A 115,343-nucleotide genomic window follows, 5' to 3' on the forward strand; every position below is an offset into this window, starting at 1 on the left:
TAGGCACATGGTTTCAGGATCTCTTTCACTCCCCTCCCGGGGTGCTTTTCACCTTTCCCTCACGGTACTGGTTCACTATCGGTCACTAGAGAGTATTTAGCCTTGGGAGATGGTCCTCCCAGATTCCGACGGAATTTCACGTGTTCCGCCGTACTCAGGATCCACTCTGGAGGGAATGAACTTTCAACTACGGGACTGTTACCCTCTATGGTAGGCCTTTCCAAGCCGCTTCATTTAACTCATTCCTTTGTAACTCCGTGTAGAGTGTCCTACAACCCCAAGAAGCAAGCTTCTTGGTTTGGGCTCTTCCCGTTTCGCTCGCCGCTACTAAGGGAATCGAATTTTCTTTCTCTTCCTTCAGGTACTTAGATGTTTCAGTTCCCTGAGTCTGCCATCAAAACGCTATGAATTCACGTTAGGATACTGTTCGATTAAAAACAGTGGGTTCCCCCATTCGGAAATCTCCGGATCAAAGCTTACTTACAGCTCCCCGAAGCATATCGGTGTTAGTGCCGTCCTTCATCGGCTTCTAGTGCCAAGGCATCCGCCATGCGCCCTTAATAACTTAACCTAATTGATTCCAATCTGCTGCGTAATACTTTGTCAGCTACACTTGTTCGAATGCTCATGTACGTATGTACACTCCGCTTCTCACTGCATTTGCTTTCGCGTCTTACTTGCATCTTGAAATAATTTTCACATAAGTTATTAAGCCTAAAAAATTAAAACTTAATAATTCAAAATCTATAAAAGAAATTTGTGTTTGTGTTACTTTCAATGTCGTTTTATCCAGTTTTCAAAGAACAAGTTTGAAGATCATTTGCATGAGCCTTCAAAACTAAACAGCAAGTAAGATAATCTGTAGAAGACCAAAGGTCTTTTCCGTTATATTCCTTAGAAAGGAGGTGATCCAGCCGCACCTTCCGATACGGCTACCTTGTTACGACTTCACCCCAATCATCTATCCCACCTTAGGCGGCTGGCTCCTTACGGTTACCCCACCGACTTCGGGTGTTACAAACTCTCGTGGTGTGACGGGCGGTGTGTACAAGGCCCGGGAACGTATTCACCGCGGCATGCTGATCCGCGATTACTAGCGATTCCGGCTTCATGCAGGCGAGTTGCAGCCTACAATCCGAACTGAGAACGATTTTATGAGATTAGCTTACCCTCGCGAGTTTGCGACTCTTTGTATCGTCCATTGTAGCACGTGTGTAGCCCAGGTCATAAGGGGCATGATGATTTGACGTCATCCCCACCTTCCTCCGGTTTGTCACCGGCAGTCTCCTTAGAGTGCCCAACTAAATGATGGCAACTAAGAATAAGGGTTGCGCTCGTTGCGGGACTTAACCCAACATCTCACGACACGAGCTGACGACAACCATGCACCACCTGTCACCAATGTCCCCGAAGGGAAAATCCTATCTCTAGGACGGTCATTGGGATGTCAAGACCTGGTAAGGTTCTTCGCGTTGCTTCGAATTAAACCACATGCTCCACCGCTTGTGCGGGCCCCCGTCAATTCCTTTGAGTTTCAACCTTGCGGTCGTACTCCCCAGGCGGAGTGCTTAATGCGTTAGCTGCAGCACTAAGGGGCGGAAACCCCTAACACTTAGCACTCATCGTTTACGGCGTGGACTACCAGGGTATCTAATCCTGTTTGCTCCCCACGCTTTCGCGCCTCAGTGTCAGTTACAGACCAGACAGTCGCCTTCGCCACTGGTGTTCCTCCAAATCTCTACGCATTTCACCGCTACACTTGGAATTCCACTATCCTCTTCTGCACTCAAGTTCCCCAGTTTCCAATGACCCTCCACGGTTGAGCCGTGGGCTTTCACATCAGACTTAAGAAACCACCTGCGCGCGCTTTACGCCCAATAAATCCGGACAACGCTTGCCACCTACGTATTACCGCGGCTGCTGGCACGTAGTTAGCCGTGGCTTTCTAATAAGGTACCGTCAAGGTACGTTCATTTCCTAACGTACTTGTTCTTCCCTTACAACAGAGTTTTACGATCCGAAAACCTTCATCACTCACGCGGCGTTGCTCCATCAGACTTTCGTCCATTGTGGAAGATTCCCTACTGCTGCCTCCCGTAGGAGTTTGGGCCGTGTCTCAGTCCCAATGTGGCCGATCACCCTCTCAGGTCGGCTATGCATCGTTGCCTTGGTAGGCCGTTACCCCACCAACTAGCTAATGCACCGCGGGCCCATCCTACAGTGACGCCGAAGCGCCTTTCAACTTCAAAACATGTGATTCGAAGGATTATCCGGTATTAGCCCAGGTTTCCCTGAGTTATCCCGATCTGTAGGGCAGGTTGCCCACGTGTTACTCACCCGTCCGCCGCTAAATCAGAGAAGCAAGCTTCTCGTCATTCGCTCGACTTGCATGTATTAGGCACGCCGCCAGCGTTCGTCCTGAGCCAGGATCAAACTCTCCATAAAAGTAGTTTGAAAGCTCATTTGCTTTGCTAGCGTTATCTTTTGATAACAATTGCTTATTCACTTAACGTGATAAGACTTGTTTGTGATTATCTTCTTGCTTGTTTAGTTTTCAAGGTTCATGTTATTGCGTCGTTTCTTAGCGACTTCAATATCTTATCATCTTATCGATTTGTTTGTCAACAACTTTTTTAAAAAAGTTTTTTCGACTTATCAATCAATGTTGATGTGTTGTTTTGTTGTCATGTCTTACTGACATTTAATATAATACAATAACTTCTTGTTCGAAGTCAACACTTTTTATAAACTTTTTTAAAAACTTTATTCAACCTTATATAAACGATGTTTTACATCATTCGACTTCGTCGGTAAAAGTTCTATCTTAATATAACCTTTATCAATTAAGTATTCAACAAATACCTCTAAGTTAATCGAGTAATTTTTCAATTCTTCATGCTCATGTAATTCTTGAATCGTCCATACATCTTTTTGTTTCATTACTTCAACAATATGACGACCGCTCTCAACAACCTTCTGATCTATAAAACTTTCTATATAAACGATTACTTCTAAAATCTTTTGTTCAATAGGTCGTGGTTTTTCAATAAAACCTTCATATAAATCATAAATTTCATTATTATATGTTTTTACTTGTTCCCACACTTTTAACTCTGGGTAAACACCTACTTCAATAATAGAAAGTCTTGCTACATGATGTAGACATTCCATCATTTGAAAGAAAGCATCTACATAATCACGTTGTTCAAAACTCACACGACCTTCTTGAAATCTTCTAAGTAGCTTTGAAAATTCAATACCAAGTTTTACATGTCGACCGTATCGTGGATTATTTCGCATCTCTTGTCGCAGTGAATAAATTGTTTCATTACGATCAAATACAACACGACCGTCCATAATCCAATTGATAATTTTTTTATTCGTACCTAACAGTAACCATTTACGCAATTGTTTGTTTGTCACGATATGCATAGCTGCATGATGTTCTTCATATGTATAGTGTTTTGTAAAAACAGATAGCTCTGCTTCTGCTACTAATATAAGAAGAATCGCATCTATATTATCTGTTTCAGGACTTAGATCATCAATCTTTTCGACTAAGATAGCACCTAATGTATTTGGATCACTTGCTCGCTCTTGATAAATTGGACGTAAAATATGTTCCACTTGAATTCCCCCTGCTTCTACTCATTAGAAAGTCATGTTCGAAAACGCACAAAATGAAATCCAGACACATGCATAGATTCATCTCTATCTTTAATCATATTAAAACGAACGTCACTCGGCAAGAGTTAACAATAAAAAAAGGAATTGCGTTATGCAACTCCCTCTTACTATTATTGCGACTGCTCTTCTTGACATTCAGGACATACACCATAAATCTCTAAACGGTGTGAATTAATTTTAAAACCTGTTACGTGTGAAGCGAAATGTTCAATTTCGTCAAGCCCAGGGTAATGGAAGTCTACAATCTTACCACATGACTGACAAATCGTATGATAGTGTTTGCTTGTAACAAAATCAAAACGGCTTGCATTATCGCCATATGTTAATTCTTGTACTAATCCAGATTCTTTAAATACACGTAAATTATTATAAACAGTGGCTACACTCATATTCGGAAATTTTGACTCTAATGATTTATAAATCTCATCAGCTGTTGGATGTGACATCGCTTCAATCAAATATTCTAAAATCGCATGACGCTGCGGTGTTATCCTAACGCCTGTTTTCTTGAGCGTGTCTAGCGCAGTTTCTAATTGCATTTCAGACATCGCCATGCACCCTCTTTCATAAGTATTCTTTAATTATAATCGTTATAATTAGTTTATCTAATATTAGTAGTTACTGTCAACTTCTTATACTCAAAATTAAAATACCACGCAGCTATTCTCAAATAGAAGCGTGGTATTGAAAATTAGTAACCATTTTTTAAATTTACTTGGTTTGTGATTTGATCATAATCATCCTTACGATAGTGACGATAGTTTTCTTTAAAAATATCGAAACTTCTTTCAAGATAACGAGAAGACTGACTTGAGACATGTGGCGACACAGTTAGATTCTCTAAGTCGTATAGTGGTGAGTCTGATGGTAAAGGTTCTTGTTCAAATACATCACACACTGCATAGGCAATCTCTTTTTGTTGTAACGCTTCTATTAACACATTCGTCGCAACTAAATCGCCTCGTCCAAAATTCAAAAATAATGTGTCGGGGTTCATCGCTTTAAAATGATCTGCTGTTAATAAATATTTTGTTTCTTTTGTACTTGGCAAAACAGACAAAACAATCTCAGCTCGAGGTAATGTGTCTAATAATTGATTGAAAGCAATCATTTCATCCATATAATCTGCCTGTTTACCTGAACGATTACAACCAATTGTGTTTACACCGAAAGCTTGAAGTAAACGCCCCATCTCACTCCCAATTGCACCTGGTCCTAAAATAAGAGCTGTTGCACCATTTAACTCTTTTGAAGGCATTTTTCTTTTCCAATTATGTGCGCGTTGTTCTGCATAGATTGCCGGTAACGAACGATAATATGAAAGAATGTGTGCTAAAACGGATTCTGCCATCGGCTTTTTATGAATGCCTCTTACATTTGACACAATAATTTCGGTTTCGTCTAACTCTGCAAGCGGCATTTTCTCAATTCCAGCAGAAGCAACAAAAATCCATTTTAGATTTTTCATGGACTTCATATGCTCAGGCGTTAAGTCTTCTCCATATGTCACAAGAATCTCTGCTTCATTCAAATGATTGTTATCTACTTTTGTCTCGTAGATGATTTGTTCTTCTGGCATGAACTGTTCTAAATCCTTTTTTAAATCTGGTCGTGGATCAAATGTGAAATAAATCATTCATTCTCACCTCTTAAAACTGCTGCTACTTTCGCAACATGATCTTTGACACGAACATTACGCCATTCTTCTTGAACAATACCTTCTTTATTAATTAAAAACGTCGAGCGTACAATTCCCATGTATTCTTTACCAAAATTCTTTTTCAGTTGCCATACACCATAGGCTTCTGCTACTTTGACATCTGTATCAACTAATAAAGAGAATGGTAAGTTATGTTTTGCGATGAATTTTTCATGTCGTTCAGCTGGATCTGGACTTACACCAAGAATGACAGCATCTAAATCTGAAAAATCTTCGTAAGCTGCAGCAAAATCACAAGCTTCTGTTGTACAACCAGGTGTCATGTCTTTTGGATAGAAGTATAAAATTACATTCTTTTTACCTAAGAAATTTTCTAACGCTACTTGTTCCCCTTTTTCATTTGGTAATGTAAATAAAGGTGCTTTTTTATTTTTCAATGATTCCATCTAAATCCCTCCATGAATTGAATTATTTCTATTGTAACAATATATTTGGTAAATATCGTGAATTTTATATACAATGAAAAAATAGTTGACCGTTTCTACAATATGATATAAAGTTACGACGATAAATAATGAAAGAGAGGTTACCCACTTTCACATGAAATTAGGTGCCCGGATATTAAAAACAGGTGTAGCAATTGTTTTCGCACTTTACCTAGCGAACTGGTTTGAACTACCTGCTCCTATCTTCGCAGGAGTCGCGGCAATCTTTGCTTTACAACCTTCCATCTATCGGTCTTACAAAACCATTATTGAACAAGTTCAAGGGAATCTAATCGGCGCTGTTATCGCCGTTATTTTCGGTCTTACATTTGGTCATTCCTATGTAGTCGTTGGATTTGCTGTTGTGGTGACACTCATCATTATGATGAAGTTCAAATTAGAAGGGAGCATCTCACTTGCTCTCGTAACGATTATTGTGATTATGGAATTTCAAGAAGGCTCTTTCATCGAGTTCGCGATGTGGCGATTTGTCACAGTCATGACCGGTGTACTTGCAGCATTCATCATCAACTTAATTTTCTTACCGCCTAAATACGAAGAAAGATTATTCACATCGATTAAATATTTACAAACAGATATTATTAAGTGGATTCGTCTCGCTGTTCGTCAAGCATCTGAACATACATCAACAAAACAATCTTTACGTCGACTTCGCAAACAGTTCGAACGTGTAAATAATTTGTACAAATTATTTAAAGAAGAACGTGGTTATACAAAAAAAGCACGAAATATGAAACACCGTAAACTTGTCGTCTATCGTCAAATGTTAATTACGATGACGAAAAGTATCGAGGTATTAAATCGTCTTCACCTTCATGAAAATGAATTATCGCATCTTCCTGAAAAGTTCCATATTATGATTCAAGAACGTCTTGATTTCTTACTAACATATCACGAGCAACTATTGCTAAAATATACGGGTAAGTTAAAAGCTGAACATACGACTTGGATTGGCGAAGAAGAATTCTTACAACGTAATGAAGTCATGGATATTTTCGCGCAACATATCGTACATGAACATGCGAGTGAAAGTGAAGAAGAATTCTCAAGTTACCACTTGTTACACATTCTTTCACGCATTTTAGATTATGAAGAGAACTTAGAACATCTAAATACACTGATTACATCGTTCATTCAACACCATGCATCTGAATCGTTCAAAGAAGAAAATGAAGAAGTTATTTAAAAAAACCGAAATCGCGCCTTATGATGCGATTTCGGTTTTTCTGTTTTAATCTAATACTTGTACTTGGAATAAATCGTGATATGCTCCGCCTGCTTGCATAAGCTGTTGGTGCGTTCCATGTTCTTTTACTTCACCATGATCGATGAGCATAATTTGATCGGCATGCGTAATTGTCGATAAACGATGCGCAACAATTAATGTTGTACGATTATGCGCTAAGCGATCTAATGATTCTTGAATAAGTGCTTCGCTCTCCAAATCAAGCGCTGAAGTCGCTTCATCTAAAATTAAAATCGGTGGATTTTTTAAAAATACACGTGCAATAGCAACACGCTGTTTTTGACCGCCAGATAATTTCACGCCACGTTCCCCAACTAATGTGTCATAACCATCTGGGAATGACATAATAAAATCATGTGCGTTCGCTGCTTTCGCTGCTGCATAGACTTCTTCATCTGTCGCCTGTGGATTCCCCATCAAAATATTTTCTTTAATTGAGTCACTAAATAATACATTATCTTGTTGAACAATCCCGATATTTCGGCGTAAAGATTCAATCGTTAAATCACGTATATCTTGACCATCTATTTTAATCGACCCGCCTGTCACATCATAAAAACGTGGAATCAAACTAATGATTGTTGATTTCCCACCACCACTCATACCAACAAATGCAGCTGTTTGTCCTGGTTCAATCGTAAAGTTCAATTGATTTAAGACATTTCGACCGTCATCATTATACCGGAATGCGACATCATCAAACGTTACTTTACCTGCTACTTGTTGTAATTCTTTCGCATTTTCACGATCTGTAATGTCATACTTTTCATCCATTAATTCAAACATACGGTCCATTGAAGCAACAGATTGCGTTAAAGTAGTTGAAGAATTAACAAGGCGTCGAAGTGGATTATATAAACTATCAATATAGCCGATGAATGCTGCTAGTACACCAAGTGTTAAACTACCATGAATCACTTGATAACCTGCATAACCAATTACGGCTACTGGCGCCATACCTGTAACTGTATTAACAACCATGAATGTTTTCGCATTCCAACGTGTTTGGTCTAAAGCTTTTTCTAAAAAATTGCCATTTGCTTTTTTAAAAACACCTTGTTCATGTTGTTCCAGTGTAAAACTCGTAATGACACTCATTCCTTGAACACGTTCATGTAGATAACTCTGAACACCTGCTAAAGCTTTTGAACGTTCACGCGTTAACGTACGCAATTTTGTAAAGAAGAACTTTACGCTAATAACATAGAATGGCAACGCGATTAACGTTACAAGTGTTAATTTGAAATCCATGTATAACATGATACCAATCGCAATAACAACTGTCACAAGGTCAATCCAGACATTCATTAACCCCGTCACAATAAATTCCTTTGTCTGTTCTACATCATTAATGGTACGAGAGATAACATCTCCTACACGATTATTCGCATAGAATTTCTGACCTAATTTCTGCAAATGTCCATACATATTGGTTCGAATATCATAAAGCACACGGTTACTAATACGCTGTGCAAAATATTGACGGTAATATTCGATTGGTGGACGAACAATAAAGAATAAAAATGCCATGAAAATTATCCACATGAATAATTTTTTTGTCTTTTCATCCGGTGGTAAACCATCATTACTAATAACATCATCAATGATGACTTTAATTAATAACGGTATCGCTAAGGGAATCATGAATTTGATTACACCGAGGATAAAAGCAAATACGATATCCCATTTATACGGTTTTACAAATTTCATGTACCGTTTCATACTATCCATTTGGATCACTTCCTTTAAATTTCACACGACCTATTTTGTCGCAAAATTCATTATAAGTTTTATTTCGTAAATAGAAAAGGTTTAAAATTTTCCAGTCGAAATAAAAAAACGTTCTCAGAAACCGAATGGATTTCTAAGACCGTTCTCTCTTCTACGAGACTATGCGTTTTGTTCTTGTCCTTACTACTCTTCTTGCTGTTTAATCTGCTTATAAAATTCATAGCGATTCGTCCAAGCTTCAATAAAGTCCGGTGCAAAAGGTCCCCTTCTTTGTTGAATCCAGTTAATTAATTTGTTCACATTTGCTTTTAAAATACTATCGATAACTGGTGGATAATTCATCTCTTGTTTATGCTGTTCATACTCATCTTCATCTAATAATGTGTATGACATATCGGGAAAAATTTTCACATCCAAATCATAATCAATGTATTTAATCGCATTATGATCAAATACGAATGGCGAACTCATATTGCAGTAATAATAGACACCATCTTCACGCAACATACAAATAATATTAAACCACAGCTCTGTATGGAAATAAGTGATGGAAGGTTCACGCGTCAACCATGTTCTTCCATCTGACTCTGTCACCAATGTGCGCTCGTTTGCACCGATTAAAATCTTCGGTGTACTTTTGAGGACCATTGTTTCCTGCCATACACGATGAATTTGACCGTTATGCTTGTAGCTATGAATTTGTACAATGTCCCCTTCTGCTGGAATTGTCATTTTTAGCCCACCTTTGTGAAACGTAGTCATTTAAAGAACTTCTTTGTAACATTATATCAATGTAGACATTAAACGTGTAGCAAAAAAGTCATGTTCCACTAAAAACTTCAAATTCCTTCTTTTTCTAACATTTTAATTAAAGCTTTTTGGTATGCACGCGATACGATTGTAAAATCTTTTGCATCGGTACAGGTAATGGTAGATGTTCGATTTCATCTAATGTGAACCACTTACCCGACTTCGATTCGCCCTTAACATAGAAAGCTTTTAGATGCCAAACGATGTGTGAGAAGATATGTTTTAGTTCAACTAATTCTTCCTGACCATGTAATTCAATTTCATGTTCTTTTGTATACTGTGCAATGCCTGAATAATCTGCCGTTTGTTCGACCATTGGGAATTGCCACATATTCGCAAGAAGTCCTGTAGCAGGTCTTTGTTCCATACAAATCTGTCCTGCTTCATTTTCAATGACATAAACATCATAATGCAATTTTTTCACTTTTGTTTTTTTCACTTTTACAGGTAACTCTGCTGTTCTTCCTTCTGCAAATGCGCCACAATAATCACGAACAGGGCAAAGTAGACATTTCGGAGAAGTAGGCGTACAAACTAATGCTCCTAATTCCATTAATCCCTGATTAAAATCAGATGGATGATCTGGATCAATTAAATCCATTACAGCTTTTTCAAATACTTTTCTTGTTTTCGGTAACGCAATATCATCTTCAATTAATAGCACACGACTTAATACACGCATGACATTCCCATCAACAGCATGTTCAGGAACACCGTACGCGATACTTAAAACAGCACCTGCCGTATAAGGCCCGACACCTTTTAATTTCGAGATTTCATCACGTGTATTTGGTACAATTGATCCGTAAGATTCAACGACTTCACGTACACCTGCTTGTAAATTACGCGCACGTGAATAATATCCTAATCCTTCCCACTGCTTTAATAAGAAGGATTCTTCCGCTTCAGCTAGTACTTCTGGAGTTGGGAACTTTTCTAAAAAATTTTCGTAATAAGGAATGACGGTGTCTACACGCGTTTGTTGTAACATCACCTCTGAAACCCAGATTTTATAAGGGTCCTTCGTTTTTCGCCAAGGTAAATCTCGCTTTTCACGTTGGAACCATTCGACTAAAAATTGTTGAAACTCTTTTTTGTATTGATATGACACTGGGGGCCTCCTTGAATTAAAATAAAGATAAATCGGGTATAGCAACTTTAAAAGGCGATTCGTATTGTAAGGAGTTGAAAAAATGGATACTGGGACTCACTTAGTTATGGGCATTACGATTAGTGGCCTGACATTTGCAGATCCAACCGTTGCAGCAAGTACTGCAACAGCGACAGCGGTTATCGCTGGCGTCATGTTAGGATCACAAGCGCCTGATATTGATACGGTATTAAAGCTTCGCAATAATGCCGTCTACATTCGTCATCATCGAGGGATTACACACTCGATTCCGGCAGTCTTTATTTGGCCTACATTAATCACACTTGTCCTATTACTGTTACTACCAGATGCCAATGTACTTCATCTCTGGTTATGGACTTTTTTTGCAGTCGCCTTACACGTATTTGTAGATATTTTCAATGCTTATGGTACTCAAGCTTTGCGGCCATTCACAAAAAAATGGATTGCGCTTGGGATTATTAATACGTTTGATCCGATTATTTTTGGATTGAATGTAATTGCCATTATGATTTGGGCATTCGGTGCTGATCCTGTCATCACGATGTCGATTTTATATGGCACACTCGTCATTTACTATATCATAAGAACTTGGCTACATCATGCTGTAAAGCAAGCTGTTCAAAATACCATTCCAGATGTAAAAGACATCTATTTATCGCCTACACGTTACTTCTTCCAATATCGTGTAGCAGCGAATTCCGATACACATCATTATGTTGCAAGAGCTTATGGACGTTCAATTACTTTGCTCGACAAATTTAAGATCGAGCCACTACCCGAAGAAGAACTTTTCGAAGTTGCTATTCAAGATGAAAATTTAAGAAGTTTTCTATCCTTTTCACCCATCTATCGTTTTGAAATTCGTAAAATCAAAAATAATTTAACCGAAGTGCGGCTAATCGATTTACGCTACCGCAGTAATAATCGCTATCCATTCGTTGCGGTAGCGCAAGTAGACGAACATTTAAAAGTCGTTAATTCTTATACGGGCTGGATTTTCTCAGAAGAAAAATTACGTTCGAAATTAGATTAAAACTAAAAAAGCACAATGTGGATTAAATCTCATTGTGCTTTTTAACTATATAGAAAGAGGTGTTTTCAATCGATTTACTATTTTTAGCAAAAGAACGTTTCCCTTTATTTGCTTTATTCCTTTTTTTATTTTTATTATTGTTAATTACACTCGTTATTATTTTAAAAAATCAAAAGAAACTGTCCAAAGTGTTTGTCATTTGGACGGTCATCGTACTTAGCCTCTGTATCATTTTACTTTCCGTTCTTACACTTCTACTACTTTCTTTCGGTTATAACATGTAAAAAGTGAGATAGCGTATTCGACACGCTACCTCACTTTTTTAATTTAATAAATCTTTATATTTTGGATTACGCGCTACAAATTCATGTAGTGTCGAACCGTAACTTTCAATCCACTGACGTACCATTTTCTCTGTCATTTCTTCACCCTTATATGAATAACCTGCTTGCGCATAAGTTGATTCAAAATCAGACCATAATAACTCAATCCATGTACGTGCCTTTTCTTCACTTAAATTCTCATTCGATTGTTGCAGTAACTCTGCCAACTCTTGAATTTTTGTTTTCAAGTTAAAAAGCCTCCTTCACATCTACTAACATCGAAATAGGAATCGCTTCGATTTGCTGTTCTCCGCCTAAACGATATCCCCATGCATATACTCCTTTTAAATAATCAATTTTAAAGAATACACCTGGGTCTCCTTGAATACGGTAGATTTCTCCGACTTTAAAATCTTCAGGGTTTAATAAAAAAGCTTGTGCTAAAATCGCTTTACGCTCGTATACTGCATACTCATTTAGAATACCTAATTGTTCTGCACGACGCGCTTTTTCACGTAATGTCGCAATCAACTCGCGTAATTCAGTTGGTGTCATCTCACTATACTTTTTTTCCATTATTCCTGTTCCCTCTTCTCTATATACTGTTCAATCACTTCAGCTGGAAAACCTTTTTGATACAAAGCTTGCTTAACACGCATACGAAGTTCATAGCCTTCATACTTCTGACTATATTTTCTCCAAACTTTCTCTCCTTGTAAATCAATCAGGCTCGTCCATTCATCTTCTTCTGGTTGAATGACAATCGTTTCAAGTACTTGTTGTACGATCGAAAAACTATATCCTTTTCGCACTAAAAATTCCTGCACTTTTTGTTTAATTTGACTTGGTGTTTTGCGTTGCTCTTGTCGTACTTTTTTCTCCGCAAGCTCCATCGCCATACTCAATTGCTCTTCTTCAGAAAAAGCTTCCACAACTTCTTGTTGTAACTTCGGATCGATTCCTTTTTGTTTTAAATCTTGTAAAATCGCTTTTGGTCCTTTTTTAGATGTGCGTTTTTTCGTTTCTGCGAGGGCTGTCGCATACGTTTCATCATTTAAAAAACCAAGTCGTGTTAATTTTTGAATGGCTTCTTGAATAACTGCCTCACCAAACTCTGCTTTCAGCAACTTCTGATGTACTTCATGCTCACTACGCATTTGATACGCTAAAAAAGATAAGGCCCGATTATAAGCTCGTGATACTTCATCATCAAAGGCAATCTCTCCAACCGCCATCTCATCAAGAGACTTCCCCTTCGTTAGACCGTACTGAATGATAATGGCTTCATCCACACTGAACGCATATTTCTCATCTAAATAAATATTATAGCGTTCTTCATTTCTTTTTTGTCGTGTAATTTTCGTAATCACGCGTGCCACATCATCACCTCCACCTTGCCTCTCATTATACATCTTTTCAACGTGACAACCCAGACCTTTTGATTGCATGTCTAAGTCATATAAAGGGTACAATAAGGGAAACTAGAAAAAGGAATGATGTATTTTATGAAAATCGTTATTGCAGGTGGTAGTGGATTCGTAGGACAAGGGTTAACTGACTTTTACACGCAACAAGGACATGAGGTCATTATTCTAACTCGTAAACAAAGTCATCGTGTTGGGAATGTACAATACTGTCAGTGGTTACAACCAGATGCAAAACCAAATGAATTACTTGAAAATGCAGATGCCTTTATAAATTTAGCAGGTGTTTCATTAAATGAAGGCCGCTGGACAGATGAACGCAAAGAAGCCATCTTTAAAAGTCGTATGCAAGCGACTACTGAAATCATCCGAATCATTGAAGACCTTGAAAATAAACCAAACGTATTAGTCAACGCAAGTGCAGTCGGTATCTATCCAACATCAAAAGCGGCTGTTTATACCGAGTCTTCTACACAAAAATCAACCGACTTTTTAGGACGTACGGTAAAGAAATGGGAAGAAATCGCAAAACGTGCGGAAGCCTATGGTGTACGAACTGTTTTCACACGTTTCGGTGTCATTCTAGGTTCAGGTGGTGGCGCATTAAAATTAATGGCCATGCCATATGATTTCTATATTGGCGGAAAACTCGGCTCAGGTATGCAGTGGGTATCATGGGTACACATTGATGATGTTGTCGGTGCAATTGATTTCGTTATTTCAGACGATACAATTTCAGGCCCAGTTAATGTAACCGCACCACATCCTGTTCGCATGGAACAATTCGGCAAAACAATCGCTGAAATTAAGCGCAAACCGCATTGGTTCCCGACACCAGCCCCTTTACTAAAAGCAGCGCTCGGTGAAAAAAGTAAGATGGTATTGGAAGGTCAACATGTAAAACCAACTGTTTTATTAGAACATGGTTATACATTCCATTATCCAAAACTGTATGACGCCCTTTCAAATCTGCTATAATGGAGAAATGATTTTTGATTATGGCAAAAGGACGTGGCACGTATGGCACAAGAAACAATAATGGAAGTCGGCAAACGCATTCCATTGAATATAAAAAAATTAGGGATTAATGGCGAAGGAATTGGTTACTATAAGCGAAATATCGTCTTCATCCCTGGCGCGCTTGTTGGCGAAGAAGTTTACGCTGAAATTACGAAAGTGAGCCGAAACTTCTCAGAAGCAAAAGTATTAAAAGTACAAAAAAAATCCAAGCATCGTGTGACACCACCCTGCCCTGTTTATGAAGCATGTGGTGGTTGTCAGTTGCAACACATGACGTACGACAGTCAACTTGTCGCAAAACGTCATGTAGTATTACAAGCACTTCAAAAATATGTACCGAATCAAGCGAAGAAAATTAACGTGAAGTCAACAATTGGCATGGATGATCCATGGCACTACCGTAATAAAAGTCAATTCCAAGTGAGAAAACCAGGGAAACATGTAATGGCTGGACTATTTGCTGAAAATAGTCATAAATTACTCGACTTAAATGATTGCCCTGTTCAACATGAAATGACGACATTTGTAACGAACAAAACGAAAAAAATCATCGAGGAGTTGGATATTCCAGTTTACGATGGTCGCTCAACAAAAGGTATTATTCGTACAATTGTGGTACGTGTCGGCGTTCGCACAGGTGAAGTTCAACTTGTCATTGTTACAACACGTAAAAACTTCCCGCAAAAAGAAGAACTGATTGAAAAGTTACAACACATTGATGAGCGTGTTGTATCCATTGTTCAAAATATTAATTCTGAAGATACATCGCTTATTTTCGGTGACGTTACACGTGTATTAGCAGGAAAAGAAACGATTCATGAGGAACTAGGTGAATTTGCATTTGATCTATCTGCACGTGCTTTCTTCCAATTGAACCCAACGCAGACGGTTCATCTATACAATCAAATAAAAAAAGCTGCTGCACTCACTGGTTCAGAAAAAGTGGTCGACGCTTACTGTGGTGTTGGAACAATTGGACTTTGGTTAGCGAAAGATGCGAGCGAAATTCGTGGAATGGATGTTATTCCTGAAAGTATCGATAACGCAAAACAAAATGCTGAAAATCATGGCATTCAACACGCCATCTATAAAACAGGCACTGCTGAAGATTGGTTAGCTCGTTGGCAAAAAGAAGGTTTTGTACCAGATGTCTTAACAGTAGACCCACCACGTACAGGACTTGCACCAAGCTTCATTGATGCCGTTCTAAAAATTAAACCAAAACGCTTTGTCTATACATCATGCAACCCATCAACACTCGCAAAAGACTTAGCACAATTAACGAAAATCTATCACATTGAATACATTCAACCTGTAGATATGTTCCCGCAAACAGCTCATGTGGAGTGTGTTGTGTTGATAACGAGAAAGTGAAGTCGTGAAAGTCTTGAGAATACTGGATTTCATAAAATGAAAGTAAATCTGTCCACTCGACTCGAACCCTCTATATGCGTATAAGGGAACATATCGAGGGTAATTTTTTAGCAAAAAAGGACATAAATTTAGGTAGGGTTGAGTTGACAGATTAGATAAATTCGTAGGGTTGAGGAGATAGGATGGATGTAATATGGATGTGGTGTATAAATATGAATAGCTTAGAAACATATTAAAAATGAAAGGGAGTGTATATCTTATGGCAGGACCAGATAAGAAAAAACTATATCCAAATGAAAACATAAAAACAGTTTGTTATATAAAAAATCTCCCAAAACGCTTCAATGTAGAAATTGGCGAATATACCTATTATAGCGATAATAAAAAGTCTCCAGAGAAATTTTATGATAATATAGAGCATCACTACGAATTTCTAGGGGATAAACTGATAATAGGCAAGTTCTGTGCAATTGCAGAGGGTGTTAAGTTTATTATGAATGGTGCAAATCATAGAATTGATGGAATTACAACCTATCCCTTTAATATCTTTGGCTGTGGTTGGGAGAAGGTAACTCCAACAATAGAGCAGTTACCATTCAAGGGTGATACAGTGATTGGAAATGATGTATGGATTGGACAGAATGTTACCATTATGCCTGGTATTAAAATTGGTGATGGTGCGATTATTGCTGCTAACTCAACAGTAGTAAAAAGTGTTGAACCATACACAATATATGGTGGGAATCCAGCTAAATTTATCAAAAAACGATTTAGTGATGAAAAGGTTGAATTCTTGCTAAAGCTCCAATGGTGGAACTGGGGCGAAGAGGAAATATTTAATAATCTTGAAATGTTAACATCCGAAGAAGGACTAGAGCAATTAATGAAAAATCATTAGACACGGGGCATTTCTACCACGGCACAAAAGGGGACTTAAATCGGGGGGGTTGCTGGAGCCTCGATTTAGTTCTAATTATGGCGAGCAAAAAAAGGCAAACTTCATCTTTAGCATAATAGCTTCGAGATTTATCGCTTATAAATTTTAATTTGAACGGAGGGGTTGCATGGTAAATAAAACAGATGCCATTGAGATAATAACATATGCTGAGGAAAATAAAATTAACATTTGGATAGATGGCGGTTGGGGAGTAGATGCATTATTAGAAGAAGAAACAAGAGTACACAACGATATTGATTTATTTGTGGAAGAAAGTAATGGAAGAAAGTTTATTGAAATATTAAAAGAAAAAGGTTTTGCTGAGGTTACCGAAGCATATACCACCACATCCCACACGGTTTGGAAGGATAGTAAAGGCAGGATAATTGATCTTCATATATTTAAATTCAACGAACAAGGATACATTGTTTTTGAAGGGGAAGCATATCCTCCAGAAGTGTTTAGCGGCATTGGGAAAATAGGCGATAAAACGGTAAGATGTATTGATGCTGAAAATCAAATATTATTTCACTTGGGCTATGAGTATGATGAAAATGATGTGCATGATGTAAAACTATTGTGTGAGAGATTTAATATTCCTGTTCCGAGTGAATACAAGTAACCAAGAGATTCTAATTTAAATAAGCAAAAATTTAAGTAACAAAGGAAAGCATGTGGTCTTCCCAACTAATGGAAAACATGCAATTGAAAAGTTAAGCATGAATTAGATTTCGTTTCTTAAGTCTCATAAGAGAATATTTTAAATAATAGCCGACTATACTGTGCACAGATTGTCGGATTGGTAAGCACATCCTTTGATAATATTGACGATGAAAGGAGGTTGTTTGATGGATTCGTTAAGTAGTATGAATAATGCAATGGTATACATTGAAGAGCACTTAACTGAGGATATTGATTATAGTGAAGTCTCTAAAATTGCTTACTGTTCAGAGTATCATTTTAAGCGGATGTTTTCTTTTTTATCAGGTATAAGCTTATCAGAATATATTCGGAGAAGAAGATTAACGCTGGCAGCACTTGATTTGAAAGATAAGGATTTGAGAATAATTGATGTAGCCGTAAAATATGGCTATAATTCGGCTGATTCATTTTCTCGTGCTTTTCATTCCCTGCATGGTATTCTCCCTTCTGAGGCAAGGAGTGAGAATACACAATTAAAAGCTTATCCTCGAATGACCTTTCAATTATCAATACAAGGAGGATGCGAAATGAACTATCGTATTGTTGAAAAAGAGGCATTTAAGTTAGTAGGATTTAAGAAGAGAGTTCCAGTTATTTTTAAAGGTGTTAATCCAGAGATTGCAAAAATGACTGAACTTTTAACCCCGGAGGTTATTAAACAATTAAAAGCAATTTCAAATGTAGAACCAACTGGTATTATTAGTGCTTCCACTAATTTCTCGGAAGGAAGAATGGAAGAAAGAGGAGAACTAGATCATTACATCGGTGTAGCAACTTCAAGTGATGAAACAGCAGAACTTGATGTATTAAAAATAGAAGCCAGTACCTGGGCAGTTTTCGAATCCATTGGACCCTTCCCGGAAACACTTCAAAATGTATGGGGAAGGATATACTCAGAGTGGTTTCCGTCTTCAGGGTATGAGGCAGTTGAAGGTCCTGAAATTTTGTGGAACGAGAGTCCAGACACTGGAAATCCAAAGTATCGAAGCGAAATCTGGATTCCAGTAAAGAAAAAAGACTATTAATTACATTAATGTTTATTATTGAGGGCTCTCCTAGCAAGAGTGCCCTTTTCATAAACGGTACGATTGGTGGATATGTTCCCGTCTACCGATAGTGCCAAAAACGCAGTGGATATGTTTCCGAGAACGGACACACTTATATGACATTCATTCTGTCCTCTCGAGCCACGTTGAAAGCGTGACATTATTGACATTGAGAAAATAAAACTAAAAAGAAGATGGGACATACGTATAAAACACCATCTAATATGTGCATAAGAAAAAACGGAATCACGCTGCCATGTGGTTCCGTTTTTTCGTTGCGAACTCTAAATAAGGAAAATGAAATGTTCATCTTCTTTTTATTTATACATATGAAAATGAGATATTATATTGATGACCTATATCCTTTTTGATTTCTTCTGTTAATTCTAATCCAACTTGATTATAGTCTCGCTTGTTAAGTTCATATTCAAATGACGATTGATGGGAATTCCTTCCTAATACGTCTTCATATTTTTCTACCCATAACATTAACTTCTCTTTTATTAGTTCTGTTAGTGGAAACTCATCAATATCTAAATTATAACCACAAATACTGCACCATAGTGGATCTGTATAAAAATCTGCTTCTACTTTTATATGTGTTAATCTTTCGCAACTACAAAATTCATTCATATAATCTGCCTTCTTCCTCTATTATATTAAAATGATATTGTCGGTGTTCCTTGATGAAAATATAAGCGCCATTTTTCATGTTCATACTTCCAGATTGAACTGCGATTAGATCGACTTCCATTGTCAATCACCTCGGTTTGATATGTAATGTGAACAATCGTCGGTGCGAGTTGCTGAACAGAAAAATTTTTAATAATAAATGGACATGCCGCCGATCCTTTTGTATCTACTAAATTTAATTGCATCTCTTTATTATAAATACGTCCAGATGTTCCAAATTCAACAAAGTCATTTGATAATAACTCTTTAAAATCATCTGATCGCCCATACATTAATGTTTTTTCAAGGTGTAAAAAATAAGCTACTCTATCTCCCATCACTTTCATCTCCCTGCCTATACTTTCATCTTATTTTATATTAAAAACGTCAATTTTTTTACAAAAAAAGTCTAATAAATCATCACTTTCTCTCTTTCTAAAAGAAAATGCTATTTAAAAACAAAATTTCTTATACCTTCTTTTTCCAAATATGTTGATTTATTTTTTAAGTGAATACATAATAGATATATTGACACATTTTATTAGGAGGTAACTGTGAAGAAAATACTAAATTCAATTTATTGGAAAATTATGCTGAATTCTTTACTCCTTATGCTGATTCCTTGTTTAATCATCGGAATCGTAAGTTTCATCAACGCAAAAAATAGTATGAATGAATTAGGCGAAACGATTGTAAAAAACAGTGTGACCTCGACATTGCAATTGATTGATGGCTACAATCAAAAAGTCGAATCAGGTGAGTTATCACTTGAAGAAGCACAGGAAAAAGTGAAAGAAGTAACGATTGGACAAAAGAATGATAAAGGCCTTCGTACGATTACGAATAAAACAGATTTAGGTGAGAGTGGTTACATCTTCTTCTTAGAAAAAGACGGTATGATGATTGGTCACCCTAATATTGAAGATAAACAGTCATGGGATTTACAAGATAGTAGCGGACAATATTTCATTCGTAATATTATTAAAACGGCTGAAAAAGGTGGCGGCTTTACATCGTATCCATTCCACCTGCCAGATAATATGGATAAAACGGCTGATAAAATTACATACTCAAAAGTCGATCCGAATTGGGGATGGATTGTGGCAGCCAGTTCATACAAAAAAGACTTTAATGCACCTGCGAATCAGTTATTATTAATGATGTCTATTGCTCTTGTCATTTCATTAATTATTGGTTTCTTCTTAACATTACGTTTAGCTCGTACATTCGCTCGTCCTATTCAGAAACTAACAGCTAAATTAAAAGAAATCGCGAGTGGCAATTTATCAATTCCTTTAGATGAAGTAAAACGTGAAGATGAAATCGGTCAATTGAATAATCACTTTAATAGTATGGTAGTTAGTTTAAAACAGCTGATCCAAGATGTTGATACATCCATCGTAGAAATTCGTGATACATCAACGAGTTTAACAGCTATTTCTGAAGAAGCAGCTGCTTCAACAGATGAAATCTCAAATAGTGTTCAAACAATGTCTGAAGGTTCGCATAAACAATTAGCTGACAGCCAATCAACAAAACAAGCGACAGATCATTTAACAGAAGAGATTACAGAACTTCATGAAAAGAACCAACATATGTTACAAACATCAAATACGATGGAAAAAGCAAATGCGAATGGTTTAACACAACTTTCAATTCTTCAAGAGAAGTCGAATGAATCAGCAAAACTAGTACAACATGTGCAAGACGTATTCCACAATCTATCGTCTAAAATGAAAGAAATCGAAAATATTATCACATCGATTAATATGATTTCTGAACAGACGAATTTATTAGCGCTGAATGCTTCAATCGAAGCAGCACGTGCTGGTGAACATGGTAAGGGATTTGCAGTTGTAGCAGAAGAAGTGCGTAAACTAGCTGAGCAAACTGCTTCTTCGACAAAGAGTGTACAAAATACGTTAAAAGGCATTGAAACAGAAACGATGAATGCAAATACTGAAATTAATCGCACAGCTGCAATTGTTCAACAACAAAACGATGCGGTAACACATACAGGTACATCTTTCGAAGAAATTCAAAAAACAGTCGCTTCAATTCAAACAGCCATTACAGAAGTGAACCAAAGTGTGCAACAACTCATGACACAAAAAGACGTCATTGTAACTTCTGTTGACCATAGCGCGCAAATTAGCCAGCATAATGCTGCTGCTACTTCAGAAGTATTTGAGTCGATTGAAGAACAACAAAAAGTTGTTCAAATTGTCGCTGAGTCTGCAACTGATTTATCGGATCAGATTGGCTTATTAAAACAAGCGATTAATCAATTTAAAATTGATTAGCATACAAAAAGGAGGTGGGGAATTTTCCCTACCTCTTTCTTTATACTGCCTTTTTATTTTCCTTACCGAAAATTAATGCGATGAAGAATACGGATAATACAAGTCCTGCAATTAATAAGAGGAAGCTTGCATTCACATATTGTACATACGCACCACCTAAGAATGGTCCTGCTAAACTACCAACACTGAAGAAAATACTACATAGTAAGTTTCCTGTTGGTAATAGCTCTTTCGGTGTTAAATCAGTCATATACGAGATACCGAGAGAGAATACAGAACCACAGAACATACCAGCTAATAAGAAACTAATTAAAATAATCCACTCAGATGATTCGAAAAAGCTACCAAATAAAAACATTAAACCGCCACCACCAAGTGCAATGAGCGATACTTTTCGTCTACCAATGCGATCACCAAGTGTTCCAAGTGGTACTTGTGTTAGAATACCCCCTACTGAAAAAGCAGATAGTGTAAAGGCAAGCATCGATAAATCAAAGTGATTTCTTACTGCATAGACTGGGAAGATGGCATTTAATGAAGATTCTAAAAAGCCATATACAAGCGGTGGTAAAAATGCGACCCACGCGTATTTCATCGCACGTTTATAGCGCACGAATGTGTTCCCATGTTGATTCACTTGAATCGGTTCTGGTTTTTCATTTTTCAAGAAGAAAATTAGTGACCAAGCTGCTAAACATAGTAATGAAGAAACAATGAATGGCAATGCTTCATTAATTTCGACTAATGGAACGAATTGAGGACCAACAGCGAAACCAAGACCGAATGATAAACCGTAAATTGCGACATTCTTCCCTAACTTTTCAACTGGTGCTGTCGTTGTAATCCATGTTTGCGTTGCATAATGAAGTGCATGATCTCCAATCCCGATAACTAATCGTAGAATGAACCAAAATAATACACTCTTCCATAATGGAAATAAAAATAATGAAGCAAATACGAGTGCCCCACCTGTAACGATGACAGGCTTGTAGCCAAAACGACGTAAAGGTTGTTCAACGAATGGTGCAATGAGCAATGTTCCTATATATAAACCTGTGGCATTTAAACCATTGAGTGAGGAAGCAACACCGTCTTTTTCAAAAATGATTGAAATAAGCGGCAATAACATTCCTTGAGAAAAACCCGAAATCGACACGATGATGACTAATATCCAAAAACGTTTTTTTGCAATATCGTTATTTTTCACCAAGTTTCTTCCTTTCTACAGATAAATTTGCTTATAAATTGAAAGCCGAAACATATCGTATCATATTTTAGTCCTAGTAAATATACATTCATGTATAAACGGAAAATTCGGATAATAATGAGCTCTGTTTGGATTTGCTAAAATGTTATAAATCCGTTATTCTAGCAATGAAACGAGGTGTACTGATGGGTAAATCAATTACAAATAAAGATCAGCAAGTAAGCTATTTAAAAGAACGTCTGCAAATTTTCATGGAAGTACTAGACGCAATCGACCCTGAAACGACTGAGTTAGAAGATATCGATCGTTTAATTGCCATGGTAGATGATATCGAAGTAAAAATGGATACATTTAAAAACCGCACGGATTCAGAAGAAAAAGAATAGATAAACGAAACGAGGACAATCGATTACAGTCGAATTGTTCTTTTTTTGTGCACACTTTTCCTGTCTATGTTGCATACAATTTTCTGAAAAAATCACTGCATTTCTATATATTCTCTTTTTCTCCCATCTCAGACACGTTATAATATAAAATGATTCACATAAAACCTTTTGAGGGGGACTTTTTATTATGAATTTACAAAACCTTGAGAATAGCATTTATAAGTTAGTAACAGAAACATCTACTAACTTACCAAAAGACGTTCGTCGTGCTATTAAAAAAGCGAAAGAAGCTGAAAATGCTGGAACTCGTGCTGCAATGAGTTTAGACACAATCGCAAACAATATTTTCATGGCAGATGATAATGTATCACCAATTTGCCAAGATACAGGTCTACCAACATTTAAAATTAAAACACCTGTTGGCGTAAACCAAATCGAAATTAAAGAAATGATTAAAAAAGCAATTGCACAAACAACTGCTGACGCAAAACTACGTCCAAACGCTGTTGATTCATTAACAGGCGCAAATAGCGGTGACAACCTTGGCGAAGGTGTTCCAGTTATCAAGTTTGAACAGTGGGAAAAAGATTACATCGAAATGAAGTTAATCTTAAAAGGCGGCGGCTGTGAGAATAAAAATATTCAATATAGCTTACCAACTGAATTAGAAGGTTTAGGTCGTGCTGGTCGTGACTTAGACGGTATCCGTAAATGTATCTTACATTCAGTTTACCAAGCACAAGGTCAAGGCTGTTCAGCAGGCTTCATCGGTGTTGGAATCGGTGGCGATCGTTCATCTGGATACGATTTAGCAAAAGAACAATTATTCCGTCACGTAGATGATGTGAATCCAAATGAAGACCTTGCGAAATTAGAAGAATATGTTGTTAAAACAGCGAACACATTCGGTATCGGTACAATGGGCTTCGGCGGTGAAGCAACATTACTTGGTTGTAAAATCGGCGTTATGCACCGTATCCCTGCTTCATTCTTCGTATCAGTAGCGTACAACTGTTGGGCATACCGTCGTATGGCTGTTAACATCAACGCTGAAACTGGCGAAATTATGGAATGGCACTACCAAGACGGCGAAAAAATCAGCTTTGAAGAAGAAGCAAAAGCTGAAACAAAACAACAAGGTGAAGTTGTAAAATTAACTGCACCAATTACAGAAGAAAAAATCCGTTCATTAAAAGTTGGAGATGTTGTTCAAATTTCTGGTCGTATGTACACAGGGCGCGACGCAATCCACCACCACTTAATGAGCCACGATGCACCAGTTGATTTAGATGGTCAAATCATCTATCACTGTGGTCCTGTAATGGCTAAAGATGAAGATGGTAACTGGACTGTAAAAGCAGCTGGACCAACAACTTCTATTCGTGAAGAACCATACCAAGGCGACATCATGAAAAAATTCGGTATTCGCGCAGTAATGGGTAAAGGCGGCATGGGTCCAAAAACACTTGCAGCATTAAAAGAACATGGCGGCGTATACTTAAATGCAATCGGCGGTGCTGCTCAGTACTATGCTGACTGTATTAAATCAGTAGATGGTGTTGATTTACTTGAATTCGGTATTCCTGAAGCAATGTGGCACTTAGGTGTTGAAGACTTCACAGCGGTAGTTACAATGGATTCTCACGGTAACTCATTACATGCAGATGTTCAAAAATCATCACTTGAAAAATTAGCAGATCACGCTGAACGCGTATTCTAATAAACAAATCGAAGTCGTAACGATTCATTTCGTTACGGCTTTTTTTATATTATTATCTAATCATTAATGATAATCATTCTAATTTAAACCCTCTATCTAATTGATAATCAATGTCATTTTCTCATTTAGTTGACTTTTAACCTCTCTTTATTTATAATAATTATAAATTAATAAAAAGAAATAAGTCGAACTAAAATCATTGATATTTAAGCTTTTAAGTGATTTTATATCCATTTCGATAATGATATCCATTCTCAAGGAGGTAAGAAGAATGACAAAAACAAATGAATCGTTAATTGAGAAAATGAAAATACACCATGAAATGATTGCAGCCCTATTATCAGGTGTACTTATTTTAGTGGCATGGATTCTAAGCAAAAATATTGGCGAGACTACATTAGTAGTTGTTTTATACTTAGCTGCATTCATTATTGGTGGCTTTGCAAAAGCAAAAGAAGGTATTGAGGAGACAATTAAAGAAAAAACCTTAAACGTCGAATTATTGATGATTTTAGCTGCAATTGGCTCAGCAATTATCGGTTATTGGACAGAGGGTGCCATCTTAATCTTCATCTTCGCAGTAAGTGGTGCAATGGAAACTTATGCGATGAACAAAAGCCATAAAGAGATTTCAGCACTAATGGACTTACAACCTGAAGTCGCAAACTTACTATTAGAAGATGGTACAACAAAGCGTGTACAAGTTTCTGAATTACAAGTTGGGGATCGTCTATTCATTAAACCAGGCGAACGTGTGCCAACAGATGGTGTAGTCGTTGAAGGGATTTCAACAATTGATGAATCAGCGATTACAGGTGAATCAATTCCTGTAACAAAACAAATTCAAAACGAAGTATTCTCTGGTACAGTCAACTTAACAAGTACATTAATTGTCGAAATGACAAAACCAAATACAGATTCACTTTTCTCAAAGATTATTGAATTAGTACAATCAGCTCAAAGTGAAAAATCACCTTCTGAACAATTCATCGAACGTTTTGAAGGAACGTATGTCAAAATTGTTTTAGCCGTTGTAGGTCTTATGCTCTTCCTTCCCCACTATTTATTAGATTGGGACTGGAACACAACATTTTATCGCGCGATGGTATTACTAGTTGTTGCTTCTCCATGTGCGCTTGTTGCAGCGATTACACCTGCAACACTATCAGCAATTTCAAGTGGCGCTCGTAGTGGTGTTTTATTCAAAGGTGGTCTACACATCGAACATTTAAGTGCATTGCGTGCTATTGCTTTTGATAAAACAGGAACATTAACACAAGGTAAACCAGTAGTAACAGATTTCGTCACTGCAGATGGATTAGATGAAAAAGAATTGCTTGCGATGTTAGCAGGGATTGAATCACAATCTAATCACCCACTTGCAATCGCAATTACAACGTATGCAGAAGAACAAAATGTATCTACTTTCCGCAAAGCGCAAATTGAAGACATGCCTGGTTGGGGATTAAAAGGAACAATTGATGGCACAGTGTATCAAGTTGGTAAACCTGAATTCGTCGGTTTTGAACGTGTTCATGCATTTAAAAACAATCTAGCAGATCAATTAACAAACGAAGGTAAAACAGTCATCTTCATGGCAAATGATGAAGGGATTGTAGCATTAGTTGCACTGAAAGATACGGTACGTGAACAGTCAAAACTTGCGATTCAACAGTTGAATGAAATGGGTATTCACACCGTTATGTTAACAGGTGATAACCATAATACAGCTAGCGTCATTGCAAAAGAAGCTGGCGTTGAACAAGCGATTGCGGAATGTCTACCGGATACAAAAGTAAAACATGTAAAAGAATTAATGGAAGAATATAAATTCGTTGGTATGGTTGGTGATGGTATTAACGATGCGCCTGCTCTTGCAACAGCAACAACAGGGATTGCGATGGGTGAAGGAACTGATGTAGCACTTGAAACAGCAGATGTCGTACTGATGAAAAATGATCTATCAAAAATTCCTCATGCCATTAAACTAGCACGTAAAATGCAACGAATCGTGAAACAAAATATTATCTTTTCTATTTCTATTATTATGTTATTAGTCATCTCTAACTTCTTGCAAATTGTTAACTTACCACTCGGTGTTATCGGACATGAAGGTAGTACGATTCTAGTTATTCTAAATGGTTTGCGTATGTTACGCACAAAAATTTAATAAAAAAAAAACAACCTCTTTATTTTAGAGGTTGTTTTTTTTACGTTAAATTGAAGATACTTTTGTTGAAATTTTACCTTTTTCTTCTTGCTTAGATACTTGATCCATTCTTCGCATCTTCTGTTCAGTTCTTCTTTGTGTCGCTACATTTAACTGTCCACCAATCACTAATACAATACCAATAATATAAAGCCATAACATTAAAATAATAATTCCTCCAATACTGCCGTATGTTTTAGAATAATTGGCAAAATTACTGATATAGAATGAAAAACCATATGACACAGCAATCCAAGCAGCAGTGGCAAAAATAGCTCCTGGAATGACACTTTTTAAATATAACGGCATATTCGGTGCCACCCAATAAACAATTATTAATACACTTGCTATTAAAATAGGTGGTAAAATAATTCGGACGTATTGCCAAATTATTAAAAAGTTATCTCCTAATCCAATTTCATTAAACAAAGTTTTTCCAATAGTTTGCCCAAATACAGGTAAGACTAAAGCTACAATAATTAACACAATAAACATCAAGGTTAAAATAAGTGACATTCCTCTAGCAATTAAAAAAGGTCTTGTTTCTTCAATTCCATAAGAGCGATTTAAACTCTTGATAAGCGCATTTACTCCATTGGATGCAGACCATAAAGTCGCAATAATACCAATTGATAATAAACTCCCACTACGCGTATCCAAAACTTCTCTCAGTGTAGAGCTAATCAGATTATATGTTTCAGATGGTAACGCTGTTTCTAAAAATATAAAAACTTGTTCTGGACGCAAATTTAAAAATGGAACGAGCGTTAAAATAAAAATAAGTAATGGAAATAATGATAGAAGGAAGAAATAGGCCAGTTGTGCTCCTGAACTCGATACATCTGCTTTTTTTATACCTTCTATTACGCCTTTTATATATCCTTTACGCGTTGTGTAATCGAGTTCATCTACTTCTGTGTCACGTTGTCTCTTTTTCACTTGCATCATTTTTAAACGCTCGAACATTTCAGATGAATGTTTAACTTTTGCTTTCCTCGCCATATAAACCTCCCCCTTCTTAAAGTTTATAGGTGAATGACATCTTCAGCTTTTTTCACATCGTCTACACCTTGATTCGTTACCTCTTTCGCAATTTTTACTTCCTCAGTTAATTTAGGTGTTTCTCTAAATTCGGCAATTTTTTCCAAATAATAATCTTTATTCTCCATAACCATTTCTGCAATGCCTTGTACTTTGCTAAATTTCTCTGTTGCTTTTTGTTTTAGCTCATCACGATTGTAATAGTAATATTGTGCATCTGTTTTTAAATTCGTTACTTTTTGTACTGCTTTTTCTCGTGTTTCGCGATTCATTAAGCTTACTGCTGCTCCAATTGCTGCTCCCGCTAAAATACCATACACTAATTTTTTTCCCATATTTATCTCCTCCGGTTTTTTATGTATTTCCTAATCCCAATTATAGTACCCTTCTCCTTTGTGAGTAAACCGTTATGCTAGCATACATTCTATTATAACAAATAGTTATAATGTAAATTCATTTTAGGTATTGACAATTTAACAGAATTTTATGAAAATAGTTATATGCTTTAATTTTTCCATTTTAAAGAAAAATTACATTTTTAGGAGGTAATTCAATGGGGGCTTTGGGAGATAAGTTAAATGCATTTTTAGGCGAGGTTTCAGGCGTGTTATGGGGGATACCGCTAATCGTCTTAATTTTAGGGACAGGGATTTACTTAACAATTCGTATTGGTTTTTTACAAATTCGTTTGTTACCAACTGCTTTAAAATTAGTATTTTCAAAAAACCATGACAAATCGGCTGAAGGGGATATTTCACAATTCCAAGCACTGACGACAGCTTTAGCTGCGACAGTTGGAACAGGTAATATTGTCGGGGTAGCCACTGCTGTTATTCTAGGGGGGCCAGGAGCAATTTTCTGGATGTGGGTAGCTGCAATATTAGGTATGGCAACAAAATACGGTGAAGCACTATTAGCCGTAAAATATCGCGTGAAAGATGAAAAAGGACAAATGGCTGGTGGACCGATGTACTACTTAGAGCGTGGTCTAAAGCAAAAATGGTTAGCAGTTCTATTCGCTTTCTTCGGTGTTATCGCATCATTTGGTATCGGTAATGGTACACAATCGAACTCAGTTGCTGGTGTTGTAAGTAACACGTTCAATGTTGCGCCTTGGATTACAGGTATTGTATTAACCGTTGTTGTAGGGTTAGTTATTTTAGGTGGTATTTCATCAATCGGTAGCGTAACAGCTGTATTTGTACCGGTTATGGCAATTTTCTATTTACTTGCTGGTTTAATCGTCATCTTTACAAACATTACAGATGTACCTGCTGCTTTTGGTATTATTTTTAAAGATGCATTTTCATTCTCTGCTGCTGGTGGTGGTGCTGTCGGTGCTGCGATTCGTTACGGGGTTGCACGTGGGATTTTCTCAAACGAAGCTGGTCTTGGTTCTGCACCAATCGCTGCTGCTGCTGCAAAAACAGACTTACCAGGTCGTCAAGCTTTAATCTCGATGACACAAGTATTCTTAGATACCATCTTAATCTGTTCAATTACAGGTTTAACAATCGTTATGTCAGGTGTTTATACAAATAAAGATATGGCAGCGAACGAATTAACAACTGCTGCATTTGATACATTCCTAGGCGCATGGGGTCCATATGTTGTAGCAATCGGTCTTGTATTCTTTGCTTCTTCAACAATTATGGGTTGGGCTTACTATGGTGAGAAGTGTCTACAATATCTTGTAAAGACACCAATCGCTGGGACAATCTATCGTATCATCTTCGTATTATTTGTTTATGTAGGTGCAACATCATCTCTTGATCTTGTATGGACATTCTCGGATGTAGCGAACGGCTTAATGGCAATTCCTAACTTAATCGGTCTTGTCGGTTTATCAGGTGTTATTGTAGCTGAAACACGTATTATTCAAAAAACATTAAAAGAAGAAAAATTAGCATTACGTGCTAGTAAATCTTAAATCAAATTGTCATTGACAATTGTCTGTATGAATGGAATTATAAAAGGTAACCAACTTTGAAAGGTAGGGGTTCCTTTTGGATTTAACAACACCATCTACAGAAAATATTCACTTCATGATTGAAGCGATTAAAGAAAAATTACGCATGGTCAATGCAGATGCCATGAAGCCTGAAAACTTCGACACAGAGAGTTACGAAGATCTTGTGTACTTATATGAATTAGTACATAAACGTGATGCTTTTAGTCCAAGTGAAATGCAAGCAATCGTAGCAGAACTTGGTTCACTGCGTAAATAAGCAAAAGAAGTGCTTTGGGATTTTCCCATTGTACTTCTTTTTTTATGTACTATATCTAACCAATAAAAAGAGGCTGGATTTTACTCCACCCTCTTTTTCTATTTACTATTTGTTTGTTCATATGATGAACCATCTTCTTTTACTAAAGGCTGCACAAGAACCTCTACACGACGGTTTTTAGCTTTTCCCTCTGCTGTATCATTCGATGCGACAGGATTGTTCTCACCATATCCTTTGGCGCTGAAATAAGCAGGATCTAGTTCTTTATTCGAATTTACAAGTAAGGTTAAAAAGTTTACTGCACGAATTGCACTCAACTCCCAGTTTGAAGAAAACTGACTACCCGTAGTTGGTACTGTATCTGTATAACCTGACACGACAACCGAACGTTTTGGTTTTAAATTAAGTACTTTCGCCAAATCTTTTGCAATATATTCATACTTAGATGAGATGACCGCCTGACCTGGATCAAATAGAACACTTGCTTTAATCGTAATGAGTAGACCATCTTCTGTCATCTTTGTATCGAATTTTCCTTCTAATTCTTTACTTGCGATATATTGTTCTACATCTGTTTCAATTTCTTTTAACTGACGTTGATCTTCTTGATACGCACTTAATGTTTCGCTACTCGGTATATCTGTTTCGACTGGTGATGGATTATCCATAACGCCTGAACCACCATCAAATACTGTACTAAATACAGAGGATAATTGTGATAACTTCTTCACATCAACAGATGAAGATGCAAACAATACAATAAAGAGTGCTAGTAATAGCGTTAAAATATCTGCATATGGAATTAGCCAAGACTCTGGAATATGTTCCTCATGTTTTTTATGTTTTTTAGCTTTCTTTGCCAAGGCCATCCGCCCCGCTTTCGCCAATTATTTTAGCACGTTCACTTTTCGGTAAGTATGATGCCAATTTTTGTTCGATTACGCGAGGAGCCTCCCCTTCTAATACTGAAAGGATACCTTCTATAATCATCATCTTCTGTTTTACTTCAACAGCTGACTTTCGCTTTAATTTATTTGCGAATGGATGCCATAATACATAACCTGTAAAAATACCGAGTAATGTTGCAACGAAGGCAGCTGAAATCGCTAAACCCAATTTTTCAACATCATCTAATTCTTTTAATGCTGCAATCAGACCAATTACAGCCCCTAATACACCTAGTGTCGGCGCATAAGTACCTGCCTGTGTGAAGATTTGCGCTCCTGCACTATGACGTTCTTCCATTGATTCTACTTCTTCTGTTAACACATCGCGTATGTAATCTGCATTTTGACCATCAATTGCTAATGTTAAACCATTTTTGAGGAATGAATCGTCTACTTCATCCACTTTACTCTCTAAGGCAAGCAAACCTTCTCGACGAGCTAAATCTGCCCAACTTGAGAATAATTGAATAATTTCTAAATCACTTACTAATTTTTTATCCTTAAATAAAACACCAAATAATTTTGGTATGCGCTTTAGCTCACTCATTGGGAAGGCAATTACAACAGTAGCAATCGTTCCTAAAATGATAATAAAGAGCGCCGCTGGATTAAGTAAGGCATCCGGTGTTACACCCTTAAAGAACATCCCTACAATAAGAGAGACAAGTCCAAGTATAATCCCTATAACTGATGATATATCCATTTCAGAACCTCCAAAGTCGTCATTCTTCTTTATATTTCGGTGTAAATTCTTAAATCTTAATAAACATCTACTACATTCATTGGATATTTCATGAAAATTTCTATGTACAAACGTTCACTGCCAAATTACATATAATAGAGTGTTTAGTACCAGTTGTTATTATTCTTTTGATTTTATATGTTTAACTTGATTCGTTACCCGAAATAGTTGAAAATAGAATAGAAGTTTCTATTAATTCTATATTAACAAAGGATGGGTTTAAATGTTACGTTTTCAAGAAAAATTAGAAAATTATGCAGAACTTTTAATTCGTGTTGGATCAAATCTTCAACCAGATCAATATCTATTTATTGATGTGACAGTTGAGAATACAGAGCTTGCTCAAGCATTAGCTAAAAAAGCATATGAAGCAGGCGCAAAACAAGTATTTGTACATTATGATGATGATGTTATTAGTCGTTTACATTTTGAACATGCACCACTTGAAGAATTCAATCACTTCCCTATTTGGCAAACAGTTGAAAAAGAATGGCTAGCTGAACATGGGGCTGCTTTTATTAAAGTAAAATCATCTAGTCCTGACTTATTAAAAGGTATTATGCCAGAAAAAATTGCGGCATTCCAAAAAGCTGCAGGTCAAGGATTAGAAAAATATCGTCAAGCTTCACAAGCAAACAAAATTAGTTGGACTGTCGCTGCAGCACCTTCAAAAGACTGGGCTGCTATGATGTTTGCCGACTTACCAACTGAAGAACAAGTTCCTGCTCTATGGGAAGCTATTTTTAAAGCGACACGCGCTGACTTAGAACAACCTGTTGAAGCTTGGCAAGCACATGATGAACAGCTTAGTACGAAGGTAAATGAATTGAATCGTTATCACTTCCACAAGCTTCACTACACAGCACCTGGTACTGATTTAACAATCGAATTACCTGAACACCATATTTGGAGCGGTGGCGGTAGTAAGAATGAAGCTGGTTTTGATTTTATGGCGAATATCCCAACTGAAGAAGTTTTCACAGCGCCTTTTAAAGACGGTGTAGATGGCTATGTAAGCAGTACGAAACCATTAAGCTACGGTGGAACAATTATTGACAACTTTAAAATTACTTTTGAAAATGGTCGTATTGTAGATATATCAGCTGAACAAGGTGAGCAAGTATTAGAGGATTTAGTTGCAACAGATGAAGGATCTCACTTCTTAGGTGAAGTAGCACTTGTACCACATGATTCACCTATTTCAAACTCTGGTCTCCTTTACTACAACACACTATTCGATGAGAATGCTTCAAACCATTTAGCGATTGGTAGTGCCTATGCTTTTTGTGTAGAAAACGGAACAGAAATGTCACAAGAAGAACTCGCAAAAGCAGGATTAAATCGCAGTATGACACATGTCGACTTTATGATTGGTTCTGGTGATATGCAGATTGATGGTATTACAAAAGATGGTGAACGTATTCCTGTATTCCGTAACGGAAATTGGGCATTTTAATCTCTAGTGGAAACATTTAAAAGAACGTTTCGTCTTTAAGACGAGGCGTTTTTTTATATGACATCATAAAAAAGCAATTTTTTATTAAAATGTAGGATAAATATTTTTTCTTCTTCTAACACATTTAGCGCATTTTAAAAAATTAAATAGTAGACTTTTATCCTAATAAAAGCCTTTACATATTGATATATCAACAACTCTATTTTTATTTCCTTTTTTATCCTTCATATTTAAACTATCATTCCCTTTTTTCTTCATTTATACTATTAAAACGACTGATTTGTTATTTTTTTATCATATTAGATATTTATATAAAGCTAGAGGAGGCGTTGTTTGATGTTTACATCTTCAGCTCTTGGAATTGATTTAGGTACAGCGAACACATTAGTGTACGTAAAAAATAAAGGTATTATTTTGAATGAGCCATCTGTCGTGGCTGTCAATACAACAACAAAGCAAGTAATTGCGATTGGTCATGAAGCCAAAGCAATGATTGGAAAAACACCACCGAATATTACAATATGTCATCCACTTAAAGATGGTGTCATTGCAGATTTTGATATGGCAACTGCTCTTTTAAAAACGATTTTAGATCGCGTCTTTAAAGACAAAGGACGATTTAAAAAACCGAACATCGTTATTTGTGCACCTTCTGGGGCAACATCGATTGAGCGTTTAGCTATTCAGGATGCTGCACGCCAATGTGGAGCTAAAGAGGCATTTTTAATTGATGAACCTGTTGCTGCAGCTATTGGGGCAGAGTTACCTGTAAACGAGCCTACAGCGAGCGCAATTGTTGATTTAGGCGGTGGTACAACTGAAGTTGGAATCATCTCATTAGGTGGTATTGTAACAACGGCAACTGCCAAAATTGGTGGCGACTCAATTAACGATGATATCATTCACTATCTACGCAAAGAATTCAATTTATTAATTGGTGCTAAAACTGCTGAAGAAATCAAAATTGAGATTGGGCATGCACCAATTGAACATGCAGTAGCACAAATGACCGTAACAGGACGTGACTTAGTCACAGGATTACCACGTAGTATTACAATTGATTCGATGCAGCTACAAGATTGCTTATCTGAAACATTCCAAGCGATTTTAGAACTGATTCGTCGTACTCTAGAATCTTGTCCACCAGAACTTGCTGGTGATATTGTAGAACGTGGTATCGTTCTTGCTGGCGGGACATCTTTACTACAAGGATTAGATGAATGGTTAGCAAATGAACTATTTATTCCAGTTTACAGAGCACAATCTCCTCTTGAAGCGGTTGCGATTGGTACAGGTCTCTCAACAGAAACACTACATTACCTTAAATAATCGTTCTTTTTATGCATTTTTACCATAAACGTTTAATTTTTTACTTTTTTTAGATAAAATTAAATGTGGGAGGGGAGTTTGTAATGAGAAAATTAGATGAGATTTTAGAGTTTAACAAAAAGTTTGTAGAAAACCAAGATTATGTATCATATGTATCGGATGTAGTACCGAATAAAAAGTTAGCAATTGTAACTTGTATGGATGCACGCTTAATTGAATTATTACAAAAAGCAATCAACATTAAAAATGGTGATGCGAAAATGATCAAAACAGCGGGGGCACAAATTAATAATCCATTCGGCAGTATCATGCGAAGTGTACTAGTTGCAGTCTATGCTTTAAAAGCAGAGGAAGTACTTGTAGTTGGACACAAAAACTGTGGTATGAATTCAATGGATCCATCAAAAGTTATCAACGAAATTAAATCACGTGGGGTAGATGACAAAACGTTTGAAATCATCTCACATACAGGAATTGATGTTGAGGATTGGTTAAAAGGCTTCACTGATTTAGAAGAAGAAGTGAAACGCAGCGTAAATGTTGTACGTAATCATCCTTTAGTCACAAAAGATGTACCTGTACATGGTTTAATCATTGATCCAAAAACAGGCGAACTTGAACTTGTAACAAACGGTTACGACCTATAATAATAAAAAGAACCGCTGCCTTGATAAGACAGCGGTTCTTTTTTAAAATTTCTTTTTAAATTGTCTTTTCCACTTATACCAAAGTGTCTTACCTTTTCAATGTTCCTCTGCGAGCTTCGCATATAGATAATGATCTACCCATACACCATTAATATAAAGTAATTGTTTTAACAATCCTTCACGTTGATAACCGACTTTTTCTAGCACACGATAAGACCCTTCATTTGCTGGCGATACATAGGCTTCAATTCTATGTAAATCCAAATTTTCAAAGCCGAATTTTGTAATACATTCCACCGCTTCTGTTGTAATTCCTTTACGAGTAAAGCGCTCATCTAAGGAATAACCGATGAACGCACTCGAAAAAGGCAAGCGCTTAATGGAATAAATCGATATATGACCGATTAACTCTTTCGTATTTTTAAGGAAGATTCCAAAACTATACTCTCGACGCATATTCATTTGATGCATCGAATCGTTAATTCGCTTCAATTGAAAATTCTTCGTGTAATATTCAGGACTATGAAGTGGCTCATGGATGGACCAAAATCGCTTATTTTGTACAACTAGGTTTGTTAATGCTTCCGCATCTTCTTCAATTAATACGCGATATATACAGCGTTCGCTCTCTAAGTAAAGCATGCCACATCATCTCTCTCTACACAATTTCATCAGCTTTTAACTAAAAAACTATTTCTCATCTGGGTAATCAATCTCAATTCCCATACTTTTAATTTTCGATTCACAATGCTTAATTGTTTCTTTTAATACTTTGATTCTTGCATATTCTTTATCATTACCTGCAACTAAAATCCATGGTGCATTCGGATGATCTGTTTTAGCAAACATATCATTTGCTGCTTGAACATACTGAGGCCATTTTTTACGATTGCGCCAATCTTCATCTGTTAGCTTCCAAGATTTATATGGATCCTTCTCACGTGCATTAAAACGATTCAATTGTTCTTCCTCTGTGATTTGTAGCCAGAACTTCAAAATAATATAGTGATCATCTGTCAGTACACGCTCGAACTCATTAATCTCACGGTAAGCACGTGTCCATTCAGCTTCCGTTGCAAAACCTTCAATTCGCTCTACTAATACACGACCATACCAACTACGGTCAAAAATACCGATACTTCCTCTAAACGGTAGCTTACGCCAGAAACGTTGTAAGTAGTTGTGACGTAATTCGTGTGGCTTTGGAGCAGAAATTGGATGTACAACATAACCACGCGGATCTAATCGTTCAATCAAGCGCTTAATCGCGCCACCCTTTCCAGCTGCGTCCATTCCTTCAAAGGCAATAATTAAACCGATATTATTACGATGCAACGTCTGTTGTAACGTTAACATTTTTAGCTGTAATTTTTTTAATTCTTTTTTATACGACTTCTTACTATTAAACTTCTTATCCATATTTAATTCTTCTAAAGATTGAGTCATGTAAACACTCCTTTTCCTGAATCTGATTATATATACCCTTTTTTATGAAACGTTCACCAAATTGAAAATGATTGCACTATGAAAGACGTGTATAATGATAGTTAGTATTTTTAAATACGAAAAATCTTGATGAGGAGGAGATTTTTTGGGCAGACTATTGTTAATGACAATCAGTTTTTTAGCAATGATGATTGTCAGCGTATCTGCTGCCATTCTTCCATTCAATGGTCAAACGACAGTGGATGTTGCAAATAGCTATACCATTCTAGCTTATCCATCCGACTATGTCTTTTATGTAGTGGCACTCATCTATCTCTCTATATTATATTGGATTTACAAACAATGGCAAATGTTTGCAAAGAAACAATTTGCGATTACACATGTACAAAGTTTTTTATTTACAATTAGTATGGTCCTTTCAATCGTTTGGATTTATTACTGGCAAAATAGTCAGTTCATCATCGCATGTATGATACTCGTATTCAGTACACTTGCACTTGCAGGTATGTATTTATTACTACCTGAAAAGAATACGATGACCACACGCCTACCTATATCACTTTATTTAGCATGGCTCGTATTACTTATTATGTTCAATTTAGCAATCTTACTTGTTGCAGCACGTTGGGATGGTTTTGGATTAAGTCAACCGCTATGGGCCGTCATCTTATTGACTGTCTTTGTAGCCATTGCACTTCACATCCGCTTTCATCATTACGATCCTTACTTCCCGATTCTATTCATCTGGTTCTATTTAGGAATTGCTGTACAAAATAACTTTGAGGAATTATTAGTAACAACAGCTGCATTATTTTTAAGTGGTGTATTACTTGCTGGTATTCTATTTATGCGTAAAAAGCCAAGAACAATCTATTAACATGTTTTACACTATAGAAAAGAGGAGAACGAAAAAATCGTTCTCCTCTTTTTATTAATCAATTTTTGTTGTTAAAATCGGGCCATTTTTTGTCACGATTACTGTATGTTCTAGTTGTGCTACAAATGATTTATCTGGTGTTAAAAACGCCCAACCATCTGTACCTTCAATAATATTTTCAGCTGCTTGTGAGATGAATGGTTCTACTGCGAAAACCATACCTTCTTTCATTAAAGTAGCGTCCCATGCATCATAATAGTTCAATACATATTGTGGTTCTTCATGTAATGAGTGTCCTACACCATGACCTGTTAGGTTCATAATTACTTTTAAACCATTATCATGCGCTTCACGTTCTACAGCTTTACCAATTTGATTCAATTTAGAACCTGGTTTAACCTTTGTCATAGCACGATCAAAAGCTGACTGTGCTACATCACATAATTTTTGTAATTCTGGCTTTTCAGCATCACCTACGATAAATGAAATACCTGTATCTGCATAAAAACCATCCACATGACCCGATACATCAATATTAATCATATCGCCTTCTTTTAGAGGTGTATCGTTTGGAATACCATGTGCTACGACCTCGTTTACACTAATACATGTGAAACCTGGGAAGTCATATTCTGCTTTTGGTCCAGATACTGCACCTTTTTCTTCAAATAGTTTACCAGCTAATTCATCTAGCTCTTTTGTTGTAACGCCTGGTTTTGTCGCAGCTTTCATTGCCTCGCGAATTTCTGCCATGGCACGACCCGCTTTTAATAACGCATCGATTTCTTGTTGAGTTGTTGCAATCATGTATAACGGTCCCTTCTATATAAAATTCTACTCTTAACTATATCATAATTTTTGTAGATACATATAAAAAGTCTATGCATTCTTTCATACATTCAGTAAAAGTTTTTATTTAGGTGGATATATATATAATAAAAAAACGTAACGATTTCTTAATCGCTACGTTTTTATTCTTAATACGTCTTTTGAACGAATAACTTAGGTGCTGCTCTAAACAATAGATAAATCACGACAGCTGTTAAAATAATAGCTGGAATCATATACGAGCTATTATAAACAACAGAATAAATCCATGGGTTTTGGTCGCCTGCATAACTTGCGAAGAATACTGCGCCTGCTACTGTATGTGAAATCAGTCGTAGGATTCCACCAATTGCTGTACCCACTAAAATCCAGCCAAGCATTGCGCCATCTTTTTTCTGTTTTGAAGCACGAATAACCATCGGACGGAAAACTCCAGCAATCCCGACAATTGTGAACGCAAAGAAGTAATCTAAAAATCCTTGTAATGGGGTTAAAATACTTGCACCTGTTAAAACTTGTAGTACCCCTACAATAAGACCTGTCGCAAGCCCTGGTAATGTTCCCCAACGCATCGCCATCAATACGATTGGTACCATAACTAAACTAATGGAACCACCCTGTGCCCAAATCGAAAACGATAGTTTGTCTAAAATAAAACCAATCGCCGCAAAAATGGCCACCTCAATCATCATTAATAATCTTTGTTTGTTCATCTTTATGAACCTCCATTGATTTGATGTCTTACACAATTCCTGTGGTAATCTAGATAAAAAAAACGACATCAGGACAGAGCCTGACATCGTTATATGTCGGTTTCTATCCACATTCCTACGCAAGTGTTAACTTACAGGTTCGAAGGGTTGGAGTCGAAACTCTCTCTCAGCACGTATGCACCCCTTGTGGTTTACATCATTATTTTTGAACACTCTCATTCTACTGAATTTAACGAAATATAGCAATAGCATGAAACGATTTCCATTTTTATACGTATATAAGTTATTATGAACAAAAGGGAGGGTTATCATGGAACAGAATAATCGTATTTTATCATCACTTTGTTACTTCAGTATTTTCTTTGCAGGCTTTATTTTACCGCTGATTGTTATGCTCGTTGTAAAAGATCGTGATGTAAAAAAACACGCAACACATGCACTTATTTCTCACTTGTTACTTTATGTTCCTGCAGTTATTTTCTTTATTATTTTAGCAACAATGGGTATCTTTGCATCAGCTGAAATGAGTGATTCAACAGGTGCTGCACTTGGTATAGGTGTCATTATTTTCATCATTTTCATGGCTTTATTCTCATTGGCGATTGTCATTTGGAATATCGTTCGCGGCATTCAAGTATTAAACCAAAAAAGTACAACTATGTAAGAAAAAGAAGCAGCTGAGATCATTCTCATACTGCTTCTTTTGTTATTTACTGAGTGTATTTGTAATGTCGTAGTCTGCCATTTTCTCTGTTAACCAACTTGAATATTGTGCGCTAATTTGCGATTCAATATACGCTTCTTTTACTTTGTCTTTGACCTCTTCATACTTCGCTGTTTTTGCATCGACTGTACCTGTTACTTTGATAATATGGTAACCATAATCTGTTTTGATTGGGTCACTAATATCACCTTTTTTCATGTTGAAAGCTTGTGTCGCAAATTCTTCCACCATTTCTGATTTCGTAAAGTAGCCTAAGTCGCCACCTTTACTTTTCGTGGCAGTATCAGTTGAATATTTCTTCGCCAATTTTGCAAAGTCACCACCTGCATCTAACTCTTTTTTGATTTTTGTCGCAGTTGCTTTTTTCTCTACAAGAATGTGACTTGCCTTCACTTGCGCTGCTGTATCGAATGTAGATTGATTTTCTTTTAGATAAGCTTTTAATGTTTCGTCAGATGTATCTAAATCCTTCTCAATCATTTTAGATGCGAGTACATACGTTTTTAAATTCGCTTTAAAATCAGATTTAGACATGTTATTTGATTCAAGTGCTGATTCAAGTGCATCTGCTCCGCCATATTGTGTTTCGACTTTTTTATATTGTGCATCTACTTCTGCATCACTTGCTGTTACTTTTTGTTTTTCTGCTTCAAGTGTAATTACTTGATCTTGAATTAATGTTTCAAGCGCTGCACTACCATATTGTTTATTTAAAACATTATTCAGTTGCTGTTGTGTAATTTTTGTATCGCCTACTTTTGCGACATATCCTGTTTTGGCTGTTGCATAATATACACCACTTCCAACAACTAAAACAAAGATGATAGCGATTGCCCAGATCATTCTCTTTTTCATCTATTTGACACTCCTTATTTTTGAACTATCTTCACTATAAAGAAGGAATGTGTCAACGAGATGTCATGCTTCATTTCTTTTCAGTTCAATCACAAAACACGTACCTTGTTCATCGCTATGCACTAAACGTAAGTCACCTTGCATCGACTGAGCCATCATTTTACTAAGTGGTAATCCCAACCCTAATCCACGAATTGCATATTTTTTATTTTCCCCTCGATAAAAGCGGTCAAAAATAAATGGTTGTTCTTCTTTTGGAATACCACTTCCCTCGTCTTGAACAAAAATACGCACTTTTTCTTTATCTGCTTGTAGACGAATATGAATCTGACCTTGTTCATGCATTGCTTGTGCTGCATTCGTCCATAAATTCGTACAAATCTGTTGGAAACGTATAGGATCAATTGAGAGGTGAATTGGTTCTACATGTTCATCTAATGTAATCTGAACTTCTTCAAACTCTTGTGTAGTTTGCCATTGTTTCATTGTATTTTCTACATACGAATTGATTTCTTTTGTTTCAAATTTAAGTGGGATGGCATTGACTGCAAACGAGTTAAAAGCAAGTAAGTCACCTACCATCGTTTTCATTTTCTTCGTTTCGACCATTGCCATCTGTACAAATTCACGTGCTTCCTCTCCAGTCACAACACCGTCTTTTAATGCTTGAAGTAAGCCGTCAATTGCTGTTACAGGCGTTTTTAATTCATGCGTTACACCTGCTAAAAGCTCTGTACGCATCGCTTCAAGTTGTTCAAGACGATTCGCCATCTCAGTAAATGATGTGACAAGTTCATATACTTCTCGTTCCTTTGGATGATCTGGCAGAGAGATAGCATAATTCCCTTCTTGAATTTGCTTGGCTGCTACAGCTACCTCCCGAATTGGACGAACTAATCGAGAAGTTAAATAATAGATAGCTCCAAGTCCAATGAGTGCAAGTGCTCCAATCATTAGTGCTAGTTGACCATATGCTTGATTCGAGCGCGTCATCATTTTTTCATCTTCCATAACAACAACCCAGCCTACATGCTTCTCATCCATTTCTACTTTTTTCTTCACCATATAGTAGGTTTGCGATATACCATCTAAGTCTTTTAGTGTCTGTTTTTCATCTGAAGAAGTTAGTACCTCTTTTGGAATTTTGGTAATTTTTGGTCCCATAGCACGTTCATTTAGTACATCCCCGTCTGTATTTGTTATATAGACTTTTGGTTTTATATCTTGTCTTGGGAACTTCTCAGGATCGCCAATAAAACGATTCGGCACATCATTTGTTGGATTCTCTACATCTGTTAATTGGTTTGTTATTTGTTCTGCTAGTACTTCCATTGTATCCATGCGATACGATACATTCGTATGACGAATCCACATGGCTGAAATAAATGCCACAATCGCTAAGCCAATGAGTAATACGAGTAAATAACGCGTCATCCAATACGTTTGTAGTGAGATGCGTTTACGATTTTTGAACACGTAGTTGATACCCCAATCCTCGCAGTGTACGGATTTCACCCTCATCAGCTGCCCACGCTTGTAACGCTTTACGCAGTCTTTTAATAGATAAGTCAACTGCTCTGTCACTTCCATCGTAGTTCCAGCCCCACACATGCTCTAATAATTGATCACGTGTGAATGTTTGATTTGGATGTTCTGCTAAAAATAATAGTACGGATAAGTCACGTGGCGTGAGTGTCACTTCTTCTCCATGCAGGTGAACTTGATGCGCTGTTGAATCAATTTGTAAAGCTCCAAACTGCTTCACTGCATGTTGTGGTTGATTCACGCGTCTTAACACGGCTTTAATCCGCGCTACCACTTCCTCTGCTTCAAAAGGCTTGGCAATGTAGTCATCTGCGCCACCATTTAAACCATCTAATTTAAAATGTGTGTCACCAAGTGCAGTCAACATAATCACAGGTGTTTGTGACTGCTCACGAATTTCTTTTAAAATTGTCCAACCATCTTTTCCTGGTAACATCACATCAAGTAATACAAGGTCTGGTTGAAAACGTTCAAATATAAAAAAAGCTTCACTACCTGTAAAGACTTGTTCTGTTTCAAAACCTGCTTTACGTAAATAAACCTTTAACACTTGGCTAATGGCTTGGTCATCTTCAACAATTAATACTTTCATGTTCATTCGCTCCTCATTTATTCACGTATGCTTATTTTACCCTGTTTATACGTCAACTAGATGTCTACGAATAGATAAAACATTTCGCTTTTCTTTTTAGAGTGCGCAACGAAAAACTGGAACCGCGCCACAACACGGTTCCAGTTTTTCTTATACTCATATCAAATGGTGTTTTTACACCTATAACCTAAACTATTGTTTCTATTTATTTAAAATGCCCAATTTCCTTTACGGAAGATTGGTTCAACTGTACCATCTGCCAAAATACCATCAATATCCATCTCACCGCTACCAATCATGAAATCTTCGTGTGTAATCGATGAGTTAATACCATGTGCGTCTAGTTCAGCCTCAGATAATTCGCTTCCACCTTCATAGCATGTTGGATATGCTGCACCAACAGCTAAATGATTTGAAGCATTCTCATCGAATAATGTATTGTAATATAAAATATTCGATGCAGAAATAGGTGATTCATGCGGTACAAGTGCTACTTCACCAAGATATTTTGAACCTTCATCTGAAGAAATCATCTCTTGTAATAAGTCTTGTCCAATCTCTGCTTCTGCTTTGACAATGACACCATCTTCAAATGCCAGTGTAAATTTATCAATAATATTTCCTTGATATACAAGTGGTTTTGTATTCGATACATAGCCATTCACACCATACTTAGAAGGTAGTGTATAGACTTCTTCTGTTGGCATATTCGCTACAAATTCTGTTTTTTCTGGTGTACGACTTGAACCAGTTTGCCAAATATGTTTTTCAGGTAATTCAATCCATAAATCTGTTCCTGGTGCTGTATAGTGTAATTTTGTATAGCGTTTGGCATTTAATAAATCTGCACGTGCATGTAATTTAATCAGATGTTCTTCCCAATTTAGTACTGCATCACCTTCACCAATTCGAACTGTTTTGAAGATGGCCTCCCAAAGTGCTGGGACTTGCTCTTCTTCTGGTAAGTGAGGGAATACTTTTTTCGCCCAAGCTTTTGAAGGAATGGCGATAATTGACCATGCAATTTTGTCGTTCATTACAGCATCACGATAGTTTTCAAGTGCCTTACCTGCTGCTTTTTGATGTGTTGATAATTTATTCACAGGAACACCTGTTAATAAGTCTGGATCAGCTGCATCAATCCACAGTAATGCACCTTTACGCTCGATTAATTCATCGCGTTGTTCTGCAATCCAGCGTGGATATTTTTCAAATTCTTCTTCAGGCGCATAATCAAATAATGCGCGATCAATTACTTCATCTGAAAAATTAACAGTTACACGTGCTGCCCCTGCTTCATACGCTTTTTTCACAACCATACGTGTAAACTCAACTGTATCTGTTGAAGTATTAATTAAAAGTGTTTGCCCCTTTTGAACGTTTGCGCCTACTTTTACAGCTAATTCTGCAAATTGCGCTAATTTTTCTTCAAAACTCATCTCATCATACCCCTTTATTTACTTATTTTTTCTTGCTTGAAAATTTTCTTCCACCTTGATTATACGGTTTTTTTGAACCATTTGCTTGTTTGGAATCACGATTGCCACCATTACCACCACGACGGTTCTGTTGTTTACGACGTAATTCTTCTGGTTTACGTGAAGCATGTGGATATTCACCCTTACCATCCATCAGCTGTCCACCTTTTAAAATACGTTCAGTCGGACGGTCTTCTAGTTCACGTGTATATTGTTTATATTCTTTTTCTTCGAATGAAGTAAGAAGTGTTAAAACTTCACCACTCTTACCTGCACGACCTGTACGGCCTGAACGGTGTAAATATTGTTCACGGTTATGTGGCACATCCACATGAATCACATGTGATAAGCCCATAATATCTAAACCACGTGCTGCAACATCTGTTGCAATTAGAATACGGATTTTTCCTTTACGGAATGCTTCAAGCGCCTGTTTACGCTCTTCTTTTTTCATCTCTGCATGCAGTACAGCAATCGGTGCATTTAAATATTGTAACTTTGTTTCTTTCATTAGTAATTGGTCTAAGTTATTCACAAATGCAAGACCACGTAACCCTTCAATATGAGATAGTTTACGTAGTAATTCTGTTTTTTCACGTACGCTTACTTTCATATATGAATGAATGACTTTCCCTTGGTCTGGAATGTCTTCTGGACGTACTTTAAAACGCTTCGGTTCAGACATTAGACGTTCGCCTACTAATTCAATCTCATCTGTAATTGTAGCTGATACAAGAGCCACTTGACGGTCATGATTTGCGCCATCAATGAATGATTTCACAATCACACGTGATTCACGTCCAAGTAATTGGTCACCTTCATCTAATACGATGTAACGCAGTTCATGTAATTTTAATTTTTTCGCACGTACTAATTCGTTTAGTCGCCCTGGGGTTCCCACTGCAATTGTTGGTTTTTTCTTCAACTTTTCGATTTGGCGCGCTGTATTTGCACCACCAATTAACGGTACAACTGTAATCGGTGTTCCAGCCGTCCAGTCACGAATAACATCTGTAATTTGCATACAAAGTTCTTGTGACGGTGCAACGATTAACGCCTGTGTATTTTTCTTTGTACCATCTACTTGTTGAAGGATTGGCAAGACATACGCTAATGTTTTCCCTGTTCCTGTTGGCGATTCAGCAATTACGTCATGTCCAGCTAACATCGCTGGAATCATCTCATCTTGAATCGGCATTGTTTTTTCAAATTTCCATTTTGCTTGTAAATCTTCATTTAATTGTGTTAAAAAAGTCATTTTAACGCCACCTTCTTTCATCTTCTTTAATTAAAACATAAATTGTCGCTATGTGAGCATCTGTTTTATACAAAATTCCTACGTTTCCATGAATTCAAGTTGCAAGAAGAAGGAGAAACCACATACATGCTGTGATTCCTCCCTCTCTCTGATGCTTATTTATACATGTTCATATCCACATACTTCAATCGCACGATCTGCTAATGTTACCATCGCATCCACGTAACGTGAATCTTGGTCCAATGCAAAATCACGATTGACAATGGATAATTCAGTGCATCCTAATACAATATAGTCACAGCCCTCTGCAAACATTGCATCTTCAATACGCTGCCACATCTCTCTCGAAATGCTGCGCCCAGCCTTTATATACTCATAAATAATTTCCATTAATACATCTTGTAACGCATCATCTGGAACGATTGGCTCAATCCCTTGTTCGCGTAAAGCATTTTGATATAAATTCGTTGAAAGTGTTCCTTTTGTTCCAAGAACACCTACTTTTTTTGCACCGAGATTTTTCACTTTTTGTGCAGTTTCACGAATCATATGCAAAATCGGTACGGCTGTGTCTTTTGCTAAATCGTCATAAAAATAATGTGCTGTATTACAAGGAATGCAGATTACATCTACACCCATTCCGACTAATTTCCCCGCATCTTGTACCATGACAGGAAGAGGGTTGGGTTTTGTATGATCTAAAATATAAGCTGTACGATCAGGTATTCTCGTATCATTATCAATGATACAATGCATATGCTCTTGGTCTGTCGAAGCTTTCGTTCTTCGGACAATCATCTCCCCTAACAACATCGTTGCTAATGGACCTACACCACCAATAATACCTAATGTTTTCTTAGTCATAGATTAAGACAAGCCCTTCTTATTAAAGTATTTTTTATATTTGCGGTAATAGTTCAGACTGTTTAATGTCAGTTTTGCGTAGCGTGTTACATTCATATCTTCTTTATAGAATAATGAATTCGTTACTTTACCTTCTTTAATGAGTTGACGTGCTTTTGCTTTCAACTCTGGGTTTTGTGCATATTTGAATAATACACCGTTCGGAATAACCGTCCATAAATGCTCATTATCTGCATAGACTAAATCTTGTTTTTTACCAAGCATGTAGTCATCTGCTACATATTGCATTAAGTTATAGCCAGCTGCTGTCACATAGTAACTTGAGCGACCATTTCGTAAGTTAATTTCGAATAATTTATATTTACCATCGCGGTAATCATATTTCATATCGAAGTTGGCAATACCTTCAAAACCGATATCTTCTAGGAAGAACTTCACTTGGTCCATTAACTCTTTGTCATATGTTGTAATAATTGCTGCGTAACTACCGATTCCTTCAGGTGAGTGTTCCTCAAGAATTGGATTACCTAAACACATTAATTTCGCTTTACCATCTGTTCCAATATACGCATTTAATACACGCATATATGAGTCGTCACCAGGAATGAATTCTTGTACAATCATCGCATCTTGGTAAGACGATGAATAGATTGCTTTTAAAATCGCAGTTTTTTCAGCTTCATCTTGTGCAACGAATACTTTTTTCTTACCTGGGAATGAACAAGCCCAGTATTCCACTGAATTCGATGCTTTTAAAATGATTGGATATTGAATATCTGGTGAGAAGTTCTCATAGTTTTCAGCCGTTACGATATCTGTCTTCGGATAACTGAAATTATACTTTTCACACATCTCGTAGAAATTCTCTTTTAAGAGAATTTGATCCATTAATTCTTCATTAATGTATGGCACCGTAAAGTCTTTTACAAGCTCATCTTTATTTTTAATAATGAGTTTTACATAATCATCACCGCAACCCATTAATAATAAATTTTGCCCTGCAAATTTCTTCGCAGTACGTTGCATAATCGCTAAAAAGTCTTCTTTTAGCTTTGGTTCTTCGTAGAAGTCTAAAATACGACTATTTTGTGTTGGTGTTAAATGTGCGCGTCCAATAACGACGGATTTAATTCCATATGCTTCGTAAAAAGCACGTGCCATTCCATAGGCATTCATGTCGGAACCTATTAAAATGGGTAAAAATGATTGCTCTGCCAATTGTTCATCATCTGCCTTATCTTTATTTTTCAAGCACGATTGCTTGTGATTTCATCTCTTTAAAACTTTTAAAAAAGTCTTCTTCATTATGGACGACGTATCCTTTTAATGGATCCATTACAATAACTTTTCCATCTTGATAGCCTGTCACGACAACAACATGTAAATTACGATACATTTCGATGGGATGATCCGTTCCTTTAATCGTCCACCCTTGCTTCATCTGCGGCGGTGTTAAATCAAGTGTCACCCATGTAATGACCGGAATTCCTTTGTTTACTTTATTTAAAATTTGTTCTTTTGAAGCACCTGTCATGTTGCGAACTTTTAATACTTTTTTTGTTTGCTTGATGTAATTTTGTGCTGCTTTTTCAATTACAGGCGCAAAAGCATACATACCGTCTGTTTCGCTTGCAGGGTTACCAGCATATTTCTTCGCTGGATCAGGACCAATCCAAACACCATTTGCTCGTACAAGTGGCTCTTTTGGTAAATATTTTTTCTCCATGACTTCTTTTGTCACATTGGCTCCGTAAAATTGTAGAACTGCTGTTAATGCTGTAATTTCACAACCATGTGGAAAAACAGGCTTTTGCAAAACAACAGGTACATTGGCTCCTTTGTGATTACGTACATAGTACGTTTCTAAACGAATATAACTTGTTGATTCTTCTACTTTGACAAGTTGAGCAATCCCTTCGCTCTCACTCTCATAAATAGAAGACGGTGTAAAGAGATACTTCTTACCGTCTTGTAAACCATAGATATCCACTTCTCCATTGGCATCTGCTGTTTTTTCCATAACCAACTCATTCGTATTCGCGTCACGAATGTTCACTTTCATATTAGGGATAGGCGTCCCGCTTCCGAACTCCACAATCAATATTTTAATCGCTTTTTCTGATTGCTCATCTTTTGCAGGAAAAATGCTCGTACATCCACCTAATAATGCACTAAGTAATAAAATGCAAAAGAGGAGCAAAGACAAACTGACTTTACTTCTCTTAAACAATGTCATTAGCTCCCTCAATCAGATTATCCGAAATATTGGTTATACCATACAAGGAATACATAGATTGACCAAATTTTACGTTGGTTTTTCGCTTTTCCTTCATAATGATCTGTTAACAATTGTACAATCGCTTTTTGATCGAAGAATTTCGCTGCTGTATCTGATTCGAATGTTGCTTTAATTTGGTTATAGTATTTTTCCTCTTGCATCCATAGACGAATTGGCACTGGGAAACCAATCTTTTTACGTTTTGCCCACTCTTGTGGTAACGCACGTTCAGATGCTTTACGGAATGCATATTTTGTATTTTCTTCATTGATACGGTAACGTGCAGGTACTTTTGAAGCGACACGCATAATTTCGCGGTCTAAGAATGGTACACGTAGCTCAATTGAATGTGCCATTGACATTTTATCTGCTTTTAATAGAATGTCATCTACTAACCATAAATTTAAGTCTAGTAATTGTTTTTTCGTTAAATCATCTTCGTTTGGATTTTTACGATAAACAGGCATAACGATTTCTTCAACTGTTGGCGCATCTAAGAATTCTGGTTTTAAGATTGCTGCTGATTCATCTTCTTCAAAAATGTGTGCTTGTCCGATGAATGTTTTTTCAACAGGTAAGCCACCCTTCATTAAGAAGTGTTTACCGCGTACTTCTGGTAATGCTTCTGCTACTTTACCAATTGGTTTACGGATGAATCTTGGTACTTTTTTATATTTACGCATCGTTGGTGAATCATCATATTCTTCGTAACCACCGAATAATTCATCTGCCCCCTCACCTGAAAGAACAACTGTCACATGTTTACGCGCTAGTTCTGCTAAGAAATAAAGCGGTACGATTGATGGGTTTGAATGTGGTTCATCCATCATGTACTGAATATCACCAATTTTATTGAAGCATTCTTCTGGATCTAATACTTCACTTACGTTTTCAATGCCTAATTCATCTGATAATGCTTTTGCGTTATCTACTTCTGAGAATTTTTTCGCTGCGAAACCGACTGAGAATGTTTTATCTGGTTTTAAAACAGATGCTACATAACTAGAGTCTACGCCTGAAGATAGGAATGAACCTACTTTTACGGTCTTATCTGAGAATTCGTGTGCCTTAATTGATTCACGTACTGTATCATCAATTTCGCTTACGATTTCATCTAGTGGACGCTCTTCTGGATTGAATTTTGGTTCCCAGTAACGCGTAATTTCAACTTTACCGTTCTCATATGTCATATAATGAGCTGCTGGCATTTTGAATACGCCTTTAAAGAATGTTTCGTTTAATACAGGGAATTGGAATGTTAAGTATGGTTTTAACGCTTTTTCATTTAATGCTTTTTCGAAATGAGGGTGTGGTAAGAAACTTTTGATTTCTGAACCAAACATTAATGTACCGTTCATTTGCGCATAATAAAGTGGTTTAATACCAAACATATCACGTGCCGCAAATAATTTTTTGTTATTTTTATCCCAAATAACGAACGCAAACATACCACGTAGTTTTTGTACTAATTTTGTACCGTATTCTTCATAACCATGAATTAATACTTCACTATCTGTATGTGTTGTAAATGTATGTCCTTTTGCAATTAAGTCTTCACGAATTGATTCAAAATTGTAAATTTCACCGTTGAAAATCAATACAAGTGAACGATCTTCGTTGTAAATTGGTTGGCTACCATGCTCTACGTCAATAATACTTAAACGACGGAAACCAAGTGCCGCCTCACCATCTGTATAAGCCCCTGCTGAGTCTGGACCACGATGAATAATTTGGTTCATCATATTTTCTAAAACCACATCTGGGTTTGCTACTTCGCCTACGAATCCTGTAAATCCACACATATATTTATATTCTCCTATCTATTACAATCAATGTCCTATTTCAATCTCTTCATTTTAACATTTTTTCTTGTATTCTTCTCGCTTTTTTTCAATTAACTTACGTGTTTTCTATACTCCTGAACAAGGATATGTAATGGAACTTGATATAGTTGTAAGTCTTTGATTTTATATACGCCAATCGCCATTAGTTGATCGATTACATCATCTTTTAATGTCTGTTTTTGTCGGTCTTGTTGTGTCATACGATCGTACTCCTTCTTCTTCAATGCTACACAATCCATACCCTCTCATCGTTTTTTCAAACGATTAAAGTCATTGAGGTTCTACCACTTGTTCGGTTTCTACGCTAATAGGACCTCAAAAAACGAAAGAAGTTGCATAAATCATGATTTTTCAGAAGAAAAAAGGCGAAATATCGTACGTTCTCATTTTATGCCTAAGTTCCCTTTCACACAACCATTTCTCATCATTTTCTACCAATTGATTTGACGCATTTTATTTTTGTTTGAATAGTTCATTCAGATTATTAAATGCCATCACCATTTTCCCATTCACAAAGCCAATTCCTTCTGGTTCTCGTTTTGTCTGCAGTGCTACTCGTTTTAGATTACCTTTCGCATCAACCACACCATATTGACCATCTGACAAAATATAATAAAGCCCTTTTTCATACGTAAAGCCTTGAACTGGTTTTTTAACTGTTGTTCCAACTAATCCTTTTACAACGATTCTTTTCTTCGTATCCAGTACAGCTTGCTTACCTGTTAATGTAATACGATTGATATGATAACCCTCTGTTACTTTCGATACGACAGAAGCTTCGCGTTCATTATGCATGTAGAGTACGTTCGGGTGAATATTAGATGGCAGTATCCATGACTGCTTCACACGCAATGTTTTTTCATCGATTTTGTACATTTGATAGTTTTTCTTACCTGAAATATCTGCAACGACATAAATTGAACCTTTATAATTAGAAATCGCTTGTCCATGTCCTATCACAAGACGCGTACTTTTCTTTACTAGTTTTCCTGTTGAATAATAGTGATAAATATAGCCATTGTTTATTCGAAAAAGTAATGGTGTTTGTTTTAGCTGTTACGTTCTTTTCAAATGCGAACGTAAGGCAGCTTAAAAATAAAAGTAGAATAAGTATGTATTTTTTCATGTTGTAGCTCCTAGTTGTTTTTTTATAATATCGACAACATGAATAGAAAATAGATAAAAAAACACCAAAACACAATTGCGTTTTGGTGTCATCATTTATGCTTTTGTATCTTCGCGGTATTGCATTGTCAAACCACGTAAAAAGTTACGGGCGAAACGGTCGCCACAAGCTTTATAGTTACGATGTGTTGGATTACGTAAAATCGCACCTAACTCACCTTTTGATACACTTACGCCACCATCATATAGTGTGTCGAGTACATCTTCACTTGTCATCGATAATGCGATTTTCACTTTTTTAATTAGCATATTATTCGCATGATCTTTCACTGCTTCTACTTTTGGCTTTTCTTGACCTGGCTTCGGCTTTTGTGGTCCACGTTTGAATGTAATTAAGCCATTTAAAAAGGCTTCTAACATGTCATTCGTTACCTCAATATAACCTGCTGGTGGTGCTTCATCTTCTTGCACCTTTTTCAGCATATTTAAGATGTCATCCTTTGTGTACTTCATACCGCCTAAACGGAACATCTCTACTACATCTGTATTTTTAATATCTAACGCATAACGTAGACGAATTAAAATATCGTTATTTGTCATGTTAAACCTCCTACAATCTTTACTTCAATAGTTTAACATTGAACGACGAGAAAGGCGAATGGACATTAGTGTTGTTTACGATTTTGGATTAGTTCATTTAATTCATTAATTTTTCTTTTTGTACTCATATAAATAAAAAACCAAGTGACTAAATAAATAGCGCCTACTTTCCCAATTAATACAAACCAACTTTTCAATTCTGAAGGATTGTACCATCCTGCAAAATAGCCACTAATAGATACACATAAAATTACAAAAAGAAAATGGCTCGTGAATTGATAAAAAAGAGGAATTTTTTCAACTTGAAAAATAGTAGCAGCAAAACCAATCACTGCCCCCATAGTTCCAGAGACCATCATTTGATTAAACAATTCGTGTCCTGCAATTGCTTCATCCATCTGTGAAATACTTAAAGCAACCATAAAATAAGAAATACTTAAGCCGATTAACATACCTAACAAACCATTTTGAATCATTCTCATACCATATTCCCTCCAATACCTAACCGATCTTTTAACTCACGTAAATATTTGCGACTGATTGGGTAACAGACTTCGTTCTCTAAATAAAGATTTGTAGTTCCTAATAAACCAACGCGTATACATTGAATATACTGTAAATTGACTAGAGTAGATTTATTAACTCTGACAAACTCTTTATATAGTAGACTTTCAAACTCATATAACTTCTTTTTAACTTGATAATCTTCTAACTCTGTTTGTACATAGACTTTTCCACCCTCTGTAAAAATAGAAAAAATATCTTCTATTTTCAACATATGCACTTCTTGTTCTCTATAACCTGCTATCATTTTCATCTTAGGTGTTTTTAAAGATTCTACTAACTTTTCTACTTCTTCTGAATAATTAGCTGCATGGATATGCACTTCTATATCTTCATTTTTTTCATCAATTGTTACCACAAACTTCACCACCACTTCCCCCCCTTACTATTTCAACAATACCATGTGATGAATCGATTCCTTTATCTTTTACTTTAACAGGTTAATTTCGAATCGTAACTAGCTATATTTTGCAACTATGTTGTATAAAAAAAGAACCTCACAATGGAGATTCTTCTTTCAAAACGTATTTCTCTAACAGATGTTTCGGGATATGGCAGTAGTCATCTGGACAACGCGCAAGGCGGTCTTGGTGTTCTTCTGCACTGCGCACATAATTCGTCAGTGGCTTCACTTCTACTGCGATTTTTGCATGGTCCAAACGTGCATCAATGAACGCTCTCGCTTCTTCTAAATGCTTCGCCTCTGTACTATATAATCCTGTACGGTATTTTTCACCAACGTCGATTCCTTGTTTATTGACGCTATACGGATCAATCACTTCGAATAAATATCCCATCAATTGTGTGACTGTCACTACCTGTTCGTCAAATGTAACACGTACACATTCTGCATAACCGTCATATGCACCTTCTAATGTCGAGTTTGTACCATTTGCACGCCCTGCTTCTGTCTCAACTACACCCGGTAATGTTTTAAAGAAAGCTTGGACACCCCATAGACATCCACCAGCTACATAAACTGTTTCCATCTCACCACAACTCCTCTATATAAAAAGGCTAAGAAAAGTCCCAGCCACTAAATTATTTTTCTAATGCGATTTGAATATGCGCTAAATGATGTTCTTCATGCCATGCCAACTTCGCCATCTTCGTTGAGACGAGAATCTCACCATTTTGTTCATGGATAAATGAACGATTCAGTTGATCTTCTGTAAGTGTTTGACCTAATGCGATAATACGCCCATTAATTCCTTCTAGCATGCGAATCGAATATTCCACAGGTACTTCTGTATCTGGTGTAATCGCCCATTCTTCTTCTAAAAAGGCTGGAACTGTTGGACAATCATCTGTTAGTGCCAACTTTAGACGTTGATACATATTTAATTGTGAATCTGCAATGTGATGAACTAGTTGACGGACATTCCATGCACCCTCACGATACGTTTTTTCAAGTTCTTCATCACTTAATCCGTCTACAATATTTCGTAAACGATCTGTGTATGTGTCGATTTGTTCAAGCCACCCTTGAACATCTTCAAACATTACTTCTTCTGGTACTTGTAATTGACCAATTGGATATTTTACATCCATGTGCCATCTCTCCTTTTGTAGATAAAACTTCTTTCTCACATCATACCTACTTTTGATTTTGGAGTACAAATTATACGTGCATGAAATCAGAGAAATTTAGAATCAACCAACATTTTTTCGTCTTTTTTTCGATGAAAAACGAACAAAATAACCCTTTTGCACTAAATTAGGCTTGATTTTTTCAAAATAAAAAACTTCGACATGTTGCCATGTCGAAGCCATTTTTGATTAACTCGCAAGCTGTGTTGCCTGTGTTGTACTTCCTTTTTTCAATGTTAACATCATAACGAATGAGATGATGTATAAGCCCGCTAAATAAAGCATCGCCATCTTCATATCGTAATTTTGTAAAATGTAACCGACTAAGATTGGGGAGAAACCACCAACTGCACGACCGAAGTTGAAGATTGTATTCGTCGCTGTACTGCGGATTTCGGTTGGATATAGACCGCCGATTAATGCACCGTATCCTGCAAACATACCATTTGAGAAGAAACCGACGATGGCTCCACCGATTAATACACCGGCACTACCTGTCGCATATGCGTAAATAAACACTGCACACGCTGATGCTAGTAAGAAAATACCGAAAGCACGTTTTGTACCGAAGCGATCTAAGAACTGACCGAATGTTAACATACCGATAATCATGCCGACTGCCGTACTAATCGTCCAAAGTGCTGAACCTGATACCGATAAGCCTTGTGATTGTTGTAACATGGATGGTAACCAAATCATTAAACCGTTATAACCAGCGATTTGTACTGTCGCCATAATCATTAGTGCAACGGTTGTAAATGTTGTTTTTGATGAGTTGAATAACTGACCTAATTTATTTTTCTCACGCTTGTTACTCGCTTTTTTCAATTTTTGAGCTTCTAACCACTCTGGTGACTCGTCTAAATTTTTACGTACGATGAAAGCGAAAATAACGGGAACTACGCCTACGAAGAATAGTGCGCGCCAACCTAATGTTGGTAAGATGACTGCACTTAGTAATGCCGCTAAAATAACACCGTACTGCGCGCCGACACTTACATAAGAAGATGCACGACCTTGTTTATTTTTTGGCCAAGCCTCCGCAACAAGTGCCATACCAATACCGTACTCACCACCTGCACCAAGACCAGCGATGAAGCGGAATAAGTACACTTGTTCAATATTTGTCGCAAGACCTGTTAAAGCTGTTCCTACTGCGAACAGTAAAACTGTATATGTGAAAACTTTGACACGGCCATATTTATCAGCTAATACTCCGAATAGAATACCACCGATTAACATGCCGATGTTTGTGATTGATGAAATCAATCCACCTGTTGCTAAATCAATGTGAAACTCTGCGATAATCATCGTCATCGCAAATGAGATGAACATAATGTCCATACCTTCTAAAGTCAAACCTGCGACCGACGCAACGACGGTCTTTTTACGATAGTCCATTTCAAAATCCTCCAATGTTCTCTAAGATATAACCGAGCTCTTTTATGATGAATGGATGATGAAAAGACTCCATTCTCCTTTTGGGCCTCACAGGACCACTTTTAAAAGAGTGACGTAACTTTTAGCACAATAAAAATGCCCTTCTCGTCCAAAAGTAGACAAAAAGGGCATGAATAAACAAAGACATCTAAAAATGTAGACAGTTCGCTCTCAAGTTGTTCCCTTTTCAGTCTCTCTGGACTGTTCTTAAAGGTGTGCTATTTCAAATAGTAATTCTAGCAAACTTGAAATCAATGTACAATAAAAATTTTCACTTAAAATGATTTTTTTAAGTCATTAAATCCATCATTTTACAAATCAATCGCTTCGCCGCCTGTCACACCATAAATTTGTCCTGTAATATAACTCCCTTCATCAGAAGCAAATAAGACATATACAGGTGCCAACTCTACAGGTTGCCCTGCACGACCAAGTAATGTATCTTGACCAAACTTTGGAATCGTTCCTTCCAATTGACCATGATCTAATTGAAGTGGTGTCCAGATTGGACCAGGTGCTACACCATTCACACGAATCCCTTTTGGCGCAAAATAACTGGATAAGTTCAAAGTGAAATTCGCAATCGCAGCTTTCGTTCCTGCATAATCCATTAAATGCGTAGAAGGATTAAAAGCTTGTACAGATGTCGTCGTAACAATGGCACTTCCAGGTTCTAAATGTGGTTCAGCCGCTTTCACTGTTTCATACATACTAATAACATTCACTTTATACGTATCTTCTACCTGTTTAATGTGTAAATCCTGCAGGCTCTCTTGTGCAATTTGCTGCGCCGCATTTAATACAAGAATATCGACACCGCCAAATGCCTCGACTGTCTTTTCGACAATCTCAGAAGCAGCCGCATCTTCACGTAAATCATACGGTAATAAAAGTGCTTTTTGCCCTTCCTGTTCAATGATTTCCTTCACTTCATGAGCGTCTGCTTCTTCACCAGGGAAGTATTGAATCGCTACATTCGCTCCCTCGCGCGCATACGCAATCGCCGCTGCACGACCAATACCCGAATCGCCTCCTGTAACGAGCGCATTTCTCCCCTTCAAACGACCATAGCCTTTATAAGACGTTTCACCACAATCAGGCATCGGCTTCATCTTTTGCTGTAAAGCAGGCGTGTCTTGCTCTTGATCTGGAAAACCCTCATTCGAAAACTTCTTACGTGGATCAATTAAATGTTCATTCTTCATATTCACTCATCCTTTCTGAATTCTGTATATTTCATGTTATACACACCTACAATTTTTCCCTTTTGAAAAAGGATTAAACGACAGCAGGACAGATTGAACGGTTTTTACTAGAAAAAGACATGAAAAAAACGCCAGAAGAACTAGGCTCTGGCGTGGTGGTGATTTTAAATTAGTAACTAATATCGGTTTACAATTAAAACTTTTTTCTATACAATTGACTTAATTAATCACACGCTCAATAGATAGGTGTTTATATATAAACGCTAAATCTAGCAGGTGTGTATAGAGGCAAAGGGTTTCCTATACGGTGCTTGTTTACAAGTGCTTGAGTTAGGAAGCTCTTTTTATTTTCCCCATTTTAATTAATCATAAATAAGAATAAGTCTTCGAATATTAGTTCTTTCGGGAGAACTAGCATTTTGAAGTGCATTCACATCTTCTGAAAAAATTTCTATTAATACGCTTTCAAGCTCCGTTACTTCAATTTGTTCTTGTTCAAGATATGCTATTAACCTCGTTTCGCGTTCAAGTGAATGCTTTTCTTGATGTCAAATTTGTTGAACTGACTGATATTCTCCTATACTTTTTCGACTCTTTTTTATAGATAGTGAAATAATCGTTTCAAAACTCAATTGCTTAGCAAACATTGTACATTCCTTGAACTCCTTAGTTACTTCTGATAAATGTTTATGAATTATTATTCCACTTAAAAATAAGTAGATGATTCAGATGCACACGCTCATCTAAACCGTCTACTTATTTTTATATAACTTTATTCACCCAATTCCAACCACGCAACTGCTTCACAGTGATATGAGTGCTGGAAGCAAATAGTACAGTAAAAACATACAGTTAAATTACTTGATTTAAAAAATATGGAAAATATAACATTAAAATGTTATATTATTATAAATTTGTATTTTATGGAGGTCAACTATGTATAGAAGTGATATTAGAGAAAGTGATATTATTAGATTATTAGATAAAGTAAGAAATGGGAGCTATCAAAATTATTTAAGTCAAGTAAATTTAAAAAAAGTTAGAAAATTTAATAACGATGAAATTATCAAGTTCGATTTCCCTGTAACTGCACTGGTAGCTCCTAATGGGGGTGGAAAAACAACTATATTAGGCTCGGCTGCTTTGGCTTATAAAAATGTAAAACCTAGTACTTTTTTTTCTAAAAGTGGAAAACTTGATAATAGTATGGCTAACTGGACAATAGAGTTTTCTTTAATTGATAAAAATATTAATACAACAGAACCTTTAAGAAAAGTAGCTGCATTTAAAGATTTACGTTGGCGAAGAAATAAATTCCCTGAACGAACTGTTTTAAATTTTGGTGTTTCAAGAACCGTCCCTGCTGTAGAGCGTACTGAATTGAAACGATGTGCTACAAATCAATTCATAGTAAATAACGAAAATATCAATGATTTTCAACAAACTGTTTTAAGTAATGTTGAGAAAATATTAGGAAAAAGTGTTTTAGGTTACAAATATATAGATATAGATAATAAAGGAAAAGTAAAACTCTTAACTGGGATTCATAACGACCAAGAATTTTCAGAGTTCCATTTTGGAGCTGGTGAATCCAGTATAATTAGATTAATTATGGAAGTAGAATCTTCTCAGGATAATGCATTAGTATTAATTGAAGAAATAGAAAATGGTTTGCATCCAATAGCAACCGCCAAATTAGTAGAATATTTAATTGATGTGGCTAAGAGGAAAAATATTCAGGCTATCTTTACCACTCACTCTGATTATGCACTATTACCTCTTCCACAAGAGGCAGTATGGTCTGTTCATGATGGAAAAATTCAGCAAGGAAAACTAACTATTTCTGATTTAAGACAAATGCAATATGTAGAACATACAGAGATAATAATTTATACAGAGGATGCATTTACAAAACTCTGGATGGAACTAATTCTTAGATTCTTAAAATTTGACTTAACATGCATTGAATTACACTATTTAGGTGGAGACGGGAATGCAGTTTTAGCTAATAAACATAATAATCTTAATCCCGCTAAAAAAGCCCCTTCTATTTGTTTTATAGATGGAGATTCACCACAAATAAATAATGCCGAAGATTTTATCTTTAGATTACCTGGATATTATCCAGAAGAACATATTTATGAGTTTATCTTAGATAACATTAATGAAGTTGCTTTAAAATTATGTCTAGCATTAGGTTGGGATCCTGATAACCAAGATGAATTAATAACAAAAGTGGCAAAAGTAAAATTTGAAACAAGAGACTATCATTTACTTTTTTCAAAATTAGGTCAAGAGTTAAATTTAACATCTGAAATGACAGTAAAACAAGCTTTCATTAATACTTGGTGTAATATGAATAGAAGTATTTTAGACGATTTATTCGAGCCCATTAATCATCTTATCCCTACTCTTAAAGTTACAAATTAAAAAATATAGGACATAGCATGACTTATTACGAGAAAGAAATCAGACGATATTTCTTAACTGACATTTAATTTTAAATGAACTAAACCTATTCCTTGTTACAGTTAAAAAAGCTACTGCTTCAAATGTGATCAGTAGCTTTTCACAAAATCAAATTAATTGGGGAACTTTTGTTAGATCCTCCACTTTAATGTTGTAATGTTCTTCTATAAACTTTTGATTCTTTTTCGTTAATTTTGGAAAGACGATATATAAACGACGGATTGCTCTACTAAGTCCAACATAGTAAATCCTATCCTCTTCACTCTCCAAATCAGGTTTTAGAAGAAAATCTAAAGAACGAGGTATTAATAATACATTTTCAAATTCATCGCCTTTTGCTTTATGAATTGTTCTGTGCTGACCACTATCTTCTTTATAACTTATACATATTGCAAGTTCAATATAAGTAGTTTCATTATAGAAATTTTTAGCTGCTCCAGCTTTAAATCCACTCATTGAAATATAAGATTTTACTATTGTATAGAAATCCATTAATAAACTTTTATTATAACTATCGTATTTATTTAATAGTTCTTGAAGTAATTTAAGCGAACTATTAATTCGATCTTTTTCCGTACAATCACTAAATAACGTTTTTATTTTTTCTAATGCATTTTTATAATCGCCTATTCGTGCAAATTCAACTGCTTCTATAGAATTTAAAATTATTCTCGGTCTATCTTTATTATTATCGGCCTCTTTGAATTTCGTTAATAACTTCGTATCTATACCGTTTAGCGAAACTAGTGATTTCATTGCATTAGCAGTTGGGTTATCTCTTGAAAGCGTATGGATTATTGATTCTTCACCACATAGCTCCATAACTTTTTTATAGACAGCAACATTTTCTCCAATAAATAGAATTGGTAACTCCCCAGCAACATTTTTATATTTAGATTGCGTAATATCCTTTCGTACTTTATTCAATAAATCAATAATTTGGTTCGAACTGCGCCTATTTTCAAGGATTTGGTATTCAGTCATTTTTTCTAATCTAAAGTTGATAAATTCATCAATACTAGCTCCTTGAAATTCAAAAATAGACTGTGCAGGATCTCCAATAACACCAACTATTGTTTCTTCTTTAGCTATCAACTTAATAATTTTTGCTTGAATAGGATTTGTGTCCTGAACCTCATCTAAGAAAAAGTATGGAAATTTGGCTCTTAATACGTTTAGTATAAAAGGATACCTCGTTATCAATAAATAACTAAAGAATAATACATCATCATGATCAATTTTACCTAATGACCAAAACATTTTTTTATAACTAATCAAATCATCCCCTAAAATATTAGTTACTTTTCTTAATACACCTGCTTTTTCTTGATTACCCACTAACTTTAAATTTCCGTCTAAGTCGTACTTATACTGTAGATTATTGAGCCAGATAAACAAAGCATCTAACTTTTTTCCGAATAACAATTGCTTATGTTTATTAGGATGAGTAAATTCATCTACACGTTTATGATTTTCTAACCAATTTTTCACGATTGAATATCTTGGACTATAAGTATCATGTCCATTAACTTTTGAGATATTTATTTCAAATTCATCTGATAAGTAATATAAGTATGGTTTAACAACGTGCTTATATAAAAAACTATGAATAGTTGTTACATCTACTCTATCAGTAATACCACTACCAAGTCTTTTTAAAATCGTTTCAACAGCAATATTTGTATAGGTAATACAAGCTATTTTCCGCGTTTTCTCTAATCGCAAAGAATTTTTTACTGTATTTTTTATATGATTCACTAACCAATGTGTTTTACCTGCCCCTGGACCTGCTGTAACTTTAAAGTGTTGTTCAATATCAATTAAGTCACTAGATGTAATAGTGATCAACTTTCACACACCCATTCTATAGCTTTTTGAATATAATCTGGTACGATAAACTCAACAAAATCTTCTGATCCTAACTTTGCTAAGTTTTCTTGTAATACATAGGCTAATTCTAAAGCGTTAACCCCCTTACCAACTGAATTTAAATACCTAGCAGCTATCAATGCTATTTTTTTATTTCCATCTGACCAACTTAATTTTTCATGTTTTAAGCCATCTATTATTCTTGTATTTTCTTTTGATTTACTTAATCGGCTATAAAGTTCATCAATACTTTTATCTTCTTTAAATAATTTCATTAGTGCTTTAATTTCTTCTTGATTAGACATTGAATCCGTAACTAACATATCTAAAGCTGGATTATATCGCACTAAATCATATTCAAGTGTTTTACCTTGTAATTCATCTTGAAAATAAAAATTAATATTCGGGGAATAATCCATATTTTGCTTACTAGTTTTATATTCATATTTTTCAGCTTCTACATTTAGCTCAAATGGATAACATTTAGTATAAGTTGTCCCCTCAATTGAAAGTTCTTTTCGCATTGGATCTCTATCGGTAATGCATACTACATTCCTATTGATTGCAGCTGAATTATTAGTATTAAATAACTTCAAAAAATGATTAAAATATTTACCACCTACGTTTATAACAGCGATATGATTGTCTTCTAAAGATTTCCCAACATATTCGGCAAAAGTGGACATTAATAATTGCTCCGCTAGCCCTTCTACTAAAATAATTTTTTCTGCAAAAAGCATATTCGATTTAGTTGCGTCTAAAAATCTTTGCACGTATTTTTTACTTTCTTCGTCATCCTTGAAAACTTGGCTTGGATAACTAGCATGAGTTTCATTGTTAGCTTTATATAAGCAAATTATTTCATCTAAGTCTAATGCACCTGTTATATGAGTCGAATGAGTTGTTATAAAGATTTGACGTACTTTATTTGCTTTTAAATTTTGCTTTAAAAAATTTAGTAATTGTCTTTGCATCGATGGGTGTAAATGCGCTTCGGGTTCTTCTATTACGAGCATAGGAAAGATTTTTGAATTACTTCCCAAATACGATTCACTAGCGTTTACTTGCATTTTAGCTAATAACAAAGACATAAAAATCAAATTATTATAGCCAAGTCCATTATGTGTTATAGGTAATTGAATTCCACCACGATGTTCTACTATTAATTTAAGAGCTGAATAAAGTTCTACATCAGTTATACTCCCCGCAAAGTTTGGTTCAATATTATCAAATGATGCCCCTATATCTTTTGAATACGATAAAATTTGTTGCTTACCTTCTAACATCCTCATATTTAAAGAATCCATTAGAACTTTAGCTTGATCTTCAAACTTCTTTTTTTCAGCTTTAATTTGTTGCTCTTTTTCAGCTTCATTTAAGGCTGTTTATTGCAAAATAAAAGTGCAGACTAGTGCAAAGAATTTGTACAGAGTCCTGCACTATTTTTGTGCATAAAAAAAGACTTGCCAGCCACCCCAAGTCCCTCTACTGTTTTAGGTGTCGAAGCCGAAACAGGGAGGTAAGAAAGGATGCTAGCAATGTCTGAAGTTAATTGTATCAAAACATTACGAAATGAAAAAGGATTATCGATTACTGAAATCGCAAAAACCATGCAGGTTAATTGGCGTACCGCCAAGAAATACGGGGATGAGGATCAGCTCCCTCAAGAGAAAACCCATTTGAAAAAAGGCATGATGTACGATGAAAAATGGGGAGAAATCGTAATTGATTGGTTAGAAGAAGATTTAAAGCTCAAGAAAAAGTTGCGCCGTAAAAACAAAAAAATATTTGAGGACCTAGTAAAAGAAGGATTCAAAGGTTCTTACAGAACGGTGTGTAATTTTATACAAGAATGGAAAGTAGCCCAAGAAGATGAAGCAGATAAAGGACATGAACGTTTAGAACATCCAGAAGGAGAAGCGCAGGTAGACTTCGGTATAATGGAGGCTGTTCAAGATGGAGAAATACTGGATGTACATGCATTAGTCATGTCGTTTCCAGCAAGTAATACAGCATTTGCGGTACCAATGCCGAGTGAAAATTTAGAATGCTTTTTAGGTGGACTTCAACTTTTATTTAAACAGGCTGGTGGTGTTCCTTTGAGCATTCGAATTGATAACTTAACACCTGCGGTGAAGAAAGTAAGAAAAGGCGATTCAGAAGCAGAATTAACGGAAGCCTTTCGACATTTCCAGCAATATTACGGGTTTAAAGTGCAAGTATGTAATCCACGCAAAGGGAATGAAAAAGGTCATGTAGAAGGTAAAGTCGGTTATGTTCGTTATAACTTTTTTAGCCTACCGCCGGTCATAAAGGACCTTGAGGATTTAACAGCTCAATTAGAACAACAATTAATCAATGATCGCCAACGAATTCATTATAAAAAAGAAGTGCTGATTGATGAGTTATGGCAGCACGAGCAAAAGCAATTAATCAAATTACCTGAAGAATCTTATCCGGTATTTAAGCAATTCCTCATCAAATTTAATAAATATAACGAGTTCAAGCTTGATGGGCATTTGATTCATGTGCCAAGAGCAAGGAACTACGTCCAACTCTCTTGTGTGACCTATTGGGATTCGTTTAAAGTCATTACAAATGACGGTGAAATTTTATTATCTGACGCACGTCCTTATATGAGAAAACGTCGTTTTATTCCATGGAAGGAAATCTTAAAAGATTGGTTGAAAAAGCCACGTGTTGTAGGGCATTCGCGTTATGCGAATTATTTACCAACGCGCATTAAGGAATATTTAACCGTCCCTTCACTTGCGTTAAGAAAGCAACGGATCAATGAATTACTGACACTTTTACTTACACATGATATGAATGACATCGACCAAAATTTCTATGAATATATTGGCCGTGAGGCTGAGGAAGTAGAACACCCTTACGGTGTAAATTGGACAGAATATGACGCCTTATCGCCAAAAGGAACGGAGGCGTTGAATCATGAATGAAGCGATTTTAACACTCTGTAAGCAATTGAGATTGGCACATGTGGCAGAAGCGATTAAAGAAGTACCTTTTACGGAGCCGGAAGAATATATTTATCAAATTTTATTAAAAGAACAGTTAGGCAGAGAGCAAGCCAAAATAGCACGTAATTTGAAACAGGCACGTTTTATTGATACGAAGACGCTTGAAAGCTATCAGTGGCATAAAGACATTTGTCTACCGAACCATTTAACAAAGGAAGAATTAGAGCAGCTAGATTTCATTCGGAGAAAAGAGAATGTCATTTTAGTTGGCGCACCTGGCACAGGTAAAACACATTTAGCTTCAGCACTTGGTAGAAAGGCTTGCGAGCATGGATTTGAAGTCCGTTTTTATCGCGTTTCACATTTAGTTGAGGAATTAGAGCAAGCCCTGCATGCGGGGAAAATGAAGCAGTTTAGAAGTAAATTAGAAAAAGTTGATTTAATGATTTTAGATGAAATGGGTTATTTGCCTTTTGGCAAAGAAGGAGCAGAATTACTGTTTCAAATTATTTCAGAGTTCTATGAACAAAAGAGCTTGATTATCACATCAAATTTAGAATTTAGTCAGTGGAACCGCATTTTCTCGGATTCGCGTTTAACGGCAGCTCTGGTGGATCGTTTGATTCACCATGCCCATATTATTTCGTACACGGGCCAGAGCTTCCGTTTAACAAACGCATTGTCGAGAAAATAGGGGGAATATTGGGTGGCAACACTCTGTATTTTTCGTTGCAATTCTCTGCACTTTTCTCTTGCAAAACACAAAGGCTTTGTTGGATTTTATATTGTAGTCCATAAAGAAATCTAAAACATTTTTTAATAATGTATTTTTTCCACTAAACATATCCCTTTCAACATCTCTAATAGCATCTAAAAATTGAAAATCAAACTTCTTCAGATATTCTCCATCTACTACAATTTGATTTTCTAAATTTCCTCCATAAATTTTGTATGTATATAACCGCAAAAAGTCTCTGTCGATAATTTCCCATGATTCTATTATAGATGTTGAGTTAGACAGCATATTTTTATAAGCATCATGGTGTTTTAATGGAAGACAAAATTCATAATGTATTTTAGCTTCGTATGGCTTCTCTAACTTAGTTAACCATTGACTTACAACAACTAAATCATCCCCCATTAAATTTTCTTTTTCCTCTTGAGTAAGAGTAACCGAGATATTTATGCTGGGTGGTTGTAATTTTAATTCTTCTAACGAAATTGTTTTATTAAAATCAGCTATTGTTAAATTCTTTTTTATTGATGGATTGAATATCAAAGACATAGCGCGTAATAAGTTTGACTTCCCAGCGTTATTATGACCTATAATAACATTCATACCTTCATTAAATTTAACTGTATTTGATTTGAAATTTCTAAAATTTTCAATTTTAATACTAGATATATACATAATTTATAAATTCTCCTTTCTATAGTAATATTCTTCTTCATAATTGAAATACCTTGAAATTTCTAAAAAAAGACGATTCAGAAGTATTCTAACTACCTCTAAACCGTCTGCTTCTTTTCATCTATTCTTCTTATTCACCCAACTCCAACCACGCGACTGCTTCACAGTGCGCTGTGTGCGGGAACATGTCGACTGGTTGTACTTCTTTTGTTTTGTAGCCGCCATCTTCGAGGATGCGAAGGTCGCGGGCTAGTGTTGCTGGGTTGCATGATACATAGACAACTTTCTTTGGCTTTTGTTCTAAGATGGTTGTTAAGAGCGCTTCGTCACAGCCTTTTCGTGGTGGGTCTACCATCAGTACGTCTGCTGTTTTACCTTCTTTATACCAGCGAGGAATCACTTCTTCTGCTGGGCCTGCTTCAAAGTATGTGTTCGTAAAGCCATTCAGTGCTGCGTTACGTTTGGCATCTTCAATCGCTTGTGGCACAATCTCAACACCCATCACTGATTTGGCTTGTTTCGCAAGGAATAGCGAAATCGTTCCAATACCACAGTACGCATCAATTACGGTCTCATTACCTGTTAAGTCTGCGTAAGCTAATGCTTGTTCATACAATACTTCTGTTTGGATTGGGTTCACTTGATAGAATGAGCGCGCTGAAATTTCAAAGCGGACATCTCCAATATAATCCTCAATTACTTCGTCGCCCCATAGAGGTAGTGTTTCGTTACCGAAAATCACATTCGTATCTTGTCCGTTCACATTTTGCATAATCGAGCGTACATTTGGTACAAGTGTACGAATCGTCTCAATGATGGCTTCTTTTTGCGCGAGTTTACGTTTTTTCGTTACGAGTACGACCATTACTTCATCCGTCGTGCGTGCTTTACGAACGACGACATGGCGAAGTAAGCCTTGTTTTGTTTTTTCGTCATAAGGGGTTAAACCGAGCGCCCATAGTTTCGGCTTTAAGCCTTTTAAAATGGCATCTGCTTCAGCTGTTTGAATCAAGCAGCGATTCGTATCAACAATCGCATGTGACTTCGTTTTATAAAAACCAGCTACAGGTACTTCTCCCTCTAATCCGAATGGAATTTGCGCTTTATTACGGTAATGCCATGGCTCTGTCATTCCTTTTACAGGATGAACAGGTACATCGAGCTTACCGATTCGCTTCATCACATTTTCAACCATGTTTTGTTTCCACTTTAGTTGTCCTTCGTATGACAAGTGTTGTAGTTGGCAACCACCGCATTGATGAAAAATCGGACAGGGTGCTTCGACACGATCTGGTGATGGTTCGGTGATGTCGATTATTTTCGCGAAACCATAATTTTTCAATGTTTTTAATACATGTACTTCGGCTGTTTCTTCTGGTAAACCACCTTGGATGAATAGCGGGTAACCGTCTACTTTTGCGACACCCGCACCGTCATGCGTTAAATCTTCTATATGAACCGTTAATCGGTCATTCTTCTTTACAGGTACAGTCATTGTTCACATTCGCAATCGAAAATTTATAAAAGCTTATAATGTTACGTCTTTTCGATGTGCGTTCTCCTTTTTAACTTACTTGTATCCAGTGATACAAAACGCCGTAACGAGCGTATGCACAGTTGCTTCATTCAATCTTATTATTGTACCACGAAACAAACAGGCAAAAAAGAAGGAATCGATTGAATCGACTCCCTCTTCCCTATACGAACTATTCTTTTTCATCTCTTGTAGCTGGACCATCCATTTTTGCAATCCAGAAACTGATGATAATCGAAACAACAACAATCACAAATGGTGCATAGAATATTAAAAAGTTTTCCATTTGGAACACACTCCTTTAAGCGTGATGATCTTCTTTACCTTCTGCATAGTTCTTATTGAAGACAAATAGTTTTAAAATTAACCACATGGCTGGTACAAGTAAACACAGACCTAAAATGAATGTAACAACGAGCGCAATCGCCATCGTTTGATTTGTGAATGAATCATATAGCGTTAAATGTGGATACATCAAGTATGGGTAATGACTAATACCGTATGCGAAGAACGCAAGTAGGAATTGCCCGATTACTAATCCAATTGCTAAGCCAAACTTCATCTTTTTGAATAATAGATAGATTGTACCGATGAACATGAGCGCTGATAGTGCGAGTAGATACCATAGGTCTACCATACGATCATAGTGTTCTGGATTATGGCTTTTTAATTCAACCATAATACCGATTACTGAGATGACTAATGGAATTGCCCAAATTAACGCATATTTGCGTAGTAAGTCACGCGCTGCCATATCTTTTGCTTCATTCGCATACCATGTTAGGAATGTTGCAGAGATATACAGACAAGCTGAGATAGATAGTACAACGATACTCCACGTTAATGGACTTGTGAATAATGCTTTATAGTTCAATTCAGGTTGTCCTTTTACAATCTCAACAAATCCACCTTCTGAAATTGTTAATACGATGGATAGTGCGGCTGGCATTAAGACACCTGCAATACCGTACATCGTTGCATATCCTTTATGTCCTCTTGCACCGTATGCTTCAAATGCATAATACGAACCACGAATACATAAAAGAATTAAGATGATACTTCCTGGAATCAACATCGGTTGACCGAAGTAAACAGCTGTTTTCGGGAAGAATCCGATAATTCCAACGAAGAAGAATACGAAGAATACATTCGTTACTTCCCATACTGGTGATAAATAGCGTTGGATGATTTTAGACAGGATGTGTTGCTTCCCCGTCATAATTCCATGTGCGTTGAAGAATCCTGCACCGAAGTCAATTGAACCAACAAGGATATAACCGAATAGGAAGATCCAAAGTACCGTAATCCCTAAAATTTCGATGTTCATTTCGAATCCCCGCCTTCCATTTTACGATCCGCTAATTCACGTTCTACAGGGTTTGATTTAAACATTCTAACTAATACGACCACACTACCGATTCCAAGAATGACATATAGAATACCGAATAGAATAGCCATTAAGCCGACGTTTCCGCTCGTTGTTGCGGCATCTGCGACTTTCATATACTTCACAAGAATCCACGGCTGACGTCCAACTTCTGCTAACCACCATCCTGCTTCAATTGCTAGGAATGTTAGTGGTCCACCAAGTACGATGAGCCAGCGGAACCATTTTGAATCAACGAATAACCATTTTCTAATTTTCGCAATGACATACACTAAACTTAATAGAATCATGAATACGCCAATTGTTACCATGAAGTCGAATAGATAGTGAATGTAAAGCGGTGGTGTTTCATCTTTCGGGAATGCATTTAGACCTGTTACTTCTGCGTTAAAGTTATTATGTGCAAGGAAACTTAACATTTTTGGAATACGAATTTCGTATTTAATTTGCTCTGTTTCTTCATTTAGCACCCCAAAGAGTATGAGGTCGGCATCTTTTTCTGTTTCAAAATGCCATTCTGCTGCTGCTAATTTTTCTGGTTGGTATTCTGCTAAATATTTTGCTGAGAAGTCCCCGACAATGGCTGTTGCAATAGAGAATACTAAACCAATCTTCATAAATAAGAAAAGTGATTTCTTATAATAAGCATGTCTTGAACCGCGAATCATGCGATACGCTGCAATCGCTGCAAGTAAAAACGCTGATGTCATAAAGGCTGATACAAGTACATGCCCTACTTTTGTAGGCATAGATGGTGAGAACATCGCTACAATCGGTTGAATATTAGTTAACTGACCATCCTGAATATCAAACCCTTGAGGTGAGTTCATGAATGCATTTACGATTGTAATGAATACTGCTGACATTGCTGAACCAACTGCTACTGGAATTAATAATAAGAAATGTTTTTTCTGATTCTCAAATCGATCCCATGTGTACAAGTAAATTCCTAAGAAAATTGCTTCAAAGAAGAACGCAAATGTTTCCATGAAGAGTGGTAACGCAATAACATTACCTGCTACTTCCATAAAACTTGGCCATAAGAGTGATAGTTGTAAACCGAATGCGGTACCTGTTACAACCCCAACTGCTACGGTAATTACATAGCCTCGCGCAATACGTCGTGCGAGTAAAATATAGTGTTCGTCGTTCTTTTTAATCCCAAGCCACTGTGCAATCATAATCATTAAGGGTACTCCGACACCGATTGTTGCATAGATAATGTGGAATGTTAACGTGAATTCTGTTAACAGACGACTGAAAAATACTGAACTTTCATTCACCATGTTGCTTAGCCTCCTTAGCTAAAAAATGTAACTAACTACAATTGATATGAGCATAATAATTGCTGCAATGCCACAAGTCCAAATTAGAATCCGTTCTTGCTTTTTGTACATAGGCTTCTCCCCTTCATACGCTTATTATACCCCTTTAAAACAGCTTTAAATCGCTAACTCTTGACAGAAATGCTACGTATTCATGTGAAAAGTGTGAGGAAAAATTGCCATTCATGTGACAGTGATGAATGTCACACAAATGCCCTTGATTTTTAAAATGACGCGTGATTTTTTATTGTGAAATATTAATGAAGTTGTAAACAGACAATATAAAAAAGACGTACCTATTGTCCGCTAACCCCTTCTTATTTTTCTTACAAACTCATTTTCTGTTTAAATTCTATAGAACAATAAAAAGCTGTAGAAAACATTTATCTCAAAATGTTTCTACAGCTTCCATATTTCTAAACTTATTCTGCTTCTATACGATCTTCTGCACGAATATCTTCAATTGGTACAAATAATTCAATATGGCGTTTTAAATTTTTAAACACAGCTGGTGCATCTCCACCATATTCACCATCTAAATTCAATTGAATCTTATCCTCTGAATAAACTTTTACCTCTTTTGCTTTTGTATAAATCACATGTGAATCTTTTAAATGTTCACCGCGTACAGCAAGTGTAACAAGTTTAATAAAATCAGCGATATTGCATTTTTTTAAGATGAATACGGAGAATAACCCATCATTAATACTTGCATCTGGCGCTAACTTTTCAAATCCACCAACTGAATTCGTTAGACCGATTAAAAACATCATCGCTTCTTCTTCAAAAACTTCACCATCATATTCAATACGCATATTCGTTGCTTTGATCGATGGTAACATTTCAATACCTTTTAAATAATATGCAAGTTGACCTAAAACAGTTTTCAATTTGCTTGGTACTTCATAGGTTAACTCTGTAATACGACCACCACCTGCAATATTAATAAAGTAACGGTCATTTGCTAAGCCGACATCAACGGGTAATGTATCACCCTGTAAGATAATATCGACTGCTTTGTTAATGTCTCGTGGAATTCGGACAGCTCGGGCAAAATCATTCGTTGTTCCCATTGGAATCAAACCGATTTTCGGACGATTTTCAAACTCACTTACACCTGCAACGACTTCGTTCAATGTGCCGTCACCACCAACTGCTACGATTAACTCAAAATCTCTTTTAACCGCTTCTCTCGCTGCTACAGTCGCATCTCCTTCACAAGTTGTTGCATGACAAGAAGTTTCATAACCAGCAATTTCAAACTTCTCTAATACTTCTGGTAGACGTTTTTTAAAAGCTTCACGCCCAGAAGTTGGATTATATATGATTCTTGCTCTTTTCATTCTTATACCTTCCTGCTTCTCAAAATTTCCCCTATTGCTAAAACGAATTCTCTACTTAAGATGTTGCACTTTTCGTTCATTTTTTCCATAAAATACATATTCCACTCTTTTCGAATGGAATATGCGTTATTATATGAAATTAGATTACTTTTTCTAAAGCTTGTTTTTGACTTGCATACACCCAATGCCAAAATTGATCGTTTGAAGCATTTTCCTCACCAATCATTGTGTACATCTCTTTTTGAGCGGCATCGAATTCTTCTGATTCTTTTGGTGGTAATGCTTGACGACACTTCATCACGTAAGCTTGTAATTCAGGTGCGCGTGGTCCCCATGTTCCTAAAACTTCCCCTTCTTCAGATAAGAAGATATAAATCGGAATAGCGCGTCCACCATTTGTTAGATAGCGGTCAATCAAATCAAGGTTCTCATCGCGTAACACTGCACGTACGTCTAAGTCAGCAGCTTCTGCAATCTTGCGTAAGATAGCATTGTTAATCATCGCATCTCCGCACCAATCTTCTGTAATCACTAAAATATTTGGCTTTTTCGCTTTCAATGCCTCAATAAAAGCCTCGTCCTCTGGTAATGTAAATCCATTATAAACACGATATGAATTATCTTTTAAAGTCGACATTTCTTCCATATATAAAGCAAGTGGTTTTCCTTCTTCAAAATACTGTTGTTCTGTTTTCATTCCATTCCCTCCTCGTTCTTTTTATTTCTTTTGTGTCTTTATTGTAACAAATTCATTTACTATTGACTATTTCCATATTTTTAACTAAACTGAATTTCTTATTCTTCTTACTGAAAGGACTTGATTTTATCCAAAAGTCACTCATCAAAAGCTATAATTTTTTATTATTTGGAATGCTCGCCCTCTTTATTCCGTTTCTTCCCGTTTTTATGAAAGCACAGGGAATGTCGGAAACAAAAGTAGGGCTTTTAATTAGTGTAGGTAGTCTTATTACAATCATTGTGCAACCTACATTCGGTATGATTAGTGATCGTTTGAAAACGATTCGTAAAGTAATGCTCGTTTTAATTTTTCTCACAACCATTAGTGGTTTTTTCTTATATCAAGCATCTAGCATGACCTGGATCGTTATTTTTACGTTAGTGGTGTATGCTTTTTTAATGCCTTTAGATCCACTTTGTGAATCATTAAGTTTTACAACAGCTGAAACATTAAAAATCTCTTATGGCTCTGTTCGCACATATGGCGCACTTGGTTATGCAGTTCTATCATTAATTGTCGGCTACATAATGGACTGGTTTGGTCTACATAGTATTTCTTATTTATTTGCTGTAGCTGGAATACTTGCCTTTCTATCTGTCTGGTTATTACGTGATGCACCACCAAGCCCTGTACCTGTAACGATTGAAGGTTTTAAAAAATTAATTTTAAATAAAGAAATTTTACTGTTTCTTCTATTAATATTAATCGCTTCTATCTCTGCACGTATGAATGATACATTTTTAGGTATTCACGTAATTACGTTGAATGGCGATAACAAACTTGTTGGGCTTGCGTTCTTTATCGCAGCGGCAAGTGAAATTGTCATCTTCGCTTTAAGCTTTATGTGGTTAAAGCCTGGGAAAGAATTATTACTCATCACGATTTCCATCTTCTTCTATGTAGTACGATTCTTCTTATCAGGAATTGTGGATCATCCTTATGCATTAATTGCTGTACAACTGCTACAGATGGTAACATTCCCAATCTTTTATACAGCGGCAATTCAGTACTTATATAAATTAGTACCACGCGAATGGCGTGCAACAGGACAAACTTTACTTGCACTCTTATTCTTTGGGTTTTCAGGTATGGTAGCATCCGCAATTGGTGGTTATGTGTATAATGTATTCGGCGGACACAACTTCTACTTCATGCTAACAGGTATCTCAGCAGTTGCTTTTGTATATGGAATTTTCCTATTAATTCGCCAAAAACGACAAGCTTCATAAAAAAGAAGGAAACAAAAGGATTTTCAATAGAATAAACAAGCTGGAACAAAATATCTCACTTCTCTTTTTTAGCGTTCACAACAAAAAAAACTGGAACCGTGCTACAACGCGATTCCAGTTTTTCTTATGCTCATGTGGGATGGTTGTTTTCTGTACTTATGCCTCAGCCCATTTGTCTATACTAAACTCTTTTTAAAGTACATTAAACCTGCTGTTTCTCCATCGCTTTTTTCTCAATAGCTTTTTGTTTTGTGGCATTTTTCACACGACTATCTAAATCACTTGCTATGTGAATCGTATAATCACCATTTGATATAACTTTTTTCAAATCTTTTACTGTGTGACACTCTTTATTTAACTGATTCCATAAACAACCGTATTGTAAAGAATGATGTGTATCGCTACCACCTACTACAGGCTTATTTAGTTTTTCAGCAAAACGATAAACCAGTTCCTGATTCTTTTCAATGCCGATTGAATGTAAATCCTTTCCGTTTAAATCAAAAGCATCGAGTTGCTGTAACAAACTAGGATCTAATTCGTATAAAGGTGTGCTTTCGCGGTATGGATGTGCTCCAATAATTAACGGATTAAATGGTGCAGCCAACTCAAATAATTGGGGGAAAGGAATAAATTGCTCTTTACTTGTATAATTCTCTAATAACATACGCATTGCACGTATATCCATACGATCTGCAATAATGAGAATATGTCCTACTTCTCGGATATCTACCTCCATACCAGGAAAGATTTTTAATCCATCTACTTCATAATAATTCTTTGTATATGAATAGTGTGCGTCAAGTGTATTATAAACATCTTCAAAATTATGCGTATTAAAATGTTCTGTCAGTGCAAAACCATTCAATCCGCTCTCTTTCGCACTGTGAATCATCTTTTTAAAATATTCTAATGAAAAATCTACCTTTTTTGAAAGCTTACCATGTGTATGAAAATCAAAATTCATCTCTATGCACGTCCTTTTTTAATAATAAATACTTAATGTAAAACTAGTAATAATATATAAAACGGAAACACTCAAAAACGTATAATCAGTCTTTCGAAAACGAAAATATGAAGTTTTTAATTGTTTCATTTGCTGGTTGGATGTCACACCACCAAACCCTTTTGTTTCAAGTGCTTCTACAGTTGTACGAGATCGTTTAGCACCATTTAAAATAAGAGGATAAAACGATAAGATAAGGATTTTCATATAATAAACAATTGATCTCCAGTATAAAAACCCTGCTTTACTAGGTGCTTTACCACGCAAACGATAAGATAAAATAACTTTATGGAACTCCTCCATTAATGTAGGTAAAATACGATAGCAATAAGATACACTGAATGAAAGTTGGGCAGGTACACCCATTCTTAATAGAGCATCACTAAACTCCTCAGGATCTAAACTAGTAAATACTGCTACACTCGCTAATGATATAACAGCCAGTTTAATCGTTAACCAAAACATTGGTTCGACGGAAGTAAGATCTCCACCAAATAACATGGAAACAATAAATAGTACACCCACCTCACTCAATAATCCTATACCAAGTACAAATAAAATCATGGGACTCACTTTCGCAAGATATGTCATACCTAACATAAGTACAAGAAAACTAACGAGAATTATTTTATTATGAATAAACCAGGGAACAATAGCGAAAAATCCATACCAGATAATGAGCGTTCGTGGATCCAGTTTTCCTAAATAAGTTCCTCTTCCACCATAGGCTGTTTTTAATAGCTCTCCTTTAATATATTCAAGTGAAAATTTTTCTGTTAAATTTTTATACATATTCATGTTTTACACCATCACTTTCTAAACAAATAAAGTTTTCACAAAAATCTTCAATTGTATAAGAAGGTGTTTCTAAATTCATTTTTTGACTCAACTTCATAATTTGTGGCATTACTAGTCCGGCTTTTTCAAGTAAAGAAGGATTGCTAAAAATCTCTTCTCTCGTACCGTCTCCGATAACCTTTCCCTCGTGCATAACTAAAATTCTAGTCGCCCATTCAGAAACAAGTTGCATATCATGTGAAGCAATCATTACGGTTTTGACATGCTCTTTCAACGAATTCAACATCTGAATAACGTGCCTTTTCGTAGCAATATCTAAGTTAGCGGTTGGTTCATCCAATAACATGATTTCCGGACGCATGGCTGCACCAATCGCTAAAGATACGCGTCTTTTTTGTCCCCCACTTAATAAACGCGCATCATCATGTTGGATTTTTTCTAATGAAAAGTCCTTTAAAATTTGTTCCACTTTTTCTGGATAGTTTTCAACTTTTCTAGATTTTAAAAATAACTCAATTTCTTTTCTAACTGAATCTTCTATAAACATCTCTTCTGGATTTTGATAAACGTATGCGACATGTTGACTTAGTTTTTCTGGTGTGGAACGACTAGCTTGTAAATGACAAATCTGAATTTCTCCACGAGTCGGTTTTGTAATTCCTGTTATTAATTTAATTAATGAAGATTTACCCGCACCATTATTTCCAACAATTGCAATACGCTCCCCTTCGTAAATTGACGTATGAATATTTGTTAATACCTGTTTTATTTGCTTTCGAAAGTCTTTAAACTCTAGCGATACATTTTGAAATGAAATAAGTGGCAATCGCTCAATTTTCGGAAATAAAGATGTTATAACTTGTTGATTTCTCTTTTCTTTTTTCATTAAATTTATAAAGTATTGCATTCCTTCCTCTAAATTTATAGGAAGATTTTTTATATTTTTTTGATCCATTTGATAAGCTGCTTGTGTTACCTGTGGTGGATATATTTGGCGTGCAATTAAATCTTTAATACTTGAAAGTGCTTGTTTTGTTGGCTTTGTCCATTGAATAGAGCCTTGATCCATTAAAATGACGCGATGACAGTAATCGGCAATGAATTCTGTGTGATGTTCAATTACAATAATTGTCATGCCTAATTCTTCGTTTAATTTTTTCAACACTCGATATACTTCTTCTGCATGTTGAGGGTCTAATTGCGCAACTGGTTCATCCACTATTAAGATTCTTGGTTTCATTGCGAGCACACCAGCTATCGCTAACAAATGCTTTTGACCTCCACTTAATTGCCAAATGTATTCATTAGCAATTGAACTGAGTCCTGTTACTTCCAAAGCCCATAGTCCTCTTTCCTTATAATCTTTCAAACCATAATTTAAAGGTACAAAGGAAACATCATCTAAAACAGTAGGTCGCATAATTTGATTTTCAAAGTCTTGATAGACATAACCGATATGTTTTGATAATTCACCCACTGAATGTTCTGCAGTATGAAAATCCGTTAGCCAAACATCTCCTTCAAAGTCACCTACATAAAATTGAGGGATAAGCCCATTGAATGTTTTACATAAGGTTGATTTACCTGAACCATTTCCACCTATAATCGCCACAAATTCATGTTCATAGATTGTTAAATCTACTTTTTTTAATATCGGATTCTCTGCACCTGGATACGTAAATGTAACATCTTTCATTTGAATGATCGGTTTAGCCAAGGTTTTCATTCCCCTTTAAATTCTTTTTCGATTTAGAACGCATGACTTGGATTGTAATTAAGACTACAATCGTAGCAATACCAATTGGAATCCATATAAACCATTCACCAAATATACCTAAAAATTCTGGCTCCCATTCACCGAATGCCCATTCTGTCTCTGATAAAAACTCTGATAAAATGGCGATAGCAGATAATAAAATTGACACTGCGACTAACTTAGGTGTAACAATTTGAAAAATAGAATATTCTACTTTTCGGTCACGTGGTTTCATCCCAAGTAAAGGCTCAATTTTTCCATACAGTCTTGGAACTAAGTAAAGTGTAGGTAGTAATGCGAATAGTACACCAGAAAATAGTAAGTCATTTAATAATGCGACTCCTTCGATAACCACAATACTTTCAGCAAGTCCAGGAACTGCTTCAAATTCTTCTACACCTACCCATACTTTTCCGATATCAATCATCGTTCCTAACAAGTGATGTACTAATAATCCTGTAAATACTGCTATAATAATTTGTTTACGATTAAGTGGATTACGCACTAATATTCCTGCAATGAACATTCCTAAAGAAAAAGTAATGAATTTTTCTAACTCACCAATACCGCCAAACTGTCCTAACATCAATTCACCAAATATAATCTCTCCAAGCGATGCACCAATTGCTGCGTATAAAGGATGAAATAAAATGCAGAGTGTTAAAGGAATAAAAGCAAAATATTCGACAGACAATTCAATTACACCCAATTGTACGGATGGGATTAATTCCGTAAACATATTGGATAAACCATAGAGAGACATTGATAAAACAAAAACCATCATTTTTTGTGACTGTGTTAATTGATACGTAGTATTCACAGACATACACTTACCTCCTTTAGTTGATAAGCTTAGTATAGAAGTGAATTGTAAATTTAATTCCAGATAATTGAAAACGTTATGTAAATTAATATTCTTTTTATAAAAAATGAAAAAATTTTTTCATTTAAAAGTGAAAATATGCTATAAATGAATAAGAGAAGGAGTGATTTAGATGCAACACCTACATTTTGATCAATTTGACTTAACACCAAATGAAAAAAATATTGCTGACTTTATTTCAAAGAATGGATTGCATATCCTCACTTTTACAGAGGATGAAATTGCGAAGTCTTTACACGTTAGTAACGCTACCGTTTCAAGATTTTGGCGTAAAATTGGCTTTAAGAACTTTAAAGATTTTAAACAAAAGTATAAAAATGAAATTACTGTTTCACCAGCACACAAGCTTGAAAACATTATGGATCAAATGGAGTCTTCCACTTTACAACAGCAAATGATGGATTTAAGTAAAAAACATTTAGAACTTACGCTAGCACAATTTGATGAATCACAATTTCAAATAATGGTGTCAAAAATGATTCATGCAAAAAATATTTATATTTATAGTCCTGGTCCATCAGAAGGTTTAGGTAACTTGTTACATTTTCGTCTTTCTAGATTAGGTTTCTCGATTAAATTACTACCTAAAAGTGGACATGAAATTTATGAGGAATTAATTCATTTCACGAGTGAAGATCTTATTTTTGTATTTGGTTTTGTCAAAATGCACCCTGAATCACAAGTGTTATTAGAATATGCAAAGGCATTACAGATACCTGCTATTGTGATGACAGATTGTCTTGTATCAGATTTCAATCATTATACAGATTATTTACTATTTGCTAGTAGAGGAGAACTATGGGAATTTCACTCAATGATTGCACCTACTTTTTTAATTGAAAATATTATAATTGCTATTGGGAAGGAACAATCGCAAAAGTCTCTTTTAAAATTGGAGCAGCTAGATGACATCCGAAAACAATTTAAACATATCTTACCGCGATAAAAAAAGAGCCTGAGACAGAACAAAATAATAGGTCTCAAGTACGAATAATCAAATCAATTGAACGCGTAGAAAACGACTCCTGCGGGAATAGCATGAGCTGAAAACCCCACAGGAACGCAGTGACGAGGAGTTTGAAGCCATGCCCGCGGAAAGCGTTTTTCGAAGCGAAAATTGATCTGAACGAACAAATCCCGTATGATTTTGAAAAATCATACGGGATTTGCTATGTTAAAAATACTTTTGTGTCAGGCACTTTTATTTAGCGATTATGATTCCAAAAATCATCCATCGCATGGTCCATGTAAACCCAGCCTTTCCAGCCGATATGCAGTGTATCTGTAAACACGTAATTTTCGTTTTCATGTTTTGATAAATCTACATAGGCATGACCTGATTTACTTAAGAATTTATCCATTTTTTCATAGTATGCATCACGTCGTTCTTTATCGAATTCCGCATAGTCATACCATTTACCGTTCATCGGAATCGAGACAAACATTGGTTTTGCACCTGCATCTTTAAAAGCATCCATAACTAATTTTAAATCTGCATACTCTGGTGAGTTGGTATATTCTTCGTCTTTTTTATAACCTTTTAATTCTTGTAGCTTAGGCTTAACTTTTTTATCATAATAGCTTGTTTTAATACTATATTCATTATTCACACGCGGTTTACCAAATGCTTCTGCATTAGCAAGTTGTTGCTCAAATATACGACCTTTCACTAATGTGTCATCTGCTTTTAGATTACGTGGATCATGTCCAATAAATAGCGAATAATACAAGTCTTTTTTATGTTGAATACTACGCGTCATACTTCCGACAGCCATCGCCATTTTACCGACAATCGGATATTTTTTATGGTTGGATAACTCATATTCATACATGGTGCGTAGTACTGTATCACGTTTAACTGTATCAAATGTTAGCAGACGCTTCATACCACGCTTTTTAATCTCTGAATCGATTTCTTTATTGAAAGCTAAATCATAAGATTGCAACATCGAGTAGTTCGGTGAAAAATGGAATTCATCTAATCCCTCTTTTACAAACCATTGTGGTGAAACAATGAATACAACTTTTTTATCTTTTAAGTTTTTCTTCTGTTCCACAATATTTAAAAAGTGAACTAGACTTTGCATACCACCACGCCCTACAAGATACGTATCGTATGGTGCGTCAGTAGCTTTTGCATAATTGTACGGATGGAATGGATCAAATCGTACAAGTTCAGATGAACCTAAAATCGGCATCATATTATCTTGTTGTAACATACGCGATTGCATATATTTCCCTTGATAAACAAGTGGATTCATTTCTGTTTTTGCAGCATCTACTTGTTCATCTGAAATCATTTTTTCAAGCCATTTATTCGGAAAGAATAAGAAGACTAGAAAGAGTGCAACCGCAACAAACAGCGGTACAAACGTTACTTTTTTCATGCAAGCTCTTCTAATTGCATTACAATATTATTCGGTGTATTCCATTCTTCACGATTAAATACTGTAATTGGTACATTGATGCCTAATTCATCTTCGAATGCTACTAACAAGTTGATTGTACCGAATGAATCAAGTAAACCTTCTTGGAATAAATCTAAATCGCGCTCCTCTAAAACAACATCATCTTCACAAACATCTGCAATAATTTGAATTACTTTTTCTTTGTCCATTTTTAAAATCTCCCTTACGTATTAGAATAGTGCGCCTGAGAAAATATAGAAACCAAAACATACAAAATTGAATGTAATGAATACTGAAATCGCATGCGTCCACTTATTATTTTTCCAAAACTTCTTCTTCTTGTTCCATCGTTCGAATACATCGAAACAAATAATGAGTAATGCTTGATACAGACCATACACAATGTAGTGAAGCTCTAAGCCATGCCACGCACCCATTAATAAGAACAATAAGAAGTAACCGATATACGATACTGTATAGCGATTTTTAATCCAACGGTTTTTCATCATCCAAAATACAAAGCGCATGTATACGTAGTCACGGAACCAGAATGACAGGCTCATGTGCCAACGTTCCCAGAACTCTTTAATATTTCGACTAATGAATGGTAAGTTGAAGTTTTCAGGTGTACGAATACCCATTAGATAACTGACACCAATCGCAAAACAACTGTACCCAGCAAAATCAAAGAATAAATACAGACTATATACATACATGTACGCTAGATGCCCTCCAAAAGAATCTAGAACACCGTATGTACGATCCGGTAAGAACACTAAGATTTTGTTATAAAGTAAAAAGGCTAAAATAAATTTATAAAGGAAACCTAAGAAAATCTTATTAATCCCTTTATAAACTAGCTCTCGGTATTCCTCTTTCGTTGGTACTTTTTTAAAATCACGATCAAATCGTTTCCAACGGTCGATTGGACCAGATGAAACAGTCGGGAAGAATAGTAGGAAATAAACCAATTCTGTAATTGGAATATCCTTCTTCATCATGCCGTCTCGTGTTTCCATAATCATTTGTACCGCTCTAAATGTAATATATGAGATACCTAAGAATCCGAAGATGTGTAAATTAAAGAACGGTAAAACTTTTACAAGAACTAACGGTAAAATCGCTAGTAATACACCAATGACAAAAACGGCTGTATGGTTTTTATTTTTACGATACGAATGGTAACCCTTAATTAATAACACTTGGAAAAGTGTAAATAATAAAATCGAAATGGTTGCCTTCCAATTAATCGTATAATTCCCCATATCTAGACCGAAAATCAATGCTAACATAACAACTGTAATAAACAGATTATATTTTCGAGATGATTTTCCTAAGAAACCAAGAATAATCGTTGGTAACAGCGCAATTGCTGTAATTAAGAAGAATAGAAAATCACTATATGGAATCATAAGCCTACTTCAACCGCCAATCTTTTACGGTCTACTTTACCATTCATATTGAGTGGTAGTGAGTCTAAATAGACAAACTTTTTCGGAACCATATAGTTTGGAATGGCTTTTAACAGCTTTTCCTTTAAATTCTTTGTCACTTTAAATGGCTTCTCAGTCATTTCATTGTGCAATGCAACACATGCTGTAAGTGCAGTTACTTCTTCTCCTGATTTAACAGGTAACACGACACATGCACCGACCTCGTCTAAAGCTTCAATTTGCTTTTCGATTTCCTCAATCTCCATACGATAACCATGTAATTTAATTTGGAAATCCGAACGCCCTGCGTAGAAAATATGTCCATCTTGGATATATCCTAAATCGCCTGCCTTATAAATACGTTCGCCTTCATGCGTTTTGAAAACTTTATTCGTCTGTTCTTCTGCATACAGGTAACCTGATGTACTTACAGTTGGTCCAAAGATGACAAGTTCACCCTTTTCCCCATCTGTTACTTCTTCCATTTGTTCATTCATGATTTTTAAAATCCCTGTATCGACTGGCGCAATTGGTAATTGTTCATATGTCTCAATCATATCATCTGTTACTTCAACAGCTGTCACAGCTACTGTTGTCTCTGTTGGGCCATACAAATTATAGATTGTCGCTTTTTTGAATCGTTGTTTTAATTCTTTAGCAACTTGTAATGGTAGTACCTCTCCACAGAACAAGAATGTTTGTAAATCAGGCATTTGTTCATCGTTCCACTCTGGATTCATTAAACAAATCTTCGCGAATGATGGTGTAGATGTCCACACATTAATTGAGGAATCATGCAATTCTTCAAATAATAAACCAGCATTTTCAATTTGAGATTTTGTTATCGCATGTAACTCTCTTCCACCTGTTAAGGCTGGATATAGGTCCATTACGGATAAGTCGAAGGAGTAAGGTGCTTGATTTAAATACACACCATTTGGAAGCGAGCAAGCTTCGTTAATCCATGCAACAAAATGTCGTAAATTTGATTCAGAGATTTGTACGCCCTTTGGCTTTCCTGTACTACCTGATGTATAGATGATATAAAATACTTCATCTTCGCTAACCCATGTAGTTGGATCGTTTTGAGCTCCTTCTCCCTTTACAATCAAATCATTAGCTGTTTGTTGTTGCACAGCAATTTCTAAATCGAATTGCTCCGTTGTGATCATAAATGAAGATTTCGATGCCTCAACGATATGTGAAATTCGTTCTAAAGGAATCGAAATATCGAGTGGGATATATGGGTGACCTGCTTTTACAACTCCTAAAAATGCGATAATTTGTTTAGGAGACATATGTCCGTAAACTGTAATCGGGCTATTTTTAGGCAAATTCATTTTTTTTATGGTATGCGCCAATGCATTTGATTGTTCCCAAAGTTCACCGTAAGTAACCGTTTGACCTGCTGATCGGTACGCTACTTTTTCTGAATGTTCCTTTGCAACAGATGCAATTTGTTGTAGCACATTCATAATATGCACTTCCTTTCACTAAAACTCGGTATATATAAATGGACCCGCGCTCATATCATGGAAACCGTAAATTAATACAAGTAACACCATAATGGCAAAATAAAAGAACGTTTGACCAATTGCTCGCGGAACACTCATTTTTTCTTCTTCTTTTTTTTCTTTATTTACCATTTGTACGCTCCTTTCCACCTTTTATTCTAACGATTTAAGGTTTAAAAAGTTTCATTTTTTTCATTAAATATAACATTTATTACACCAATATAAATTTTATATTACAAAAAGGGCAAATGATAGTGGAAAATAGTCACAAATCTTTTCCATACTTTATTACCCCATTTAAGATAAATACTTCTTAAAAAAATAAAAAAGACGTTCAGTGGTATCAAACGAACCATGAACGACTTTTTCAACTTACTTAACGTTTGTTAATTTCTTCAATTAGTAATTTATTTACCATTTGAGGGTTAGCTTGACCGCGTGATGCTTTCATAATTTGACCTACTAGGAAGCCAATCGCACGATCTTTACCATTTTTAAAATCTTCAATTGATTGTGCATTATTATCTAGGACTTCTGTCACCATGGCTAATAAAGCACCTTCATCAGAGATTTGTACTAAACCTTTTGCCTTAACGATTTCTTCTGCGTTACCACCGTTTTCAACAAGCTCTTTGAAAACTTTCTTCGCAATCTTAGAAGAAATAGTATCTGCAGAGATTAATTTAATCATACCTGCAAGACCTTCTGGCGTTAAAGCTGTATCAGCTAATTCTTTTTGCTCTGCGTTTAAGTAAGCATTTACTTCGCCCATTAACCAGTTTGATGCTAATTTTGCATCTGCACCAGCTGCAACAGTCGCTTCAAAGAAATCCGCTGTTTCTTTTGATAAAGTTAATACGTGTGCGTCATAAGCGGGGATGCCCATCTCTGCTACATAACGTTCTTTACGAGCGTCAGGTAATTCTGGGATCATCGCTTTTTCGCGCTCTAACCATGCGTCGTCAATTACGATATCTACTAAGTCAGGCTCTGGGAAGTAACGGTAATCATCCGTACCTTCTTTTACACGCATTAATACAGTTTTACTTGTTTTCTCGTCGAAACGACGTGTTTCTTGCTTAATTTCGCCGCCTGCTTTTAGTACAGCTTCTTGGCGTTGTGCTTCATACTCAATCCCTTTACGAACGAAGTTGAATGAGTTTAAGTTTTTAAGTTCTGTACGTGTACCAAATTCATCTTGACCGTAAGGACGGATTGAGATGTTGGCATCACAACGTAGAGAACCCTCTTCCATACGAACGTCTGAAACGCCTGTATATTGGATAATCGCTTTTAGTTTTTCAAGGTACGCATATGCTTCCTCTGGTGTACGAATATCTGGCTCAGAAACGATTTCAACAAGTGGAGTTCCTTGACGGTTATAATCCACTAATGAAGCGTTCGCACCATGTGTTAATTTACCGGCATCTTCTTCCATATGAATACGTGTAATACCGATACGTTTCTTTTCGCCATTTACTTCGATTTCAATCCAACCGTTTTCACCAATTGGTTTATCAAATTGTGAAATTTGATATGCTTTTGGATTATCAGGGTAGAAGTAGTTTTTACGGTCGAACTTTGTATGTTGGTTAATATCCATGTTTAGCGCAAGAGCTACACGCATCGCATAGTTCACAACTTCTTTATTCACAACAGGTAATACGCCAGGATATCCTAAGTCGATTACTGATGTATTTGTATTTGGTTCAGAACCAAATTGGTTTGGAGATGGTGAGAAAATTTTTGAGTTAGTTTTTAACTCAACATGTACTTCTAAACCGACAACTGTTTCAAAATTTGTCATGTTATTTTACCTCCCAAGTTTGAGGTGTTTTTGTATGGAAGTCTGTTACGCGTTCGAATGCATCTGCAACACGGTAAACAGTTCCTTCTTCGAAATAGTTACCAATGATTTGTAAACCAACAGGAAGGTCACCGTCAAAACCACATGGAATTGAGATAGCTGGAACACCTGCTAAGTTAATTGGAACCGTTAAAATATCGTTCGCATAAACTGTCATTGGATCTTCGATATTTTCGCCTAGTTTGAATGCAGTTGTTGGTGTTGTAGGTCCAACAATAACATCATACGATTTGAATACTTCATCAAAGTCTTGTTTGATTAATGTACGAACTTGTTGTGCTTTTTTATAATAAGCATCATACGTACCAGCTGATAATGAGTAAGTTCCTAACATAATACGGCGTTTTACTTCATCACCAAAACCTTGCGCACGTGTTTGTAAGTATAAATCTTCTAAGTTATCTGCTTCTGCACGGAAACCGTAACGGATACCGTCAAAACGAGATAAGTTAGATGAAGCTTCAGAAGAAGAAAGGATATAGTAAGCTGCTAAAGCATATTTAGAATGTGGAAGTGATACTTCATCTACAGTAGCGCCAAGTTCTTTTAACTTGTCGATCGCTGCTTGTACTTGTGCTTTCACACCAGCAGAAACACCTTCACCTAAATATTCTTTTGGTACAGCTACTTTAAGACCTTTAATATCGCCTGTTAATTGTGCAGCGAAATCAGGTACTTCTACGTTTGCAGAAGTTGAGTCATTTGCATCAACGCCTGAAATCGCTTCTAATAATAATGCGTTATCACGTACGTTACGTGTAATTGGTCCAATTTGATCTAAAGAAGATGCAAACGCTACTAAACCGTAACGAGATACGCGACCATATGTAGGTTTCATACCTACTACACCACAATATGCTGCTGGTTGACGGATTGAACCACCTGTATCAGAACCTAATGTGAATGGTACTTCGCCTGCTGCTACTGCTGCTGCTGAACCACCTGAAGAACCACCAGGTACATGATTGAAATTCCAAGGATTGTGAACAGGTTTGATGCTTGAGTTTTCGTTTGCAGAACCCATCGCAAATTCATCCATGTTAACTTTACCAACCGTAATCATGCCTGCATCACGTAATTTTTGTACGACTGTTGCATCATAAATTGGGTTGAATCCTTCTAAAATTTTTGAAGCACAAGTTGTTTCAAGTCCTTCAGTTACAATATTGTCCTTTACACCGATTGGTAAACCAAATAGTGGTCCACGTTCTTCGAAAGGTACTTTGTCCATCTCAGCTGCTTGTGCAGTAGCTGCTTCTTTGTTTAGTGCTAAAAATGCACCTACTTCGCCATCAAGTGCATCGATACGAGCAAATGCTTCTGCTGTTAATTCTGCAATTGTTACTTCTTTGTTTTTTAGAAGTTCTTGCATCTCAGCAGATGTATGTTTAAACAATGACATCCGTATTGTTCCTCCTTCAATTAATTTATTCAGACATAATTGGTGGTACTTTAACTAGTCCATCTTGTTGTTCCTTGACGTTTTTCATCATCAGATCACGTGATAAACCTTCTGCTGCCACATCTTCACGAAGTACGTTTACAAGCGGTAGAACATGCGTTGTTGGTTCTACATTCGTTGTATCTAATTCGTTCAATTGTGCCGCAAAATCAGTAATTGCAGCGAGTTGACTTGCGAATTTTTCCGCTTCTTCCTCAGTGATTGCAAGACGAGCCAATTTTGCTACGTGTTTCACTTCTTCTACTGAAAGTTTTGCCATTTATTACACCTCCAAATTCGATAACCATACCTATGATAATATCATTTCTTTCATACAGTAAGCAAGGTACTTTTATATAGTAAAGCGCTCGTAACATCTTGAAAATAAAGGGTTTTCTAAAAGTTTTGAGTTTGTTCACAGCTTAACATCGGTTTTAGTACATGAAAAAACGTAAGTGATGGATGTCACATCACTTACGTTTTTTTATTCGTTATAAAGATGGACAAACGTTTCGGATTCGCCACTCTTTTTCACAATCAATGCCTCTGGTCCATTTACAGACGTAATACTTACTTCTACTTTTAAATCTTTCGGGAATTGTTTCACGACTTCAGAAGCTGCATATTGTGTAAAACCTGTAATTTCTGAAGAACCATAAAACTTAATTGGAATTTTGATTTTTAAACTCTGCATACGATCTTGTGTATAGTAACCTGTACCAATGATATTCGCTGAGTTTGTAAAATACGAATCAATTTTCTCTTTGAATGCGATGAAGTTGTCATTTACTTCACGGTACTTATCTTCAGGGTTTGACATTGGGAACTGTAAATACTTTTCGCTAACATTTTTCCAATCGCTAATTGTTGACTTACCTTCGCCTACTTCTGCATAGGCAATGTACGTTCCTGGTACAATATCTCCGCGTGCAGATTGTTTATACAGTCCAATCGTAATTGGTACATTCGCTAAACCATCCATACCACGTAGACGCTTTACAACTTTTTCAGCAATTTTTTTGCCTTCTGCATTTAATGTAGCATCTGGAATCGGCTCATCATACGTTGCGCCATAATCTTCCTTTTGATAGTAGTAAACTGAATTTAACGCTAAACCAATTGAAATACCTGCTAATTTCACTTTATTCGAACCCGATTGTTTTAAATAATCTTGTTCGATAATGTGTGCTAAGTAAACAGGAGCTTTTTTTGCACGCTCTGTTGGACTCATACCTTTATCGCTTGGATTTAGACCTTCAGCTGATTGATTTCTACGCGCCAACCACGATTGTACGGTTTCTTTATCTAAATATTGTCCTTCTTGGAAGAAGTATTCGTCTGGGTCATATACATTACGCGAGATACGTGTTAATCCTTGTTCTGCTTCTTGAATATCATAGTTTGAATAGATATTCGATACAATGAGACCACGACTTGCACTTTCTTTATAAGGTAATAATGTACGATAATATTTACCTTCTGTGACCGTATTCGGCACAATCGTTGATTGACTATCATCTTTGTCTTGCGTTACAACTTTCTTCTCTTCTTTTGAAAGAGGACTTGTACATCCAGCTAATAAAGCAGCAGCTAGTATCGCAGGAATTAAGCGGCGTTTTTTCATCATTTCCTAAAACTCCTTCATTTAAGATAATTCTTCTATGAGACGTTCCTCATTCCACACTTCAATTCCGAGTTGTTCAGCTTTTGTTAATTTAGAGCCCGCATCTTCACCTGCAATGACAAGATCTGTTTTCTTACTCACACTCCCTGTCACTTTGCCGCCAAGCTCTTCAATTTTCTTTTGCGCTTCTGAGCGATTTAATTGTGAAAGCTTACCTGTTAATACAATCGTCTTTCCATTAAATACACTATCAATTTCTTCGGTATTGATTTTCTTACCAGTATAATATACATTGACGCCTAATTGGCGTAAACGTTCGATTAATTCACGAACTTCTTCTTTTTCAAAATACATGACAATGGAATCAGCCATTTTATCGCCAATCTCAAATACTTCTGTCAACTGCTCCACTGTCGCATCCATTAATGCATCAATTGATTCAAATTCCTCGGCTAATAGGCGTGCTGCTTTTGCACCTACGTGACGAATTCCTAAACCAAATAACAATCGTTCCAGTGAATTTTTCTTAGAAGCTTCAATTGCATCCAATAAATTTTGTGCAGATTTTTCACCCATTCGTTCAAGGGCAATTAATTCTTCTTTATTTAATGTATATAAGTCTGAAACATCTTTCACAAGTCCTTCGCGTAGTAGCTGACTAACTACACGTTCACCGATACCCTCAATATTCATCGCGTTACGTGAAACGAAGTGCGATAATCCCTCTGCGACTTGTGCAAAACAACTTGGATTTACACAACGGAGCGCAACTTCATCATCAATACGTACTAATTCACTGCCACAAGCTGGGCAGTGCGTCGGCATTGTAAAAGGCTCTAGTCCTTCAGGTCGTTGGTCGAATAATACTTGTTTTACTTCTGGAATAATATCACCAGCTTTACGAATAATGACCGCATCACCAATACGAATATCTTTTTCGCGAATGATGTTTTCATTATGTAGCGTTGCACGCTGGACAGTTGTTCCTGCTACTTGAACAGGTTCTAAAATCGCAGTTGGTGTAACAACACCTGTACGTCCAACTGTTAAGTCAATATCCAAAACTTTCGTCATGACTTCTTCAGCGGGGAATTTGTAAGCGATTGACCAACGCGGTGCTTTCACTGTATTCCCAAGCTCTTGTTGCTGGTCATAGCGGTCTACCTTTACTACAATCCCATCAATTTCATAAATTAAGTTTGGTCTTTTTTCTGTCCATTCTTGAATGTATGCAAATACTTCTTCAATTGTTTGGCATTTTTTACGTTCGTGGTTCGTAGTGAAGCCAAGTTGATCTAAATAATCTAGTGCATCACTGTGACTTGCGAGACCATAATCTTCACCACTACCGCCAATAGCATAGATGAATGTTGAAAGATTACGCTTTGCTGCAATTTTCGGGTCAAGCTGGCGTAAAGAACCCGCAGCTGCATTACGTGGGTTCGCGAACAGTTCTTCCCCCTGTTCAGCACGTACTTTATTTAAATTTGTGAATGACTTCTTCGGCATATAACATTCGCCGCGCACTTCAATCGTCACAGGTTCTTTTAAGCGAAGAGGAATTGAATGCACTGTTTTTAAATTCTCTGTAATATCTTCACCTACAAAACCATTTCCACGTGTTGCACCACGAACAAATAGACCATTGTCATACATTAGCGAGATGGCTAAACCATCTATTTTTAATTCACATACATAAGAGAAATTATCGCCAATCGATTGGCGAACACGCTCATCAAAGCTTTTTAAATCGGCTTCACTGAACGCATTCCCTAGACTAAGCATCGGATAACGATGTTCTACTTTATTAAATCCTTTTAAAATCTCGCCACCGACACGTTGGGTTGGAGAATCTGGATAAATCAAATCCGGATATTCTTGTTCAATCGCAAGTAATTCATGTAGCATCTTATCATATACATGATCAGGTACAGTCGGTTGGTCTAATACATAATAGGCATGTCCGTATTCATGTAATAACCGATTATATTCTGCGACTTTCTGTTCCAGTTCTTTTCTGTCCATTCTTTTTCCTCCATCTATTTCAGACTATACTTTTTCAATTGGTGCAAATTTCGCAAGTAAACGCTTGATGCCTGTTGGACTTGGGAAAGCAATATCGAGTTCCATTCCTTCACCCTCACCTTTAACACTTACTACTGTACCAATACCCCATTTTTTGTGTGACGCCTTATCTCCAGCAGCCCATGTTACTTTATCGCCACCAGATTCTTTATAATTCGTTGTTGTTTTTAATTTTGTTCCTGTATTCATTGGCTTGCGATAGCCAGATGACTGACGACGTGGCTCTCTTGAAGTTGCTTGATAACCGAAACTTGTAGAAGCAATTTCTTCTAAAATTGCAGAATCAATCTCTTGAATAAAGCGAGATGGACTATTAAAGCTACTACGTCCGAATAAAGTACGTGTTTGCGCACATGTAATAATTAACTGCTGCTCCGCTCTTGTAATGCCAAATGGTGATAGGTAACCCTTTGATATGATCTCCAGGTTTTCCCCCACCCCACACCGTGCTTGCGAGTTTCCCCGCACACGGCGCTCCATCTAATTATCAATAGTCAAATTCGCATTATTTTAATACTTCATAACCACATAATTTTCTATATTTGTTCAATTGTTTTAAATTAATATAGGCAGGTAAATCTTTTAACTTCAAATTCACATCATGTACGAATTTATGCGATGTTTTACTCAACATTATGAGATTACTATAATTATCCGTACCACCTAGACTTAACGGTATTTTATGATGTATATGAATTTCTTGTGGATCCATATATAGATATTCTTTATCTAAAATCGGATCTTTCTTTTGTTGATTCAAGAGACTTGGGATATAAATAATGTTACTACTATTTTTCCCTGTTTTTGTTCGATTTTCAAAGAAATAGTCCAACCATTCAAGTGCCTTATATCTCGTTTGATTCGGTTCCCATAGTTTGTGTACTTCATACATATAATCTGCTGTACTTTTCACACTATGTTGTCTCATTTCCCACAGATTAAGTAGTTGTCCATTTATGATAAAGCTAACATGAGGATTTCGAACTTTATCAATTTGTACTTTTTGTCGACTTCTACACATCTTTTTTATAAGCAATAAATATATTCTACTTATTAGCCATGTTAAATTCGTACAGATATTGTAATAATTAAATATTCCTCTTATATATACGATGAAGTAATCCAAATTGCCTTTCCATAAACACCATTCAAGCCTAAGTTTAGTTTCTCTCCAAAGTTTCTTTTGGTCTTTTACCGAAATGATAAATGAATTTTGTTTGGTACTGTATGTTTTTCGATATTTATATCCTAAGAACTTCAGTTGTGCATCACCATGAATTGGTATTAACTTTGTTTTATCACGATTTATTTCTAATTCGTTTTCTTTACACCAATCTTCTAGCATCATTATTGCATCGTATATATCATATTTCCCTTTGCTAATTAATACAAAGTCATCTGCGTATCGAATAATTTTTACTACTCTACGATGTTTCAACCAATTAAAGTAAAATTCACGTCCACGTTTGTAATTTTTACCATGGTTTTTATGAATATTGGGGTTTTGGATAATTTGACGACCATTTTCTCGCTCAAAATCATTTATTTTATGAAGGCGAAGCTCAAAATCATGAAACATAACGTTGGCGAGTATTGGTCCTAAAATTGTTCCTTGTCTTAATCCAACTCCATTATATTTTTCTTTTGGTTGTATCAGGTCAATCCACATTAATCGCTTTATACATTTTAGAAATGCTAAGTCATGTATATTGTGGTTTAACTTTAACTTATCAAGTACTTTATCAATTTTTACAGTATCAAAGTATTCTTTCAAGTCGCAATCGTATATATGACCTTCATTATTATATTGTAAAGTAGTTGCGATATAGGACATACACTCTTGAGCATTACGATTTTTCCTAAATCCAAAACTTTCAGGATTAAATTGTGCTTCAAGAATAGGTTCAAGGATATTTTTAACACATTGTTGTGCAATCCTATCATATAAATTGGTTATGCCTAAAGATCGCATTTTTCCATTGCTTTTCGGTATCATTACATGCCTTGCTTTACCTCGTTTTGAACCAAATAATCGATTTTTGATTTCCTTTATAACATCTTCAATATCTAATTTCATCATGTCATTAAAGGTTATACCATCTGGACCTGCTGTTTTCTTGCCTTTATTACTACCTATAATTTTAATTGAACAAATAATATTTCTTTCATCAATGACATATTGCCACAAGTGGTTAAATCGTGTTTTAGTTAATGCTTTATCAAATAATATTTGTTCGACATCATTAATACCATATCGCCAAATATCCTTGTCTTTGACCTTCATATTCATCGCCTTCTTTCCACATGGGATAGCGATTACTATTGATGTTAGACTTGGGGCCTTCCCTCCACTTCCATTACAGAAGCTTCTGCAGTACTATGCCCCTACTGACTCCCCTATTCATGCTCTTTCATGCAATTTGCAATCCCCAAGCAATTACTAAACGTTAGGGGTCTCAAACGTTCCGATATTATTAGGTGTATAACTGTACTTAGGTTCCACCTTTATCCCGACTATATCTTTCCAGTAGAACAACCCGTTAGTTCTATCCATCAGAATCCCATACGATAAACCTTTTGGAATATAGTTAATTAGACAATATTTCTATCGCCCGCTCTACGAGACGTACATTCAGTGGTTCGTCATTAGCTATCTAAATCCTAACCATATACAGTTCCCAGCCCGCACCATGTTCACAGTATGTTTAACCTTTCCTCAGCTTGACCTGTTAGGGCTACTTAATGCGTCTTCACCCAACTTCACACAATCTGTTACCAGTATTGCATGTGGGAGTATTAGCTTCCATCTAGTCACGGAGATTATTTGGGTTCTCCGCCGTGGTGTCATAATATCAGTTGTTGCTAGTAAAATTTTTACTAACCCTGCCAATCCTTCACGATTTACGCGATTTCTGACAAACGTTTCATACCATAAGCCAAGCGTCTTTCCTCTTCCATCTCATCGTCATCTTGTAATGAACGTGAGTGTGGGAAGACATTCTCTTCCATACCGATAATGAAAACTACTGGGAACTCTAGACCTTTAGCTGAGTGCATCGTCATTAAGATGACACCTGTTCCTTGTTGTTCTTCTTCCTTACCAAGTGAATCAATATCTGCAATTAATGCAAGGTCTGTTAGGAATGCAACTAGTGATTTATCTTCACTTTGTTGTTCAAATGCTTGTGTTACCGATAAAAATTCACTGATGTTCTCTAAACGGCTTTGTGCTTCAATCGTCTTATCATTCTTTAACATCTCGCGATAACCCGAGCGCTCTAAAATTTCTTCAACTAATTCTGTGACAGACATATATTCTTGCATTTGCGTTAGATTTTGAATCATTGAGTGGAAGTGAATCGCAGCATTTGTCGCCTTCCCTGATAGTCCCATAAAGTCGACTTCTGCTAGTGCATCGAAAATCGAACGGTCCGCTTCTAATGCATTCACTGCAATACGGTCAAATGATGTCGCACCAATACCACGCTTTGGCTCATTAATAATACGCGCTAATGATAAGTCATCATCATTATTTGCAATAAGACGTAAATAAGCTAGTAAATCTTTAATCTCTTTACGATCATAGAATTTTGTACCGCCAACAATCGTATAGCTCATATTCGATTTTACAAGCATTTCTTCCATAACACGTGATTGTGCATTCGTACGATAAAGAATCGCAAAATCTTCTGGCTTACGATTATTCATAAGCATTTGCTCTTGAATCGTTTTGACAACGAACTGCGCTTCTGCTTTTTCATCATATGCGCGGAACACCGCAATTTTTTCACCCTCTTCATTATCAGTTCGTAACTCTTTTTTTATGCGGCTTGTATTATTTTGAATCACATCATTTGCTGCTTTTAAAATCGTTTTAGTTGAACGATAATTTTGTTCTAACATAATTGTTCTAGCAGTTGGGTAGTCTTTTTCGAATGATAGGATATTTTGAATATCAGCTCCGCGCCAACGATAAATCGATTGGTCTGAGTCCCCTACCACACAAATATTTTCATGCTGTCTTGCTAATAACTTAACCAACGTATATTGTGTATGGTTCGTATCTTGATATTCGTCTACGTGGATATATTGGAAGCGTTGTTGATAATACTCAAGTACATCTGGTACTTCTTTAAATAATCGAATGGTCATCATAATTAAATCATCAAAATCCAGTGATTGATTTTTGCGTAGACGATGTTGATAGTTCTCATATACTTTCGCTACAGCTTGGTCGTATGGATTATTTGCGTCAGCTTGTTGTGAAAAATCACTTGATGTAATGCCTTCATTCTTTGCTGAGCTAATCGCATTTAAAAGTGAACGTGGCTCATGTTGTTTCGGATCCATATTCAATTCTTTTAATGCGTTTTTAATAACAGAAAGTTGATCTGTTGTATCTAAAATCGAAAAGTTTTTATTATAACCAATTCGGTCGATATCACGACGTAAAATACGTACACACATTGAGTGGAATGTCGAAACCCACATGCGATCGCCTGTACCGTTACCTAAAATACCATCAATTCGTTCGCGCATTTCACGTGCTGCCTTATTCGTAAATGTGATAGCTAAAATATTTGACGGTTTAATCATCTTTTCAATTACCAAGTAGGCAATACGATGTGTTAATACACGCGTCTTCCCAGAACCTGCTCCCGCCATGATTAGTAAAGGTCCTTCTGTAGCTTGAACAGCTTCAGCTTGTTGTTCATTCATACCTTTTAATAAATTTTTTGTTAGTTGATTCATCATGCACCATCCTTCTACAAACATTTGTTCTTAAATTATATCGTACCTTTTACTGCTTTAACAGTTTTTAAAGCCTTTTTTAAATCTGTATAAATAATATTCCCAACCACAACTGTATCCGCGTATTGCGCCATCTTTTGTGCTTGTTCTGGCTCCGAAATGCCACCACCATAAAACAGTTGTGTCTGTTCTAATTCGTGGGATACAGCTTCTACTACTTCTTCTGAGCCATACATACCGCTATATTCTAAATAAAGAATTGGTAATTTAAAATAATGTTCTGCCATACGTGCATAGGCTACAACATCTTCGAGTGATAAGTCTGTTTTTGCAGTTGTTAAGGTTGCTGCTTTACAGTCTGGATTCAAAATAACATAGCCCTCAGCAACAAGTTCATCCCAGTTCATCAGCTCACCAAACTCTTTAATAGCCTCATGATGTAAATCTTTCACCCACTCTGTTTTTGTACTATTCAATACCGTTGGGATGAAGAAATAATCGTAACCTGGTGTGACCGATTCAATCGTAGAAACTTCTAAGATAACAGGTACTGAATAACGACGTACACGCGCGAGTAAATCGAGTACACCATCCTCTGTCACATCATCTGAACCACCTACTAAGATGCCATCCGTACCTGATTCACAAATTTTCTCTAAATGTTCATCCGAAATTTCTTTCGCAGGATCTAACTTAAAAACATGTTGCCAACTTTTAAATTCCATACTCTTACCACCCATTCTCTCTATTCTTATCATTAGTATACTAAAACTCACATGAAAATGAAGGGATTCAATAAAAATGAGAAATCGCTCGAAACTGCGATTTCTCATTTTGTCTTGTCAAAACACATCTTCATGTTGTTTTAACATTTTCTGTTCTTTTTAAGCTGAAAGCCTATTTACGAGATGCGTCAAATGGTTGTTCATCTGGATATAAACGTCCAAGCATCTCATCATACGTATCATTTCCGTAATCGAAACAACGACGTACGCGTGAAATTGTTGCTGTAGATGCACCTGTTTCGTTTTTGATTGTTTCATATGTTTTTTTCAATCGTAATAAGTGCGCTACTTCAAAACGTTGCGCAAGTGATTGAATCTCACTCATTGTGCATAAATCATCAAAAAACTTATAGCACTCGTCTAAATCTTTTAGTTCTAATACAGCTTTAAATAATTGGTCTGTTTGATGACCCTTAATTTTTTCAATTTGCATCGTAAACGAGGGCCCCCTTCCACTTCTATTCTATAATTGCATCGTTCTCTTTACAATTCTATTTTATCACCAGAATTGATTAGAAAAAAGTATTAACACTTTTATTCTGTAAATCGTTAAAGTATTTTAGCGCATTACAGATGGGAAGAGTACGCGTTTTTTCAATACATCGAAAATACCACGCTGCGTTACGCGAATATATGGTAAGTGTGTTGATTGTAAAAATAATAATGTATAGATGGCATCGCCATGATGGAAGCCACGTTCCTTTAATGCTTCTTTTAGTTCTTTTTCTTGTTCGATAATTTCTTCAACTGGTTGTTTTGACACATATCCACCCATTGTTAGTGGAATAGAAGCTAGCACTTTATGATTATCGATTAAGACGATTCCGCCACCCATTTTTTTCATTTCGTTGAAAGCTTGGTGCATCGCATGAATATCTTTACCGATTAAAATAATATCGCCCGTGCAAGAATATGAAGTCGCAAAGCCCTGTAATGAGCTAGCAAACCCTTTAATAAGTGTATTTACACGCCATTTACCTTCTCGGTCAACAAGCATTAAATAACATTCATCATGGTCGTAACTTAATGTACCTTCATTTGTATGCAAGTTCGTGCTATACAACTTCGTAATGACATCATTCACCATCTCAATTCCAAATGGCATTGAGAATTGGAAGTCATCCTCTGTTAATTCGACCGGCATTGAAAACTCTTTAAAATCTCCCCAATCAATATCTTCCATCGTATGAACACGTTCATTTGAGCGCTTTAACCATACACCTTTTGATAATACATCTGTTGGTGTTGGGTGGTATTCATCTTCTAAAATATTCAATGTAGCAAAGCGACCTGTCGCAATTAGACCATGTGAATGTGTCACATCATAGTAGTTCGCAATATTGTAAGATGCCATTTGATATGCATCAATTGGCTCTACACCTGCATCGAGTGCTACTTGGATACATTGATCCATCAGGCCCTTTTCGTAGAAGCTCGGTGTTGCACCATCTGTTGTCATCATTAAATGATCAAAGATTTTCAGTTTTCGTTCCACAATTCCCTTTAATAAATCAGGAAGGTCTGGACGAATCGATGAATAACGTAATGTTACCGCATAGCCGTGTAGAATACGTTCTTCTACTTCTTCTACTGTCATCGCTTCATGGTCACCATCTGCACCGAATAATTTTAGACGAGCTAATGTACGTGAAGAAGCACCTGGTAGATGTGTTTCAATCTTTTTATGATGCGCACGCGTACCTTGCAGCCAATACAATAACTGGTCATCTCCTGCTAGTAATCGTGGCCAAGCTGTTAATTCGCCGCCCATCAATACATCTTGACGCTCTCCCCATTCCATTAATGAAGCTGACGTAAAGAGATTGTGTTCTCGTAGCAATTCTGTTTGTGAATCGTAACGCATCCACCAATAGAAGTGGAATGGTCGTTCTTTTAAAGCATCCATAATACGAAATGCTTCTTCATTTTTTAATGATAAAAATAATGTTAAATTATCTGAAAGGAATGTCGTTGTTCCTGTCTGTCCTGCATAGTCTGCTAATGTTAATGGGTTATAGAGTTGATATGGATGAACATGTGGCTCAATGTAACCCGGTACAACTGTTTTACCTGCTGCATCCACGATTTCTGTGCCTTCCATCTTCGGTGGCATTTTAGGCCCTGCATATACAATACGCTCTCCTAAAATCCAAATATTTCCCTCTACCCAATCTTTATAAATACTGTGCAAATAGCGAGCATTCGTAATCACCATTGAAGGAGATTTCTTTCCATCAATGACTGCGACTTGTTCGCGTATGTCATGTATTTTCCAATTTATGTGCTTCATAACTCAAACATCTCCTCCTATAAGTCTGTTGCATTAATTTATGATGATTAATGAATACAACGCATGAGTGATAATATGCTATCACACTCGTCGTTCATGGAACAAGCTTAATTTAGAATGTACAAACTTTTGTTGAATTTCGAATCAATTTTCTATTTTATGCATATTCTATTTTATAACTTCGTCTATGAAAACGCTATCATTAACCTTTAAGTTATAAAAATATTTACATAACTATACACTTTAGATTTAACAAGTGAAAAAATAAAGGTAGAAGATGAAGTCATCCTCTGCCTTTATTTAGATTATTTATTTTACAGCTGAAAAAGTTCGCCAACCGATATCTTTTCTAAAGAAGAAATGTTGCCAATCTTTCTGTGCTAATCCTGCATATACTTTTTCTTGTGCTTCTTTTAAGTTTCTGCCTGTCGATGTTACTAATAAGACACGACCACCGTTTCCGACAAAACCTTCTCCTGCTGCTTTTGTTCCTGCATGGAAGATATTATGTGTCTTCGCTAACTCCGTTAAGTTCGGCAGTGCATGTCCATTTTCAACAGATTGCGGATAACCTTCTGAAGCAATGACAACACCTAGAACCGATTCATCCGACCATTGTAAATCAAATGGAACACCTGCAAGAAGGGCATCCATAAATAAACCGAAATCAGAAGCCATACGTTGTAATACGACTTGTGCTTCTGGATCACCAAAGCGTGCATTAAACTCAATCACTTTTGGACCATTCTTCGTTAAAATTAATCCTGCATATAAAATACCTGTGAATGGTGTACCTTCTGCATCCATTGCTGCAACAGTTGGCTTCACAATCGTCTCAAATGCTTCATCAACAATTGACTGCGGAATTTGTGGAACGGGTGAATAAGCACCCATACCGCCTGTATTCGGTCCTTTGTCGCCGTCATATGCTCGTTTATGATCTTGTGCAATCGCCATTGGATAGATTTGTCCTGCATGAACGAATGACATGAACGAGAATTCTTCACCATCTAAAAATTCCTCAATAACAACACGAGAAGATGAATCACCAAAACGTTGGTTGCCAATCATATCTTCTACTGCTTCAATGGCTTCTTGTTCCGTCATCGCAACAATAACACCTTTACCTGCTGCTAAACCATCTGCTTTAATCACAATTGGTGCACCTTGTGCGCGAATATAAGCAACTGCCTCATCTACTTGTGAGAATGTTTCATATGCTGCTGTTGGAATTTCATATTTCTTCATTAAATCTTTCGCAAAGGATTTACTACCTTCTAATTGTGCTGCATTTTTACGAGGACCGAATGCACGAAGACCTGCTTCTTCAAATGCGTCGACAATTCCTTCAGTTAAAGGCTGCTCAGGTCCAACAAATGTTAAACCGATTCCTTCTGTAATCGCAAAATTAATTAACTCATCAAAAGAAGACTGTGCGATTGGCACAATGGTTGCATCTTCTTTCATTCCGTCATTTCCTGGTGCAACAAAAACTTGCTCAACAGATGGTGCTTTTTTAAACTGTTTGACAATCGCGTGTTCACGACCGCCACTACCAATTACAAGAACTTTCATACTCCTTATTCCTCCTGTTAAAAATAGGGACTATCCAATATGATAGGACAGCCCCAATTTAATTTAGATTAATGTTTAAAGTGACGAACGCCTGTTAAAACCATTGTGATGCCTGCTTTATTCGCTGCATCAATTGATTCTTGGTCACGTTTTGAACCACCTGGGTGGATGATTGCCGTAATGCCTGCTTCAATAGCTGCTTCAACTGTATCTGGCATTGGGAAGAATGCATCAGATGCAAGTGCTGCACCCGCTGCTTTTTCACCTGCTTGTTCTAAAGCGATTTTTGCAGAACCTACACGATTCATTTGACCCGCGCCAATTCCAAGTGTCATTTGCTCATCTGTAATTACAATGGCATTCGACTTCACGTGTTTCACAACAGACCAGCCTAAGCGCATAGCCGCCCATTCTTCTTCTGTTGGTTGACGATCTGTTACAACTTGAATATCTGCTTCATCAAAACCATAACGATCTGGCTCTTGTACTAATAGACCACCTTCTACAGATACTGTATTAAATGCATCTTGTGTATGTTGATCGAAAGAGATTGTTAGTAAACGAATATTCTTCTTCACTGTTAATAGTTCAATTGCTTCTTTTGAGAAAGAAGGTGCAATAATAATTTCTAAGAAAATAGAAGCTAATTGCTCTGCTGTTTTTGCATCAACTTCACGATTTAGCGCAACAATGCCGCCGAAGATGGATGTTGCGTCTGCTTCGTATGCTTTATTGAATGCTTCTGCAATCGTTTCACCTGTGCCAACGCCACATGGGTTCATGTGCTTCACCGCGACAGCTGCTGGTTGTTTAAATTCCTTGATGATTTGAAGTGCTGCATTTGCATCTTGAATATTGTTATATGATAATTCTTTACCATGTAATTGCTCTGCGTAAGCAACAGAGAAATCAGAAGCAAGACGTTTTTGATAGAACGCAGCTTTTTGATGTGGGTTCTCACCATAACGTAATGTTTGTTTTAATTCATAAGTTAAAGTCATTTGTTCTGGGAATTCTTCGCCTAATTCTGCTGATAAATAATTCGAAATATATGAATCATATGCTGCTGTATGACGGAATACTTTTGCTGCTAAACGACGACGTGTTTGTAAAGTTGTTTGACCTGCATCTTTTAATTCAGCTAAGACACCTTCATAGTCATTTGCATCAACAATTACTGTTACATATTGTTGGTTTTTTGCAGCTGAGCGTAGCATTGTTGGACCGCCAATATCGATGTTTTCAATTGCATCTTCGAATGTTACATCTGGTTTTGAAATTGTTTCAACAAATGGATATAAGTTAACACATACAATCTCAATCGGTTCAATACCATGTTCTTTCATTTGTGCTTGGTGTTCAGCGTCATCATATTTTGCAAGAAGTCCACCATGAATCATCGGATTTAATGTTTTTACACGTCCACCTAAGATTTCTGGGAATTTTGTTACTTCATCAACAGATGTCACAGGTACACCATTATCTTGAAGATGTTTTTTCGTACCGCCTGTTGATAATACTTCGTAGCCTAATGCTACAAGTTCTTTTGCAAATTCTAATACACCTGATTTATCCGAAACACTAATTAACGCTCTTTTTGTCACAATTTTTCCTCCTCAGATTTAAGCGGGAAATTCCCTATATGTAAAGATTTAATGCCACAATTTTTGTAAAGCTGCTTTATACACATCATGCTCAACTGCATGAATTGCCGCTTCTGTTCGCTCTCTATCTCCATCAATCACATCAACAGCCTTTTGCATAATAATCGTGCCTGTATCCATTCCTTCATCTACATAATGAACCGTTACACCTGTCACTTTCACACCGTGATCGAGTGCTTGTCCAATTGCATCTTTCCCTGGGAAAGAAGGCAATAATGAAGGATGAATATTCACGATTCGTGAACGGTATGCGTCTAATAATGTTTCACCAATTAAACGCATATATCCCGCTAGTACAAGCCACTCCACTTCTTTTTCTTCTAATACTTCTAGTATCGCCGCTTCATAAGCTTGTTTAGAAGAAAAATCTTTTGGACGAATTGCTAGTACTGAAATCCCCTTTGTTTTTGCACGTTCTATAACATATGCATCTGGTTGATCTGTTACAACTAAACGAATCGTTGCTTGCAGTTCCCCTTGTTCAATTGCTTCAGCAATGGCTTGAAAATTCGAACCACTACCTGAAGCAAATACTGCAATGGACTTTTTAGTCATTACACTAAACTCCCATCATGCTCACCGTTGAATCGCACACCTTCACCAGCAACCACACGACCAATTGTGTAAGCTTTCTCACCATGTTTTTCGACTAACTCAATGACTTTTTCAGCTTGTGCTGCTGGAACAGCTAAGACAAAACCGATTCCCATGTTGAACACATTATATAAATCTTTTTGTTGTAACTTTCCTTGTTCTGCTAGTAAATCAAAGATTGGTAGAACTGGCCAAGTGCCTAAATCAACTTCCGTTGCTAAACCTGCTGGCATCATACGTGGTAAGTTCTCATAGAAACCACCGCCTGTAATATGTGCCATACCATGTACATCCACTTCTTTTAATACATCTAGTACCGGTTTTGCATATAATTTTGTCGGCGTTAATAATGCCTCACCAATTGGACCAAGTTGCTCGTAACCTGCTACAACTGTATCTGGTGTGAAGCCTGCATCTGCAAACATGATTTTACGAACAAGTGAGTAACCGTTTGAGTGAACACCACTTGAAGCAATCCCTACAAGTACGTCACCTTCTTGGATTTTTTCACCTGTTACAATATTTGCTTTTTCAGCTGCACCTACTGCAAATCCAGCTAAATCATATTCATCTTCTTCATATAGGCCAGGCATCTCTGCTGTTTCGCCACCGATTAATGCAGCCCCTGATTGTACACAACCATCTGCTACACCTTTAACGATTTGCTCGATTTTTTCTGGTACTGCTTTACCTACTGCTACATAATCTAAGAAATAAAGTGGTTCTGCGCCTTGTGCGACAATATCATTTACACACATCGCAACACAGTCAATTCCGATTGTGTCGTGCTTATCCACCATAAATGCTAATTTTAATTTTGTTCCTACACCATCTGTACCTGAAATTAATACAGGTTCTTTTAAATTCAGTTCAGATAAATCGAACATACCACCAAAACCACCGAATGTACCCATGATGCCTTTTCTTGCTGTGCGTTCTACATGTGATTTCATACGTTGTACAGCTTCATAACCTGCTTCAATATTTACGCCTGCTTGTTCATATGCTTTTGACAAGATCTTGGCCTCCTAGACTAATAATTCTTTTTCGTGCGGTAAAATCGTATCTGGGAAAATTTCTGTTGGATACTTACTTGTGAAACAAGCTAAGCAAAGTCCTTTATTCTCCCCTTCATATGGACGGTCAATCGATTCAACCATGCCCTCCACTGATAAAAATGTTAAGGAATCTGCACCAATCGCTTCACACATCTCATCCACTGAATGACTTGAAGCAATCAATTCTTCATGTGTTGATGTATCAATACCGTAATAACATGGATCTGTCATTGGTGGTGAGCTGATGACAACATGTACCTCTGCTGCGCCAGCTTCTTTTAACATTTTGACAATACGACGTGATGTTGTACCACGTACAATCGAATCGTCTACCATGATGACACGTTTGCCTTTTACTACTTGAACAACTGGTGATAATTTCATCTTCACACCACGTTCACGTAATTCTTGTGTTGGTTGAATGAATGTACGACCAACATAACGGTTTTTAATTAAACCTAATTCATAAGGAATACCACTTTCTTCTGCAAAACCAATCGCAGCAGAAATACTTGAATCAGGAACGCCTGTTACTACATCCGCTTCGATATGAGCGCATTCTTTTGCTAATTGTTTACCCATACGTTTACGTGCCATATGCACATTAATGCCATCAATATTAGAATCTGGTCGTGCTAAGTAGACATATTCCATCGCACACATCGCACGATTTTGAATTTCTGCAAAGCGAACTGATTGAACACCTTCATCATTGATGATCAGCATCTCACCTGGTTCCACTGAACGAACTGTTTCAGCACCAATTAAATCGAATGCACATGTTTCTGATGCTACGACATAAGCCTCGCCTAGCTTACCTAATGAAAGTGGGCGTAAACCATTACGGTCACGCGCTACAATCATCTCGTCTTTCGTCATCACTAAGAATGAATACGCGCCTTCTAATAACGTCAATGCATTTTTAACTTTTTCGCTGAATGTTGCATGTGTACTCTTTTTAATTAAATGCGCTAATACTTCCGTATCTGAACTTGAATGAAAAATACTACCTTGTCGCTCTAAATATTTTTTCAAGCGATTCGCATTTACTAAGTTACCATTATGCGCAATCGATAAACTACCTGTAGATGAGTGGAAAAGAAGGGGTTGAACATTTTCAATCCCCGCCCCTCCTGCTGTTGTATAGCGAACATGTGCAATCGCTGCTTTACCGTCTACAGACTTTAACTTTTCTTCGTTGAATACATCATTTACAAGTCCTTCGCCTTTAACTGCTTTTAGATGATGACCATCTGATACAACAATCCCAGCGCCTTCTTGACCTCGATGTTGTAAAGCATGTAAACCATAGTAGCTTAGGTGTGCTGGACTTTGATTACCCCAAATCCCAAAAACACCACATTCTTCATTTAAGCCTCTGATTTCAGCAAGCATGGTATTGCCCCTTTCCAAGCATCTTGGAATTCTGCTACAGTGCCTTCAATTAACGGTTGTTGTTCGGATGAATTGATGACAATGTTGGCTTCTTCTGTTACGACACCGATTTGTTTTGCATCTGCTACCACTTCTTCAAAACGTGCTGCAAATTCTGGTTTTACAGTTACAACAAAGCGTGATTGTGATTCACTGAATAGAGCAGTTGTTGCCGATCCTTCTAACGTTACATTCACACCTAAGTTTGTACCGAATGTTGTTTCTGCGATTGCTACAGCTAAACCACCTTCTGCTACATCATGCGCTGATGCAACAAGTCCTGCTTGAATTGCTTGTAGTAATGCTTTTTGGCGTGCTGCTTCTACTTCTAAATCAATTGATGGTGCTTGTCCGAAAATACGACCGTTCATTAATTTTTGTAATTCTGAACCACCGAACTCTGTTTTCGTTTCACCAATTACATAAACGAAGTCACCTGCATGCTTTACTTCTTGTGTTGTTGCGTGTTGTAAATCTTCTACTAAACCAACCATACCGATTGTCGGTGTTGGGTAGATGGCTTCATTACTACGTTCGTTATAAAGTGATACGTTACCGCCGATTACAGGAGATTCTAATGCTAGACATGCTGCTGCAATACCGTCTGCTGATTTTTCGATTTGCCAGAAGATTTCAGGCTTTTCTGGGTTACCGAAGTTTAAACAGTCTGTAATTGCTAATGGACGACCGCCTGAACATACGATATTACGTGCTGCTTCTGCAACTGCAATTTTACCGCCTGTTTCAGGGTCTAAGTAGATATAACGTGAGTTACAGTCAGTTGTCATTGCTAAACCTTTATTCGTACCACGTACGCGAATAATCGCTGCATCTGAACCTGGTTTTACAACCGTATTTGTTCTTACTTGATGGTCATATTGTTCATAAACCCATTCTTTTGAAGCAATTGTCGCTTGTTGTAATAATGCACTTAATGTTTCTTTATAATCTGTTACTTCTGGTTCTGCATTTTCGATTTGTTGGAACTCTGTATAGTAAGCTGGAACTGCTGAAGGCTTATGATAAACAGGAGCATCTTCTGCTAATGCATCTGCTGGCACTTCTGCAACAATCTCACCTTTATGTTTTAAGCGGAACATTTTATCGTCTGTTACAACACCTACTGATACGGCATCTAATCCGTATTTTGCAAATAGATCAACGATTGGTTGTTCTTCACCTTTTTTCACAACGACTAACATACGCTCTTGAGATTCAGATAACATCATTTCATAAGCTGTCATACCTGTTTCACGTTGTGGAACAGCATCAAGATTCATCTCAATACCCATGCCTGCTTTAGAAGCCATTTCTGCTGCTGAAGAAGTTAAACCTGCTGCACCCATATCTTGAATACCAACTAATGATTCGAACTTCACAAGTTCTAAACAAGCTTCTAATAATAGTTTCTCCATGAATGGATCACCTACTTGAACTGCTGGGCGCTTTTCTTCTGCATTCTCGTCTAATTCTTCTGAAGCGAATGTTGCACCATGAATACCGTCACGACCTGTTTTTGCACCTACATACATCACTGTGTTCCCAACACCAGAAGCAACACCTTTTTGAATGTCTTTATGGTCGATTAAACCAACACACATCGCATTCACAAGTGGATTTCCTTCGTAGCAAGGGTCGAACTGAATTTCGCCACCTACTGTTGGAATACCGATACAGTTACCGTAACCAGCGATTCCTGCAACCACTTCTTCAAATAAGAATTTCACACGTTTTGAAGCATCTAATTCACCAAAACGAAGTGAGTTTAACATTGCTACTGGACGTGCACCCATTGAAAATACATCACGAATAATTCCACCAACACCTGTTGCTGCACCTTGGTATGGTTCAATTGCTGAAGGGTGGTTATGTGATTCCATTTTAAATACAACCGCTTGCTCGTCACCAATATCAACGATTCCAGCACCTTCACCAGGACCTTGTAGTACTTGCTTTCCTTCTGTTGGGAATTTACGTAGAACTGGTTTTGAGTTTTTATATGAGCAGTGTTCTGACCACATAACAGAGAATAAACCTGTCTCTGTCCAATTCGGTGTGCGTCCTAAAATCGATTCCACTAACGCAAATTCTTCATCTGTTAACCCCATAGAAGCATATAATTTTTGCTCCTTAATTTGTTGTGCTGTTGGCTCAAGCTTGGTTGACATTTGATTCCCTCCACTGTTTTACAATTGATTTGAATAAAGCAAGACCTTGCGCATTCCCAAGTACCTCATCTGCTGCACGCTCTGGGTGTGGCATCATGCCTAAAACATTCCCACGTTCGTTCACAATACCTGCGATATCCGCTAAACTACCGTTTGGATTTTCTGATTCATATGTGAACACGATTTGATTGTTTTGTTGTAGTTGTTCCAATGTTTCTGCGTCACAGTAATAGTTTCCTTCACCATGTGCAATTGGAATTGTGATAATTTCATCTTTGTTGTACTGATTTGTAAACAACGTATCATTATTTACAACGCGTAAATTTACGTCCTTACAAATGAATTTTAAATTCTTATTACGTAATAACGCACCAGGTAGTAATCCTGCTTCCGTTAGAATTTGGAATCCATTACATACGCCTAATACTGGCTTTCCAGCTTCTGCTGCTTTCTTTACTTCTTCCATTACATTCGATTGGTTCGCCATTGCGCCACAACGTAAGTAATCACCGTAGGAGAATCCACCAGGTACTAAAATACCGTCATATGCACTTAAATCTGTTGCATCATGCCATACGTATTCCACTTCTTCGCCTAATACGTCTTTAATCGTATGATACATATCTAAGTCACAGTTTGAACCTGGGAATACAAGTACTGCGAATTTCATGTTAGTTGGCCTCCTCGACTTCATAACGATAGTCTTCAATCACTGTATTTGTTAGTAGTTTTTCACACATTTCTTTAATTAACGTATCCATGTCGCGCTCTTTTGGTTCGATTTGTAGCTCTAAGTATTTACCGATTCGTACATCTGCTACTTCCTCGTACCCCATGTTATGTAGGGAACCTTGTACTGCCGAGCCTTGTGGATCAAGAATGCTTTCACGAAGTGTTACATAAACTTTTACTTTTTTCATTTTGTAAATCCTCCTAGACGAGATAATATGATTTCGTATACTTCTGTTAAACTTCCTAAATTACGGCGAAACACGTCTTTATCTAAGTGTTGCTTTGTTTCTTCATCCCATAGACGACATGTATCTGGTGAAATTTCATCTGCTAATAGTACAGTGCCTTGTTCATCGCGACCAAATTCTAATTTAAAGTCAACGAGCGTTACACCGATTTCATGGAAAAATGGTTGTAACACAGCGTTTACTTCTAAGCCTTTTTGATAAAGTGTTTCCACTTCTTCTGGTGTTGCAATTTCTAAAATATCAATATGTTCTGTTGTAATGAACGGGTCTCCTAATGCGTCATCTTTGTAGTAATACTCAACGATTGGACGTTTTAGTTTTGTACCTTCTTCAATTCCTAATCGCGTTGCTAAACTACCTGCTGCAATATTGCGTACAACTAATTCAATTGGAATAATCTCAACTTTTTTCACCAATTGTTCTGTATCGGAAATTTGACGGATAAAGTGTGATGGAATACCTGCTGCATGAAGTTTTTCAAAAATAAGTGATGTAATCTTATTATTTAAAACACCTTTACCAGCAATTTCTTCTTTCTTTTCTCCGTTGAAAGCTGTTGCGCTGTCTTTATAAGCTACAAACAATACATTTTCCTCATTTGTCGCATATAATCTTTTCGCTTTACCTTCATACAATAGTTGACCTTTTTCCACGTTCATTCCCCCGGTAAATAATTTTAAGTATTGCGTTTTTTTGAAATATTAAAACTTTTAAAAGTTCATCCATTCCTTTCCCATCAACGAATTGAACCGTTGATGAGATGGAATGAAATAGGTTGTTTAGTTTAAGCCTAATCTTTCAAAAATCATGTCTACATTTTTCAAATGATAGTTATAATCGAAGCAGTCTTCAATTTCAGCAGGTGATAGTAATGAAGAAATTTTTTCATTCTCTTCTACTAACGGACGGAATTGAATTTGTTCATCCCAAGAACGAGCTGTTAATGGTTGAACTGTATCATATGCTTCTTCACGAGATAGACCTTTTTCAATTAACGCAAGTAACACACGTTGTGAGTAAATTAAACCAAATGTACGTGTCATGTTACGCTTCATGTTTTCTGGGAATACTGTTAAGTTTTTCACGATGTTACCAAAACGATTTAGCATATAGTTTAGTGCAATCGTTGTATCTGGAATAATGACACGTTCTGCTGATGAGTGTGAAATATCGCGTTCATGCCATAAAGGAACATTTTCAAATGCAGTTACCATATGACCACGTACTAAACGTGCCATACCAACCATATTTTCTGAACCGATTGGATTACGTTTATGTGGCATTGCTGAAGAACCTTTTTGTCCTTTTGCAAACCCTTCTTCCACTTCACGTGTTTCAGATTTTTGTAAGCCGCGAATTTCTGTTGCAAACTTCTCGATTGATGTTGCGATTAGTGCAAGCACTGAGAAATATTCTGCATGACGATCACGTTGTAATGTTTGTGTTGAAATCGGTGCAGGTGTTAAACCTAATTTTTCACATACATATGCTTCTACGAATGGATCGATATTTGCATACGTTCCAACTGCGCCTGAAATTTTACCTGCTTCAATCGTTTTAGCAGCTGCTTCAAAACGAACTTGGTTACGACGCATTTCTTCTAACCAAAGTGCTAGTTTTAAACCAAAAGTTGTTGGCTCTGCATGCACACCATGTGTACGTCCCATGCAAACCGTCATTTTATGTTCTTTTGCTTTTTCAGTGATAATATCAATAAAATTTTGAATATCTTTACGGATAATATCGTTAGCTTGTTTAATTTGGTAAGAAAGAGCTGTATCAACGACATCTGTTGAAGTTAAACCGTAATGTACCCATTTACGTTCCTCACCTAATGTTTCTGATACTGCACGTGTAAATGCAACAACATCATGACGTGTTTCTTTTTCGATTTCTAAAATACGATCGATTTCAAACGATGCATTTTCGCGTAATTTTTGAACATCTTCTTTTGGAATAATCCCTAACTCTGCCCAAGCTTCACATGCTAGAATTTCTACTTCTAACCATGCTTGATAGCGATTTTCCTCTGTCCAGATAGCTCCCATTTCAGGTCGTGTATAACGTGCGATCATAAATAAAGTCTCCTTCTACTCTGCCCATATACCAGAGTTCTTGATTTCGTCTAGGGTATGATTTACATCATCCGTCATTATTGTAACATGCCCCATCTTTCGATTGTTCTTTGCTTCTTGTTTTCCGTAAAGATGAATGGACCAATCAGGGTATTTTGAGATTGAATTCGTTACAGGTACGACATGTTGCCCTAAGATATTCACCATAATCGATGGACTCCATAATTCTGGTTTACGTAATGGCCAGCCGCAAATGGCACGAATATGTTGATGGAACTGCGAAATATTACATGCTTCAATTGAATAATGACCTGAGTTATGAGGTCGCGGTGCTAATTCATTAATCAAAATTTCTCCTGACGCTAATACAAACATTTCAACAGCAAGTGTTCCTACTAAATTCAGTTCATCTGCAATTTTCTCAGCAGCCTCTATTGCTAATTTTTCGGTACTTTGTGTAATACGTGCTGGCACGATTGTTTCATGCAGAATATGATTCACATGAATATTTTCACCAACTGGTAAGCAATATGTTTCACCATGTACATTACGTTGTACGATAACTGAAATCTCCATTTCAAATGGAATAAATGCTTCTGCCACACAAGCTGAATGTGTGAATAAGTCTTTTGCTAGCGATAAATCTTCAGCTGTCTTTACAATTTGCTGGCCCTTACCGTCATAACCTCCGCGTGCTGTTTTCACAACACAAGGATAACCAACTTGCTCAATTTTCTGCTCTAACTCTTGAAAATTGCGAGCTGTAATATAAGGTGCTACTGGTGTTTCTGCATTCGTTAAGGCAGCTTTTTCTAAAATACGATCTTGCGTCGTTTGTACAAGTTCTGCCCCCTGTGGTACGTACGCAATCTCTGTTAATCTTTTTAATCCTGCATAATCAATATTCTCAAATTCATATGTAATCACATCACTGACTTCAGCTAACTCTTCTAAAGCAGCTTCATCATCATATGGTGCTACGATACGAATATCAGCAATTTGACCACAAGGTGAGTCCATTGCGGGTTCTAATACCGCAATTTTAAATCCTGCTTCTTTTGCAGCAATGGCCATCATTCTTCCCAATTGTCCACCGCCAATGATGCCGATTGTTTGTCCTGGAAATATGATTTTACTCACTTAGGTCACCTGTGCTTTCTATTGCTTTCATTTTCATTGCTTGTCTTCTTGTTTCTAATTTTTCTGCGATTTCTACATCTGTAATTGATAGAATCTGCGCGGCGAGTAATCCTGCGTTCGTCGCACCTGCTTTACCAATTGCTACAGTTGCTACAGGTACGCCGCCTGGCATTTGTACAATTGATAATAATGAATCAAGACCATTTAACGCACGTGACTGCACAGGTACACCAATAACTGGTAACGTCGTTTTTGCTGCAACCATTCCTGGTAGATGTGCGGCACCACCAGCACCTGCAATAATTACTTGAATTCCTCTTGCTCTTGCTTCTTCTGCATATTCAAACATTAAATCTGGTGTTCTATGTGCAGAAACAACTTTTTTCTCGTAATCTAACTCTAATTCTTCTAAAATATCGCAGGCATGTTTCATTGTTTCCCAATCGCTTGAACTGCCCATAATAACGCCAATTTTCGGATTCATTTTTTATACGCCCCTTTGAACAAATAAAAAACCCCTAAAGTAACGCGCTCTCCACCATAGTCATATGACTACGTGCGAAAAGCAGCTACTTAAGGGGTTCAAATATACAAATGTTCGTATTTACAAAACATTTAAGCAATATTTGTAATATCCTAAAGTCTTGTTGCTTCCCGCATAGTCCGACATTACGGTGCCGGGTAGAGACGCTAGAGCCTATTCTCTAGCATATATGTGGGATTTGTTGTTTTCATGTACATTGTAACAATGCAAAGCAAACAAGTCAACAAGGATGCGAACTATTTATGAAATAAATTATTTTATCGTTCGTGTTTTTATTCTTCTATTTTTAAACCTTTAAACTGAATGAGCTGTCGAACAGGTACAGGTTCACCATTTTGCATCTCAAATAATGGTTCTTCTCTACGTCCTACCGGCATATAGCCTTCTTGTCGCATACGCTCTAAGCATGCTTCAATTGTTTCTGTTTCCTGAACTTCATACCAAACTGTTTTCTTTCCCAAAGTGACACTTCCTTATATAATGTTTAAGTTTCTCCATTATATAAGAGTTGGAATCTTTTGTGCAACCTTACTATCGATTGCTGCTTGCATCACTGCTTGTGCGACATCATCTGTAACATCTGTTTCAAAAACATTTGGAATAACAATACCACGCTCAATTTGTTCAGCTGTCACTAATTCTGAAATGGCTTTTACAGCAGCCATCTTCATCTCATCATTAATATCTGTCGTTTGTACTGCTAGAGCACCTTTGAAGATACCTGGGAAAGCTAGCATATTATTCACTTGGTTTGGATAGTCTGAGCGCCCTGTCGCAATCACACGTACGCCCCACTCCATCGCGTGTTCATAAGTGATTTCAGGATTTGGATTCGCTAATGCAAAAACAATCGGATCTTGATTCATTGACTGAATCATTGCCTCCGTTAGAACATTTGCAACCGATACACCAATAAAGATATCTGCACCAACTAAAGCGTCTGCTAATGTACCCTCTTGATGTTCTGCACTGCTTAGATTTGCCATATATTCTTTTTCGGTATTCATACCATATGGACGACCTTTATAAATGATTCCTTTTGAGTCACATGCCGTTACATGCTGATACCCCATTGTAAGTAACAGCTTCATCACTGCCACCCCAGCAGCACCTGCACCATTAATAACAACTTTTACATTTTCTTTTTGTTTGCCAACAACTTTTAACGCATTACGTAAACCTGCTGATACAACGATAGCTGTACCATGTTGATCATCATGGAATACAGGAATATCACATTCTTTTCTTAAACGATCTTCAATTTCAAAACAGCGTGGTGCTGAAATATCTTCTAAATTAATCGCACCAAATGTCGGGGCGATATTTTTAACAATCATCACAATCTCATCAACATCTTTTGTGTCTAAACAAATTGGCATCGCATCTACGCCAGCTAATTGCTGAAGTAATAAAGCTTTCCCCTCCATTACAGGCATTGCCGCTTTTGGACCGATATCTCCCAAACCAAGTACTGCTGTACCATCTGATACAACACCAACTAAATTCCCTTTCATCGTATAGTCATATACTTTTTTAGGATTTTGTTGAATGGCTAAACATGGTTCTGCTACTCCCGGTGAATACACCAAACTTAATTCTTTCGAAGACTTCACCTCAATTTTGGGTTGTAGCTTCATTTTACCTCTTAAATTCTCATGTAGTTCTAAAGACTCTCTGCTCAACTTTGCATTACTCATCTCAATTTCCTCCTTCGCTCGAAAAAAAACCGTATCTTCTCGAATGTTCATTATTTCCGTTTCATAGTTCCATATCATATGCGATAGATTTCAAGCTTTCAAGAAAAAGGATATTTCGTTCACTATTTTGTAATATTTCACATTTGCTCACATTTTCACAAATACTTTTCATTTGCTTTTTACTTTTGTGATTAAGTGAGCAAGCGTTTTATACGCTTTTTTATTATATTTGTGAATTTTTTAACATACTTTTGTGATTATTTTCACATATAAATAAATTAGGTATTATTACTTATTTTTATTTTTCACAAACTTTTGAAGAAAGCTAATTTAAAAACATTTGATTTTCATTTTTATTTCAGATATAATATGAAAATTTTTATTATCCGATATTTTCATGTTATTTCTAACTCTTTCTATAAAAGCCCTATGTGCGCTTTTAATAGTCATAAGGTAAATAATACTCTAGAAGATATAAAATGCCTTACAACTTATATAAATAAGCTTTTAAACTACATCATATATATTAAAAGAACTTAAAACAAAAATATTTTAAACACAAATAATCCTGTATGGTTTTCTAAAAACCATACAGGATTATTTAGATCAATTTCCACTTTAAAAAACGAATAAAGAGATACAAGAGCAAAAGCAACCTTTCTAAATGAATGTCGTGCTCTTTGGCAATCCTCCTTGAATCTTTTCAGGGTTTCCCCCTTTTTAGAACATAAAAAAATAACCACTCAGATGAGTGATTACTTTAGTTTGCATAGCAACGTCCTACTCTCACAGGCGCGTCGCTGGATGCGATGCGGATTGCCTTTGCCTTGTACATGGATGTAGATGGATCGCCTTTGCGACAGGACGTCGCGTTTTTGGCGATCTGGACGTCGCGCTCTTTGGCAATCCTCCTTGAATCTTTTCAGGGTTTTCCCCTTTTGAAACACAAAAAAAGTAACCACTCAAACGAGTGATTACCTTAGCTTGCATAGCAACGTCCTACTCTCACAGGCGCGTCGCTGGATGCGATGCGGATTGCCTTTGCCTTGTACATGGATGTAGATGGATCGCCTTTGCGACAGGACGTCGCGTTTTTGGCGATCTGGACGTCGCGCTCTTTGGCAATCCTCCTTGAATCTTTTCAGGGTTTTCCCCTTTTGAAACACAAAAAAAGTAACCACTCAAACGAGTGATTACTTTAGTTTGCATAGCAACGTCCTACTCTCACAGGGGGAAACCCCCAACTACCATCGGCGCTAAAGAGCTTAACTTCCGTGTTCGGCATGGGAACGGGTGTGACCTCTTTGCCATCGTCACTACACGATGAAAGATTGTTCTTTCAAAACTGGATAAACGGTTCATTGAAATACACAATTGTTTTGGTTAAGTCCTCGATCGATTAGTATTCGTCAGCTCCATATGTCACCATACTTCCACCTCGAACCTATCTACCTTGTCGTCTTCAAGGGATCTTACTTACTTGCGTAATGGGAAATCTCATCTTGAGGGGGCTTCATGCTTAGATGCTTTCAGCACTTATCCCGTCCATACATAGCTACCCAGCGATGCCTTTGGCAAGACAACTGGTACACCAGTGGTATGTCCATCCCGGTCCTCTCGTACTAAGGACAGCTCCTCTCAAATTTCCTACGCCCACGACGGATAGGGACCGAACTGTCTCACGACGTTCTGAACCCAGCTCGCGTACCGCTTTAATGGGCGAACAGCCCAACCCTTGGGACCGACTACAGCCCCAGGATGCGATGAGCCGACATCGAGGTGCCAAACCTCCCCGTCGATGTGGACTCTTGGGGGAGATAAGCCTGTTATCCCCGGGGTAGCTTTTATCCGTTGAGCGATGGCCCTTCCATGCGGAACCACCGGATCACTAAGCCCGTCTTTCGACCCTGCTCGACTTGTAGGTCTCGCAGTCAAGCTCCCTTGTGCCTTTACACTCTGCGAATGATTTCCAACCATTCTGAGGGAACCTTTGGGCGCCTCCGTTACCTTTTAGGAGGCGACCGCCCCAGTCAAACTGTCCACCTGACACTGTCTCCTACCCCGATGAGGGGTAAGGGTTAGAAGTTCAATACATTTAGGGTAGTATCCCAACAACGCCTCCTCCGAAGCTGGCGCTCCGG

103 protein-coding genes, 4 rRNA genes, 2 pseudogenes and 2 riboswitches (2 of these 111 cut by a window edge) are annotated in these 115,343 nt (G+C 36.6%); of the genes and pseudogenes, 23 read left to right on the forward strand and 86 right to left on the reverse strand.

Going from position 1 to position 115,343, the window contains the following annotated elements:
* The 6 genes from QN089_RS12485 to bcp form a co-directional block, all read right to left on the reverse strand.
* Positions 1-571: ribosomal RNA gene (locus QN089_RS12485) — 23S ribosomal RNA — on the reverse strand (it extends 2,359 nt beyond the left edge of the window).
* A 327-nt stretch (positions 572-898) separates the two neighbouring features.
* Positions 899-2,445 (reverse strand): 16S ribosomal RNA (locus QN089_RS12490).
* The 16S and 23S rRNA genes sit together here, the layout of an rRNA operon.
* A 318-nt stretch (positions 2,446-2,763) precedes the next feature.
* Positions 2,764-3,627, reverse strand: coding sequence for a nucleotidyltransferase-like protein (locus QN089_RS12495; RefSeq protein WP_068450961.1), 864 nt, complete (start codon positions 3,625-3,627; stop codon positions 2,764-2,766).
* A 170-nt stretch (positions 3,628-3,797) separates the two neighbouring features.
* The gene (gene perR, locus QN089_RS12500) at positions 3,798-4,241 is read right to left on the reverse strand and encodes a peroxide-responsive transcriptional repressor PerR (RefSeq protein WP_068450958.1); all 444 of its coding nucleotides are present in this window, start codon (positions 4,239-4,241) and stop codon (positions 3,798-3,800) included.
* A gap of 137 nt (positions 4,242-4,378) precedes the next feature.
* Positions 4,379-5,323 carry an NAD(P)-dependent oxidoreductase gene (locus tag QN089_RS12505; protein ID WP_285215420.1) on the reverse strand — a complete coding sequence of 315 codons (945 nt, stop codon included), beginning with the start codon at positions 5,321-5,323 and terminating at the stop codon, positions 4,379-4,381.
* Entirely contained in the window at positions 5,320-5,793 is a 474-nt protein-coding gene (gene bcp / locus QN089_RS12510) for a thioredoxin-dependent thiol peroxidase (protein WP_068450951.1), read from the reverse strand. Before bcp ends, QN089_RS12505 begins: the two co-directional genes overlap by 4 nt.
* A 154-nt stretch (positions 5,794-5,947) precedes the next feature.
* Here bcp and QN089_RS12515 point away from each other — a divergent pair, with 154 nt between their 5' ends.
* Positions 5,948-7,039: an FUSC family protein gene (locus tag QN089_RS12515; protein ID WP_068450948.1), complete on the forward strand. Its 1,092-nt coding sequence runs from the start codon at positions 5,948-5,950 to the stop codon at positions 7,037-7,039.
* Positions 7,040-7,084: 45 nt separating this feature from the next.
* Here the strand turns inward: QN089_RS12515 and QN089_RS12520 are convergent, their stop codons facing one another.
* From QN089_RS12520 to mutY, 3 genes are all read right to left on the reverse strand, one after another.
* A complete protein-coding gene (locus QN089_RS12520; RefSeq protein WP_285215421.1) occupies positions 7,085-8,830 on the reverse strand; it encodes an ABC transporter ATP-binding protein in 1,746 nt (581 codons plus the stop codon).
* A gap of 183 nt (positions 8,831-9,013) precedes the next feature.
* Positions 9,014-9,562 (reverse strand): nucleoside tri-diphosphate phosphatase, encoded by a 549-nt coding sequence (gene ntdP, locus QN089_RS12525; RefSeq protein WP_068450943.1) that lies wholly within the window; start codon positions 9,560-9,562, stop codon positions 9,014-9,016.
* Positions 9,563-9,698: 136 nt separating this feature from the next.
* Positions 9,699-10,751: an A/G-specific adenine glycosylase gene (gene mutY / locus QN089_RS12530; protein ID WP_068450941.1), complete on the reverse strand. Its 1,053-nt coding sequence runs from the start codon at positions 10,749-10,751 to the stop codon at positions 9,699-9,701.
* A gap of 82 nt (positions 10,752-10,833) precedes the next feature.
* Between mutY and QN089_RS12535 the strand changes: the two genes are divergently transcribed.
* Positions 10,834-11,805 carry a metal-dependent hydrolase gene (locus QN089_RS12535; protein WP_285215422.1) on the forward strand — a complete coding sequence of 324 codons (972 nt, stop codon included), beginning with the start codon at positions 10,834-10,836 and terminating at the stop codon, positions 11,803-11,805.
* Between the two features lie 322 nt (positions 11,806-12,127).
* Here the strand turns inward: QN089_RS12535 and QN089_RS12540 are convergent, their stop codons facing one another.
* Genes QN089_RS12540 through recX form a run of 3 tightly spaced genes read right to left on the reverse strand, consistent with a single transcriptional unit; the run spans position 12,128 to position 13,507 of the window.
* On the reverse strand, positions 12,128-12,376 hold the full coding sequence (locus tag QN089_RS12540; RefSeq protein ID WP_285215423.1) for a YfhJ family protein: 249 nt from the start codon (positions 12,374-12,376) through the stop codon (positions 12,128-12,130).
* A 1-nt stretch (position 12,377) separates the two neighbouring features.
* On the reverse strand, positions 12,378-12,704 hold the full coding sequence (locus QN089_RS12545) for a YfhH family protein (protein ID WP_285215424.1): 327 nt from the start codon (positions 12,702-12,704) through the stop codon (positions 12,378-12,380).
* On the reverse strand, positions 12,704-13,507 hold the full coding sequence (gene recX, locus QN089_RS12550) for a recombination regulator RecX (RefSeq protein ID WP_285215425.1): 804 nt from the start codon (positions 13,505-13,507) through the stop codon (positions 12,704-12,706). The genes QN089_RS12545 and recX overlap by 1 nt, the downstream gene beginning before the upstream one ends.
* Positions 13,508-13,633: 126 nt before the next feature.
* Between recX and QN089_RS12555 the strand changes: the two genes are divergently transcribed.
* The 5 genes from QN089_RS12555 to QN089_RS12575 all read left to right on the forward strand — a co-directional run bounded on the left by QN089_RS12555 (position 13,634) and on the right by QN089_RS12575 (position 18,610).
* Positions 13,634-14,530: a TIGR01777 family oxidoreductase gene (locus tag QN089_RS12555; protein WP_285215426.1), complete on the forward strand. Its 897-nt coding sequence runs from the start codon at positions 13,634-13,636 to the stop codon at positions 14,528-14,530.
* A gap of 42 nt (positions 14,531-14,572) precedes the next feature.
* Positions 14,573-15,946, forward strand: coding sequence for a 23S rRNA (uracil(1939)-C(5))-methyltransferase RlmD (gene rlmD / locus QN089_RS12560; protein ID WP_285215427.1), 1,374 nt, complete (start codon positions 14,573-14,575; stop codon positions 15,944-15,946).
* Between the two features lie 259 nt (positions 15,947-16,205).
* Positions 16,206-16,844 carry a Vat family streptogramin A O-acetyltransferase gene (locus tag QN089_RS12565; protein ID WP_347411990.1) on the forward strand — a complete coding sequence of 213 codons (639 nt, stop codon included), beginning with the start codon at positions 16,206-16,208 and terminating at the stop codon, positions 16,842-16,844.
* 166 nt (positions 16,845-17,010) lie between these two features.
* A complete protein-coding gene (locus QN089_RS12570; protein ID WP_285215429.1) occupies positions 17,011-17,505 on the forward strand; it encodes a nucleotidyltransferase domain-containing protein in 495 nt (164 codons plus the stop codon).
* A 226-nt stretch (positions 17,506-17,731) separates the two neighbouring features.
* Positions 17,732-18,610 carry an AraC family transcriptional regulator gene (locus QN089_RS12575; RefSeq protein WP_285215430.1) on the forward strand — a complete coding sequence of 293 codons (879 nt, stop codon included), beginning with the start codon at positions 17,732-17,734 and terminating at the stop codon, positions 18,608-18,610.
* Between the two features lie 342 nt (positions 18,611-18,952).
* On the opposite strand, the gene QN089_RS12580 is transcribed toward QN089_RS12575, so the two are convergent.
* Both QN089_RS12580 and QN089_RS12585 read right to left on the reverse strand, forming a co-directional pair.
* Positions 18,953-19,264 carry a hypothetical protein gene (locus tag QN089_RS12580; protein WP_285215431.1) on the reverse strand — a complete coding sequence of 104 codons (312 nt, stop codon included), beginning with the start codon at positions 19,262-19,264 and terminating at the stop codon, positions 18,953-18,955.
* A 26-nt stretch (positions 19,265-19,290) separates the two neighbouring features.
* Positions 19,291-19,641, reverse strand: coding sequence for a nuclear transport factor 2 family protein (locus tag QN089_RS12585; protein WP_285215432.1), 351 nt, complete (start codon positions 19,639-19,641; stop codon positions 19,291-19,293).
* A gap of 216 nt (positions 19,642-19,857) precedes the next feature.
* Between QN089_RS12585 and QN089_RS12590 the strand changes: the two genes are divergently transcribed.
* Positions 19,858-21,606: a methyl-accepting chemotaxis protein gene (locus tag QN089_RS12590; RefSeq protein WP_285215433.1), complete on the forward strand. Its 1,749-nt coding sequence runs from the start codon at positions 19,858-19,860 to the stop codon at positions 21,604-21,606.
* 40 nt (positions 21,607-21,646) lie between these two features.
* On the opposite strand, the gene QN089_RS12595 is transcribed toward QN089_RS12590, so the two are convergent.
* Positions 21,647-22,813, reverse strand: coding sequence for an MFS transporter (locus QN089_RS12595; RefSeq protein ID WP_409136413.1), 1,167 nt, complete (start codon positions 22,811-22,813; stop codon positions 21,647-21,649).
* 185 nt (positions 22,814-22,998) lie between these two features.
* On the opposite strand from QN089_RS12595, the gene QN089_RS12600 reads away from it, so the two are divergent.
* The 3 genes from QN089_RS12600 to QN089_RS12610 all read left to right on the forward strand — a co-directional run bounded on the left by QN089_RS12600 (position 22,999) and on the right by QN089_RS12610 (position 27,089).
* Entirely contained in the window at positions 22,999-23,199 is a 201-nt protein-coding gene (locus tag QN089_RS12600; protein WP_068450912.1) for an SE1561 family protein, read from the forward strand.
* A 187-nt stretch (positions 23,200-23,386) separates the two neighbouring features.
* Complete coding sequence (locus QN089_RS12605) at positions 23,387-24,919, forward strand: fumarate hydratase (RefSeq protein ID WP_068450910.1); 1,533 nt, start codon at positions 23,387-23,389, stop codon at positions 24,917-24,919.
* A 271-nt stretch (positions 24,920-25,190) separates the two neighbouring features.
* Positions 25,191-27,089 (forward strand): heavy metal translocating P-type ATPase, encoded by a 1,899-nt coding sequence (locus QN089_RS12610; protein ID WP_285215434.1) that lies wholly within the window; start codon positions 25,191-25,193, stop codon positions 27,087-27,089.
* A 45-nt stretch (positions 27,090-27,134) separates the two neighbouring features.
* Here QN089_RS12610 and QN089_RS12615 read toward each other — a convergent pair whose 3' ends face one another.
* The gene (locus QN089_RS12615; RefSeq protein ID WP_285215435.1) at positions 27,135-28,130 is read right to left on the reverse strand and encodes a YihY/virulence factor BrkB family protein; all 996 of its coding nucleotides are present in this window, start codon (positions 28,128-28,130) and stop codon (positions 27,135-27,137) included.
* 23 nt (positions 28,131-28,153) lie between these two features.
* Positions 28,154-28,504, reverse strand: coding sequence for a YtxH domain-containing protein (locus QN089_RS12620; protein WP_285215436.1), 351 nt, complete (start codon positions 28,502-28,504; stop codon positions 28,154-28,156).
* 218 nt (positions 28,505-28,722) lie between these two features.
* Between QN089_RS12620 and QN089_RS12625 the strand changes: the two genes are divergently transcribed.
* Positions 28,723-30,099: an alanine/glycine:cation symporter family protein gene (locus tag QN089_RS12625; protein ID WP_087682237.1), complete on the forward strand. Its 1,377-nt coding sequence runs from the start codon at positions 28,723-28,725 to the stop codon at positions 30,097-30,099.
* Positions 30,100-30,175: 76 nt separating this feature from the next.
* The gene (locus QN089_RS12630) at positions 30,176-30,397 is read left to right on the forward strand and encodes a DUF1128 domain-containing protein (protein ID WP_068450900.1); all 222 of its coding nucleotides are present in this window, start codon (positions 30,176-30,178) and stop codon (positions 30,395-30,397) included.
* A gap of 98 nt (positions 30,398-30,495) precedes the next feature.
* Here the strand turns inward: QN089_RS12630 and motB are convergent, their stop codons facing one another.
* Both motB and motA read right to left on the reverse strand, forming a co-directional pair.
* Positions 30,496-31,260: a flagellar motor protein MotB gene (gene motB / locus QN089_RS12635; RefSeq protein WP_285215437.1), complete on the reverse strand. Its 765-nt coding sequence runs from the start codon at positions 31,258-31,260 to the stop codon at positions 30,496-30,498.
* Complete coding sequence (motA, locus tag QN089_RS12640; RefSeq protein WP_068450893.1) at positions 31,244-32,047, reverse strand: flagellar motor stator protein MotA; 804 nt, start codon at positions 32,045-32,047, stop codon at positions 31,244-31,246. The genes motB and motA overlap by 17 nt, the downstream gene beginning before the upstream one ends.
* Positions 32,048-32,309: 262 nt before the next feature.
* On the opposite strand from motA, the gene QN089_RS12645 reads away from it, so the two are divergent.
* From QN089_RS12645 to QN089_RS12655, 3 genes are all read left to right on the forward strand, one after another.
* The gene (locus QN089_RS12645) at positions 32,310-33,542 is read left to right on the forward strand and encodes an aminopeptidase (RefSeq protein ID WP_285215438.1); all 1,233 of its coding nucleotides are present in this window, start codon (positions 32,310-32,312) and stop codon (positions 33,540-33,542) included.
* A gap of 336 nt (positions 33,543-33,878) precedes the next feature.
* Entirely contained in the window at positions 33,879-34,871 is a 993-nt protein-coding gene (gene mreB, locus QN089_RS12650) for a rod shape-determining protein (protein ID WP_285215439.1), read from the forward strand.
* An 83-nt stretch (positions 34,872-34,954) separates the two neighbouring features.
* Positions 34,955-35,518 (forward strand): beta-class carbonic anhydrase, encoded by a 564-nt coding sequence (locus tag QN089_RS12655; RefSeq protein ID WP_068450884.1) that lies wholly within the window; start codon positions 34,955-34,957, stop codon positions 35,516-35,518.
* Between the two features lie 96 nt (positions 35,519-35,614).
* Here the strand turns inward: QN089_RS12655 and QN089_RS12660 are convergent, their stop codons facing one another.
* Positions 35,615-36,160: a GNAT family N-acetyltransferase gene (locus tag QN089_RS12660; RefSeq protein ID WP_068450881.1), complete on the reverse strand. Its 546-nt coding sequence runs from the start codon at positions 36,158-36,160 to the stop codon at positions 35,615-35,617.
* A 48-nt stretch (positions 36,161-36,208) separates the two neighbouring features.
* Positions 36,209-36,964 (reverse strand): polyphosphate kinase 2 family protein, encoded by a 756-nt coding sequence (locus tag QN089_RS12665; RefSeq protein WP_285215440.1) that lies wholly within the window; start codon positions 36,962-36,964, stop codon positions 36,209-36,211.
* A 145-nt stretch (positions 36,965-37,109) separates the two neighbouring features.
* Here QN089_RS12665 and QN089_RS12670 point away from each other — a divergent pair, with 145 nt between their 5' ends.
* Positions 37,110-37,841, forward strand: coding sequence for a tryptophan-rich sensory protein (locus QN089_RS12670; RefSeq protein WP_131004905.1), 732 nt, complete (start codon positions 37,110-37,112; stop codon positions 37,839-37,841).
* Between the two features lie 54 nt (positions 37,842-37,895).
* Here the strand turns inward: QN089_RS12670 and map are convergent, their stop codons facing one another.
* Both map and thiT read right to left on the reverse strand, forming a co-directional pair.
* On the reverse strand, positions 37,896-38,648 hold the full coding sequence (gene map / locus QN089_RS12675) for a type I methionyl aminopeptidase (RefSeq protein ID WP_068450871.1): 753 nt from the start codon (positions 38,646-38,648) through the stop codon (positions 37,896-37,898).
* A 170-nt stretch (positions 38,649-38,818) separates the two neighbouring features.
* Complete coding sequence (gene thiT, locus QN089_RS12680) at positions 38,819-39,382, reverse strand: energy-coupled thiamine transporter ThiT (protein WP_068450867.1); 564 nt, start codon at positions 39,380-39,382, stop codon at positions 38,819-38,821.
* Positions 39,383-39,477: 95 nt separating this feature from the next.
* Positions 39,478-39,577: riboswitch (TPP riboswitch) on the reverse strand.
* A gap of 115 nt (positions 39,578-39,692) precedes the next feature.
* Here thiT and QN089_RS12685 point away from each other — a divergent pair.
* On the forward strand, positions 39,693-40,046 hold the full coding sequence (locus QN089_RS12685; protein ID WP_068450864.1) for a magnetosome magnetite crystal formation protein family: 354 nt from the start codon (positions 39,693-39,695) through the stop codon (positions 40,044-40,046).
* A 42-nt stretch (positions 40,047-40,088) separates the two neighbouring features.
* Here QN089_RS12685 and QN089_RS12690 read toward each other — a convergent pair whose 3' ends face one another.
* The 18 genes from QN089_RS12690 to QN089_RS12775 all read right to left on the reverse strand — a co-directional run bounded on the left by QN089_RS12690 (position 40,089) and on the right by QN089_RS12775 (position 57,344).
* Entirely contained in the window at positions 40,089-40,961 is an 873-nt protein-coding gene (locus tag QN089_RS12690) for a foldase protein PrsA (protein ID WP_285215441.1), read from the reverse strand.
* Positions 40,962-41,024: 63 nt separating this feature from the next.
* The gene (locus QN089_RS12695) at positions 41,025-42,437 is read right to left on the reverse strand and encodes a HAMP domain-containing sensor histidine kinase (protein WP_121177573.1); all 1,413 of its coding nucleotides are present in this window, start codon (positions 42,435-42,437) and stop codon (positions 41,025-41,027) included.
* The gene (locus tag QN089_RS12700; RefSeq protein WP_285215442.1) at positions 42,421-43,098 is read right to left on the reverse strand and encodes a response regulator transcription factor; all 678 of its coding nucleotides are present in this window, start codon (positions 43,096-43,098) and stop codon (positions 42,421-42,423) included. The genes QN089_RS12695 and QN089_RS12700 overlap by 17 nt, the downstream gene beginning before the upstream one ends.
* 209 nt (positions 43,099-43,307) lie before the next feature.
* The gene (locus QN089_RS12705) at positions 43,308-44,537 is read right to left on the reverse strand and encodes an aminopeptidase (RefSeq protein WP_285215443.1); all 1,230 of its coding nucleotides are present in this window, start codon (positions 44,535-44,537) and stop codon (positions 43,308-43,310) included.
* Positions 44,538-44,559: 22 nt separating this feature from the next.
* A complete protein-coding gene (locus tag QN089_RS12710; protein WP_082701349.1) occupies positions 44,560-45,834 on the reverse strand; it encodes a DEAD/DEAH box helicase in 1,275 nt (424 codons plus the stop codon).
* A gap of 159 nt (positions 45,835-45,993) precedes the next feature.
* Positions 45,994-46,698: a cysteate racemase gene (gene cuyB, locus QN089_RS12715; RefSeq protein ID WP_068450845.1), complete on the reverse strand. Its 705-nt coding sequence runs from the start codon at positions 46,696-46,698 to the stop codon at positions 45,994-45,996.
* A gap of 3 nt (positions 46,699-46,701) precedes the next feature.
* Positions 46,702-47,874, reverse strand: coding sequence for a carboxylate--amine ligase (locus tag QN089_RS12720; RefSeq protein ID WP_068457215.1), 1,173 nt, complete (start codon positions 47,872-47,874; stop codon positions 46,702-46,704).
* A 64-nt stretch (positions 47,875-47,938) separates the two neighbouring features.
* A complete protein-coding gene (locus tag QN089_RS12725; protein ID WP_285215444.1) occupies positions 47,939-48,760 on the reverse strand; it encodes a C39 family peptidase in 822 nt (273 codons plus the stop codon).
* Between the two features lie 191 nt (positions 48,761-48,951).
* Positions 48,952-50,778 carry an asparagine synthase (glutamine-hydrolyzing) gene (gene asnB, locus QN089_RS12730; protein ID WP_285215445.1) on the reverse strand — a complete coding sequence of 609 codons (1,827 nt, stop codon included), beginning with the start codon at positions 50,776-50,778 and terminating at the stop codon, positions 48,952-48,954.
* A gap of 92 nt (positions 50,779-50,870) precedes the next feature.
* Positions 50,871-51,020 (reverse strand): Fur-regulated basic protein FbpA, encoded by a 150-nt coding sequence (gene fbpA / locus QN089_RS12735; protein WP_121177588.1) that lies wholly within the window; start codon positions 51,018-51,020, stop codon positions 50,871-50,873.
* A 253-nt stretch (positions 51,021-51,273) separates the two neighbouring features.
* Positions 51,274-51,780 (reverse strand): hypothetical protein, encoded by a 507-nt coding sequence (locus QN089_RS12740; RefSeq protein ID WP_285215446.1) that lies wholly within the window; start codon positions 51,778-51,780, stop codon positions 51,274-51,276.
* Between the two features lie 261 nt (positions 51,781-52,041).
* Positions 52,042-52,545 carry a YehS family protein gene (locus QN089_RS12745; protein WP_068450836.1) on the reverse strand — a complete coding sequence of 168 codons (504 nt, stop codon included), beginning with the start codon at positions 52,543-52,545 and terminating at the stop codon, positions 52,042-52,044.
* 65 nt (positions 52,546-52,610) lie between these two features.
* Positions 52,611-53,027 (reverse strand): DUF3021 domain-containing protein, encoded by a 417-nt coding sequence (locus tag QN089_RS12750; protein ID WP_285215447.1) that lies wholly within the window; start codon positions 53,025-53,027, stop codon positions 52,611-52,613.
* Positions 53,024-53,479, reverse strand: coding sequence for a LytTR family DNA-binding domain-containing protein (locus QN089_RS12755; RefSeq protein ID WP_285215448.1), 456 nt, complete (start codon positions 53,477-53,479; stop codon positions 53,024-53,026). The genes QN089_RS12750 and QN089_RS12755 overlap by 4 nt, the downstream gene beginning before the upstream one ends.
* A 127-nt stretch (positions 53,480-53,606) precedes the next feature.
* Entirely contained in the window at positions 53,607-54,098 is a 492-nt protein-coding gene (locus tag QN089_RS12760) for a peptide-methionine (S)-S-oxide reductase (RefSeq protein ID WP_121177596.1), read from the reverse strand.
* 52 nt (positions 54,099-54,150) lie between these two features.
* Positions 54,151-54,660, reverse strand: a complete 510-nt coding sequence (locus QN089_RS12765) for a YfiT family bacillithiol transferase (RefSeq protein ID WP_068450827.1) — start codon at positions 54,658-54,660, stop codon at positions 54,151-54,153.
* A 228-nt stretch (positions 54,661-54,888) separates the two neighbouring features.
* Positions 54,889-56,100 carry an MFS transporter gene (locus QN089_RS12770; protein ID WP_285215449.1) on the reverse strand — a complete coding sequence of 404 codons (1,212 nt, stop codon included), beginning with the start codon at positions 56,098-56,100 and terminating at the stop codon, positions 54,889-54,891.
* Between the two features lie 350 nt (positions 56,101-56,450).
* Positions 56,451-57,344, reverse strand: coding sequence for an SDR family oxidoreductase (locus tag QN089_RS12775; RefSeq protein ID WP_285215450.1), 894 nt, complete (start codon positions 57,342-57,344; stop codon positions 56,451-56,453).
* Between the two features lie 936 nt (positions 57,345-58,280).
* On the opposite strand from QN089_RS12775, the gene QN089_RS12780 reads away from it, so the two are divergent.
* Positions 58,281-59,774, forward strand: coding sequence for an AAA family ATPase (locus QN089_RS12780; protein WP_285215451.1), 1,494 nt, complete (start codon positions 58,281-58,283; stop codon positions 59,772-59,774).
* A gap of 147 nt (positions 59,775-59,921) precedes the next feature.
* Here QN089_RS12780 and QN089_RS12785 read toward each other — a convergent pair whose 3' ends face one another.
* Together QN089_RS12785 and QN089_RS12790 are read right to left on the reverse strand one after the other, a co-directional pair.
* Complete coding sequence (locus QN089_RS12785) at positions 59,922-61,661, reverse strand: UvrD-helicase domain-containing protein (protein ID WP_285215452.1); 1,740 nt, start codon at positions 61,659-61,661, stop codon at positions 59,922-59,924.
* On the reverse strand, positions 61,658-63,034 hold the full coding sequence (locus tag QN089_RS12790; protein WP_285216434.1) for an ATP-dependent nuclease: 1,377 nt from the start codon (positions 63,032-63,034) through the stop codon (positions 61,658-61,660). Before QN089_RS12790 ends, QN089_RS12785 begins: the two co-directional genes overlap by 4 nt.
* A 177-nt stretch (positions 63,035-63,211) precedes the next feature.
* Here QN089_RS12790 and istA point away from each other — a divergent pair, with 177 nt between their 5' ends.
* Positions 63,212-64,642, forward strand: a complete 1,431-nt coding sequence (gene istA / locus QN089_RS12795; protein ID WP_285215372.1) for an IS21 family transposase — start codon at positions 63,212-63,214, stop codon at positions 64,640-64,642.
* Complete coding sequence (gene istB / locus QN089_RS12800; RefSeq protein ID WP_285215373.1) at positions 64,635-65,357, forward strand: IS21-like element helper ATPase IstB; 723 nt, start codon at positions 64,635-64,637, stop codon at positions 65,355-65,357. The genes istA and istB overlap by 8 nt, the downstream gene beginning before the upstream one ends.
* Here istB and QN089_RS12805 read toward each other — a convergent pair.
* The 7 genes from QN089_RS12805 to QN089_RS12830 form a co-directional block, all read right to left on the reverse strand.
* Positions 65,331-66,074 carry an ATP-dependent nuclease gene (locus tag QN089_RS12805; RefSeq protein WP_285215453.1) on the reverse strand — a complete coding sequence of 248 codons (744 nt, stop codon included), beginning with the start codon at positions 66,072-66,074 and terminating at the stop codon, positions 65,331-65,333. The two genes, istB and QN089_RS12805, sit on opposite strands and share 27 nt — an antisense overlap.
* Positions 66,075-66,204: 130 nt before the next feature.
* Positions 66,205-67,569 carry a 23S rRNA (uracil(1939)-C(5))-methyltransferase RlmD gene (gene rlmD, locus QN089_RS12810; protein ID WP_285215454.1) on the reverse strand — a complete coding sequence of 455 codons (1,365 nt, stop codon included), beginning with the start codon at positions 67,567-67,569 and terminating at the stop codon, positions 66,205-66,207.
* A 211-nt stretch (positions 67,570-67,780) separates the two neighbouring features.
* Complete coding sequence (cydS, locus tag QN089_RS16065; protein ID WP_409136403.1) at positions 67,781-67,894, reverse strand: cytochrome bd oxidase small subunit CydS family protein; 114 nt, start codon at positions 67,892-67,894, stop codon at positions 67,781-67,783.
* Positions 67,895-67,909: 15 nt separating this feature from the next.
* Positions 67,910-68,935 carry a cytochrome d ubiquinol oxidase subunit II gene (locus tag QN089_RS12815; RefSeq protein ID WP_285215455.1) on the reverse strand — a complete coding sequence of 342 codons (1,026 nt, stop codon included), beginning with the start codon at positions 68,933-68,935 and terminating at the stop codon, positions 67,910-67,912.
* Positions 68,932-70,281: a cytochrome ubiquinol oxidase subunit I gene (locus tag QN089_RS12820; RefSeq protein ID WP_068450804.1), complete on the reverse strand. Its 1,350-nt coding sequence runs from the start codon at positions 70,279-70,281 to the stop codon at positions 68,932-68,934. The genes QN089_RS12815 and QN089_RS12820 overlap by 4 nt, the downstream gene beginning before the upstream one ends.
* A 461-nt stretch (positions 70,282-70,742) precedes the next feature.
* Entirely contained in the window at positions 70,743-71,663 is a 921-nt protein-coding gene (locus QN089_RS12825) for a diacylglycerol kinase (protein ID WP_068450803.1), read from the reverse strand.
* A 139-nt stretch (positions 71,664-71,802) separates the two neighbouring features.
* Positions 71,803-72,360 carry a thioredoxin family protein gene (locus tag QN089_RS12830; protein WP_068450801.1) on the reverse strand — a complete coding sequence of 186 codons (558 nt, stop codon included), beginning with the start codon at positions 72,358-72,360 and terminating at the stop codon, positions 71,803-71,805.
* A 143-nt stretch (positions 72,361-72,503) separates the two neighbouring features.
* Here QN089_RS12830 and QN089_RS12835 point away from each other — a divergent pair, with 143 nt between their 5' ends.
* Positions 72,504-73,631 (forward strand): MFS transporter, encoded by a 1,128-nt coding sequence (locus QN089_RS12835; RefSeq protein ID WP_285216435.1) that lies wholly within the window; start codon positions 72,504-72,506, stop codon positions 73,629-73,631.
* A 202-nt stretch (positions 73,632-73,833) separates the two neighbouring features.
* Here the strand turns inward: QN089_RS12835 and QN089_RS12840 are convergent, their stop codons facing one another.
* The 4 genes from QN089_RS12840 to QN089_RS12855 are packed head-to-tail and all read right to left on the reverse strand — an operon-like array spanning position 73,834 to position 78,017.
* Positions 73,834-74,598, reverse strand: coding sequence for a PHP domain-containing protein (locus QN089_RS12840; protein WP_285215457.1), 765 nt, complete (start codon positions 74,596-74,598; stop codon positions 73,834-73,836).
* Between the two features lie 18 nt (positions 74,599-74,616).
* Entirely contained in the window at positions 74,617-75,435 is an 819-nt protein-coding gene (locus QN089_RS12845) for an energy-coupling factor transporter transmembrane component T family protein (protein WP_285215458.1), read from the reverse strand.
* On the reverse strand, positions 75,422-77,152 hold the full coding sequence (locus QN089_RS12850; RefSeq protein ID WP_285215459.1) for an ABC transporter ATP-binding protein: 1,731 nt from the start codon (positions 77,150-77,152) through the stop codon (positions 75,422-75,424). The genes QN089_RS12845 and QN089_RS12850 overlap by 14 nt, the downstream gene beginning before the upstream one ends.
* Positions 77,145-78,017, reverse strand: coding sequence for a DUF8171 family membrane protein (locus QN089_RS12855; RefSeq protein ID WP_285215460.1), 873 nt, complete (start codon positions 78,015-78,017; stop codon positions 77,145-77,147). Before QN089_RS12855 ends, QN089_RS12850 begins: the two co-directional genes overlap by 8 nt.
* Before the next feature lie 169 nt (positions 78,018-78,186).
* Here QN089_RS12855 and QN089_RS12860 point away from each other — a divergent pair, with 169 nt between their 5' ends.
* Positions 78,187-79,020: a MurR/RpiR family transcriptional regulator gene (locus tag QN089_RS12860; protein ID WP_285215461.1), complete on the forward strand. Its 834-nt coding sequence runs from the start codon at positions 78,187-78,189 to the stop codon at positions 79,018-79,020.
* 259 nt (positions 79,021-79,279) lie between these two features.
* Here the strand turns inward: QN089_RS12860 and dltD are convergent, their stop codons facing one another.
* From dltD to QN089_RS13020, 32 genes and pseudogenes are all read right to left on the reverse strand, one after another.
* Complete coding sequence (gene dltD, locus QN089_RS12865; RefSeq protein ID WP_285215462.1) at positions 79,280-80,461, reverse strand: D-alanyl-lipoteichoic acid biosynthesis protein DltD; 1,182 nt, start codon at positions 80,459-80,461, stop codon at positions 79,280-79,282.
* The gene (dltC, locus tag QN089_RS12870; protein WP_087682254.1) at positions 80,458-80,691 is read right to left on the reverse strand and encodes a D-alanine--poly(phosphoribitol) ligase subunit DltC; all 234 of its coding nucleotides are present in this window, start codon (positions 80,689-80,691) and stop codon (positions 80,458-80,460) included. The genes dltD and dltC overlap by 4 nt, the downstream gene beginning before the upstream one ends.
* Positions 80,692-80,712: 21 nt before the next feature.
* The gene (dltB, locus tag QN089_RS12875) at positions 80,713-81,894 is read right to left on the reverse strand and encodes a D-alanyl-lipoteichoic acid biosynthesis protein DltB (protein WP_068450793.1); all 1,182 of its coding nucleotides are present in this window, start codon (positions 81,892-81,894) and stop codon (positions 80,713-80,715) included.
* Positions 81,891-83,390 (reverse strand): D-alanine--poly(phosphoribitol) ligase subunit DltA, encoded by a 1,500-nt coding sequence (dltA, locus tag QN089_RS12880; RefSeq protein WP_285215463.1) that lies wholly within the window; start codon positions 83,388-83,390, stop codon positions 81,891-81,893. The genes dltB and dltA overlap by 4 nt, the downstream gene beginning before the upstream one ends.
* An 18-nt stretch (positions 83,391-83,408) precedes the next feature.
* Complete coding sequence (locus tag QN089_RS12885) at positions 83,409-83,561, reverse strand: teichoic acid D-Ala incorporation-associated protein DltX (protein WP_231726972.1); 153 nt, start codon at positions 83,559-83,561, stop codon at positions 83,409-83,411.
* Between the two features lie 244 nt (positions 83,562-83,805).
* Complete coding sequence (gene gatB / locus QN089_RS12890) at positions 83,806-85,236, reverse strand: Asp-tRNA(Asn)/Glu-tRNA(Gln) amidotransferase subunit GatB (protein ID WP_285215464.1); 1,431 nt, start codon at positions 85,234-85,236, stop codon at positions 83,806-83,808.
* 1 nt (position 85,237) lies between these two features.
* On the reverse strand, positions 85,238-86,668 hold the full coding sequence (gene gatA / locus QN089_RS12895) for an Asp-tRNA(Asn)/Glu-tRNA(Gln) amidotransferase subunit GatA (protein WP_422393548.1): 1,431 nt from the start codon (positions 86,666-86,668) through the stop codon (positions 85,238-85,240).
* 55 nt (positions 86,669-86,723) lie between these two features.
* Positions 86,724-87,017, reverse strand: a complete 294-nt coding sequence (gene gatC, locus QN089_RS12900; RefSeq protein WP_068450780.1) for an Asp-tRNA(Asn)/Glu-tRNA(Gln) amidotransferase subunit GatC — start codon at positions 87,015-87,017, stop codon at positions 86,724-86,726.
* A 204-nt stretch (positions 87,018-87,221) separates the two neighbouring features.
* A complete protein-coding gene (locus tag QN089_RS12905; protein ID WP_335339056.1) occupies positions 87,222-88,364 on the reverse strand; it encodes a CamS family sex pheromone protein in 1,143 nt (380 codons plus the stop codon).
* A gap of 18 nt (positions 88,365-88,382) precedes the next feature.
* Complete coding sequence (gene ligA, locus QN089_RS12910) at positions 88,383-90,386, reverse strand: NAD-dependent DNA ligase LigA (protein WP_285215466.1); 2,004 nt, start codon at positions 90,384-90,386, stop codon at positions 88,383-88,385.
* A 24-nt stretch (positions 90,387-90,410) separates the two neighbouring features.
* A pseudogene (locus QN089_RS12915) lies at positions 90,411-90,848 on the reverse strand (ATP-dependent DNA helicase PcrA); the annotation flags it as partial.
* Between the two features lie 103 nt (positions 90,849-90,951).
* Positions 90,952-92,730: a reverse transcriptase domain-containing protein gene (locus QN089_RS12920; RefSeq protein ID WP_285215467.1), complete on the reverse strand. Its 1,779-nt coding sequence runs from the start codon at positions 92,728-92,730 to the stop codon at positions 90,952-90,954.
* 626 nt (positions 92,731-93,356) lie between these two features.
* A pseudogene (gene pcrA, locus QN089_RS12925) lies at positions 93,357-95,198 on the reverse strand (DNA helicase PcrA); the annotation flags it as partial.
* 35 nt (positions 95,199-95,233) lie between these two features.
* Positions 95,234-95,923 (reverse strand): heptaprenylglyceryl phosphate synthase, encoded by a 690-nt coding sequence (pcrB, locus tag QN089_RS12930; RefSeq protein WP_068450768.1) that lies wholly within the window; start codon positions 95,921-95,923, stop codon positions 95,234-95,236.
* A 172-nt stretch (positions 95,924-96,095) separates the two neighbouring features.
* Complete coding sequence (locus QN089_RS12935) at positions 96,096-96,416, reverse strand: YerC/YecD family TrpR-related protein (RefSeq protein WP_068450765.1); 321 nt, start codon at positions 96,414-96,416, stop codon at positions 96,096-96,098.
* A gap of 126 nt (positions 96,417-96,542) precedes the next feature.
* Complete coding sequence (locus QN089_RS12940; protein WP_285215468.1) at positions 96,543-98,273, reverse strand: adenine deaminase C-terminal domain-containing protein; 1,731 nt, start codon at positions 98,271-98,273, stop codon at positions 96,543-96,545.
* Positions 98,274-98,582: 309 nt separating this feature from the next.
* Complete coding sequence (purD, locus tag QN089_RS12945) at positions 98,583-99,848, reverse strand: phosphoribosylamine--glycine ligase (protein ID WP_068450760.1); 1,266 nt, start codon at positions 99,846-99,848, stop codon at positions 98,583-98,585.
* A 68-nt stretch (positions 99,849-99,916) separates the two neighbouring features.
* The gene (gene purH / locus QN089_RS12950) at positions 99,917-101,452 is read right to left on the reverse strand and encodes a bifunctional phosphoribosylaminoimidazolecarboxamide formyltransferase/IMP cyclohydrolase (protein WP_068450758.1); all 1,536 of its coding nucleotides are present in this window, start codon (positions 101,450-101,452) and stop codon (positions 99,917-99,919) included.
* A gap of 48 nt (positions 101,453-101,500) precedes the next feature.
* Positions 101,501-102,067, reverse strand: a complete 567-nt coding sequence (gene purN, locus QN089_RS12955; RefSeq protein ID WP_285215469.1) for a phosphoribosylglycinamide formyltransferase — start codon at positions 102,065-102,067, stop codon at positions 101,501-101,503.
* Positions 102,067-103,122: a phosphoribosylformylglycinamidine cyclo-ligase gene (gene purM, locus QN089_RS12960; protein ID WP_068450754.1), complete on the reverse strand. Its 1,056-nt coding sequence runs from the start codon at positions 103,120-103,122 to the stop codon at positions 102,067-102,069. Before purM ends, purN begins: the two co-directional genes overlap by 1 nt.
* A 12-nt stretch (positions 103,123-103,134) precedes the next feature.
* Positions 103,135-104,559: an amidophosphoribosyltransferase gene (purF, locus tag QN089_RS12965; protein ID WP_068450751.1), complete on the reverse strand. Its 1,425-nt coding sequence runs from the start codon at positions 104,557-104,559 to the stop codon at positions 103,135-103,137.
* Positions 104,535-106,766 carry a phosphoribosylformylglycinamidine synthase subunit PurL gene (purL, locus tag QN089_RS12970; protein ID WP_285215470.1) on the reverse strand — a complete coding sequence of 744 codons (2,232 nt, stop codon included), beginning with the start codon at positions 106,764-106,766 and terminating at the stop codon, positions 104,535-104,537. The genes purF and purL overlap by 25 nt, the downstream gene beginning before the upstream one ends.
* Positions 106,750-107,436, reverse strand: a complete 687-nt coding sequence (gene purQ / locus QN089_RS12975) for a phosphoribosylformylglycinamidine synthase subunit PurQ (RefSeq protein WP_285215471.1) — start codon at positions 107,434-107,436, stop codon at positions 106,750-106,752. Before purQ ends, purL begins: the two co-directional genes overlap by 17 nt.
* Position 107,437: 1 nt before the next feature.
* Positions 107,438-107,686 carry a phosphoribosylformylglycinamidine synthase subunit PurS gene (gene purS / locus QN089_RS12980; protein WP_068450744.1) on the reverse strand — a complete coding sequence of 83 codons (249 nt, stop codon included), beginning with the start codon at positions 107,684-107,686 and terminating at the stop codon, positions 107,438-107,440.
* Positions 107,683-108,399, reverse strand: coding sequence for a phosphoribosylaminoimidazolesuccinocarboxamide synthase (gene purC / locus QN089_RS12985; RefSeq protein ID WP_068450742.1), 717 nt, complete (start codon positions 108,397-108,399; stop codon positions 107,683-107,685). Before purC ends, purS begins: the two co-directional genes overlap by 4 nt.
* A gap of 126 nt (positions 108,400-108,525) precedes the next feature.
* Positions 108,526-109,821, reverse strand: coding sequence for an adenylosuccinate lyase (purB, locus tag QN089_RS12990; protein WP_087682261.1), 1,296 nt, complete (start codon positions 109,819-109,821; stop codon positions 108,526-108,528).
* A gap of 15 nt (positions 109,822-109,836) precedes the next feature.
* The gene (gene purK / locus QN089_RS12995; RefSeq protein ID WP_285215472.1) at positions 109,837-110,961 is read right to left on the reverse strand and encodes a 5-(carboxyamino)imidazole ribonucleotide synthase; all 1,125 of its coding nucleotides are present in this window, start codon (positions 110,959-110,961) and stop codon (positions 109,837-109,839) included.
* On the reverse strand, positions 110,954-111,445 hold the full coding sequence (gene purE / locus QN089_RS13000) for a 5-(carboxyamino)imidazole ribonucleotide mutase (protein ID WP_068450736.1): 492 nt from the start codon (positions 111,443-111,445) through the stop codon (positions 110,954-110,956). Before purE ends, purK begins: the two co-directional genes overlap by 8 nt.
* A 155-nt stretch (positions 111,446-111,600) precedes the next feature.
* Positions 111,601-111,698, reverse strand: a riboswitch (purine riboswitch).
* 79 nt (positions 111,699-111,777) lie between these two features.
* A complete protein-coding gene (locus QN089_RS13005; protein WP_087682262.1) occupies positions 111,778-111,966 on the reverse strand; it encodes an NETI motif-containing protein in 189 nt (62 codons plus the stop codon).
* Between the two features lie 36 nt (positions 111,967-112,002).
* Positions 112,003-113,202 carry an NAD(P)-dependent malic enzyme gene (locus tag QN089_RS13010; RefSeq protein ID WP_285215473.1) on the reverse strand — a complete coding sequence of 400 codons (1,200 nt, stop codon included), beginning with the start codon at positions 113,200-113,202 and terminating at the stop codon, positions 112,003-112,005.
* Between the two features lie 1,205 nt (positions 113,203-114,407).
* Positions 114,408-114,523 (reverse strand): 5S ribosomal RNA (gene rrf / locus QN089_RS13015).
* A gap of 58 nt (positions 114,524-114,581) precedes the next feature.
* Positions 114,582-115,343, reverse strand: a 23S ribosomal RNA gene (locus QN089_RS13020) (it continues 2,167 nt past the right edge of the window).

Source organism: Kurthia sp. YJT4 (assembly GCF_030219945.1).
Taxonomy (GTDB): domain Bacteria; phylum Bacillota; class Bacilli; order Bacillales_A; family Planococcaceae; genus Kurthia; species Kurthia gibsonii.

Bases quoted from the DNA above. Each gene is read 5' to 3' on its own strand.
- perR (WP_068450958.1), bottom strand. From the start codon at position 4,241: ATGGCGATGTCTGAAATGCAATTAGAAACTGCGCTAGACACGCTCAAG.
- QN089_RS12505 (WP_285215420.1), bottom strand. From the start codon at position 5,323: ATGATTTATTTCACATTTGATCCACGACCAGATTTAAAAAAGGATTTA.
- bcp (WP_068450951.1), bottom strand. From the start codon at position 5,793: ATGGAATCATTGAAAAATAAAAAAGCACCTTTATTTACATTACCAAAT.
- QN089_RS12515 (WP_068450948.1), top strand. From the start codon at position 5,948: ATGAAATTAGGTGCCCGGATATTAAAAACAGGTGTAGCAATTGTTTTC.
- QN089_RS12520 (WP_285215421.1), bottom strand. From the start codon at position 8,830: ATGGATAGTATGAAACGGTACATGAAATTTGTAAAACCGTATAAATGG.
- ntdP (WP_068450943.1), bottom strand. From the start codon at position 9,562: ATGACAATTCCAGCAGAAGGGGACATTGTACAAATTCATAGCTACAAG.
- QN089_RS12535 (WP_285215422.1), top strand. From the start codon at position 10,834: ATGGATACTGGGACTCACTTAGTTATGGGCATTACGATTAGTGGCCTG.
- QN089_RS12545 (WP_285215424.1), bottom strand. From the start codon at position 12,704: ATGGAAAAAAAGTATAGTGAGATGACACCAACTGAATTACGCGAGTTG.
- QN089_RS12555 (WP_285215426.1), top strand. From the start codon at position 13,634: ATGAAAATCGTTATTGCAGGTGGTAGTGGATTCGTAGGACAAGGGTTA.
- rlmD (WP_285215427.1), top strand. From the start codon at position 14,573: ATGGCACAAGAAACAATAATGGAAGTCGGCAAACGCATTCCATTGAAT.
- QN089_RS12565 (WP_347411990.1), top strand. From the start codon at position 16,206: ATGGCAGGACCAGATAAGAAAAAACTATATCCAAATGAAAACATAAAA.
- QN089_RS12570 (WP_285215429.1), top strand. From the start codon at position 17,011: ATGGTAAATAAAACAGATGCCATTGAGATAATAACATATGCTGAGGAA.
- QN089_RS12575 (WP_285215430.1), top strand. From the start codon at position 17,732: ATGGATTCGTTAAGTAGTATGAATAATGCAATGGTATACATTGAAGAG.
- QN089_RS12580 (WP_285215431.1), bottom strand. From the start codon at position 19,264: ATGAATGAATTTTGTAGTTGCGAAAGATTAACACATATAAAAGTAGAA.
- QN089_RS12585 (WP_285215432.1), bottom strand. From the start codon at position 19,641: ATGGGAGATAGAGTAGCTTATTTTTTACACCTTGAAAAAACATTAATG.
- QN089_RS12600 (WP_068450912.1), top strand. From the start codon at position 22,999: ATGGGTAAATCAATTACAAATAAAGATCAGCAAGTAAGCTATTTAAAA.
- QN089_RS12605 (WP_068450910.1), top strand. From the start codon at position 23,387: ATGAATTTACAAAACCTTGAGAATAGCATTTATAAGTTAGTAACAGAA.
- QN089_RS12610 (WP_285215434.1), top strand. From the start codon at position 25,191: ATGACAAAAACAAATGAATCGTTAATTGAGAAAATGAAAATACACCAT.
- QN089_RS12615 (WP_285215435.1), bottom strand. From the start codon at position 28,130: ATGGCGAGGAAAGCAAAAGTTAAACATTCATCTGAAATGTTCGAGCGT.
- QN089_RS12620 (WP_285215436.1), bottom strand. From the start codon at position 28,504: ATGGGAAAAAAATTAGTGTATGGTATTTTAGCGGGAGCAGCAATTGGA.
- QN089_RS12625 (WP_087682237.1), top strand. From the start codon at position 28,723: ATGGGGGCTTTGGGAGATAAGTTAAATGCATTTTTAGGCGAGGTTTCA.
- motA (WP_068450893.1), bottom strand. From the start codon at position 32,047: ATGGATATATCATCAGTTATAGGGATTATACTTGGACTTGTCTCTCTT.
- QN089_RS12645 (WP_285215438.1), top strand. From the start codon at position 32,310: ATGTTACGTTTTCAAGAAAAATTAGAAAATTATGCAGAACTTTTAATT.
- mreB (WP_285215439.1), top strand. From the start codon at position 33,879: ATGTTTACATCTTCAGCTCTTGGAATTGATTTAGGTACAGCGAACACA.
- QN089_RS12655 (WP_068450884.1), top strand. From the start codon at position 34,955: ATGAGAAAATTAGATGAGATTTTAGAGTTTAACAAAAAGTTTGTAGAA.
- QN089_RS12660 (WP_068450881.1), bottom strand. From the start codon at position 36,160: ATGCTTTACTTAGAGAGCGAACGCTGTATATATCGCGTATTAATTGAA.
- QN089_RS12665 (WP_285215440.1), bottom strand. From the start codon at position 36,964: ATGACTCAATCTTTAGAAGAATTAAATATGGATAAGAAGTTTAATAGT.
- map (WP_068450871.1), bottom strand. From the start codon at position 38,648: ATGATTGCAACAACTCAACAAGAAATCGATGCGTTATTAAAAGCGGGT.
- thiT (WP_068450867.1), bottom strand. From the start codon at position 39,382: ATGAACAAACAAAGATTATTAATGATGATTGAGGTGGCCATTTTTGCG.
- QN089_RS12685 (WP_068450864.1), top strand. From the start codon at position 39,693: ATGGAACAGAATAATCGTATTTTATCATCACTTTGTTACTTCAGTATT.
- QN089_RS12690 (WP_285215441.1), bottom strand. From the start codon at position 40,961: ATGAAAAAGAGAATGATCTGGGCAATCGCTATCATCTTTGTTTTAGTT.
- QN089_RS12700 (WP_285215442.1), bottom strand. From the start codon at position 43,098: ATGAAAGTATTAATTGTTGAAGATGACCAAGCCATTAGCCAAGTGTTA.
- QN089_RS12705 (WP_285215443.1), bottom strand. From the start codon at position 44,537: ATGAGTTTTGAAGAAAAATTAGCGCAATTTGCAGAATTAGCTGTAAAA.
- QN089_RS12710 (WP_082701349.1), bottom strand. From the start codon at position 45,834: ATGACTTTTTTAACACAATTAAATGAAGATTTACAAGCAAAATGGAAA.
- cuyB (WP_068450845.1), bottom strand. From the start codon at position 46,698: ATGACTAAGAAAACATTAGGTATTATTGGTGGTGTAGGTCCATTAGCA.
- QN089_RS12720 (WP_068457215.1), bottom strand. From the start codon at position 47,874: ATGAATGCCTATGGAATGGCACGTGCTTTTTACGAAGCATATGGAATT.
- QN089_RS12725 (WP_285215444.1), bottom strand. From the start codon at position 48,760: ATGAAAGTGAACATTCGTGACGCGAATACGAATGAGTTGGTTATGGAA.
- asnB (WP_285215445.1), bottom strand. From the start codon at position 50,778: ATGTGTGGATTTACAGGATTCGTAGGCGAAGTAGCAAACCCAGATGTG.
- fbpA (WP_121177588.1), bottom strand. From the start codon at position 51,020: ATGACACAACAAGACCGACAAAAACAGACATTAAAAGATGATGTAATC.
- QN089_RS12745 (WP_068450836.1), bottom strand. From the start codon at position 52,545: ATGACAAATAACGATATTTTAATTCGTCTACGTTATGCGTTAGATATT.
- QN089_RS12750 (WP_285215447.1), bottom strand. From the start codon at position 53,027: ATGAGAATGATTCAAAATGGTTTGTTAGGTATGTTAATCGGCTTAAGT.
- QN089_RS12760 (WP_121177596.1), bottom strand. From the start codon at position 54,098: ATGGAAACAGTTTATGTAGCTGGTGGATGTCTATGGGGTGTCCAAGCT.
- QN089_RS12765 (WP_068450827.1), bottom strand. From the start codon at position 54,660: ATGGATGTAAAATATCCAATTGGTCAATTACAAGTACCAGAAGAAGTA.
- QN089_RS12770 (WP_285215449.1), bottom strand. From the start codon at position 56,100: ATGGACTATCGTAAAAAGACCGTCGTTGCGTCGGTCGCAGGTTTGACT.
- QN089_RS12775 (WP_285215450.1), bottom strand. From the start codon at position 57,344: ATGAAGAATGAACATTTAATTGATCCACGTAAGAAGTTTTCGAATGAG.
- QN089_RS12780 (WP_285215451.1), top strand. From the start codon at position 58,281: ATGTATAGAAGTGATATTAGAGAAAGTGATATTATTAGATTATTAGAT.
- istA (WP_285215372.1), top strand. From the start codon at position 63,212: ATGCTAGCAATGTCTGAAGTTAATTGTATCAAAACATTACGAAATGAA.
- istB (WP_285215373.1), top strand. From the start codon at position 64,635: ATGAATGAAGCGATTTTAACACTCTGTAAGCAATTGAGATTGGCACAT.
- QN089_RS12805 (WP_285215453.1), bottom strand. From the start codon at position 66,074: ATGTATATATCTAGTATTAAAATTGAAAATTTTAGAAATTTCAAATCA.
- rlmD (WP_285215454.1), bottom strand. From the start codon at position 67,569: ATGACTGTACCTGTAAAGAAGAATGACCGATTAACGGTTCATATAGAA.
- cydS (WP_409136403.1), bottom strand. From the start codon at position 67,894: ATGGAAAACTTTTTAATATTCTATGCACCATTTGTGATTGTTGTTGTT.
- QN089_RS12815 (WP_285215455.1), bottom strand. From the start codon at position 68,935: ATGAACATCGAAATTTTAGGGATTACGGTACTTTGGATCTTCCTATTC.
- QN089_RS12820 (WP_068450804.1), bottom strand. From the start codon at position 70,281: ATGGTGAATGAAAGTTCAGTATTTTTCAGTCGTCTGTTAACAGAATTC.
- QN089_RS12825 (WP_068450803.1), bottom strand. From the start codon at position 71,663: ATGAAAAGAGCAAGAATCATATATAATCCAACTTCTGGGCGTGAAGCT.
- QN089_RS12830 (WP_068450801.1), bottom strand. From the start codon at position 72,360: ATGAAAACAGAACAACAGTATTTTGAAGAAGGAAAACCACTTGCTTTA.
- QN089_RS12840 (WP_285215457.1), bottom strand. From the start codon at position 74,598: ATGAATTTTGATTTTCATACACATGGTAAGCTTTCAAAAAAGGTAGAT.
- QN089_RS12845 (WP_285215458.1), bottom strand. From the start codon at position 75,435: ATGAATATGTATAAAAATTTAACAGAAAAATTTTCACTTGAATATATT.
- QN089_RS12855 (WP_285215460.1), bottom strand. From the start codon at position 78,017: ATGTCTGTGAATACTACGTATCAATTAACACAGTCACAAAAAATGATG.
- QN089_RS12860 (WP_285215461.1), top strand. From the start codon at position 78,187: ATGCAACACCTACATTTTGATCAATTTGACTTAACACCAAATGAAAAA.
- dltD (WP_285215462.1), bottom strand. From the start codon at position 80,461: ATGAAAAAAGTAACGTTTGTACCGCTGTTTGTTGCGGTTGCACTCTTT.
- dltC (WP_087682254.1), bottom strand. From the start codon at position 80,691: ATGGACAAAGAAAAAGTAATTCAAATTATTGCAGATGTTTGTGAAGAT.
- dltB (WP_068450793.1), bottom strand. From the start codon at position 81,894: ATGATTCCATATAGTGATTTTCTATTCTTCTTAATTACAGCAATTGCG.
- dltA (WP_285215463.1), bottom strand. From the start codon at position 83,390: ATGAATGTGCTACAACAAATTGCATCTGTTGCAAAGGAACATTCAGAA.
- QN089_RS12885 (WP_231726972.1), bottom strand. From the start codon at position 83,561: ATGGTAAATAAAGAAAAAAAAGAAGAAGAAAAAATGAGTGTTCCGCGA.
- gatB (WP_285215464.1), bottom strand. From the start codon at position 85,236: ATGACAAATTTTGAAACAGTTGTCGGTTTAGAAGTACATGTTGAGTTA.
- gatA (WP_422393548.1), bottom strand. From the start codon at position 86,668: ATGCAAGAACTTCTAAAAAACAAAGAAGTAACAATTGCAGAATTAACA.
- gatC (WP_068450780.1), bottom strand. From the start codon at position 87,017: ATGGCAAAACTTTCAGTAGAAGAAGTGAAACACGTAGCAAAATTGGCT.
- QN089_RS12905 (WP_335339056.1), bottom strand. From the start codon at position 88,364: ATGATGAAAAAACGCCGCTTAATTCCTGCGATACTAGCTGCTGCTTTA.
- ligA (WP_285215466.1), bottom strand. From the start codon at position 90,386: ATGGACAGAAAAGAACTGGAACAGAAAGTCGCAGAATATAATCGGTTA.
- QN089_RS12920 (WP_285215467.1), bottom strand. From the start codon at position 92,730: ATGAAGGTCAAAGACAAGGATATTTGGCGATATGGTATTAATGATGTC.
- pcrB (WP_068450768.1), bottom strand. From the start codon at position 95,923: ATGGAATTTAAAAGTTGGCAACATGTTTTTAAGTTAGATCCTGCGAAA.
- QN089_RS12935 (WP_068450765.1), bottom strand. From the start codon at position 96,416: ATGCAAATTGAAAAAATTAAGGGTCATCAAACAGACCAATTATTTAAA.
- QN089_RS12940 (WP_285215468.1), bottom strand. From the start codon at position 98,273: ATGAAGCACATAAATTGGAAAATACATGACATACGCGAACAAGTCGCA.
- purD (WP_068450760.1), bottom strand. From the start codon at position 99,848: ATGAAAGTTCTTGTAATTGGTAGTGGCGGTCGTGAACACGCGATTGTC.
- purN (WP_285215469.1), bottom strand. From the start codon at position 102,067: ATGACTAAAAAGTCCATTGCAGTATTTGCTTCAGGTAGTGGTTCGAAT.
- purF (WP_068450751.1), bottom strand. From the start codon at position 104,559: ATGCTTGCTGAAATCAGAGGCTTAAATGAAGAATGTGGTGTTTTTGGG.
- purL (WP_285215470.1), bottom strand. From the start codon at position 106,766: ATGTCAACCAAGCTTGAGCCAACAGCACAACAAATTAAGGAGCAAAAA.
- purQ (WP_285215471.1), bottom strand. From the start codon at position 107,436: ATGAAATTCGCAGTACTTGTATTCCCAGGTTCAAACTGTGACTTAGAT.
- purS (WP_068450744.1), bottom strand. From the start codon at position 107,686: ATGAAAAAAGTAAAAGTTTATGTAACACTTCGTGAAAGCATTCTTGAT.
- purB (WP_087682261.1), bottom strand. From the start codon at position 109,821: ATGATCGCACGTTATACACGACCTGAAATGGGAGCTATCTGGACAGAG.
- purE (WP_068450736.1), bottom strand. From the start codon at position 111,445: ATGAATCCGAAAATTGGCGTTATTATGGGCAGTTCAAGCGATTGGGAA.
- QN089_RS13010 (WP_285215473.1), bottom strand. From the start codon at position 113,202: ATGAGTAATGCAAAGTTGAGCAGAGAGTCTTTAGAACTACATGAGAAT.